This is a genomic window from Yinghuangia soli (assembly GCF_021502675.1).
GTDB classification, from domain to species: Bacteria; Actinomycetota; Actinomycetes; order Streptomycetales; family Streptomycetaceae; genus Yinghuangia; species Yinghuangia soli.
In genome coordinates, this window is record NZ_JAKFHA010000011.1 from 1 (window position 1) to 114,922 (window position 114,922).

The 114,922-nt window shown below is 72.3% G+C and carries 96 protein-coding genes, 1 pseudogene and 1 riboswitch (1 of these 98 cut by a window edge); of the genes and pseudogenes, 53 read left to right on the forward strand and 44 right to left on the reverse strand.

The window, feature by feature from the left end:
• Positions 1-137 precede the first annotated feature (137 nt).
• The 13 genes from LZ495_RS19425 to LZ495_RS19485 all read left to right on the forward strand — a co-directional run bounded on the left by LZ495_RS19425 (position 138) and on the right by LZ495_RS19485 (position 12,040).
• Entirely contained in the window at positions 138-1,733 is a 1,596-nt protein-coding gene (locus tag LZ495_RS19425) for a phage major capsid protein (protein WP_235053647.1), read from the forward strand.
• Positions 1,734-1,775: 42 nt separating this feature from the next.
• Positions 1,776-2,084 carry a hypothetical protein gene (locus LZ495_RS19430; RefSeq protein ID WP_235053649.1) on the forward strand — a complete coding sequence of 103 codons (309 nt, stop codon included), beginning with the start codon at positions 1,776-1,778 and terminating at the stop codon, positions 2,082-2,084.
• Positions 2,081-2,452, forward strand: a complete 372-nt coding sequence (locus LZ495_RS19435; RefSeq protein ID WP_235053651.1) for a hypothetical protein — start codon at positions 2,081-2,083, stop codon at positions 2,450-2,452. The genes LZ495_RS19430 and LZ495_RS19435 overlap by 4 nt, the downstream gene beginning before the upstream one ends.
• Positions 2,452-2,916: a hypothetical protein gene (locus LZ495_RS19440; protein ID WP_235053652.1), complete on the forward strand. Its 465-nt coding sequence runs from the start codon at positions 2,452-2,454 to the stop codon at positions 2,914-2,916. The genes LZ495_RS19435 and LZ495_RS19440 overlap by 1 nt, the downstream gene beginning before the upstream one ends.
• Positions 2,917-2,919: 3 nt before the next feature.
• Positions 2,920-3,342: a hypothetical protein gene (locus LZ495_RS19445; protein WP_235053653.1), complete on the forward strand. Its 423-nt coding sequence runs from the start codon at positions 2,920-2,922 to the stop codon at positions 3,340-3,342.
• A gap of 2 nt (positions 3,343-3,344) precedes the next feature.
• Complete coding sequence (locus LZ495_RS19450) at positions 3,345-3,677, forward strand: hypothetical protein (protein ID WP_235053654.1); 333 nt, start codon at positions 3,345-3,347, stop codon at positions 3,675-3,677.
• A 174-nt stretch (positions 3,678-3,851) separates the two neighbouring features.
• Positions 3,852-5,552: a hypothetical protein gene (locus LZ495_RS19455; protein ID WP_235053655.1), complete on the forward strand. Its 1,701-nt coding sequence runs from the start codon at positions 3,852-3,854 to the stop codon at positions 5,550-5,552.
• Positions 5,552-7,051: a hypothetical protein gene (locus LZ495_RS19460; protein WP_235053656.1), complete on the forward strand. Its 1,500-nt coding sequence runs from the start codon at positions 5,552-5,554 to the stop codon at positions 7,049-7,051. Before LZ495_RS19455 ends, LZ495_RS19460 begins: the two co-directional genes overlap by 1 nt.
• A complete protein-coding gene (locus LZ495_RS19465; protein ID WP_235053657.1) occupies positions 7,048-8,166 on the forward strand; it encodes a DUF5047 domain-containing protein in 1,119 nt (372 codons plus the stop codon). The genes LZ495_RS19460 and LZ495_RS19465 overlap by 4 nt, the downstream gene beginning before the upstream one ends.
• On the forward strand, positions 8,167-8,406 hold the full coding sequence (locus tag LZ495_RS19470) for a hypothetical protein (RefSeq protein WP_235053659.1): 240 nt from the start codon (positions 8,167-8,169) through the stop codon (positions 8,404-8,406).
• An 82-nt stretch (positions 8,407-8,488) separates the two neighbouring features.
• Complete coding sequence (locus LZ495_RS19475; RefSeq protein ID WP_235053660.1) at positions 8,489-9,073, forward strand: hypothetical protein; 585 nt, start codon at positions 8,489-8,491, stop codon at positions 9,071-9,073.
• A gap of 270 nt (positions 9,074-9,343) precedes the next feature.
• The gene (locus LZ495_RS19480) at positions 9,344-10,891 is read left to right on the forward strand and encodes a diguanylate cyclase domain-containing protein (RefSeq protein WP_235053661.1); all 1,548 of its coding nucleotides are present in this window, start codon (positions 9,344-9,346) and stop codon (positions 10,889-10,891) included.
• 195 nt (positions 10,892-11,086) lie between these two features.
• A complete protein-coding gene (locus LZ495_RS19485; protein ID WP_235053662.1) occupies positions 11,087-12,040 on the forward strand; it encodes a CBM35 domain-containing protein in 954 nt (317 codons plus the stop codon).
• Between the two features lie 45 nt (positions 12,041-12,085).
• On the opposite strand, the gene LZ495_RS19490 is transcribed toward LZ495_RS19485, so the two are convergent.
• From LZ495_RS19490 to LZ495_RS19505, 4 genes are all read right to left on the reverse strand, one after another.
• Positions 12,086-12,892 (reverse strand): SAM hydrolase/SAM-dependent halogenase family protein, encoded by an 807-nt coding sequence (locus LZ495_RS19490; protein WP_235053663.1) that lies wholly within the window; start codon positions 12,890-12,892, stop codon positions 12,086-12,088.
• A gap of 69 nt (positions 12,893-12,961) precedes the next feature.
• Positions 12,962-15,709: a protein kinase domain-containing protein gene (locus tag LZ495_RS19495; protein WP_235053664.1), complete on the reverse strand. Its 2,748-nt coding sequence runs from the start codon at positions 15,707-15,709 to the stop codon at positions 12,962-12,964.
• A gap of 200 nt (positions 15,710-15,909) precedes the next feature.
• On the reverse strand, positions 15,910-18,315 hold the full coding sequence (locus LZ495_RS19500; RefSeq protein WP_235053668.1) for a glycoside hydrolase family 65 protein: 2,406 nt from the start codon (positions 18,313-18,315) through the stop codon (positions 15,910-15,912).
• Positions 18,312-19,094 (reverse strand): HAD family hydrolase, encoded by a 783-nt coding sequence (locus LZ495_RS19505; protein ID WP_235053669.1) that lies wholly within the window; start codon positions 19,092-19,094, stop codon positions 18,312-18,314. Before LZ495_RS19505 ends, LZ495_RS19500 begins: the two co-directional genes overlap by 4 nt.
• A 111-nt stretch (positions 19,095-19,205) precedes the next feature.
• Between LZ495_RS19505 and LZ495_RS19510 the strand changes: the two genes are divergently transcribed.
• Both LZ495_RS19510 and LZ495_RS19515 read left to right on the forward strand, forming a co-directional pair.
• On the forward strand, positions 19,206-19,412 hold the full coding sequence (locus LZ495_RS19510; protein ID WP_235053670.1) for a hypothetical protein: 207 nt from the start codon (positions 19,206-19,208) through the stop codon (positions 19,410-19,412).
• A complete protein-coding gene (locus tag LZ495_RS19515) occupies positions 19,409-19,714 on the forward strand; it encodes a putative type II toxin-antitoxin system PemK/MazF family toxin (RefSeq protein WP_235053671.1) in 306 nt (101 codons plus the stop codon). Before LZ495_RS19510 ends, LZ495_RS19515 begins: the two co-directional genes overlap by 4 nt.
• A gap of 119 nt (positions 19,715-19,833) precedes the next feature.
• Here the strand turns inward: LZ495_RS19515 and LZ495_RS19520 are convergent, their stop codons facing one another.
• The 5 genes and pseudogenes from LZ495_RS19520 to LZ495_RS19540 all read right to left on the reverse strand — a co-directional run bounded on the left by LZ495_RS19520 (position 19,834) and on the right by LZ495_RS19540 (position 25,057).
• Positions 19,834-20,691 carry a class II fructose-bisphosphate aldolase gene (locus LZ495_RS19520; RefSeq protein ID WP_235053672.1) on the reverse strand — a complete coding sequence of 286 codons (858 nt, stop codon included), beginning with the start codon at positions 20,689-20,691 and terminating at the stop codon, positions 19,834-19,836.
• Between the two features lie 175 nt (positions 20,692-20,866).
• Positions 20,867-21,781, reverse strand: a pseudogene (locus LZ495_RS19525) (1-phosphofructokinase family hexose kinase); the annotation flags it as partial.
• A 66-nt stretch (positions 21,782-21,847) separates the two neighbouring features.
• Complete coding sequence (gene nagA, locus LZ495_RS19530; protein WP_235053674.1) at positions 21,848-23,122, reverse strand: N-acetylglucosamine-6-phosphate deacetylase; 1,275 nt, start codon at positions 23,120-23,122, stop codon at positions 21,848-21,850.
• Positions 23,119-24,015 carry an ROK family protein gene (locus LZ495_RS19535; protein WP_235053912.1) on the reverse strand — a complete coding sequence of 299 codons (897 nt, stop codon included), beginning with the start codon at positions 24,013-24,015 and terminating at the stop codon, positions 23,119-23,121. Before LZ495_RS19535 ends, nagA begins: the two co-directional genes overlap by 4 nt.
• 109 nt (positions 24,016-24,124) lie before the next feature.
• Positions 24,125-25,057: an SIS domain-containing protein gene (locus LZ495_RS19540; protein WP_235053676.1), complete on the reverse strand. Its 933-nt coding sequence runs from the start codon at positions 25,055-25,057 to the stop codon at positions 24,125-24,127.
• Between the two features lie 226 nt (positions 25,058-25,283).
• Between LZ495_RS19540 and LZ495_RS19545 the strand changes: the two genes are divergently transcribed.
• The 4 genes from LZ495_RS19545 to LZ495_RS19560 all read left to right on the forward strand — a co-directional run bounded on the left by LZ495_RS19545 (position 25,284) and on the right by LZ495_RS19560 (position 29,336).
• Positions 25,284-26,069 (forward strand): DeoR/GlpR family DNA-binding transcription regulator, encoded by a 786-nt coding sequence (locus LZ495_RS19545; protein ID WP_235053678.1) that lies wholly within the window; start codon positions 25,284-25,286, stop codon positions 26,067-26,069.
• A 245-nt stretch (positions 26,070-26,314) separates the two neighbouring features.
• Entirely contained in the window at positions 26,315-27,580 is a 1,266-nt protein-coding gene (locus tag LZ495_RS19550) for an extracellular solute-binding protein (RefSeq protein ID WP_235053680.1), read from the forward strand.
• Positions 27,581-27,637: 57 nt separating this feature from the next.
• Positions 27,638-28,522, forward strand: a complete 885-nt coding sequence (locus LZ495_RS19555; RefSeq protein WP_235053682.1) for a carbohydrate ABC transporter permease — start codon at positions 27,638-27,640, stop codon at positions 28,520-28,522.
• A 1-nt stretch (position 28,523) separates the two neighbouring features.
• A complete protein-coding gene (locus LZ495_RS19560; RefSeq protein WP_235053683.1) occupies positions 28,524-29,336 on the forward strand; it encodes a carbohydrate ABC transporter permease in 813 nt (270 codons plus the stop codon).
• Positions 29,337-29,448: 112 nt separating this feature from the next.
• Here LZ495_RS19560 and LZ495_RS19565 read toward each other — a convergent pair whose 3' ends face one another.
• A complete protein-coding gene (locus LZ495_RS19565) occupies positions 29,449-29,790 on the reverse strand; it encodes a cupin domain-containing protein (protein ID WP_235053685.1) in 342 nt (113 codons plus the stop codon).
• 205 nt (positions 29,791-29,995) lie between these two features.
• On the opposite strand from LZ495_RS19565, the gene LZ495_RS19570 reads away from it, so the two are divergent.
• From LZ495_RS19570 to otsB, 3 genes are all read left to right on the forward strand, one after another.
• Entirely contained in the window at positions 29,996-30,427 is a 432-nt protein-coding gene (locus LZ495_RS19570; RefSeq protein ID WP_235053687.1) for a DUF3263 domain-containing protein, read from the forward strand.
• 73 nt (positions 30,428-30,500) lie between these two features.
• Positions 30,501-31,169, forward strand: coding sequence for a LytR C-terminal domain-containing protein (locus LZ495_RS19575; RefSeq protein WP_235053688.1), 669 nt, complete (start codon positions 30,501-30,503; stop codon positions 31,167-31,169).
• Positions 31,170-31,537: 368 nt separating this feature from the next.
• Positions 31,538-32,371 (forward strand): trehalose-phosphatase, encoded by an 834-nt coding sequence (gene otsB, locus LZ495_RS19580; RefSeq protein WP_235053691.1) that lies wholly within the window; start codon positions 31,538-31,540, stop codon positions 32,369-32,371.
• Positions 32,372-32,420: 49 nt separating this feature from the next.
• Here the strand turns inward: otsB and LZ495_RS19585 are convergent, their stop codons facing one another.
• Together LZ495_RS19585 and LZ495_RS19590 are read right to left on the reverse strand one after the other, a co-directional pair.
• Entirely contained in the window at positions 32,421-33,866 is a 1,446-nt protein-coding gene (locus LZ495_RS19585; protein ID WP_235053692.1) for an alpha,alpha-trehalose-phosphate synthase (UDP-forming), read from the reverse strand.
• Positions 33,867-33,960: 94 nt separating this feature from the next.
• Positions 33,961-34,950, reverse strand: coding sequence for a glucosyl-3-phosphoglycerate synthase (locus LZ495_RS19590; RefSeq protein WP_235053694.1), 990 nt, complete (start codon positions 34,948-34,950; stop codon positions 33,961-33,963).
• Between the two features lie 190 nt (positions 34,951-35,140).
• A riboswitch (SAM riboswitch) is annotated at positions 35,141-35,284 on the forward strand.
• 13 nt (positions 35,285-35,297) lie between these two features.
• Here LZ495_RS19590 and thrC point away from each other — a divergent pair.
• The 6 genes from thrC (at position 35,298) to LZ495_RS19620 (ending at position 42,914) form a co-directional block, all read left to right on the forward strand.
• Complete coding sequence (gene thrC, locus LZ495_RS19595) at positions 35,298-36,566, forward strand: threonine synthase (protein ID WP_235053696.1); 1,269 nt, start codon at positions 35,298-35,300, stop codon at positions 36,564-36,566.
• Positions 36,563-36,841: a MoaD/ThiS family protein gene (locus tag LZ495_RS19600; protein ID WP_235053697.1), complete on the forward strand. Its 279-nt coding sequence runs from the start codon at positions 36,563-36,565 to the stop codon at positions 36,839-36,841. The genes thrC and LZ495_RS19600 overlap by 4 nt, the downstream gene beginning before the upstream one ends.
• A 543-nt stretch (positions 36,842-37,384) precedes the next feature.
• Positions 37,385-37,588: a cold-shock protein gene (locus LZ495_RS19605; RefSeq protein ID WP_018386095.1), complete on the forward strand. Its 204-nt coding sequence runs from the start codon at positions 37,385-37,387 to the stop codon at positions 37,586-37,588.
• 482 nt (positions 37,589-38,070) lie between these two features.
• Positions 38,071-39,696 carry a chaperonin GroEL gene (gene groL / locus LZ495_RS19610; protein WP_235053699.1) on the forward strand — a complete coding sequence of 542 codons (1,626 nt, stop codon included), beginning with the start codon at positions 38,071-38,073 and terminating at the stop codon, positions 39,694-39,696.
• A 525-nt stretch (positions 39,697-40,221) separates the two neighbouring features.
• On the forward strand, positions 40,222-41,892 hold the full coding sequence (locus LZ495_RS19615; RefSeq protein WP_235053702.1) for a vWA domain-containing protein: 1,671 nt from the start codon (positions 40,222-40,224) through the stop codon (positions 41,890-41,892).
• The gene (locus LZ495_RS19620; protein WP_235053704.1) at positions 41,889-42,914 is read left to right on the forward strand and encodes an ARPP-1 family domain-containing protein; all 1,026 of its coding nucleotides are present in this window, start codon (positions 41,889-41,891) and stop codon (positions 42,912-42,914) included. The genes LZ495_RS19615 and LZ495_RS19620 overlap by 4 nt, the downstream gene beginning before the upstream one ends.
• A 68-nt stretch (positions 42,915-42,982) precedes the next feature.
• On the opposite strand, the gene LZ495_RS19625 is transcribed toward LZ495_RS19620, so the two are convergent.
• Both LZ495_RS19625 and LZ495_RS19630 read right to left on the reverse strand, forming a co-directional pair.
• The gene (locus LZ495_RS19625) at positions 42,983-43,720 is read right to left on the reverse strand and encodes a DUF4232 domain-containing protein (protein WP_235053706.1); all 738 of its coding nucleotides are present in this window, start codon (positions 43,718-43,720) and stop codon (positions 42,983-42,985) included.
• A gap of 184 nt (positions 43,721-43,904) precedes the next feature.
• A complete protein-coding gene (locus LZ495_RS19630; protein WP_235053708.1) occupies positions 43,905-44,270 on the reverse strand; it encodes a DUF8819 family protein in 366 nt (121 codons plus the stop codon).
• A gap of 86 nt (positions 44,271-44,356) precedes the next feature.
• On the opposite strand from LZ495_RS19630, the gene LZ495_RS19635 reads away from it, so the two are divergent.
• The gene (locus LZ495_RS19635) at positions 44,357-44,623 is read left to right on the forward strand and encodes a DUF4031 domain-containing protein (protein ID WP_235053710.1); all 267 of its coding nucleotides are present in this window, start codon (positions 44,357-44,359) and stop codon (positions 44,621-44,623) included.
• A gap of 73 nt (positions 44,624-44,696) precedes the next feature.
• Here the strand turns inward: LZ495_RS19635 and LZ495_RS19640 are convergent, their stop codons facing one another.
• Together LZ495_RS19640 and LZ495_RS19645 are read right to left on the reverse strand one after the other, a co-directional pair.
• Positions 44,697-45,890, reverse strand: coding sequence for a serine hydrolase domain-containing protein (locus LZ495_RS19640; RefSeq protein ID WP_235053711.1), 1,194 nt, complete (start codon positions 45,888-45,890; stop codon positions 44,697-44,699).
• A gap of 297 nt (positions 45,891-46,187) precedes the next feature.
• Positions 46,188-47,429 carry a helix-turn-helix domain-containing protein gene (locus LZ495_RS19645; RefSeq protein WP_235053713.1) on the reverse strand — a complete coding sequence of 414 codons (1,242 nt, stop codon included), beginning with the start codon at positions 47,427-47,429 and terminating at the stop codon, positions 46,188-46,190.
• Positions 47,430-47,647: 218 nt separating this feature from the next.
• Between LZ495_RS19645 and LZ495_RS19650 the strand changes: the two genes are divergently transcribed.
• The gene (locus tag LZ495_RS19650; protein ID WP_235053715.1) at positions 47,648-48,358 is read left to right on the forward strand and encodes a DUF4232 domain-containing protein; all 711 of its coding nucleotides are present in this window, start codon (positions 47,648-47,650) and stop codon (positions 48,356-48,358) included.
• 173 nt (positions 48,359-48,531) lie between these two features.
• Here the strand turns inward: LZ495_RS19650 and LZ495_RS19655 are convergent, their stop codons facing one another.
• Together LZ495_RS19655 and LZ495_RS19660 are read right to left on the reverse strand one after the other, a co-directional pair.
• Positions 48,532-49,662, reverse strand: a complete 1,131-nt coding sequence (locus tag LZ495_RS19655) for an agmatine deiminase family protein (protein ID WP_235053717.1) — start codon at positions 49,660-49,662, stop codon at positions 48,532-48,534.
• 153 nt (positions 49,663-49,815) lie between these two features.
• On the reverse strand, positions 49,816-50,454 hold the full coding sequence (locus LZ495_RS19660; RefSeq protein WP_235053913.1) for an HD domain-containing protein: 639 nt from the start codon (positions 50,452-50,454) through the stop codon (positions 49,816-49,818).
• A 246-nt stretch (positions 50,455-50,700) separates the two neighbouring features.
• Between LZ495_RS19660 and LZ495_RS19665 the strand changes: the two genes are divergently transcribed.
• A complete protein-coding gene (locus LZ495_RS19665) occupies positions 50,701-51,429 on the forward strand; it encodes a hypothetical protein (RefSeq protein WP_235053719.1) in 729 nt (242 codons plus the stop codon).
• Positions 51,430-51,483: 54 nt separating this feature from the next.
• Here LZ495_RS19665 and LZ495_RS19670 read toward each other — a convergent pair whose 3' ends face one another.
• Entirely contained in the window at positions 51,484-53,679 is a 2,196-nt protein-coding gene (locus LZ495_RS19670; protein ID WP_235053720.1) for a HelD family protein, read from the reverse strand.
• A 244-nt stretch (positions 53,680-53,923) separates the two neighbouring features.
• On the opposite strand from LZ495_RS19670, the gene LZ495_RS19675 reads away from it, so the two are divergent.
• Positions 53,924-54,157: a hypothetical protein gene (locus LZ495_RS19675; protein ID WP_235053722.1), complete on the forward strand. Its 234-nt coding sequence runs from the start codon at positions 53,924-53,926 to the stop codon at positions 54,155-54,157.
• 309 nt (positions 54,158-54,466) lie between these two features.
• Here LZ495_RS19675 and LZ495_RS19680 read toward each other — a convergent pair whose 3' ends face one another.
• Positions 54,467-56,119 (reverse strand): DNA repair helicase XPB, encoded by a 1,653-nt coding sequence (locus LZ495_RS19680; RefSeq protein WP_235053724.1) that lies wholly within the window; start codon positions 56,117-56,119, stop codon positions 54,467-54,469.
• Between the two features lie 232 nt (positions 56,120-56,351).
• On the opposite strand from LZ495_RS19680, the gene LZ495_RS19685 reads away from it, so the two are divergent.
• Positions 56,352-57,302: an ABC transporter ATP-binding protein gene (locus LZ495_RS19685; RefSeq protein ID WP_235053725.1), complete on the forward strand. Its 951-nt coding sequence runs from the start codon at positions 56,352-56,354 to the stop codon at positions 57,300-57,302.
• Positions 57,299-58,186 (forward strand): hypothetical protein, encoded by an 888-nt coding sequence (locus LZ495_RS19690; protein ID WP_235053726.1) that lies wholly within the window; start codon positions 57,299-57,301, stop codon positions 58,184-58,186. Before LZ495_RS19685 ends, LZ495_RS19690 begins: the two co-directional genes overlap by 4 nt.
• A 40-nt stretch (positions 58,187-58,226) precedes the next feature.
• Here the strand turns inward: LZ495_RS19690 and LZ495_RS19695 are convergent, their stop codons facing one another.
• Positions 58,227-60,665 carry a helicase C-terminal domain-containing protein gene (locus LZ495_RS19695; RefSeq protein WP_235053727.1) on the reverse strand — a complete coding sequence of 813 codons (2,439 nt, stop codon included), beginning with the start codon at positions 60,663-60,665 and terminating at the stop codon, positions 58,227-58,229.
• A gap of 174 nt (positions 60,666-60,839) precedes the next feature.
• Between LZ495_RS19695 and LZ495_RS19700 the strand changes: the two genes are divergently transcribed.
• Positions 60,840-61,724 carry a hypothetical protein gene (locus tag LZ495_RS19700; protein ID WP_235053728.1) on the forward strand — a complete coding sequence of 295 codons (885 nt, stop codon included), beginning with the start codon at positions 60,840-60,842 and terminating at the stop codon, positions 61,722-61,724.
• Positions 61,725-61,788: 64 nt separating this feature from the next.
• On the opposite strand, the gene LZ495_RS19705 is transcribed toward LZ495_RS19700, so the two are convergent.
• On the reverse strand, positions 61,789-62,751 hold the full coding sequence (locus LZ495_RS19705; protein ID WP_235053729.1) for a ferredoxin family protein: 963 nt from the start codon (positions 62,749-62,751) through the stop codon (positions 61,789-61,791).
• 308 nt (positions 62,752-63,059) lie between these two features.
• The gene (locus tag LZ495_RS19710) at positions 63,060-63,338 is read right to left on the reverse strand and encodes a hypothetical protein (protein ID WP_235053730.1); all 279 of its coding nucleotides are present in this window, start codon (positions 63,336-63,338) and stop codon (positions 63,060-63,062) included.
• Positions 63,339-63,512: 174 nt separating this feature from the next.
• On the opposite strand from LZ495_RS19710, the gene LZ495_RS44565 reads away from it, so the two are divergent.
• Positions 63,513-63,896, forward strand: coding sequence for a cold-shock protein (locus LZ495_RS44565; protein WP_235053731.1), 384 nt, complete (start codon positions 63,513-63,515; stop codon positions 63,894-63,896).
• A gap of 128 nt (positions 63,897-64,024) precedes the next feature.
• Here LZ495_RS44565 and LZ495_RS19720 read toward each other — a convergent pair whose 3' ends face one another.
• From LZ495_RS19720 to LZ495_RS19735, 4 genes are read right to left on the reverse strand one after another with little or no spacing between them, the layout of a single operon-like run.
• Positions 64,025-64,855: a 1,4-dihydroxy-6-naphtoate synthase gene (locus LZ495_RS19720; RefSeq protein ID WP_235053914.1), complete on the reverse strand. Its 831-nt coding sequence runs from the start codon at positions 64,853-64,855 to the stop codon at positions 64,025-64,027.
• 14 nt (positions 64,856-64,869) lie between these two features.
• Positions 64,870-65,583: a futalosine hydrolase gene (locus LZ495_RS19725; RefSeq protein WP_235053732.1), complete on the reverse strand. Its 714-nt coding sequence runs from the start codon at positions 65,581-65,583 to the stop codon at positions 64,870-64,872.
• 10 nt (positions 65,584-65,593) lie between these two features.
• A complete protein-coding gene (locus tag LZ495_RS19730) occupies positions 65,594-66,031 on the reverse strand; it encodes a hypothetical protein (RefSeq protein ID WP_235053734.1) in 438 nt (145 codons plus the stop codon).
• Between the two features lie 10 nt (positions 66,032-66,041).
• Positions 66,042-67,481, reverse strand: a complete 1,440-nt coding sequence (locus LZ495_RS19735; protein WP_268823087.1) for an MFS transporter — start codon at positions 67,479-67,481, stop codon at positions 66,042-66,044.
• A gap of 251 nt (positions 67,482-67,732) precedes the next feature.
• Between LZ495_RS19735 and LZ495_RS19740 the strand changes: the two genes are divergently transcribed.
• Entirely contained in the window at positions 67,733-68,548 is an 816-nt protein-coding gene (locus LZ495_RS19740; protein ID WP_235053915.1) for a DUF3027 domain-containing protein, read from the forward strand.
• Between the two features lie 81 nt (positions 68,549-68,629).
• Here the strand turns inward: LZ495_RS19740 and LZ495_RS19745 are convergent, their stop codons facing one another.
• On the reverse strand, positions 68,630-69,526 hold the full coding sequence (locus LZ495_RS19745) for a hypothetical protein (RefSeq protein ID WP_235053737.1): 897 nt from the start codon (positions 69,524-69,526) through the stop codon (positions 68,630-68,632).
• 170 nt (positions 69,527-69,696) lie between these two features.
• Here LZ495_RS19745 and LZ495_RS19750 point away from each other — a divergent pair, with 170 nt between their 5' ends.
• Positions 69,697-72,855, forward strand: coding sequence for a sacsin N-terminal ATP-binding-like domain-containing protein (locus LZ495_RS19750; protein ID WP_235053916.1), 3,159 nt, complete (start codon positions 69,697-69,699; stop codon positions 72,853-72,855).
• A 7-nt stretch (positions 72,856-72,862) separates the two neighbouring features.
• On the opposite strand, the gene LZ495_RS19755 is transcribed toward LZ495_RS19750, so the two are convergent.
• Positions 72,863-75,250, reverse strand: coding sequence for a cation-translocating P-type ATPase (locus LZ495_RS19755; RefSeq protein ID WP_235053739.1), 2,388 nt, complete (start codon positions 75,248-75,250; stop codon positions 72,863-72,865).
• Positions 75,251-75,311: 61 nt separating this feature from the next.
• Positions 75,312-76,274, reverse strand: a complete 963-nt coding sequence (locus LZ495_RS45315) for a DUF2530 domain-containing protein (protein WP_372498604.1) — start codon at positions 76,272-76,274, stop codon at positions 75,312-75,314.
• 238 nt (positions 76,275-76,512) lie between these two features.
• Here LZ495_RS45315 and LZ495_RS19765 point away from each other — a divergent pair, with 238 nt between their 5' ends.
• The 9 genes from LZ495_RS19765 to LZ495_RS19805 all read left to right on the forward strand — a co-directional run bounded on the left by LZ495_RS19765 (position 76,513) and on the right by LZ495_RS19805 (position 84,825).
• Positions 76,513-77,991 carry an NCS2 family permease gene (locus LZ495_RS19765; protein ID WP_372498605.1) on the forward strand — a complete coding sequence of 493 codons (1,479 nt, stop codon included), beginning with the start codon at positions 76,513-76,515 and terminating at the stop codon, positions 77,989-77,991.
• A gap of 74 nt (positions 77,992-78,065) precedes the next feature.
• A complete protein-coding gene (locus LZ495_RS19770; RefSeq protein ID WP_235053741.1) occupies positions 78,066-78,620 on the forward strand; it encodes a hypothetical protein in 555 nt (184 codons plus the stop codon).
• 130 nt (positions 78,621-78,750) lie between these two features.
• On the forward strand, positions 78,751-79,182 hold the full coding sequence (locus tag LZ495_RS19775) for a MarR family transcriptional regulator (RefSeq protein WP_235053742.1): 432 nt from the start codon (positions 78,751-78,753) through the stop codon (positions 79,180-79,182).
• 102 nt (positions 79,183-79,284) lie between these two features.
• Positions 79,285-80,598, forward strand: coding sequence for an MFS transporter (locus LZ495_RS19780; RefSeq protein ID WP_372498606.1), 1,314 nt, complete (start codon positions 79,285-79,287; stop codon positions 80,596-80,598).
• Between the two features lie 135 nt (positions 80,599-80,733).
• Positions 80,734-81,459, forward strand: a complete 726-nt coding sequence (locus LZ495_RS19785) for a maleylpyruvate isomerase family mycothiol-dependent enzyme (RefSeq protein WP_235053744.1) — start codon at positions 80,734-80,736, stop codon at positions 81,457-81,459.
• Positions 81,460-81,549: 90 nt separating this feature from the next.
• Positions 81,550-81,738 (forward strand): hypothetical protein, encoded by a 189-nt coding sequence (locus tag LZ495_RS19790; RefSeq protein WP_235053746.1) that lies wholly within the window; start codon positions 81,550-81,552, stop codon positions 81,736-81,738.
• Between the two features lie 355 nt (positions 81,739-82,093).
• Positions 82,094-82,600, forward strand: a complete 507-nt coding sequence (locus LZ495_RS19795; RefSeq protein ID WP_235053921.1) for a SigE family RNA polymerase sigma factor — start codon at positions 82,094-82,096, stop codon at positions 82,598-82,600.
• Positions 82,587-83,636, forward strand: coding sequence for a hypothetical protein (locus LZ495_RS19800; protein WP_235053747.1), 1,050 nt, complete (start codon positions 82,587-82,589; stop codon positions 83,634-83,636). Before LZ495_RS19795 ends, LZ495_RS19800 begins: the two co-directional genes overlap by 14 nt.
• Before the next feature lie 124 nt (positions 83,637-83,760).
• Positions 83,761-84,825, forward strand: a complete 1,065-nt coding sequence (locus LZ495_RS19805; RefSeq protein WP_235053749.1) for a hypothetical protein — start codon at positions 83,761-83,763, stop codon at positions 84,823-84,825.
• Here the strand turns inward: LZ495_RS19805 and LZ495_RS19810 are convergent.
• Positions 84,782-86,185 carry an MFS transporter gene (locus LZ495_RS19810; RefSeq protein WP_235053750.1) on the reverse strand — a complete coding sequence of 468 codons (1,404 nt, stop codon included), beginning with the start codon at positions 86,183-86,185 and terminating at the stop codon, positions 84,782-84,784. The genes LZ495_RS19805 and LZ495_RS19810 overlap by 44 nt on opposite strands.
• Before the next feature lie 103 nt (positions 86,186-86,288).
• Complete coding sequence (gene serC / locus LZ495_RS19815; RefSeq protein ID WP_235053752.1) at positions 86,289-87,410, reverse strand: phosphoserine transaminase; 1,122 nt, start codon at positions 87,408-87,410, stop codon at positions 86,289-86,291.
• Positions 87,411-87,747: 337 nt separating this feature from the next.
• Here serC and LZ495_RS19820 point away from each other — a divergent pair, with 337 nt between their 5' ends.
• The gene (locus LZ495_RS19820; RefSeq protein ID WP_372498610.1) at positions 87,748-90,792 is read left to right on the forward strand and encodes an FAD-binding and (Fe-S)-binding domain-containing protein; all 3,045 of its coding nucleotides are present in this window, start codon (positions 87,748-87,750) and stop codon (positions 90,790-90,792) included.
• Positions 90,793-91,082: 290 nt separating this feature from the next.
• On the opposite strand, the gene LZ495_RS19825 is transcribed toward LZ495_RS19820, so the two are convergent.
• The 5 genes from LZ495_RS19825 to LZ495_RS19845 all read right to left on the reverse strand — a co-directional run bounded on the left by LZ495_RS19825 (position 91,083) and on the right by LZ495_RS19845 (position 97,661).
• Positions 91,083-92,084 (reverse strand): hypothetical protein, encoded by a 1,002-nt coding sequence (locus LZ495_RS19825; protein ID WP_235053754.1) that lies wholly within the window; start codon positions 92,082-92,084, stop codon positions 91,083-91,085.
• Positions 92,085-92,322: 238 nt separating this feature from the next.
• Complete coding sequence (locus LZ495_RS19830) at positions 92,323-93,540, reverse strand: LPXTG cell wall anchor domain-containing protein (protein WP_235053755.1); 1,218 nt, start codon at positions 93,538-93,540, stop codon at positions 92,323-92,325.
• A gap of 583 nt (positions 93,541-94,123) precedes the next feature.
• A complete protein-coding gene (locus tag LZ495_RS19835) occupies positions 94,124-94,933 on the reverse strand; it encodes a putative protein N(5)-glutamine methyltransferase (protein ID WP_235053756.1) in 810 nt (269 codons plus the stop codon).
• Between the two features lie 169 nt (positions 94,934-95,102).
• Positions 95,103-95,759 (reverse strand): HAD family hydrolase, encoded by a 657-nt coding sequence (locus tag LZ495_RS19840; RefSeq protein WP_235053757.1) that lies wholly within the window; start codon positions 95,757-95,759, stop codon positions 95,103-95,105.
• 60 nt (positions 95,760-95,819) lie between these two features.
• Positions 95,820-97,661 carry a PucR family transcriptional regulator gene (locus LZ495_RS19845; protein ID WP_235053758.1) on the reverse strand — a complete coding sequence of 614 codons (1,842 nt, stop codon included), beginning with the start codon at positions 97,659-97,661 and terminating at the stop codon, positions 95,820-95,822.
• Positions 97,662-97,995: 334 nt separating this feature from the next.
• On the opposite strand from LZ495_RS19845, the gene LZ495_RS19850 reads away from it, so the two are divergent.
• Together LZ495_RS19850 and LZ495_RS19855 are read left to right on the forward strand one after the other, a co-directional pair.
• On the forward strand, positions 97,996-99,555 hold the full coding sequence (locus LZ495_RS19850) for an APC family permease (RefSeq protein WP_235053759.1): 1,560 nt from the start codon (positions 97,996-97,998) through the stop codon (positions 99,553-99,555).
• Between the two features lie 263 nt (positions 99,556-99,818).
• Entirely contained in the window at positions 99,819-101,480 is a 1,662-nt protein-coding gene (locus LZ495_RS19855; protein ID WP_284701860.1) for a flavin monoamine oxidase family protein, read from the forward strand.
• Positions 101,481-102,135: 655 nt separating this feature from the next.
• Here LZ495_RS19855 and LZ495_RS19860 read toward each other — a convergent pair.
• Positions 102,136-103,245, reverse strand: coding sequence for a citrate synthase 2 (locus LZ495_RS19860; protein WP_235053760.1), 1,110 nt, complete (start codon positions 103,243-103,245; stop codon positions 102,136-102,138).
• Between the two features lie 452 nt (positions 103,246-103,697).
• Between LZ495_RS19860 and pdxH the strand changes: the two genes are divergently transcribed.
• Positions 103,698-104,327, forward strand: a complete 630-nt coding sequence (gene pdxH / locus LZ495_RS19865; protein ID WP_235053924.1) for a pyridoxamine 5'-phosphate oxidase — start codon at positions 103,698-103,700, stop codon at positions 104,325-104,327.
• 33 nt (positions 104,328-104,360) lie between these two features.
• On the opposite strand, the gene LZ495_RS19870 is transcribed toward pdxH, so the two are convergent.
• Positions 104,361-105,125, reverse strand: a complete 765-nt coding sequence (locus LZ495_RS19870) for an SDR family NAD(P)-dependent oxidoreductase (RefSeq protein ID WP_235053761.1) — start codon at positions 105,123-105,125, stop codon at positions 104,361-104,363.
• Positions 105,126-105,890: 765 nt separating this feature from the next.
• On the opposite strand from LZ495_RS19870, the gene LZ495_RS19875 reads away from it, so the two are divergent.
• Positions 105,891-107,012, forward strand: coding sequence for an amidohydrolase (locus tag LZ495_RS19875; RefSeq protein ID WP_235053762.1), 1,122 nt, complete (start codon positions 105,891-105,893; stop codon positions 107,010-107,012).
• 417 nt (positions 107,013-107,429) lie between these two features.
• Here LZ495_RS19875 and LZ495_RS19880 read toward each other — a convergent pair whose 3' ends face one another.
• Positions 107,430-109,823, reverse strand: a complete 2,394-nt coding sequence (locus tag LZ495_RS19880; protein WP_235053763.1) for a prealbumin-like fold domain-containing protein — start codon at positions 109,821-109,823, stop codon at positions 107,430-107,432.
• Between the two features lie 392 nt (positions 109,824-110,215).
• Between LZ495_RS19880 and LZ495_RS19885 the strand changes: the two genes are divergently transcribed.
• On the forward strand, positions 110,216-111,511 hold the full coding sequence (locus LZ495_RS19885; RefSeq protein WP_235053765.1) for an MFS transporter: 1,296 nt from the start codon (positions 110,216-110,218) through the stop codon (positions 111,509-111,511).
• A gap of 142 nt (positions 111,512-111,653) precedes the next feature.
• On the opposite strand, the gene LZ495_RS19890 is transcribed toward LZ495_RS19885, so the two are convergent.
• From LZ495_RS19890 to LZ495_RS19905, 4 genes are all read right to left on the reverse strand, one after another.
• Complete coding sequence (locus LZ495_RS19890; RefSeq protein WP_235053766.1) at positions 111,654-112,733, reverse strand: lytic polysaccharide monooxygenase auxiliary activity family 9 protein; 1,080 nt, start codon at positions 112,731-112,733, stop codon at positions 111,654-111,656.
• A gap of 139 nt (positions 112,734-112,872) precedes the next feature.
• On the reverse strand, positions 112,873-113,643 hold the full coding sequence (locus LZ495_RS19895) for a hypothetical protein (protein WP_235053767.1): 771 nt from the start codon (positions 113,641-113,643) through the stop codon (positions 112,873-112,875).
• Between the two features lie 75 nt (positions 113,644-113,718).
• On the reverse strand, positions 113,719-114,678 hold the full coding sequence (locus LZ495_RS19900; protein ID WP_235053769.1) for a hypothetical protein: 960 nt from the start codon (positions 114,676-114,678) through the stop codon (positions 113,719-113,721).
• A gap of 32 nt (positions 114,679-114,710) precedes the next feature.
• On the reverse strand, positions 114,711-114,922 hold the 3' end of the coding sequence (locus tag LZ495_RS19905) for a DUF4328 domain-containing protein (protein ID WP_235053770.1). 955 nt of this gene lie beyond the right edge of the window; the window shows 212 of its 1,167 coding nt (coding positions 956-1,167); its start codon lies beyond the right edge, outside the window — the gene reads right to left on this strand; its stop codon occupies positions 114,711-114,713.

A 114,922-nucleotide genomic window follows, 5' to 3' on the forward strand; every position in this document is an offset into this window, starting at 1 on the left:
GGGGGGCGGGGGGGGGGGGGGGGGGGGGGGGGGGGGGGGGCGGGGGGGGGGGGGGCCCCGCGCCCCCCCCCCGCGCCATCGGGGGAACCATCGTCGAGTACGGCGTCCTCGCTCACCCGCAAGGGCCCTTCGAGGGCGTGCGGTTCGCGCCCGGGTCCCTGGACGTCCCGGCCGCCGAGCAGCTCGGCCGGGTCAAGATGCTGCGCGACCACGACCGCCTTAGCCCGATCGGTGTACTGGCCTCGTACGAGGACGGGCCGGAACGGGCCACGGCGACCTTCCGGTTCGGCCGGTCGGCCGCCGCCGCCGAGGCGGCGGACCTCGCCGAGGACGGCGTACTCGACGGTCTCTCCGTCGGCGTCGATCCGATCGAGTGGACCGAGCACGACGACGGGTCGATCACCGTCACCCGGGCCCGGCTGTTCGAAGTGTCCCTGGTCGCCATGCCCGCGCTCGACAACGCGCGCGCGACCGCCATCACGGCCGCCGGGACGGCCGACTCCCCAGACAGGAACCGCACCATGCCCCAGCAGGACACCCCGGCCGTCCCGGGCCAGCTCGACATCGAGGCGGCCGTCCGGCGCGCTCTGGCCGAGCAGCAGGCCGCGCCCGAGCCGACTCCCCAGGCCGCCCCGTCCGAGGCCGCTCCGCTGCCGCCTGGGCCCTCGGACGGGGCCACCATCACCGCCAGCTCGACCGCGCCGCGCGCGCTCGGCCTGTCGGCCGCACCGCGCCCGGAGCAGTACGCGGGCATGCGGGGCCGGAACGGCGAGTGGATCACCGCCGGAGACTACGTCGTTGCCCTCGCGGCCGGTCTGCGAGAAGGCGACTGGGCGAAGTTCAGCGCGATCAAGGCCGCCGTGGTCGACCAGCTCTCTTCGGACACGCCGGGCCTGCTTCCCCAGCAGATCGTCGGGGACATGCTCGGCCGCGCGTCCGGCCGTCGGCCGGTCTTCGACTCGTTCAGCGCACGGGCCATGCCGATGATCGGCGAGAAGTTCTCTCGACCGAAGATCAGCCAGCACGTCAAGGTGGACGAGCAGGCCACCCAGAAGACCGAAGTGGCCAGCCAGAAGTACAAGGTGGTCCTTGAGGACGTCGCCAAGAAGACCCTTGGCGGCGTGCTGGACATCGCCCAGCAGGCGATCGACTGGACCAGCCCCGCGCTCCTGAACGAGCTGATGGCCGACTTCACCCGCATCTACATCTCCCGTACGGAGACGCTGGCTTGTACGTCCCTGGTCGCCGGAGCGACCGGTACGGCAGTCACGTGGGACGGCAAGGCGGCGACCCTGAACGCGGCCCTCGCCAAGGCGGCCGGGTCGGTCTACGGCGCCCTCGGAGACGATGTCGACGCGTTCCCGAACACGGTCTGGATGTCCGTGGACATGTGGATCACGCTCGGCGGTCTGTCCGATGAGACCGGCCGCCCGCTGCTCCCGTTCATCGGCGCGCAGAACGCAACCGGCATGATCGACCTGTCCGACCCGAGCAACGGCCCGACGAACTCCCCGTTCCGGTGGGTGGTCGGCAAGCAGCTCCCGGCCGGAACGATGATCGTCGGGGACCGCGCGTACACCGAGTCCTACGAGAACGGCCGCCGGTTCCTTCAGGTGGTCCGGCCCGACGTCCTGGGCCTGGACCTGGCGTACATGGGCTACGTCGCCTGCTACTTCCCGTACCCGAAGACCGGCGTCCCGATCAAGGTCACGCCGCCGTCCGAGGGCAAGTGACCCATGCCGCGAGAGATCACGGCGGCCGAGGTCGGGCAGATCATGGGTCTTGACCCCCTGCCCGACCCCGGTACGACCGATCGCTACTGGCTGGATCGGGCGGTCGAGGCGGTCAACGTCTCCGGCCCCGGAACCACGCCGCGCGTACGCGAGTTGGCGCCGGAAGCGGACTGGCCGGCCGATGTGCGGACGGCGTTCATGATGCAGGCCCAAAGGCTGTTCGCGCGCCGCTCCTCGCCGACCGGCGTCACCGGCTACACGGACGCCGGGCCGTCGTACGTGGCCCGTTGGGACCCGGACGTGGAACGCCTGCTTCAGATCGGCTCGTGGGCCCCGGGGAGGATCGGATGAGCCGGACCATGGTGCAGATCATGACGGACATGCGGGAGTTCCTGGCCCCGGCCACGGACCGCCCCGTCGTGGTCGATCCGCGCAACCTCGTTCCGCCGTGCGTCCTGGTGCCCCCGCCGAACATGCAGCCATCCGGGGGAACGATGTGCGCGCCGCGCACTGCCGTTCACCGGCTGCTCGTGCTCGGCCTGCCGGGGGCCTGGGCCGAGTTCGGGCCGCTGTCCGAACTCCTCGACGACATCCTGGGCCGCCTCGAAGACGGCCCCGGGTGGGTGTCGGCCGACCTGATCGCCTACGAACCGTTCGTGGACCCTGCTTCGGGCGAACCGAGCATGGCCTACGAGATCCGCGTAGAGGAGTACGCCTGATGACCGTCACCGAATCCAAGCTCAAGGAAGGCGCGTTGGTCTTCGGGCCCGCTGACACGCCGCTCCTGACCGTCTCGTGTCAGGCCACCGAAGTGTCCCTGGAACCCTCGTTCTCCGACGCCGGAGAGGCTGTCGAGGTGTTGTGCGGGGATGACCTCGCGCCCAGCTCGAAGACGTCCTGGGTCCTGAAGTTCACCGGCATCCAAGACTGGGAGAACAAAGAGGGGTTCATCAACTTCGCCTTCGACCACGACGGCGAGGTGGTGCCCTTCAAGTTCACGCCCAAGAAGGGCGGCGTGGCCTTCACGCAGGACGTGACCGTCAAGGCCCTGACGATCGGCGGTGCGGTGAACACCCGCCTCACGTCGTCCGCCGAGTGGCCGTGCGCGGGCAAGCCGCAGCGTGTCGAGCCGCCGCCGACCGGCAGCGCCCCGGCGCCGAGCAGCGGCCCCGCGAAGGGCTGAGCCGTGGCCGGGACGACGCTCTACACCGTCGACGGCATGCGCGAGGTACGCCGCGCGCTACGCCGCGCGGGCGGCCGTGAGCTGCTGTCCGAGCTGCGCGACGAACACAAGTGGCTCGCCGAGTTCGTCAAGAACAACGCGGCCCATCTGGTACCGCGCCGCACCGGACGCCTTGCGGCGACCATGCGCGCGTCCGGCACCAACACCATGGCCACGGTGCGCGCGGGCGGTGCCCGCGCGCGCTACGCCGGGCCGGTGCACTGGGGTTGGCCCGGCCGACCGAACCGCGCCAAGGGCTGGCGCGGCGGCCCGATCCGGGCCAATCCCTGGATCGCCCTTGCGGCCCAGCGCACCGAACCCGAGTGGGCCGAGCACTACAACCAGGCGCTTACGCGCCTGATGGAACGCATCTCGAACGGAGACTGAAGGTGGCAGCGAAGACGGCGAAGAAGCGCACGACGGCGCCCCGGCCGGCAAAAGTCCAGACCCGGGAAAAGCCGGTGTACGTGGCGGACTTCGGGGACCTCACCGGCCCGGAGACGGACCGGGTGTTCGCCCTGGTCGGCATCAAGGCCGACCAGATGGGCGAGAACTTCATGTCCGTGATGGCGGCCACGGCCGTCGTGATCGAGCAGCGCAAGCGCCCGGCGCTGCCTGACTCGACGTGGAAGACCCTCAAGATGCGGGACATCGAAGTGCGCGACGTGCCGGACCTCGACAACGACGCGGACCCTACGTCCGAGCCGTCCGAGAGCGGGTGATCCTCGCGCGGGCCTGGGGCTGCACTCCGGCCGAGGTCCGCCACTGCACGAACAGCGAAGTCGCCCACATGTGGCGGCTGCTCGAAGAACTCCGCGACCGGGACGCGGGCCCTTAGGGGTTGACGTACGCGGGTCTCCTGTACGTCTCCCGGATCACGTACAGGAGGTCCCGTCATGGGACGGCCCGCAACGCTGGCGATCCGCGTCACCGCCGACGCTCGCCAGGCTGAGCAGGAAGCACAGCGCGCCCAGGGCGTGTTCGGGCGCCTCTCGGACTCGCTGAAGGGGACCGGGGGCGCGCTGCTCGCCGGGGCCGGTCTTGCCTCGTTCACGGGCTTTCTCGGCAGCGCGGTCAGCAAGGCGGACCAGCTCAACCAGGCCATGGGCGGCATTGATGCCGTCTTCAAGGAGTCCGCCGGGACGGTCAAGCAGTGGGGCCGCGACGCGGCCCAGTCCGTCGGCCTGAGCGCGACCGCGTACGACCAGACCGCCGCCAAGCTCGGCGCGTCGCTGAAGAACCAGGGTGTCGCACAGCAGGAGTTGGCCGGGACCACCGACGGCCTGATCAAGCGCGCGGCCGACCTTGCGTCGGTCTTCGGGGGCACCACGCAAGAGGCCGTAGAGGCCCTAGGAGCCGCGTTCAGGGGTGAGGCCGACCCGGCGGAGCGGTACGGCCTGAACCTGTCTCAGACGGCCGTCAACGCGTACAAGAGCGCCAACGCACAGCGGAACCTGACCGACGTCCAAGCGCGGATGGAACTGCTGTTCAAGCAGTCCGCCGACTCGGCCGGGAACTTCGCCAAGGAGTCGAGCACCCTCGAAGGGCAACAGCAACGGCTGAACGCCCAGTGGGAGAACATGCAAGCTGCCCTTGGGCAGAAGCTGTTGCCCGTGGTGATCGCGGTCGCCACGTGGTTCAACTCCACGCTTCTGCCGGGGCTCAAGGACACGGCCCAGTGGCTACAGGCCAACGTGGTGCCCGCGTTCGTGCTGCTCGGCGGCATCCTGACCGGGACCATCATCCCGGCCATCATCAGCACCGCCCAGTGGTTCCGCTCGAACCTGGACATCATCGTCCCGGTGTCGGTCGCCATCGGCGTGATGGCGCTCGCGCTCGGCGGCCCGTACCTCGCGGCCGTCATCGCGGCCAACGTCCAAGGGCTCATCTGGGTGGCCCGGTTGGGCGCCCAGGCCGCCGCGCAAGGCGTGGTCACGCTCGCCACGGGCGCGTGGACGGCGGCCCAATGGCTCCTGAACGTCGCGCTCAACGCGAACCCCATCGGGCTGGTCATCGCGGCCATTGCCGCGCTCGCGGCCGGGATCTACATCGCGTACCAGAGGAGCGAGACGTTCCGGGCCATCTGCGACAAGGTCTGGTCGGTCATGAAGGCGTGGGGCTCGTTCGTCGGGTCGGTCTTCATCGGCTACTTCAACCTGTGGAAGGACGCCATCGGCTTCGTGGTCGACAACCTGGGCAAGGTCGTTGACTGGCTCGGCCGGATCAACGTCCCGAACCCCCTGGGCCTGATCCGCGACGCGTTCGACGCGATCAAGAACAGCATCGGTTGGGCGACGGACAAGGCGAACGACTTCCTCAAGGTGCTGGGCAAGATCCCGGGCGTGAAGGCCGTGGGCAACTTCATCGGCTCGCTCGTGGGCCGGAGTTCGGCGTCCGCCACCCTGTCCGCGGAAAAGGCCGGCACAAGGGCCGGAGTCTACGAACAGCCCTTCGCCACAAGGGATCTGTCCCTCATTCAGCCCATGACGCTGTTCGTCAACATCGACGGCGCCCAGCTTCAGGGGCGCATCTCCCGCACCGTCCGGGGCGCCATGCTCGCCGACGGCGCCCGCTACGCCGCGAGGGGTTGGGCCTGATGGCACTGTCCGCTGAACTGACGTCCGGCGCCTACGCACCCGTTCGGGTGAGCGTCGAAGGAATCGACGCGGCCGACGGGCCGGTCAAGCTGTTCCTGTGGCGGTCGAGCGAGGTCGACGCCCTGATTGAGCCGCGCGCCGGGTGGCGCGTGGTGTCCGTGCTGGACCTCGACCAGGGCACCACGACGGCCGAACTCGTCGACGACGGCCGGAACGTCACGCCGGGTATGTACCTGGCCCCGCCCATCGGCGTGCCCCTGACCTATCAGGCCCAGGTCCAGAAGGACGGGGCGCCGGTCGCCACGGCCGACGTGGTCGGTACGCCCGTCGTGCTCCGGGTGTGGCCCGACCCGCGTCTGTCGCTCACCGCCGAGCAGAACGCGGCCGACCGCTCGAAGTTCACGTTCACGATCAAGGGCGGCAAGACCGACTCGGCCACCCTCGACCCGGGCGACGGCGGGAACCTGATCACCGTCCCCCTGACCGGCGGAGAGGGCCGCGCAACCTACGGGTACACCGACCCCGGGCACCACACCTACCGGGCGTGCGTCACCGTCCCCGCGCCGGTCCGCTGGACCACCTGGGAGCGCCTGGGCGCCGACATCCCGAACTGGGCCGTCGTGCCCGACTCGTTCGGCCGGTGGGACGTCGCCACCCTTGACGCCGAGACGGCATGCACCGAGGTCAGCCCCGACGTGGGCAAGGCGACCATCTGGGCCGAGCCCCACCTGAACCCGTGGCCGTACGCACAGATCACGGCGTGGATCGGCGACCCCGACGACGTGCAGCGATGGACGATCGAGCGGATCGTCCCGGACTCGCCCCCGGACCTGAACACGGTCATCTTCGTCACGGAATCCAATCCGGCCGGCCTGTCGCTCGAAGACAACGAAATCCCTTTGGGAGTACCGGTCGTCTACCGGCTGCACGTGCTCTACAAGAACGGGACGACGTACGAGATTGATGCCCAGGTCGTCACCCTCGACGGCACGCGCGGATGCTTCCTGACGTCGACAGGCACTGGCCAGACGATGCCGGTTCAGGTCCAGTCATGGAGTGAGCGAGCCCGCGCCGCGCGGCAAGCCCTGCTTGAGATCCAAGCGCGGGAAGACCCGGTGGTCCTGTCCGACGTCCACACCACACCCTCATCAACGCTCGTGTTCCTGACCAGGACACGCGGCGAACTGGTGAACCTCCGGGCCGTGTTGACCGAGACACGGCTGTGCGTCCTTCGCACGCAGCCGAGTTCGTCCCTGGAAACGGTGTACTTCGCCGTCGGCAACATCACCGAAGGTCGGCTGTACCCCGGCCGGGGCGACCGGTGGGAACGGCTCGTGCAGGTTGAGGCCCAGGAGGTCGCGCCCGTCCCGGCCACGGCCCGGCTCTTGCATGTGTCCTGGGAAGACGTCGGGGCGCGGTGGGCGACGTGGGCCGACGTCGGGGCCGCCGTCCCGACGTGGCAGGACCTCGCGGGCTGGAACCCGGAGCGTGCGGCGTGAGGGCCCGTAGCCCGGCCTGGGACTACGTCATCCCGTCGTGCCACGGCATCGCGGCTGAGGTCACGTCGTGGCGCTCCGGCGTGCAGCTCGGCGCGGTGCCGCTGCTCGGCGGAGAGATCACCTACGACGACACGGCCCTACTCCGCCGCCGCCTGACCCTGTCTGTCCCGAACCGGATGCCGGACGGCCGCAGCTTCGACCCGGGAGACGACGCGGCGGCCCCTCTCGCCGTCTACGGCTCCCGTCTGCGGGTCATGGCCGGGATCGTCCATCCCAACGGCTCTACGGAGCTTCTACGGCATGGCTGGTATCTGGTCACTGAGTGGGAGCGCGACGAAGCGGCGCGCACGGTCGAGGTAACCGCCGTGGACCTCGCCCAGCTCCTGGACGACGCGCGCCACCTGGGCACCGAATCGCCCCCGGCCGGGAGCACCTACGCGGCCGAGTTCACGCGCCTTGTGGACGGGCTGTTGCCGGTCCGGATCGCGCCCGGACTTCCCGACCGGCGCATTCCGCCGGGCACCGTATGGGACCGGGAAAGGCCCAAGAACCTGACGGAACTGTGCCGAGCCTGGGGAGCGCGCTGGTTTATCGACGACGACGGATACGCCACGGCCGCCCCGGCGTATTCCGACGTCACCCCGGCCACGCCGACGGACGTCCGGTTCGTTTCCGGCCGCCGGGGGACCGTGGTCAACCGGCGCCGGGCCGCATCCCGGGATCGGCTCTATAACGCGGTGGTCGCCACGGGAAAGGCGCCCCCGGAATCGAGCAGCTACGCCCCGTCGGCGGTCGCCACGATCGATTCCGGCCCGATTGCTTGGGACGGCCCGTACGGCCGCAAACCGCGCTTCTACCAATCCGACCTACTGGTGACCAATGACCAGTGCCAGGAGGCGGCCCGGAACATCCTCGCGCGGTCGAGCTCGGTATCCCGTTCCGAGCCGATCACGGCCGTTCCCGATCCGGCTCTGGAATTGGGCGACGTCGCCCAGGTGCTCACCGGCGGCCAGTCCTTCACCGGCCGCGTTTCCTCGATCAAGCTCCCGTTGATCGCGGATGGCCCGATGGAAGTCACCGTGACCAATCAGCCCGCCCAGGAAGAGGAGTCCTGAATGCCGACCGTGGGTCAGCTCCTATCGCTCGAACCCGTCCAAGGCACCGCCGTCCGCATCTTCCTAGGTGACGCCAAGAACCCGGCCGCGACCGCCACGGACGTATTCGTCCGGGGGCCGTCCGGCGGGACCACAATCCGCGCCCTGGTGCCGGACGGAATGACCCTCGCCGACGGGGACCGCGTGCTTCTCCTGGTCGCCGAGGAAGTCAATGCCGTGATCGCTCGCCTTCAAAACTGACCGCCCGGCCGGCCGACGTAATCGCCCGATTACGCGAGCTGTGCCGGCCTCCGTCTCCGACGGAATACCTCGAGGATTTTCCATGACGAAGTACACGCCCAACTTTCGCCTTCCATATCCCGAGCCGGGCGACCAGCCGCGCGGCGACACGCAGATTCAGGCGCTCGCCACAGCGGCAGAAAAGGCGCTCGGGTCGGCGTACCTCTCGGCGTCGTTCAGCGGGTCTTTCCAGCTCCTTACGGACGCCTGGGGACTGCTCCCGCTGAACATCGTCCTCACGAATCTGCCGGACGGCTCGTACTTCACGTACGACGAAGCGGCCAGAAAGTGGACGGTCAAGAAGAACGGCTATTACCGCATCGATGCGCGACTGGCCCTGAACGGCAATCAGACCGACCTGACTTTCGGCATCGCCACGAATGCCGAGGGATCGCCGGACGGGAAGTTCTCGGCGTACTCCACTCTGTGGACCCGCGACGCTTCCACGACCGAGTACGCGTGGCTGAAAGCAGGGGACACCCTGTCCTTCTGGGCCAAGTCCAGCCCGGCCGCCGTGGCGACCTTCGCACGCCTCGCGGTCGACTACTGCTCACCGCCGGTCGGGGGCGCCCCGACGCACTACTACACCGGCACGGACTACCCCCAGGAGCCGACGAACGCGGCTTGAATGTAGCCAAGTTGGGGCTTGCTGGTTGACCTCAACAGCGGTAACCGAGAGTATCCCACCCGGTCACTCGTACGAACCAAAAGCCAGTGTCCTAGACTGATCGCGCTTTCCCCGCTACAGCCCAAGCAGGACAACGCCGATAACACGGACAGTCCTGCCACATCGGACGATATCTGTTCAGAAGACGCTCGCCTGTGAGAACAGCGCGCGCGAGCAACCGACGAACGCGAACCACCCCAGAAGCACTGTCGCCGACGCTCGGGGAGACCGATGACCGCCGAGACGGAAACCCACGTCCGGTTGGCGACCCTGCGCCTCCTCTACCGGGTCGTCGCGGACCTCAACGCCACCCGCGATCTGCGCGACACGCTGCAGGCCGTCGCGGACGGCGTCGTCTCCGGGCTCGGGTTCGGTGCCGCGGCGGTCAACCTGGTGCGCGACGACGGCGACCTGGAGGTGGCCGCGGTCGCGGGCAGCGAGGAGCTGGCTGCCGCGATGGCCGGCCAGATCGGCCCCCGTCCCGACTGGGAGCGCCTCTTGGCGGTCGCCGAGCAGTGGGGCCCGCTGCGCTTTCTGAGCCACCGTCAGGGCTGCGCGCTGCACGGCCGGGTGCCCACCTGGGTGCCCGACATCCCGGTCAGCGACCACCCGGATGCCTGGCATCCGTACGACGCCCTGCTCGCCCCGCTCACCACGCCCGAAGGCGAACTGGTCGGCATCCTCTCCGTCGACCTCCCGGTCGACGGCCGCAGACCCGGGCCGTGGCGCTGTGAAGTGCTCGGCATGTTCGCGGCCCAGGCCGCCATCGCCGTCGACAACGCCCGGCTGCGCAGCGAGATGGTCCGCGCGGTGGCGCGCCTGGAGGACGAGCAGCACGCCCTGCGGGCCAGCGAGGAGAGTTTCCGGCACGCCTTCGAGTACGCCCCCAGCGGCATGGTGATGACCGGCGTGCGCGGCCACGACCGCGGCCGCCTGCTGCGCGCCAACGACGCGCTGTGCCGCATGCTCGGCTACCCCGGCCAGGTGCTGCGCCGCCTCGGCCTGGCCGCGGTGGTGCACCCGGACGACCGCGACCTGCTGGCCGGGCACCTGGGCGGCAGCACGCCCGTCGAGGGCTGCACCGAACTGCGGCTGGCACGCAGCGACGGCACCTACCGCTGGGTCTCGCTGCGCACTTCACACGTGGGGGACGGGGACGGCAACCCCCGGTTTCTGCTCACCCACATCGAGGACGTCGAGGACCGCAGGCTGCGCGAGCAGGCGCTCGTGCACCAGGCCAGCCACGACCCGCTGACCGGCCTGCCCAACGGCCGCGAGCTGCGCGCCCGGCTGGATGCGACGTTCACCCGGAGCCCGCGCCTGGCCGAATTCCCGCCCGGCGTCCCGCACGTCGGCACCGGCCTCATCACGGGCGACGGCAAGGGCCTTGCGCTGCTCTTCTGCGACCTGGACGGCTTCAAGCGCATCAACGACGACTACGGCCACCACATCGGCGACGTGGTGCTGGTCGAGGTGGCCCGCCGGCTCACCGCCGCGGTCCGCGAAGGCGACACCGTCGCGCGCCTGGGCGGCGACGAATTCGTCGTCCTCGCGGACGGCATCGGACGTGACGAAGCCCACGATCTCGCGGTGCGGCTGCGCCGCGCGCTGTCCGTGCCGATCCGCGCCGAGGGTGAAACCGTGCCGCTGGACGGCGCCAGCTTCGGCATCGCCTGGGCCGATTCCGCGGAAAAGCCCGAAGACCTGCTGCGCATCGCCGACGAGCGCATGTACCGGCAGAAGCGCGGGCGCGAGCGCGCGCAGCGCCGGGCCGGCTGAAAGCCGCGAACACCTGCTTGGTTGCACCCGTTCGGCGGATCCGCCCGGCCCCGGTTTGTGGTCCAGGCGATGGACTGTGGCCATCCCGCGGCCCGTCGCCCGTTAGTGTGATGCACCAGCCTGTCGACTCGAATCGTTGATTCTGCCGGTCGACGGCCCCGGCCGACGCACTGACTCACAGGAAGGGCGGACCCGATGACGGTGGGTACCGAGGGAGAGCCGGACGACCCGTTCGGCTACCTGTACCGCCCCGGCCCGGGTGATGCGCAAGGGGGCGGCACCGCCGCACCCGCAGGGTTCGGCTCGTCACCTGTCCAGGTCGGCCAGACGCGGTACGGCCAGCCCCCGCCGTACACCCAGCAGCACCCGCAGCCCCCGCACGCGCAGCCCTACGCTGCCCCGTCCGACGACCAGGCCACCCAGGCCATACCGGGAGCGATCCCGGCCGCTGCCCCTGCGGGCCAGGTCCCGACGCCGCGCCGCGAAGGCGGCGGGCACGGCGGCCACGGCGGTTCCCGGGGCTCCTCGCGCGGCTCGCGCGGTCCGCTGATCGGCGCGGTCGTCGCGATCGTCGTGGTGATCGCGATCATCGGTGCGGTCCTCGCGATGGACAAGGACGACGAGCCCGCCGCCAAGGGCGGCTCCGGCACCACGCCGCCGGTCAGCACCACCGGGCAGTCCTCGGCGCCGGCCACCTCCGGGGCGCCGAGCACGCCCTCGAACGGCCGGATCGGCGAGACCGAGGCCGAGAACGCGGCCCTCATCGGCGCCACCGTCGGCACCGACGGCAAGGGCTTCACCGGCACCGGCTTCGTGACCAATCTCGGTCCGAACGCGTCGATCAGCTGGAACGTCGAGGTCCCGGACGGCGGGCAGTATCACCTGCGGGTGATGTACGCCAACGGCGAGGCGAAGGGCGAGGGCCAGCAGCGGGCCTTCAAGCCGCTCACGGTCGGCGTCAACGGCAAGGCGTCGTCGTCCCCGCTCCGGCTGTACGGGCTCGGGAACCCCGACACGTTCGGTTTCACGTGGGGCATAGTGACGCTGAAGCAGGGCGCCAACTCGCTGTCGCTGACCTGCACCGAAGCGGCCGGCTGCCCGGTCAAGGTGGACAGCGTCTCGGTGATGAAGGAAAAGCCGACGTCCTGATCCCCGTGCCTTGATCCGGTTTTGCGATCGCGGTGTCCCCGAGCCTCACCGGCCGGGGGACACCGCGATCGGCGTTCCGGGGCCGACGCCCAAGACCTCCGCGGCATTTCCGCCGTTGACGGCGACGGCCAGCAGGTCGGCCGAGTCGACCAGCACGACCGGTTGCCCGGCGTCCGCATCCGCGAACGTGCGGCCGAAAATCCCGGTGCAGCGCCGGTCGTCGACCGCGATCTCCAGCAAGTCGCCCGGCCGGAAGCCCAGTTCCTCGACGTGCCCGGGGCCGAGCGAGGTCTGCACGTTGCCGAAGCGGTCCACGGTGAGCACTTCGCCGTACCCGGTGCCCTCGCTGACGTACGCGACGGGGTCGGGCAGGCGCACCAGCCCGGCGAGCGGGAGCGGGTCGCCGGTCTGCTCGGGCGGCGTCCCGGCGGCCAGATGCGCCGCCACCGGGGCGAAGATGTCGCGCCCGTGGAACGTCGCCGACACCCGGTCGGCCATCAGCCGCGCCTCGGTGAGCCGGTAGGCGGCCGTCGCGCCGCCGAGGGCGTCCGCGGCCCACATCAGCAGGCCGTTGTCCGGCCCGACCAGCATGTGCCCGCCCGCGCACACCAGGACCGGCAGCCGCGCGGTGCCCACCCCCGGGTCCACGACCGCGACGTGCACGCCGGGCGGCAGGTACGGCAGGGTCTGGGCGAGCAGCGCCGCACCGCGCCGCACGTCGCCCGGCGGGACTTCGTGCGTGATGTCGAGGACCCGCGCAGCAGGCGCGATGCGGGCGATGGCGCCGTGGCAGGCGGCCACGAAGCCGTCCGCGGTGCCGTAGTCGGTCAGGAACGAGATGCGCGGGTCCATGGCGGCAACGCTACGTGCGCCGCGGCCCGTTCCCGCGCATTCCGGCCCGCGGTCGGGGCTGCACCCGGGCTACGGCCGCAGTTGGTACACCGTGGCGCCGCCGCCCACCGCAGTGGTCGACGGTCCCGTGGTGCTCGGTGTCGGCGCGGAATCGGGCGATGCCGTCGCGGACGAGGAGTCCGCGGTCGCCGCGACGAGGTGGAAGCGGTCGTCCGAGGCCAGCTGGCCGGACAGGTCGACGCCGCTGAACTGGTCGTACTTCCAGCGCATCCGGCCGTCCTTGGCGCCGATTCCGAACGCTGCGGCCGGGTGGCCGCCGTCCGCGCTCATCCCGACGCACACGACTCCGCCGGCCACCTGGGGAGCGGTCAGAGCGCCCGCGGCCGGCGAGTTCCACTCCCACACGAACCGGCCCGTGGCGATGTCGACCGCGTAGACCTTGCCGCCGGTCTGCGGCGGCGGTGCGGTCGCGGTCGGCGTCGGGGAGGGTGTCGCGGTCTCCGTGACGCGCCCGGCCTGCCGGTCGGAAGGCCACGCCGAGACGTACATGGTCGGCCCGTCCACGATCGCCGACGAGATCATCAGGCCGGGCGGCTTGAACTGCCAGCGCACGCCGCCGGTGGACGCATCGACGGCTTGGATCCAGGCGTCGACTTTGTCGCGGTCCGCCTGGTCGCTGCCATTGGTGAGGACGAAGACGCTGCTCGTGGCCGCGTCGGCCTTGAGCCGTGGCCCGCTCCCGGCAGGGAGGTTGTCGCGGCGCCACAGCGGCTTGCCGTCCGCCAGGGACAGCGCGGTGACGACCCGGTATTCGGCGTACGACGTCGAGGCGGAATCGGTGACGCTGCGCACATACGCGCGGTCCGCGGAGGCAGTCGCGGCGGTCATCCACTGGCCTTTGGGCACTGGCCACGTCCACAGGCGGGAGCCGTCCGCCAGCCGGAGCCCGTAGACGGCCCCGCTCTCGCTGGAGCTGTCCGGGCTGCACGCCACCACCACGGTGCCGCCTTCGATCCAGGGCGCCTTCGCGTCCGGGGCGTTCTGCGGCAGCGGGAACGTCCAGGCCTGCTCCCCGGAAACAGCCTGGTACGCCACGACTTTGCCCTTGGCGATGTCGCTCGACGAGTCGGTGGGCGGCGCGACGGTGACCACCAGCAGGTCGTCCGCGGTCTGCGCCAGCTGCACATCGAGGGAGTCGAACTGCGCCTCCCACAGCGGTGTGCCGTCATCGAGCCGGAAGGCATAGACAGTGCTGTGGTACTTGCTCGGCGCGGAGCTCTCGGTCGGGGCCCAGGAGTGCGCGAACACTACGCCGTGCTTCTCGCTGACGACCGGACGGCCTACATACGGGCCTGCGGTGTTGCGCTGCCAGGCGCGTTCGCCGGAGCCGGTGTGCACGGCGGTGACCTTTGCGGCGACCCGCGCATCCTTGGTCGCGCCGCCCTGGCCGGCGAGCACCAGGTATTTGCCGGCCGCGGCGGCGTAGACGCCGGTCACCGAACCGATGGGCAGCTCCCAGGCTTTGCGCCCGCCGGGCTCGGAACTACGGGTCAGCGCCCAGCCGGTGACCGCGCCGACCGCGCTCACGCCGGCCACCGCGCCGCCGATGAGGACCGTGCGGCGGGACGGGCCGCGGCGGGCGGCCGGGAGCGGAGCGGGCCCGAAAGGTGCACCCGAAGTGGCGCCGGACGGCGGCCCGATCTGCGTCAGGCCCACGGTGGGCGGCGCCGCGGGCGGGGCCGGGACGGTCAGCGGCCCGGGAGCGGACCCCGGAAGGTGAGCGGTCAGAGGCGCGGTGCCGGGCATCGTCGGGGCCGCGCCGGGGAGGACGTCGGTGACTCCGTCCGCGCCGTTGTGCGGCCGCGTGGCGGGCGGCGTGCCGCCCGCGCCGGGTATGCGCAGGCCGCCGGACGAGTCGGCCGGGTCGGCGTTCTGGCGTTGGATCAGCTCGGCCAGCAGCGGCGCGGGCAGCCAGGCGCCGCCCGCGGCCGCCTCCGCGACATCCGCGTCGCCGACCGTGCGCTGCAGGATCGCGTCCAGCGTCGGCCGGTCGTCCGGGTTCTTGGCGAGGCAGTCCGCGATCAGCCCGCGCAGCCCGTCCGGGACGTTCTCCAGATTGGGCTCGCCGTGGATGATCTGGAAGAGCATCTGCATGGCGTTCTGCGGTGCGGCACCGAACGGCGAGCCCCCGCTCGCCGCGTACACCAGGACGCCGCCGAGCGCGAAGATGTCGCTGCGCTGGTCGAGTTGCCCGCCCGCGGCCTGCTCGGGGGACATGTACCCGGGCGAACCGACCGCGCCGCCGGGCGTGGTGAGGGTGTGGGTGGCGAAGTCGAGGGCGCGCGAGATGCCGAAGTCGATCACCCGGGGCCGGTCGCGGCCCAGGATCACGTTGGACGGCTTGAGGTCGCGGTGCACCAGGCCCGCGCGGTGGATCGCCATGAGCGCCTCGACCAGCTGCGCGGCCAGCACCCGCACCGCGCGCTCGGGCAGCGGCCCGTGCCCGGCGACCGCCTCGGACAGCGGTATGCCGCTCAGGTATTCGGTGGCGAGCCAGGGCGGGTCGGAGTCCGGGTCGGCCTCGGCGATCGGTGCGGTCCAGGCGCTGTCCACCCGCCGCGCGGCGGCCACTTCGCGGCGGAACCGGTCGCGGAAGCCCGGGTCGTGCGCGTACTCGGGGCGCACGGTCTTGACCGCGGCGCGCAGGCCGGCCGGCGAGACGCCGAGGAAGACCTCGCCCATGCCGCCTTCGCCGAGGCGTCCGCGCAGCCGGTACGGCCCGAGCTGGGTCGGATCTCCGGGACGAAGCGCCTCCATGACCACCATTCCCCGTGTCTCCCGCGTGGCAGGCAGTCTCCGCCGAGACGCGGGCGGCGGCGGAGAACGACCGCCAGACTAGTCGCCGCCCGCCGCGAAGGGGGCGGACCGGTGCCGGGCGCCGGGACTTGCGGGGCTTCCCTCGCAGGTCGAGGCGGTCGGCGAGGGGCCGGGAGGCCGTTGTCGCCGACCGCCGCGGGTCATTCGCCTTCGTGCATTCCGGTGGGGTCCACCGAGGCGACGGTGGGCCCGGACTGCGCATGCCGGCGGGCCGGTTCGCGGCCTGGCGGCTGGTGCAGGCGCTCCAGCGGGACCGGCCGCGGAATGGGCCGGCTGACCGGCTTGTCCGCGGTGACGACCAGTTCTTCTTCGTCGTGCACGAGTTTGATCGCTTCGCCCTCGCGCAGCGTGTACGTCGCCTCGGCGCGGGTGATCGCGACATGCAGCACCAGGTTGCCGCGCAGCCGCATCGCGAAGGCCACCCGGGACAGGCCGGACGGCAGGCGCGGCCGGAAGACCAAGTGCTCGTCGTGGTCCCGCAGCCCGCCGAAACCCGCGACCAGGGAGATGCAGGCGCCCGCGAGCGAGGCCATGTGCAGGCCGTCGCGGGTGTTGCCGCCCAGGTCGTGCAGGTCCATCAGGGCGGCTTCGGCGAGGTAGTCGTACGCCAGGTCCAGATGCCCCACCTCGGCCGCGATGACCGCCTGCGTGCACGCGGACAGCGACGAGTCGCGGACCGTGAGCCGCTCGTAGTAGGCGAAGTTGCGCGACTTCTGCTCGGCGGTGAAGGCGTCCCCGCGGACCTGCATGGCCAGCACCAGGTCGGCCTGCTTGACCACTTGCTTGCGGTACAGGTCGTAGTAGGGGAAGTGCAGCAGCAGCGGGTACTTCTCCGCCGGGGTGTTCTCGAAGTCCCACATCTCGTGGTTGGTGAAGCCGTCGGCCTGCGGGTGCACGCCCAGCTTCTCGTCGTACGGGATGTACATGGCCGCGGCGGCGTCGCGCCACTGCGCCATCTCCTCGGTGTTCACGCCCAGCGCCGCCGCCTCGTGCAGGTGCCGGGTGGCGGCGTCGGCGGCCGCGCGCAGGTTCGCCTGGGCCATGAGGTTGGTGTAGACGTTGTTGTCCGCGATCGAGCTGTACTCGTCGGGGCCGGTGACCCCGTCGATGCGGAACCTGCCTTCGGCGTCGTGGTGGCCGAGCGAGCGCCACATGCGCGCGGTCTCGACCAGGATCTCCATGCCGAAGTCGCGTTCGAAGCCCGCATCGCCGGTGGCCCGCACATAGCGCTCGACGGCCCGGGCGATGTCCGCGCCGATGTGGAACGCGGCGGTGCCGGCCGGCCAGTAGCCCGAGCATTCCTCGCCGCGGATGGTCCGCCACGGGAACACCGCCCCGGCCAGACCGAGTTGCGCGGCGCGCTCGCGGGCCATCGGCAGCGTGGTGTAGCGCCAGCGCAGGGCCTGGGCGACCGCGTCCGGCAGGCAGTACGTCAGCACGGGCAGCACGAACGTCTCGGTGTCCCAGAAGCAGTGCCCGTCGTACCCGGGGCCGGTCAGGCCCTTGGCGGGAATGGCCCGCTCCTCGGTCCGCGCGCCGGCCTGGAGCACGTGGAACAGCGCGAAGCGGACCGCCTGCTGCAGCTCGACGTCGCCGTCCACCTCGATGTCGGAGCGCGCCCAGAACTCCTGGAGGTACTGGCGCTGCTCCTCCACCAGCCCGTCCCAGCCGGTGAACCGGGCGGCGGTCAGCGCGGCGGCGACCTGGTCGCGCACCGCGGGCAGCGAGCGGGCCGCGGACCAGCCGTACGCGATGAACTTGACCAGCCGCAGCTTCTGGCCCTTCTTCAGGACCGTGGTGACGCTGTAGCGGGCGTGGTCGGGCTCGGTCTCGGTCTCGCCCTGGAACGGGCTGTCGCACTCGACGATGTGGTCCATGGTCGCGGCCACCCGCAGGTTGCTGAACCGCGTCTGGTGCACGAGCACGGCCTTGGCGCCGTTGTGCGCGTGGTGCTCGGCGACCAGCGGGGCCTCCAGCACCGCCGAGGCGCGCGGGTCGCCGTTCGCGGACGGCAGCTGCTCGTTGGCCACCAGCTCGGACTGCAGGACGATACGGGCCGGGCCGTCCACCGGCTCGACCTCGTACGAGACCGCCGCGACCGCGCGCTGGGTCAGCGAGACCAGCCGCGTGGACGTCACGCGCACGGTGCGGCCGGCCGGCGAGGTCCACAGCGCGCTGCGCTTGAGCAGGCCGTCGCGGAAGTCGAGGCGGCGCTGGTGCTCGTGCAGGTCGCCGTAGCGCAGGTCGAACGGCTCGTCGTCGACAAGCAGCCGGATGATCTTGCCGTTGGTCACGTTGATGACGCTCTGCCCGGACTCCGGCTGGCCGTACGCGGCCTCCGCGTAGGGCAGCGGGCGCAGCTCGAACACGCCGTTGAGGTACGTGCCGGGCAGGCCGTGCGGCTCGCCCTCGTCGAGGTTGGCCCGCATGCCCACATGCCCGTTGGACAGCGCGAAGACCGACTCGGCGCGGGCCAGCACGTCCAGGTCGAGGGACTGCTCGCACAGGCCCCAGGGCTCGATGGTGAAGGCGTCGTGCGCGGTCACGCGGTACCTCCTTCCGTGCGCTCGCCGTCCGCGGCGTGCGTTCCGTTCATGAGGTCGGCGAGGTCGGTGACCACGAGGTCGGCGCCGTGCTCGCGCAGCGCGTCCGCTTGGCCCACCCGGTCGACGCCGATGACGGTGCCGAAGCCGCCCGCGTGCCCGGAGGCGACCCCGGCCAGGGCGTCCTCGAAGACCGCGGCGTGCTCCGGCGGGAAGCCGAGCTTGCGGGCAGCGGCCAGGAAGGTGTCCGGGGCGGGCTTGCCAGGCAGGTGCTCCTCGGCGGCCACCAGGCCGTCCACGATGACCTCGAAGAGGCCGTCGTACCCGGCCGCGTGCAGCACGTCGCGGCAGTTGGCGCTGGACGAGACCACCGCGCGCGGCACGCCCCGGGCGCTCAGCTCGCGGACGTACGCCAGCGATCCCGGGTAGGCCTCGACGCCCTGCTCGCGGATCATCCGCAGCACGGTGTCGTTCTTGAGATTGCTGAGGCCCTGCACGGTCCGGGTGCCCGGCGGGTCGTCCGGCTCGCCCTCGGGCAGCGTGATGCCGCGCGAGGCGAGGAACCCGCGGGTGCCGTCCAGGCGGGGTCTGCCGTCCACGTAGCGGTCGTAGTCCGGGCCGGCGTCGAACGGCACGAACGGCGTACCGCCGCGCTCCGCCTCGGCGCGCAGGAAGCCGTCGAACATCGCCTTCCAGGCCGCCGCGTGGACCTTGGCGGTCTGGGTCAGCACGCCGTCGAGGTCGAACAGGAAGGCGCGGATCGCATCCGGGAGTCCCAACATGGCCGCACTGATACCCGGGCTGCGGGGGATCATCCGCATTCGCGATCATCTCGGCGCCTGCCGGATACCCGCTACGTTGGACCCCTGCCTCGGGGAAGGGGATGGTCGGCAATGGCGGACGTGGAGGTCACGCTGTCGCTTCCGGGCGAACTCGTGGCCGCGGTCGGCGAGGCGGCGGGCGGTGATCTGAGTGCGTATGTGGTCAAGGCCCTGCGCTCGGCGCTGCTCATGGACGCCATGCGGGAAGTGGCCGACGCCGGCCATCCGCCGCCCCCGCCGGACGACGTGCTGCATGCGGCCGAGACGGACCTGCGATGAGGCGCGGACAGGTGTGGCGCATCCCGACCGTGGGCCGCGAGCGGACCGTGCTCGTGGTCGGCGCGGACGAGGTGACCGCGCTGTACGGGCAGGCGCTGTGCGTGGTGGTGCACGAACCGGGCGCGTTCCCGGAGTCGCTGGTGACGGTGCCGCTGACGGAGCCTGTGCAGGGCGTCGTCGGCGTACCGGACGTGGCGGGCTTCCGGCAGGCGAGGTTCGACCACGGCAAGCTGCTGGGGCGCGTGGACACGGACACGATGGAGCGGGTGGAGATCGCCCTGCGGGCCATCTTGGAGCTGTGACCGCCGCCCTGGCGATGTGATTGTCGGACCGGATGTCAGGTCCCCCTGTACAGGGATCATGACGTCGGTGCGTGCGGTGCTGCCGGGCGTTGTCCACAGGCTGTGCGTCCCGGTGCCGCTCAGTGCTTCCCCGCCACCACCGTCAGCAGGTGCCGGACCGTCTCGCTCATCGCGTCGCGGGCTTTCACGAGTCCCGGGCGCGGGTCGACCTGGCCGGGGTGCGCCGCGTAGTGCTCGCGCAGGGCGCCGCTGAAGGCGATGTTGAGCGCGGTCCCGATGTTGATCTTCGTCATGCCGTGCCCGGTCGCGGCCCGCAGTTCCTCGTCCGGCACCCCCGACGAGCCGTGCAGCACGAGCGGCACCGGCACGGCGTCCCGCAACTGCGCGATCAGCTCGTGGTCGAGGGCGGCCGTCCGTGTCGTCATCGCGTGGCTGCTGCCCACCGCGACCGCGAGCGCGTCCACGCCGGTCGCTGCCGCGTAGACCGCAGCCTCGTCCGGACGGGTGCGCGCGCCGGGCGCATGCGCGTCGAGCGCCGGTTCGCCTGCCTTCCCGCCGACCTGGCCGAGCTCCGCCTCCAGCCACAGCCCGCGGGCGTGCGCCCATTCGGCCGCTGCCCGGGTGGCCGCGATGTTCTCGGCGTACGGCAGCCTCGACGCGTCGAACATCACCGAACTCACCGCGGTCCCCTCGACCGCACGCAGCAGTTCCGTCGAGACCACGTGGTCCAGATGCAGCCCCACGGGCACCGCCGCGGCCTCGGCCACCGCCGCGCACGCCGCGGCGAGCGGCCCCAGGCGGCCGCCGTGGAACCGCACCGCGTTCTCGCTCACCGCCAGGATCACCGGCAGCCCCGCGGCCTCCGCACCGGCGGCTATCGCCTCGGCGTGCTCCAGAGTGATGACGTTGAAGGCGCCCGCGCCGCGGGACGCGTCCCGGGCCGACGCGACGATGTCACCCGTGCCGATGAGGGGCATGGCGGTCCTTTGCGGTCGACGGGGTCGGCGGGGTCGGTGCGATGGGCGAGGCAGGTACGGGCGCAGCGTCCGGCGTCCCCGAGCCCTTGCGGGCGTCGGCCGCGAGGGCCGGCAGCGGCACGCTCCGCGCCGGAGCCCCTTCGCCGCCCGCGGCGCAAGGCGGTTCGACGCCGCCCACGATGACGTGGGCGCGGGCCGTCACATAGGTGGTGCGGTCGACACTGCCCGCCTCCGGGGCGGCCACCGCGGACGCCGACCACGCGACCGCCTCGGCCAGCCGGTCCGGCCAGGCCCGGCCGGAATCCGGCCCGGCGAGCAGCGCCGCGACGCCCGCATCGCCCGCACCGGTCGGGTTCCCGCGGATCGCGTACGGCAGCCGGGCCCGCCACCAGCCGGCCCGGGTCGCGGCCAGCAGCCCCTGCGCCCCCAGCGAGGCGACCACCGCGTCGCCGCCCGCGGCCTGCAGCCGGGCCGCGAGCGCGGCCACGGCCTGCGCGGGGTCGGCTTCGCCGGTGGCCTCGCGCAGTTCGTCGGCGTTCGGCTTGACCAGGTCGGGACCCGCCGCGAGACCTTCGCGGAACGCTGCCCCCGACGCGTCCAGCAGCACCGGCCGGCCCGCCTCGCGCGCCCGCCGGACCAACTCGGCGTACGCGGTGACCGGAAAACCCGGCGGCAGGCTGCCGCACAGCGCGACCGCGCGGGCCCCGGGCAGCAGCGCGTCGTACGCGTCGAGCAGGTGCGCCCAGTCGGCGCCGGTCAGTTCGGGCCCCGCCTCGTTGAAGACCGTGGTCTCGCCGGATGCCTTGTCCACGACGGTGACCGTGCGCCGCGTCTCGCCGCACACCGCGAACGTCGCGTCCCGCAGCCCGGCGGCGGCCAGGTCCTCGCGGACCGTGTCGCCGGTACGGCCGCCCAGCGGGCCGAGGACCGCGGCGGGCTGCCCCAGCGCGGCGAGCACGCGGGCGACGTTCACGCCCTTGCCGCCCGCCCGCGCCGCCACCCGGCCGACCCGGTTGCTGCCGTCCCAGACGACTTCGGCCAGGTGGTAGGTGACGTCGAGGGCGGGGTTGGGAGTGACCGCGAGGATCATGGCGACGCCAGGGGCGAACCGGGGACGGCCCCGGATATGCCGGTCGCAGCGCTGCCGTTCACCGGATCACCGCGTCCCCGGTGCCGTGCCGGACGCCGTGCCCGGCGCCGCGCCCGGTGTCGTTCGTGGCGCGGAGCCCACCCACTGCCCGCGCCACAGCACGTGCGCGACCCGCAGATCGGCGTCCAGCACCACCAGGTCGGCCTGCTTGCCCGGTTCGATCGAGCCGACCCGGTCCGCGACGCCGAGCGCCCGCGCCGGGGTCGAGGTCAGCGCCCGTACCGCGTCGGTGACCGGCAGGTGGTTCTCGCGCACCGCGGTGCGCAGCGCCCGGTCCAGGGTCAGCGTGCTGCCCGCGATCGAATCGCCGTCGACCAACCGGGCGATGCCGCCCTCCACGCGCGCGGTCATCGGGCCGAGCGGATAGGTGCCGTCCGGCATCCCGGCTGCGCTCATCGCATCCGTGATGAACGCGACGCGCGCCGAACCGGCTGCCTGGAAGGCCAGGTTCACGATGCCGGGGTGCAGGTGCACGCCGTCGTTGATGAGCTCCACCACGACGTCGCTGTCCTGCAGGAGCGCGGTCACCGGGCCGGGTTCGCGGTGGTGCACGCTGCGCATCGCGTTGAACAGGTGGGTGGCCACGCTCGCGCCCGCGGCCAGCGCCGCCTGCGTCTCGCGGTGCGTGCCGTCGGTGTGGCCGACCGCGGCGAGCACGCCCGCATCGACCAGCTGCCGCACCATCTCGACGCCGCCCGGGAGTTCGGGCGCCAGCGTGAGCATCCGCACGGTCCCGCGCCCGGCCTTGAGGAGCGCGGCCAGCTCGTCGCGGTCCGGGTCGCGCAGCATGTCGGGGTCGTGTGCGCCGCACCGGGCACGGCTCAGGTACGGGCCTTCCAGGTGCAGTCCGGCCAACTCGCCGTCCTGCACCAGCCCGGACAGCGCCGAGACGGCGCGCAGCAGTTCATCGTGCGGCGCGGTGACCAGCGAGGCCATCGTGGTGGTGGTGCCGTGCGTGCGGTGGAACGCCGCGGCGCGCAGCGCCTGCTCCGGGTCCCCGGACATGTACGAGGCGCCGCCGCCGCCGTGCACGTGCATGTCGACGAACCCGGGCACCAGCCACTGCCCGCCCAGGTCCAGCACGGTCTCCCCGGCCGCCGCATCCGCGGAGCCTGCCGATCCCGCCGAGCCTGCTGATCCTGCCGAGCCCGTCGCGGTCCCGGCCACGCCGACGGACGTGATGAGGCCGTCCGCGAAGGCGACTTCGCCGTCCCCGAGCACCGCGTGCGGCAGTACCACGCGGGCACCGGTGAGCCGGGTACGCCGGCCCGGGCCGGTCACCGGGCGGCTTCCAGCGCATCCCAGGCCAGCAGCGCGGCACCGTGGCAGCCCGCGTCGTCGCCGAGCGCGGCGGACTCGATGCGGGGCACGAACTGCACCGTGGCGCGCTCCGCGAGCTGCTCGCGCAGCGGGCCGATCAGCGTCTCGCCGGCCCGCGACAGGCCGCCGCCGATGACGATCAGCTGGGTGTCGAACAACGCGAGGGCGATGAGCAGGCCGTCGGCGAGCACCTCGATCGCGTCGTGCCACACGGCCGCGGCGACCGGATCGCCGGCTCCGACCCGGGCCACGACCTCGGCGGCCGTGGCGTGCGCACCCGGCACCGCCTCGGCGTACCGGCGGGCCACCGCGGGCCCGGACATCTCGGCCTCCAGGCAGCCGCGCGCCCCGCAGCCGCAAGGTGCGCCGCCGGGGCGGACCACGATGTGCCCGATCTCGCCGGCCCGGCCCTGCGCCCCGGCGTACGGCTTGCCGTCCATCACAAACGCGCCCGCGACACCGGTGCCCAGCGGCAGGAAAAGGAAGTTCGCACAGTCCTTGGCCGCGCCCATGCGGCCCTCGGCCAGGCCTCCGGCGCGCACGTCGTGGTCGAACGCGACGGGCAGCCCGATGCGTTCCGACACCAGGCGGCGCAGCGGCAGGTCGCGCCAGCGCAGGTTGGCCGACCACACCGCGACTCCGCCCTCGGCGTCCACGATGCCCGGCACCACGACCCCGGCCGCGCGCGGCGTGAGGCCCAGCTCGACGGCGGTGCGCCGCAGGTCGTCGGCGAAACCGACGATGCGCTCGGTGACCGCTTCCGGGCCGCCTTCGCGGCCGGTGGCCCGGCGCTCGGTGTGCAGGAACGTCCCGCCCGGGGCGACCAGTCCGCCCTTGATGATGGTGCCGCCCACGTCGAGCGCGATGACGCAGCCGCCCGCGCTGTCGTCCGCGCCGCCGGGCCCGGGCCGCGGTGCCGCCGCGCCGCCGCCGTCGTGGTGCTCGCCTTGCCGGTTCACGTTGTCACTCCTGGGTCAGGACGACCGAGCGCGTCAGATGGCGCGGCTGGTCGGGGTCGAGGCCTCGGGCGTACGCGAGCGCCGCGGCGAGCCGCTGCGCGCGGACGAGTTCCGCCATCGGGTCGGCGGGGCTCGCCACCAGGAGGCCGCCGGTCCGGGCCAGGTCGCCGGCGAGGCCTTCGGGGACGGCGCCGAAGACCCAGGTGACCCGGCCGGGGGCGGCGATGCTGATGGGCCCGTGCCGATACTCCATCGCCGGGTAGCTCTCCGTCCACGCGTTCGCGGCCTCGCGCATCTTGAGCGCGGCCTCGGCCGCCAGGCCGACCGTCCATCCGGTGCCGAGGAAGGTGAACTGCTCGGCGGCGAGCAGGGCTTCGGGCAGCGGTGCGGCGACCGCGGCGGCGGCGTCGCGGATCGCGCCGGTCAGGTCCTCGCCCAGATGCGCGCGCAGCAGCGCGAGCGCGGTGGTCGCGAAGCGGGTCTGCACGACGGAGACCTCGTCGGCGTGGTCGAGCATCACCGCGGTGTCCGCGGCATCGACGACCGGAGTGCCGGGGGAACCGGTCAGCACCGTGGTCGGGACGCTGCCGCGCAGCCGGGCGAGCAGGTCGATGACCTCGGTGGTGGTGCCGGAGCGGGTGAGGGCGACCACGCGGTCGTACGCGCGCGCGGACGGGAACTCGGAGGCCGCGAAGGCGTCGGTCCAGCCCTGGCCGGCCTGCTCGCGCAGCACGGCGTAGGCCTGCGCGACGAACCACGACGTGCCGCAGCCGACCACCGCGACGCGTTCGCCCGGTGCCGGCAGCCCGGCCACCGGGCGGTCCTTGTCGCCCGCGTCGGCGGCGGCACGGGCCCACAGCTCCGGCTGGGAGGCGATCTCGGCGAGCGTGTGCCCCGCGCCCACCGGGGGGCGGTCCGGGCCGTGCATCGGCGTCATGGCGGTGCCTTCCATAGCGGCCGGATGGGGCTGACTTGCTCGAATGTGCTCATTGAATAGCAGTTGAAAGCATAAAATTGCAAGAACGCCATACAGTGGTCTGCACGCAGCGTGCCGGACCGCGGGCCCGCTGTGAAGATCCGACCGGCGGCCCGGCAGGATGAGGGCCCGACGACTGGGAGGTCCACGTGGGCGAGTGCGGTGCCGAGCGGAGCGAGGGACCCGCATGAGCAGGTATGAGCGCTGGGGTGCGCTCCTGGAGCTGCTCGCCCGGGAGGGCCGCCTGGAGGTCGAGGAGGCCGCCGAGGCGCTCGACGTGTCGGCCGCCACGATCCGGCGCGACCTGGACCAGCTCGCGCAGCAGCAGATGCTGACCCGCACGCGCGGCGGCGCAGTGGCCCACTCGGTGTCGTACGACCTGCCGCTGCGCTACAAGACCGCGCGCCGGGCCTCCGAGAAGCAGCGCATCGCGGTGGCCGCGGCCGCGCTCGTGCAGCCCGGCCAGACCGTGGGCCTCAACGGCGGCACCACCATGACCGAGGTGGCCCGTGCGCTGGTGACGCGCGCGGATCTGCACGCCGACGGCGACGCCACCTCGCTGACCGTGGTCACCAATGCGCTCAACATCGCGGGCGAGTTGGCGGTGCGCCGGCACGTCAAGATCGTGGTGACCGGCGGTGTGGCCCGCCCGCAGTCGTACGAGCTGATCGGCCCGCTGGCCACCGGCATCCTGCGCGAAGTGGCCCTGGACGTGGCGATGCTGGGCGTGGACGCGGTCGATGTCGAGCACGGCGCCAGCGCGCATCACGAGGGCGAGGCCAGCATCAACCAGCTGATGGCCGCCGGTGCCGACCGGGTCATCGTGGCCGCCGACTCGTCCAAGCTGGGCCGCCGCGCGTTCGCCCGCATCTGCCCGGTGGACGCGATCGACACCCTCGTCACCGACGCCGCCGCGCCCGATGCGGTGGTCGCCCGTTTCACCGAGGCAGGCGTGCGGGTCGTCCGCGTCTGACACGTGCCACCGGGCACCCCTCCGGGCGGTTTGCCGACCCCCGTGCCACCCCATGTGCCAATTGGTGTAGACCTTTTGGGCGCTGGGGTGTTGACTGCTTCCCTGGAGCGGCCCCAAGATGCTCGTCACTGCTTGAAAGTTTGCACAGCTCGCGTTTTGCGCGCAGAAATGCGCATGGCACAGCACGAGGCTCCGCATGGGCCGGAGTCGGAAGCGAACACCTCGGGCGAAAAGGTGGTTTCGGCGTGAAACGGCACCTGACGGCAGCAGTGGCGATCGGCCTCGCGACAGCGATGACCCTGACCGCGTGCGGCGGCGACGACGACAGCGGCGGGGACAACAAGTCCATCAAGCTCGTCGTCGCGGACTACGGCAGCGGCGACGGCAGCACCAAGAAGTACTGGGACGGCGTGATCGCGAACTTCAACGCCGTCAATCCCGGCATCAAGGTCGACCTCCAGGTCATCAACTGGGACGACATCGACTCCCAGGTCGCGACCATGGTCCAGAACGACCAGCTCCCGGACATCCTGCAGACCGGCGGCTATGCCGACAAGGTCGCCGACGACCTGCTCTACCCGGTCGAGGAGGTCATGTCGGACGCCACGCGCGCCGACTTCATCGAGTCGTTCCTGCCCGCCGCGACCGTCAAGGGCAAGCAGTACGGCATCCCGTTCACCTCCAGCACCCGCCAACTCATCTACAACAAGGACCTGTTCGCCAAGGCCGGACTGACCGCGCCGCCCAAGACCTGGGACGAGCTCAAGTCGCACGCCGAGAAGCTCAAGGCGGCCGGCGTCGCGACCCCCTTCGGCCTGCCGCTCGGCAAGGAGGAGGCGCAGGGCGAGTTCATGAACTGGATGCTCGGCAACGGCGGCGGCTACAAGACCGGTGACAAGTACACGGTCAACAGCGCGGCCAACATCGAGGCGCTCACCTGGGTGAACGACAACCTGGTCAAGACCAACCTGACCGAGCCGAACCCGGGCACCAAGAACCGCAAGGACGTCTACACCGAGTTCTACGGCGGCAGCGTCGGCATGGTGAACAGCAACCCGACGATGCTCACCCAGATCAAGGCGAAGTACCCGAACCTCAACTTCGGGACCGCCCCGATCCCCGGCAAGACCGGGCCGCTGGCCGAGACCCTCGGCGTCTGCGACTGGATGATGGCGTTCAAGAAGAACGGCAACAAGGACGCCATCAAGGCGTTCCTGGACGTCGCCTTCAACACCGAGAACTCCCTGAAGTTCCAGCAGGAGAACTCGTTCGCGCCGGTCACCAAGTCGGTCATGGCCAAGATGGTCGCCGACCCGGCGAACGCCCAGCTCAAGCCGTACATCGACCTGCTCCCCAAGGCGAAGTTCTACCCGCTGAACGACACCGCGTGGGACGTGCTCTCGCCCAAGATCAAGGAGCAGCTGGGCCTGGCGGTCTCCGGCAAGACGCCCAAGGAAGTCCTCGACCAGCTCCAGAAGGAAGCCGAGACGGCGGTCCAGCAGCAGAAGTGACGCGGTGGGCGGGACGGCCGGACGCCGTCCCGCCCGGCTTCCCGGGAGGACCCGAACGTGCGCAAAACCTCCGGCCGGCGCCGCTCGCTCGGACCGCTGCCGTGGATAGGCCCCGCCGTCCTGCTGATCGCACTCATCGTGCTGTGGCCGGTCGTCGAGATGGTGCGCAGTTCGTTCCTGCGCATTCGGCGCAGCGGCGTGGTCCGCGGCTACAACGGCACCGACAACTACGAACGGCTCTTCGACGAACCCGATTTCGGCCAAGTCCTGTGGAACACCGCGGTGTGGGTGGTCAGCGTCGTCGGCATCACCATCGTGCTGTCGCTGGCCCTCGCCCAGCTGTTCAACCAGCACTTCCCCGGCCGCCGGGTGACCCGCTGGGCGCTCATCATCCCGTGGGCCGCCTCGGTCTTCATGACCGCGATCGTCTTCCGCTGGATGCTGCACCACGGCTACGGCGCCATCAACACCCTGCTCGTCGACCTGCACATCCTCGACGAGGGCAGGGACTGGCTCGGCGAGCCGTCCACCGCGTTCCCCTGGATGATCGCGGTCGGCGTCTTCGTATCGCTCCCGTTCACCACCTACACGCTGCTCGCCGGGCTGCAGACCATCCCGGGCGAGGTGTACGAGGCGGCCCGCATGGACGGCGCCTCCCCGTGGCGCACCTACCTGAGCATCACGCTGCCGCTGCTGCGCCCCGCGGTCCTGGTCGCGGTGGTCATCAACCTCATCAACGTCTTCAACTCGTTCCCGATCATCTGGGCCATGACCGGCGGCGGGCCGGGCTACGAGACCGACACCACCACGACCTACATGTACAAGCTCAAGGTCGCCGACATCGGCGAGAGCGCCGCACTGTCCGTGGTGAATTTCGGCCTGGTCATCGTGCTGGTCGTCGTCTACCTCCGGGTGAGCCGCTGGAACAGGGAGGCGGACTGACATGACGCTCAAGAAGGTGCTGATCACCTGCACCGCATGGCTGGTCGCCCTGATCTTCGTGCTGCCGTACGCGCAGATGTTCCTCGGCGCGCTGCGGCCCAGCGACGAACTCACCGACGCCGGCTACCTGCCGTCCCGCTTCGAGTGGTCCAACTTCATCAACGTGTGGAAGGACTCCGCGCTCGGCGACAACCTCCAGGTCTCGCTGATGGTCGCCGGACTGTCCACGCTCCTGGTCGTGGTGGTCGCGCTGCCCGCTGCGTACTACACCGCCCGGCGCCGCTACCGCGGCCGCGGCGCGTTCCTGCTGCTGGTGCTGGCCACCCAGATGTTCCAGCCCACCGCGCTCCTGGTCGGCCTGTACCGGGAGTTCCACACCTTCGGCATGCTCAACGAGATCTGGGCGCTGGTCCTGGTCAACGCGGCGTTCAACCTGGCGTTCGCGGTGTGGATCCTGACCGCCTACTTCAGCTCGATCCCGGTCGAGCTGGAGGAGGCCGCGATGATCGACGGGGCGTCGCGGCTCGGCGCCCTGCGCCGCGTGACACTGCCCCTCGCGATGCCCGGCATCGTGACCGCGGTGATCTTCGCGTTCATCACCGCCTGGAACGAGTTCGTGGTCGCGCTCGCCCTCATCACCACCCCCGAGAAGCAGCCGCTGACGGTCGGCATCGACAGCTTCCTCGGCGAGTACGAAGTGCAGTGGCAGTACCTGTTCGCCGGCTCGCTGGTGGCCATCGTGCCGGTGGTGATCCTGTTCGCCTTCATCGAGAAGCACGTGGTGTCCGGCCTCACCGCCGGCTCGGTGAAGTAGCCCGCGCCCCGGCCGCCCCGGGGCCCGCAGACGAGGAAGGCCGGCCCGGGTGCCCCCGCACCCGGCCCGGCCTTCCTTGCGTTCTCGTTGCGTTCTCGCTCGGCCCGGCTGCTCAGAGCTGGATGACGTACGCCTTGCGCAGCGTCTCGTGCACGGTCCAGACGGTCTTCGCGCCCTCTTCGAGCACGCACGCGTCGCCCGGGCCGACCTCGATGGTCGCGCCGCCCTCGATCTCGATCGTCGCGCGGCCGCTGACCACCACGAACATCTCGTTCGCCTCGGTGTCGGTCACCACGCCCGGGGTGATCTGCCACAGCCCGCGGAGGATCTTGCCGTCCTCGGACTCCCACAGCAGCTTGCCGGTGACCTCGGGCGAACCGGAGACGATCTGGGACGGGTCGAGCGGGTCCGCTTCGAGCTCGGCGTCGGGAATGTGCACGGCGAAAGACGACATGGCCGGGAGCATAGTGCCCCGTTTGCTCCCGACCTGCGCCCGGGGCGGGGCACCCTACCCCGCCGGTCGGGGCAGCCGGGTGAATCGCACGGATTTCCGGCCGGACGGGCAGTGGCGGTGCAGGGTGGCGTCGGTGCGGGCGGGCAGAATGACGGCACGGGCCGGGTGGTCCGGGCACGGCGCAAGGCGACGGAGGGGCGGGACGATGAGGGACCGGGACACGCACAGGTACGGGGCGGCGGCACGCATACCCGGCCTCGACCCGATCGCGGTCGTCCCTTCGCCGGGCGCCGAACCGGCGCCGGGCGGGACCCCCGAGGCACTGTTCCCCGGCTTCGGACCCGACGATTCCGTGACCGCCCCGGACGCCCCCGACGAGGGGACCGGCTCCGGGCTGACCGAGCGCGATCTGGACATCCTGGACTTCGAGCGCCAGTGGTGGAAGCACGCGGGCGCCAAGGAGCGCGCGGTGCGCGACCGCTTCGGGTGCTCGCCGACCCGCTACTACCAGGCGCTCAACGCGCTGCTCGACCGTCCCGAAGCCCTCGAGCACGACCCGATGCTGGTGCAGCGCCTGCGCCGTCTGCGCGCCGCCCGGCAGCAGGCCCGCTCGGCGGTCCGCCGCCCGGGAGCCTGACGCCCTCCGGGCCGGAGGGGCCGCCCCGGGGCCGCGTCCCCGCCCCTTCCGCACCCCGCCGGAGAGTACGCCGATGCCGCTCCACCGCCGCCCGCGCCGGCCGGCCGATCTGACCGACACCGCCGACACCTTCCCCGGCTTCGGCCGGGACGGGGGCGTGTGGCTGCGGCCCGACCACGTGGCCGAGCCCGACGCCGAACCGCCGCTGGGTCCGCTCGAACGCCTCGGCCCGGGAGGCTCCTCCGCGGTCGCCGTACTCGCGGTCGCCGCCCTGGTCGGCGGCCTGCTGGCCGGCTTCGGCCACCCCGCGGGGCGGGCCGAGGCCCGCGACGAGCCGGTCCCCGGCGTCGCGCAGGCCGCCGCGGCCGCCCCCGCCCCGGTGCCCGCCGACGCCGCTGCCCCGGCGCCGGTCGCCCAACCGGCCGCGGGCGACGTCGTCGTCCTGGACCAGGGCCGCACCCCGGCCGCCGCGAAGGCCCTCGCGGGCCGGCTGCAGTCCGGCGGCTGGCGCGTCACCGGCACCGGCGCCTTCCACGGCCGCGTCCCCGCGACCACCGTGTACCACCCCAAGGGTCAAGAGGCCGCCGCCAAGAAGCTCGCCGCGGCCTTCCCCGAAGTCCGGCGCGTACGCCCCACCTTCCCGGGCATCTCGCAGTCCCGCCTGGTGGTCATCGTCGTCGACGACCCCGCCAAGCCGCCTTTGGTCAGCAAGGTCCTGGGCACCGACCCGCCGAAGCGCTGACGAACCGACCCGCTCACCCGCGCCCTCGCACCCGGCCCCGGCCCACCGCCTTCCCGATCTGTTCACCGCGTTGGCCCCGGCCCACGGCCCCGCGTTGGCCCCGGCCCACGGCCCCCGCCCGCCCCCGCCTTCCCCCCCCGCCCGCCCGCCCGCCGCCCACGTCTCGGCCCGGCCCTCGGCTTCGGCGTCCGTCACGGCCCCGCTCCTGGCCGCTCGGTCGCGGTTCCGCCGCTGTCCTGGCGGATGCGGGTGTGCGGTCGGGGTGCGCCCGGCCGTGTCCGGACTCGTCGGACCTGCTGTCAGTGCGCGGAGCGCGTTGCGGTGTGGGGAGGTGCCTTCGGCTGCGTCCGGGTGCTTAGGTGGAGCGCATGGACCTGCCGCAGCCGACCACGCCCGCCGGGAAAGCCGGACTCGCCGCACTGCTGGACCACCCGGAACACGCGGTGGTCGCGCTCGACTTCGACGGGACGCTCGCGCCGATCGTGGCCGACCCCACCGAGGCGAGAGCCGACCCCGGCGCGGTCGCGGCGCTGGCCCGGCTGGCGCCGCGGGTCGACGCCGTGGTGATCGTGACCGGCCGCCCGGCCGCCGCGGCGGTGGAGTACGGCGGGTTCGCCGGGGTGCCCGGCCTGGGGCACCTGGTCGTCCTCGGCCACTACGGCCTGGAGCGCTGGGATGCCGCGACCGGCAAGATCCACGCGCCCGACGTGCCGCCCGGCGTCGCGGCGGTACGCGCCGAACTGCCCGGCACCCTCGCCGCACTCGGCCTCACGGAGACCGCCTGGATCGAGGACAAGGGCAGCGCGGTCGCGGTGCACACGCGCCGCGCCCCCGACCCGCAGGCCGCGTTCGAGGCCCTGCGCACGCCGCTCGCCGACCTGGCCGCCGCACACCACCTGGCGTACGAACCGGGCCGCTACGTCATCGAGTTGCGCCCGCCCGGCATGGACAAGGGCCAAGCGCTGCGCGGCTTCGTGGCGGAGCGCGGGGCCGGAGCCGTCCTGTTCGGCGGCGACGACCTCGGCGACCTGGCCGCATTCGACGCCGTGGAACACCTCCGGGGCGAAGGCGTGGCCGGCGTGACGCTGTGCAGCGCGTCCGCCGAGGTCCGCGAACTCGCCGAGCGCGCCGACGTGGTCGTCCCGGGCCCGCCCGGCGTCGCACAATTCCTGACCGCGCTCGCGGACGCCCTGGACCGCTGACGCACCGGACCGGCGCCGGTCCGGATCCGCTTCCGCGTCGGCGTCGGATTCAGAGTGCGTCGAGCTGGTCCAGGAACCACTGCTGCGGGCTCAGCGCGGTCGCCGCCGCGGCCAGCCGCTTGGTGCGCTCCAGGCGTTCGCCCTCGTCCATGGACAGCGCCTCGTGCAGCGCCTCGGTGGTCGCGGTGACGTCGAACGGGTTGACCACGATCGCGTCCGGTCCCAACTCCTCGTACGCGCCCGCCTCACGCGACAGCACCAGCGCGCAGCCGCGTTCGGAGACCACCGGGATCTCCTTCGCGACGAGGTTCATGCCGTCCCGGATCGGGTTCACCAGCGCCACGTCCGCCAGCCGGTAGGCCGCCAGCGACCGCGGGAAGTCGTCGTTGACGTGCAGGATCAGCGGCTGCCAGGTGCCGTCCCCGAACTCGTCGTCGATCTCCTTGGCGATGCGCTGCACCGCGGCGGTGTACTCGCGGTATTCGGGCAGGTCGTGCCGCGAGGGGTAGGCGAACGCGATGTGCACGACGTTGCCGTGCCATTCCGGTCGGCCGCGCAGCAGATCGCGGTATGCGAGCAGCCCGCGCACGATGTTCTTGGACAGTTCGGTGCGGTCCACGCGCACGATCACCTTGCGGTCCCCGACCGCTTCGCGCAGCGCCGCGAGCCGGGCCTCGACGTCCGGGCGGGACGCACGCTCGCGCAGGAAGTCGGCGTCCGCGCCCAGACCGTGCACGCCGATCTCGGTGGTGCGGCCGCCGTGCCGCACGGTCATCGCGGTCCGGTCGACCTCGGCGCCGAGCACCTGCTCGCAGCAGTCCAGGAACGCGGCCGCCCAGCGCCGGGTCAGGAACCCGGCGTGGTCCGCGCCGAGGATGCCCTCCAGCACCATGCGCGCGATGTCGTCGGGCAGCAGCCGGAAGTACTCGGCGGGCGCCCACGGGGTGTGCGAGAAGTGGCCGATCCGCAGGTCGGGGCGCAGCCGGCGGAGCATGAGCGGGGTGAGCGTGAGGTGGTAGTCCTGCACCACGACCTGGGCGCCCGGCGCGGCCTCGTCGGCGAGCGCGGCCGCGAAGGCCGCGTCGTACGCCTCGTAGGACGCCCATTCCTTGCGGAACCGGCCGTCGAAGACCGGCTTGGTCGCGGTGTCGTAGAGCATGTGGTGGACGAACCACAGCGTGGAGTTCGCTATGGCGTTGTACGCCCGGGCGAACGTGCCGGGGTCGATGTCGAGCATGCGCACCGCGAGGTCGCCGGTGTCGTGCCCGGCCAGGTCGATGCGGCCGGAGGGCGCTTCGCGGGCGGCGGTGCGGTCGGCCTCGGACAGCGCGGCGCAGACCCAGACCGCGCCGGTGCCCTGGCCTGCCGCGGAGAGTCCGGAGACGAGTCCGCCGCCGCCGCGGTGGACCGAGAGCGAGCCGTCGTCCTCGGTCCGGAAGGACACCGGACCCCGGTTGGACGCGACGAGGACGCTGGCCGGCACGTGGGACGTCATGGTTCCAACCGTAGCCATCCGGCCGGTATGACAAACCCCGGCGCGGTGGGCGGACCGGCCGGGGGACGGGTGCGCGGCGGGCGCGCGGAGCGGCTCAGCCGGCCAGGGCCGTGCGCTGCCGGTACTCCGGGATGGTGATCATCGGCGGGCGCTCGTGCGCCGCGACGTCGTGGCTGCGCACCTGGAAGCCGTCCTCGCCGCGCTCGAACTGCGCGAAGACGGTGTTGAGGGTGCCGGTGCCCTTGCGCACCCGGCCGTCGCGGTGCAGGCGCTCCAGGACGGCCTGCCAGATCTCGCCGGCCATCCGGCCCAGCCGGGCCTCGTCCTGGTGGCTGTGCCGGCGTACCCCGACGTCCACCTGGGCCATCGCGTCCAGGCCGACCAGCTGCAGTGCGTCGACCAGCATCGCGGTCTCGATGCCGTAGCCGCACGGGAAGGGCAGCCGCTCCAGCAGGTGCCGGCGGACCGCGTACTCGCCGCCGAGCGGCTGCACGAAACCGGCGAGTTCCGGCCAGTACATATTGAGCAGCGGCCGGGCCACCAGCTCGGTCACGCGCCCGCCGCCGGCCGGCACGACGATGTCGCCGATCTCCAGCGGCCGGTCGTACATCGCCTTGACCAGCTGCACGGACGGGTCGGTGAGCAGCGGGCCGACGGTGCCCGAGACGAAGTCGGCGGAGAAGTCGCGCAGGTCCGCGTCGATGAAGCAGACGATGTCGCCGGAGGTGGCCAGAAGCGACCGCCACAGCACCTCGCCCTTGCCGGGCAGGGCGGGCAGCCGGGGCAGGATGTCGTCCCGGTGCACGACCCGGGCGCCCGCCTCGGCGGCCACTTCGGCGGTGCGGTCGGCGGACCCGGAGTCGATCACCACGAGCTCGTCGACCAGCGGATACCGCTCCATGAGCTCGGTCCGCACGGTCCGCACGATGGCCCCGACGGTGGCCTCCTCGTCGAGCGCGGGCAGGACCACGCTGACCCGGCCGGCGCGCCCGAGGCGCCGCTTGGCCTCCACGAGCCGCGGCACCGGCCAGTCGGCGGCGGTCGAAGACCGGCGGTCCAGCCAGTGGCTCACTTCGGGCAGCACTGTCGCGTTCCCCTGTCGTTGCTAGTCGTGTGCCCATCGTCTCGCGTGTCGGACGCGGATGATCGACCGGCTACCCGTTCGGTTACAGTCTTGGTCACGAGATACGACGATCGCACGTCGGCTCGGACAAATGCGGAGCGGCCGCAGGGAATCCCCCAGGGGTGACCATCGGCACATCGCACCGCCATAGAGCTCATCCAGAGGGGCAGAGGGAACGGCCCGTTGAAGCCCCGGCAACCATCCGATCGGTACACCCATGTGCGTCGCACGCGGGGCCGCCGCCGGACTGGTGCCAAATCCGGCCTGCGGGGACCTCCCGCGGGGAAGATGAGGAGAGAGGCCTCGCCATGGCTACACCCACGATTTCCCAGACTCTGGTCCCCGGTGCCTTCGGCCCCGCCGTCGCGCTTTCCTGTCGCGAGTGCGGAGAGCGGTACGAGCTCGGCCCCAAGTTCGCCTGCGAATTCTGCTTCGGCCCCCTCGAGGTGGCGTACGAGTTCGGCACGGTGACCCGCGAGCAGATCGCGGCCGGCCCCAACAACATCTGGCGTTACGCGCCGCTCCTGCCGGTCCCCGCGGACGTGGCGAGCAAGCCCAACCTCAACCCCGGCTTCACCAAGCTGGTCGAGACCCGCAACCTGGGCCGCGAGCTGGGCATCAAGAACCTCTACGTCAAGGACGACTCGGGCAACCCGACGCACTCCTTCAAGGACCGCGTGGTGGCCATCGCGGTCGAGGCGGCCCGGAACTTCGGCTTCACCACGCTGTCCTGCTCCTCGACCGGCAACCTGGCCGGCGCGGTGGGTGCCGCGGCGGCCCGCGCGGGCCTGCGCTCGTGCGTGTTCATCCCCTCCGACCTGGAGGCCGGCAAGGTCGTCACGGCGGCGGCGTACGGCGGCGAGCTCGTTGCCATCGAGGGCAACTACGACGAGGTCAACCGCTTCTGCTCGGAGCTCATCGGGGACCCGGCGGGCGAGGGCTGGGGCTTCGTCAACGTCAACCTGCGGCCGTACTACGGCGAGGGCTCCAAGACGCTGGCGTACGAGATCGCCGAGCAGCTCGGCTGGCGGCTGCCCGAGCAGATCGTGATCCCGATCGCGTCCGGCTCGCAGCTCACCAAGATCGACAAGGGCTTCCGCGAGCTGATCAAGCTGGGCCTGGTCGAGGACACCCCGTACCGGGTGTTCGGTGCGCAGGCCGAGGGCTGCTCGCCGGTCTCGGCGGCCTGGAAGGCCGGCCACGACGTGATCCGCCCGGTCAAGCCGGACACCATCGCCAAGTCGCTCGCCATCGGCAACCCGGCCGACGGCCCGTACGTGCTGGACGTGTGCAAGCGCACCGGCGGCGCGGTCGAGGACGTCGACGACGTGCGCGTGGTCGAGGCCATCAAGCTGCTCGCCCGCACCGAGGGCATCTTCGGGGAGACCGCGGGCGGGGTGACGGTCGGCTGCCTGAAGAAGCTGGTGGAGACCGGGCAGCTCGACCCGGCGGCGAGCACCGTCGTCCTCAACACCGGGGACGGCCTGAAGACCCTGGACGCGATCGAGGCCACCACGGGCGCGACCGCGACCATCCGTCCCTCCCTTGAGTCCTTCCGAGAGGCTGGCCTGGCATGACCGTTTCCGTCCGAATCCCGACGATCCTGCGCACCTACACCGGCGGGGCGGCCGAGGTGTCGGCCGACGGCGCCACGCTGGCCGAGGTGATCGAGTCGCTGGAGAAGTCCTACCCGGGAATCGCCGCCCGCGTGCTGGACGACACCGGCAAGCTGCGCCGATTCGTGAACGTCTATGTGAACGACGACGACGTGCGTTTCGCGGAGGGCCTTGCGACGGCCACTCCGGACGGCGGCAACGTCTCGGTCATCCCGGCGGTCGCGGGCGGCTGCTGAGGTATTGAGCGACAAGTCCGCCGCATGGTCAAGACCATGCGGCGGACTTTTTTCATGATCCATTCTGTGGCGTACGGGGACCCTGTGGATTCGGAAGCGCGTGTTCCGCTGCGGGTAACGGCGGTCTATGCGGCGGCCTATGCGGCACGCTGCCGGCCTTTCCCTGGAAGCATGGTCGCTACAACAGCATTTTCCGGAGATTTCGCGGCAACCGCCCGACAATCCCGTGGCCGGGATCACATCCGCTTTGTCCGACTTGCCGGATTTAGCATAGAGTGAAATACGGCTTTTCCTGGTGTTCGCCGGAAAGAAGAGCTTTGTTCCCGCCGGATTTCTCGTCCGTTTGACCTGTTGCGTCGGGCATGCATCCGGATACATTCAGCCGCGGTCGGACGGTTCCACGTACTGGATCTGGTGCGCGGCAACAACTCGCGAACCTGCTTGCCCTGTGCTGACTTCACTCAGTCGGTCAAGAAGTAGCGATACGACCCGGAGCTGCGGCGCGCAGTTTCCGTGAAAGGGCCAGTAACAGGGGAGTTAGGAATGGCTCAGGGCACCGTCAAGTGGTTCAACGCGGAGAAGGGGTACGGCTTCATCGCGGTCGACGGTGGTGCGGACGTCTTCGTCCACTACAGCGCGATCCAGATGGACGGGTACCGGACGCTTGAGGAAGGACAGCGGGTCGAGTTCGAGATCTCGCAGGGGCAGAAGGGCCCGCAGGCGGACATGGTCCGAGTGACCGGCTGAGCCTGTTCACGCTCTTCCAGTACTGGCTCTTCCAGTACTGCTCTTCTTCAGACGTACGCCGAGGCCCGGCCTTCCCCCGCAAGGGGAGGCCGGGCCTCGGTGTGTCCGGGGGTCGGGCCTCGGTGCCCCGGCGTACGGTCGCGGTGATTCCGCGGGGCCGTCTCCCTGGTACCGCGCGACGCGCGCGCGTGTGTGCGGGCGCGTACCGCGGGTCGCGCGTGCGTGTGTCCGCGCGCCCGCGCATGTGCCCGCGCCGGCGGTCCGCGAGCGTTTCCGGGGGGCGGGAACCGGGGGTCCGCTTGCACTCGACCTACCCGAGTGCTAATCATTGGCGTTAGCACTCTGGATGTGAGAGTGACAAAAGGACCGGGCAGACGAGGTCCGGAGGCCGTGGGGGAAGGATCCCCGCGGAGCCGGGTCGTCCGTCGCGGGCGTCGGCGCCGGTCCTCAGCATCCACCCCGTTCTGGGAGGACCTCACCACATGGCCAAGATCATCGCGTTCGACGAGGAAGCGCGTCGCGGCCTCGAGCGCGGGATGAACCAGCTCGCCGACGCCGTCAAGGTCACGCTCGGCCCCAAGGGCCGCAACGTCGTGCTCGAGAAGAAGTGGGGCGCCCCCACCATCACCAACGATGGTGTGAGCATCGCCAAGGAGATCGAGCTCGAGGACCCGTACGAGAAGATCGGCGCCGAGCTGGTCAAGGAGGTCGCGAAGAAGACGGACGACGTCGCCGGTGACGGCACGACGACCGCGACCGTCCTCGCGCAGGCGCTCGTACGTGAGGGTCTTCGGAACGTCGCCGCCGGCGCCAACCCGATGGCCCTCAAGCGCGGCATCGAGAAGGCCGTCGAGGCCGTCTCCGAGCAGCTGCTGAACCTGGCGAAGGATGTCGAGACCAAGGAGCAGATCGCTTCGACGGCCTCCATCTCCGCCGCCGACCCGCAGATCGGCGAGATGATCGCCGAGGCGATGGACAAGGTCGGCAAGGAAGGCGTCATCACCGTCGAGGAGAGCAACACCTTCGGCCTCGAGCTCGAGCTCACCGAGGGCATGCGCTTCGACAAGGGCTACATCTCGCCCTACTTCTCCACCGACCCGGAGCGTATGGAGGCCGTCCTCGACGACCCGTACATCCTGATCGTCAACAGCAAGATCGCCTCGGTGAAGGACCTCCTCCCGCTGCTGGAGAAGGTCATGCAGGGCGGCAAGCCGCTCGCGATCATCGCCGAGGACGTCGAGGGCGAGGCCCTGGCCACGCTCGTCGTCAACAAGATCCGCGGCACCTTCAAGTCGGTCGCCGTCAAGGCCCCCGGCTTCGGCGACCGCCGCAAGGCCATGCTGGGCGACATCGCCATCCTCACCGGTGGCCAGGTCATCAGCGAGGAGGTCGGCCTCAAGCTGGACTCCGCCGGTCTCGAGCTGCTCGGCCGCGCCCGCAAGGTCGTCGTCACCAAGGACGAGACGACCATCGTCGACGGTGCCGGCGACTCGGACCAGGTCCAGGGCCGCGTGAACCAGATCCGCGCCGAGATCGAGAACAGCGACTCGGACTACGACCGCGAGAAGCTGCAGGAGCGCCTGGCCAAGCTGGCCGGCGGTGTTGCGGTCATCAAGGCCGGCGCGGCGACCGAGGTCGAGCTCAAGGAGCGCAAGCACCGCATCGAGGACGCGGTGCGCAACGCGAAGGCCGCCGTGGAAGAGGGCATCGTCGCCGGTGGCGGCGTGGCCCTGCTCCAGGCCTCGCAGGCCGCGTTCGAGAAGTTCGAGCTCGAGGGCGACGAGGCCACCGGTGCCGCGATCGTCAAGCTCGCCGTCGAGGCCCCGCTCAAGCAGATCGCGGTCAACGCCGGTCTCGAGGGTGGCGTCGTCGTGGAGAAGGTGCGCAACCTGACCCCGGGTCACGGCCTCAACGCCGCGACCGGCGAGTACGTCGACCTGGTCGCCGAGGGCATCATCGACCCGGCCAAGGTGACGCGCTCCGCGCTGCAGAACGCGGCCTCCATCGCCGCGCTCTTCCTCACCACCGAGGCCGTCATCGCCGACAAGCCCGAGAAGGGCGGCGCGCCGGCCGGCGGCGCCCCCGACATGGGCGGCATGGACTTCTGATCCGGACTCCCTCCGGATCGGCGTCCCGGCGCTGACACCAGCAGTACGGCTGAACCGCAGGGCGGCACCCTCCGCAAGGGGGGTGCCGCCCTGCGGCGTTTCCTCCAGAACGGGGAGAGGGTCGGCGACACCCACTCCTCGACAGAACGGAACCGGAGGGGAGGCCGCGGGCGGTCGGCTGCGGTGGGGATCGGGAGCGTACCTTGGCGTTTTCCCCTCGTCAGGTGCGGGCGGAAAACGGGTGGCCCGGGTCTCGGGGGCGCTCCTACTGTTGGGGACGTGCCTGCGGGAACTACGAGTTCCTTCAGTGTCTTGGTAGGCAATCGCTCTTCAAAAGCGGCTCTTGGGTTCGAATCCCGCATCGGGACCCGTGACTTGCCCGCAGGCACCCACAAACTGCGCCCGGGGAACTGTGCGTCCGTTCAGCAGCATGTCGGCCCTCAGGGCAGGCGCGCACCTCACTTCGGATGAGGCAACACCTACGGACCCGCGACCTTCCCCGGGCGCTCCTTTCGGGAGCCCTCCATGACCATCGACGCCGCCACGGGCACGCTCACGCGCGCCGCGGACCTGACCGCGGCCGCCACCGTCGCCCGCTTCCTCGACACCGCCGCCGCGGCCACCGGCCGCGCCACCTTCTACAACTCCGCCGACGAGCAGCGCACCGCCGAACTGGCCGCGCACGCCGGGCTGGCCGCCCTCGACCGGGCCCTCTACACCGGTCTCGTCGGCTCGCCCTACATGCTCGACCGCGCCCGGCAGACCGGTGCCCTGCACCTGCTGTCCACGCCGGGCGGCGCACCGGGCGAGGGGGAGGCGATCCGGCGCATCGTCGGGCAGTTGAGCGTGCCGCGCATGCTCAACCTGTACGGAATGCTCGCCGAGCAGCGGGTCAACAACGCGCGGGCGCGCAAGCTCGTGCTGCGCACGCTCCTGGGTGCCCCCGCGTTCGGCAAGTGGGCGGTGCGCTACCGGCGCAAGCTCGCGGCCGCACTCCGGCACGCATGGGGCGCGCGGACCGCGGGCATCGTACGCGCCGTACTGGTACGCGAGTTGGCGGGCGAGGAGCTGGACGCGAAGGAACTCCGCATCCTGGCCTCCGAGATCGACCGGCACGCGCCGGGCCGCGACCGCGCGGTGCTGCACGAGAGCGTGGCGTTCGTGCTCGGCGCCGCAGGACCGTTCCGGCAGCCGCTGCTGCGTGCGTACGCCGAGGCCCGGACCGACTTGGACGCGGGCCGGACGCTGCCGTACGAGACCCTCGAAGGCCTGCGCGGCCGCTTCCACTCGGCCGAACCGCACGCCCGCGTCCTGGAACTGACGAAGAGTCGGCTCACCGCGGGGCAGCGGCTCGGCATGCAGGCGCAGGCCGAGAAGGCCGGCGTCGAGGTCGAGGTCGACTTCGCGCGGTACGACGCGGTCCGGCTGTACGTGTACGCGTACGAGCGGGGGATGAGCGACGACGTCGCCCAGGCCCTCGCCGCGCGGGCCCGCACGGCTGCCGCTGCGCTCGACCTTGCCGATCGGCGTATCGCGCTGGTGCTCGACGGCTCGGCCTCGATGGCGGGCGCCCGCGAGCAGGCGCTGCGGCCGGTCGCGGCGACGCTCGCGCTGCGCGACGTGCTGCGGGAGGCCGCCGCCGAGACCGCCGAAGTGTGGTTCGGGGCACGGCCCGACGCGGACGGCCTGGTGCGTCCGGCCGGGGCGAGCGGTCCGGCCGAAGCGCTGATCGAGGCGCTGTCCGGGCTGCCGGACCTGGTCGTCGTGGTCTCGGACGGCTACGAGAACGCACCGGCCGGGCGCTTCGCCGAAGTGCTGGCCGCGGCACGTGACCTGGGCATCACTACTCCGGTCGTCCAGTTCAATCCGGTCGCGGCCGCCGAGGCGAGCGGCGTCCGGGCGCTGTCGCCGGACGTCCCGGTGGCCGGTGTGCAGCGGGTGGCAGGGCTGGAGTTCGCGTTCTGCCGCATGCTGCTGGACGCCGATCCGGCCGCGGCGCTGCGCGGGCTGGCGCGCCTGGCCGGGCTGCCGGCCGGGTCGGTACGGAACCTGCTGGGGCCGGACCGCGAGGACGTCGCGGCCGCCGAGAACGCCGAGAACGCTGAGAACCGCAAGTCCTGCGAGAACGCCGAGAACGCCGAGAACGCCGAGAACTCCAAGAACACCGCGAGCGCCGAGAAGGAGGTGGCGACATGAGGAACCCGCTGCGGAAGCTGAAGCGCAGTGCGGCCGAGCAGGCCACGGTCGGCGAGCTGCTGTCCGGCACGACCACCGGCCGCGTGCAGAGCGCCGGCCGGATGCAGGTCCTGCCGCTGCTTGCCGGCGACGCGCCGACCACCAACCTCGGCGACCCGGCCGCGCTCGGGATCTCCACCGGCGACTACGGGACCCTGAAGTTCCGCAACGACGGTCCCGACCACGTCCTGGTGCCGAGCCACCTCGCTGTCATGGTGTCGCAGAAGGCGCAGGACCACGCGATGCCGCGCGCCACGTTGGTGGGCCCCGGCGCCGACCTGCCGTACAACGCCGCGATGTGCATCCAGCAGTCGCAAGGCGGGCTCATCTCGGATGGGCGGCACCGCCTCGCGGTGCTGCCGCCGTCGGTCCGCGAGGCCGCGTCCGCGATGCCCGCGAAGCCGGGGTACGACCGGCTGTGGCCGGCCGTCGCGCGGTTCAAGTCCTCGGCCGGCCTTCCCGGGTCCGCGGACCTGGTCCGGTTCATGAAGCACTTCGCCGACGAACTCGACCAGTTCGTGGCCGAGTTCGAGAACGTCGAGGACCAGATCGGGGCCGTCGTGCTGATGGATGGGGAGGTCCTCGGTGTCGAGCGCGCTCCTTCGCACGCGTACTGGAACACGATGTGGGAGCCGCTGATCCGGTTCTGCTACGGCGCGGAAGCGGTACGCCGCGAAGCGGCGGGAGTCCCGGCAAGCCCGGTCACCCGGGCACCGCTCGCGACTCCCGCGGCGGGCGGAGACGGGGCCGACCCGTTCTCGGCCCTTGCGGCCGCGCTGCGCGCGGCGGACACGGCGGAGCAGGGCCTGGTCGAGACCGCCACGTCCGAAGCCGCCGCCCAGTCCGTGGTCGTCGGCGTCGACGAGTCGGCCGCCGACCTCGCGGTCGGCACCGTCATCGGGGAACGCCTGGTCGGGGCGTACGCCCTCGCCGGGGGCACCCCGGTGTACGCGTCGCTCACGGCGCGCAACACCTTGGGCTGACCGCCGCACGTGCCGGCGGGCGCCGGCAGGCGCGGTCGGGTCGGCCGCGCCTGCCGGGCGTGTGCCGGTCAGCCGCCCTGGCCGGCGCTGCCCAGCGGGCCGACCTTCACCGGGGAGCCCGGGCCTTCCGTGACGGGCAGGGCGGCGACGCCCGGCCAGCCGAGGGTGACGGACTTCGTCTCGTCGGGCGGCGTCACCAGCAGGCCGGTGATGCTGACCCCGGAGCCGCCCGAGTCGTTGCGGGGGTAGTCGATGCCGAAGGACACCGACTCGCCGTTCTTGAGGACGATCGCCACGGTTTCCTGGCCGGTGCGCTGCGCGGACAGCGAGCCCGCGGAGGTTTTCAGGTCGACGCCCGCGTAACCGGACATCGTGCAGTCGCGGCCGCTGCTGTTCTTGAGCATCACGGCGACGGTGCCGTTCGGGTCGCCGGAGATGGTGCTGTCCATCGCGGTGATCTTCAGGTCGTCGGTACGGCACTTCGCGGCCTTGCCGGTGCCGCCGCCGGATCCGGAGCTGCCGCTTGCGGATCCGGCTGTGCTTTGTCCTGCGCTGCCCTGGCCGCCGGTGCTCTTGCCGGTGGGGGCAGTGCCGCCGCCCGACGAAGCCCCCGTGCTGCCAACCGTGTTCGAGGCGGCCGCCGGCGGCGCGCCGGTTCCCGCGGCAGGCGCGGACGAAGAGCCCTGCGCAGCTCCCGACTTCGTCGCTTCCGCATCCTTGTCCGCGTCCTGGCAGGCGGTCGTCAGCATGGCGGCGCCGACGAAGACGGCGGAGACGAGAAAGGCGCGGCGACGGTTGGCCGACATGAACTACCCCTTGCTGCCTGGTCATTCACGGTGGAGTGTGGTGCTGTTCCCCGTGCTTGCGTGATCACTATGGCCAGGCCGGGCAGCCGGAAGATACGGGCGTCGTCGTTCCACGACGGCCTTGTCGTCGTTTGGTGACATGGTCACGGAACTGCGGTTCTGCCTGGGACAGACCCCCGGCAGGTCAAGCGTCAGCGGTGAGTTCGCCCAAGGGGGCCACCTCTACCGCGTCCTTCTCGCAGACCCACGTCGGGTCCGCGCCCAGCTCCGGTTCGATGTAGAGCTGGTGCGCGTCCTCGGTGCCGTCGTGGTGCGGGCACCACGGCCACCGCACGCCGGCCTCTTCCAATGCTTCCTGTACGTCCTGGGCGACGAGGCCAGGGGCGTACGACGCGCCGTCCGGCCACTGAGCGACCCACCAGCGGCGCTCGGAGACCGCGTCCTCGACCATCGACACCACAGTGGCATCGGCGGCCCCGCATACGGTCAGGTCGTGCAGCACCCGGGCGCGGGCTTCGTGCAGGGCGTTCTCGGTGGCGTCGTCTCCCATCCCTCCATTGTCAGGGGTGACACGCGGACCGCCGCGCAGCCGGGACCGGACAGGCCCGGCCCCACTGGATCGGGCAAGATCGGAGGGTGACAGTTCTCATCGACCCGCCGATCTGGCCCGGCCACGGCCGGATGTGGTCCCACCTGGTCAGCGATGTGTCGTACGAGGAACTCCACACGTTCGCCGAGGCCCTGGGGATCCCGCCCCGGGCCTTCGACCGCGACCACTACGACGTCCCCTCCGAGGTCTACGACCGCGCTGTCGCCCTCGGCGCCGAGCCCGTCAGCGGCAAGGAACTCGTGACCCGCCTGATCGCCGCCGGCCTCCGCCGCCGCAAGCCCCCGAGGACCTGACGCCGCGCGCGGACGCCCCCCGTCGGCCGGCCGGGGGGGGGCGGCCGCAGCGGGGGGGGCGGGGGGGGGGGGGTTACGGCTTGAGCAGCTCGCACATGGCGTTCTTGCCGCCGGCGAGCAGGCGCTTCTTGCCGTCGCTTTCCTCCAGTGGCTTGCCGTGGTGCTCGTTGCCGAGGTAGATCACCTGCTTGGTGCCGTCGTCGCTGATGAACCAGCGGCTGTGGTAGCCGATGACGTCGCCGCCGTTGGACCAGATCCAGGTGCTGGGGCTGCCGGTGCAGTCGAGCTTCAGGCGGGTGATGCCGAGGCCGACCGTGTTCTCGGTGGGGTTCGTCTCGCCGGGCCTGGCGATCGGGACGGTGGTCTTGAACTTGTCCATCTGCGCGGGCGGCAGGAGTTGGCCCTGGATGAGTGCGCGCTCAAAGGTGGCCTGGTCCTGCAGGGTGGAGATCATCGCCCCCGCCGGGCCGAAGATCTGGGTGTTGGAGCGGGTCGCTTCCAGGATCGGGAGCTGCCACCAGAAGATCGTCGGCTGCCACTTCCAGCCCTGGACGAAGTTGCCGTAGATGTCCGGCGAAGTCTCCGGGTAGCTGGTGTTGGTCAGATTCAGCGGGGTGATCAGTCGGTTGGTGATTTCCACCGACGGAGAGTTGCCCGTGACCGCCTTGATGATCATCCCGGCGAGTATGTAGTTCGTGTTGGCGTAGTCGTAGTACCTGTTGGGGTTCGTTGACGTCCTGGCCAAGGCCCGGTTCACGAGCTCCTGCGGTGTGTACTGCGTGCCGACGTTCTGCATCGTGTAGTACAAGGTGTTGAGCTCGCCCGGCATGTAGTCCGGCAACCCCGAGGTGTGGTTGAGCAGTTGCCGGATGGTGATGTTGGCGCCGCTGTAGCCGTTCGCGTTCACCGCATTCGGCAGCCACTTGGCGACCGTGTCGTCGATCGACAATTTGCCTTCGGCCTCCAACTGGAGGACGGCGACCGAGGTGAACGTCTTGGTGTTGCTGGCGATCCGGTATTTCGCAGTGGGGTCTATCGGAGTCGAGGAGCCGTAGACGCTTGACCCGGCGGTGACATAGGTCTTGGTGTCGCCGTCGACGATCAGACCCATGACGCCCGGATAGCCGTTCACCTGCACGCCGCCGGTGGCGGCCTCCTGGAACTTCTGGGCGGCGGTGGTCGAGGACGCATTCGACACATGTGCGGTGCCGGCCAGGACGGCCAAGCCGACCGCGGCGCCGATGACGGACGTTCGGAGTTTGCGCATTCGGGCTGCTCCCTGAGTGCGGCCCGGACCGGGGACGCGGTCCGAGCACGAGTGCGGACGGTGCACGAGCGGGTGGCGCGACGGGAGTGCCCGCGCCGCATGGGTCGTGTCGGGTCCGACCGAAGGGCGGCTCGGCGCGGGCACTCCGGACGCGTGACGGTACGCACCGCGAGGCCGTCCCGGCTTGGAACAAAGTGACCTCGGCGCCGTGGACCGGGGCTGCGGGTGGTGATCGGTGTATGCCTTCCGACCTGGTGCAACCCGTGGTAACACCTATCGATTGCGCAGCCGCCCGGCTCAGCCCTCGTCCGCGAGCGGTTTGTCCCATGCATGTGCACCGGGCGGATATGTGTACGCCGGCCGCTCCTTGTTGCCGCTCGTGCGGAACGGCTGCCCGTTGTCGCTGATCCGCACCGTCCCGCGCCGGTCCCCGCTCGACCAGTCCAACTCCAGGTACCAGCGCACGTCATAGGCCTGCGTACGCGCACTCACGTAGAAGACCTCGGGATCGGATTCGCTGACCTTGTACGGGAAATTCCGCTGCCCGGCTTTCGGCACGGTCGTGGGACGCCCGGCGTCCAGGTTCACCTCGAACGACTTCGTGGCCACCTCGCCGCCGCAGCCCACTCCCATCGTGTAGTCGTTCCACGCCAGCGGCGGCCCCTGCGCGACGATGCGCACGTGCAGCGCTTCGAGGACGACGGTCTCCGGTCCGGTGCCCTGCACGGTCAGCGCCAGCAACTGGTCCCCGGCCGAGACCGCGCCCTGGGCGGTGATCCAGCCGCGGGCGTCGCGCTCGGTCGGAGGCGGGGACACTTGGGTGGGCTTGCGGTCCACCAAGTAGTGCTGGCTGCAGGGGGTTTCCCATTTGTACGGGTTGGTGGACACGGTCGGCTGCAGGCCGTCCACAGGTGATTCGGCCGCCTCCGGCTGCGGGGACGCGTCCGGAGCAGGCGTAACTGCGGGGCTGCCGCTCGCGGTGGCCGGTGCGGCGGACGTGGTGGTTGCCGCTGCGGGATGCGACCGGTCGGGCTTGCCGCCGTCGCCCGGCAAGAGGTTGGCGACGAGCACCGCGGCGATAGTCGCTGCCGCAGCTGCCCCGAGTCCCAAGAGCGTTCCGGGACGCCGAAGAAGGCGGCGTCCGGCAGCAGCCTCCGCTGCAGTCGATGTGGCTGTCGCCACCATCACGGGTTCCGGTTCGGCAGCCACGTCGGACTCCGGGTCTGCGGTCGGTTCCCCCGTGGACCCCGCGACCCTGGCGGCCTCCTGAGCGCTTGCGGCCCCCGCGGCCCCCTTGCGCGGCCGCAGCGCATCCGCGCGCACCCACCGCCGGTGGAGTTCGACCAGTTCCTCCGAAGTGGCGCCGCACAGCCGCGCGAAGCGCTCGACCGGGGCGTAGTCCGTCGGGACGGCGTCGCCGTTGACGTACCGGTGCAGGGTGGATCCGCTCAGATGCAGGCGCTTCCCCAGCACCCCGTAGCTGAGCCCCGACCGCTCCTTGAGTTCCCGCAGCAGTGCCGCGAACTCCTCGCCCGCCACTGTTCCTCCCTCTCCCGCGTCCCCGACAGCATTCCAGGGCAAGGGCGTTCCCGCAGGTCAGGGTGCCGGGGACGTTCCAGCGTCCCGAGTTGCCCGGCGGCCATGGCGGACGGGACGGAGCCTCGGCCAAGCTCAGGGCATCCCGCCACGCCGCGTCGACCCGGTCCGACGGCGTCCGCGGAAGCATCCGCCAACTGCCATCCCCAGGGGGACCTGCCATGCCTGCACGCACCACACGAATCCGCCTCCTGGCCGCGGCAAGCGCCGCGGCCGCCGCCCTCGTCCTCACGGCGTGCGGCAGCGGTGCCGACGACGGCGCCGGCCGCGCCGGCAACTCCCCGGCGCCCGGCGCCACTGCGGCCCCTTCGGCTGGGACCACCTCACAGCCCGCGTCGACCGGGGCACCGGTGTCTCCGGCCACCGGAACTCCCTCCGGCGCGAGGCCGTCCACCGGCAAGGCGGCGACCCCGGGCGGGGCCGGCGGCAAGTCCACCGCCGCGCCCGCCCCGGACTCGGGTGCCGCCCCGATGTGCGACGGAACCAACGCCAAGGTGACCGCCACTGTGGTCGCCCGCCCGCTCAACCACATGCTGCTCACCATCACCAACACCGGTTCCAAGAGCTGCGACCTGACCGACGGCTACCCCGCCGCCCGCTTCGGCGAGGCGCAGGCCGTGCCGCCGGTCGACCGGAACTCCAAGCCCCAGGCGGTGCTGCGGCTGGCTCCCGGCGAGTCGGGCTACTCCGGCGTACGGCTGTCCTCGACCGAGGCGGGCGGCGGCGAGCACGGCTACAGGGCGACGACCCTGACCGTCCCGTTCACGAACGACACGGTCGCCAAGGTGGCCCTCCCCGCCGGGGGCGTGTACGTCGACACGGCCCTGCAGGTCACGTACTGGCAGAGCACCCTCGACGACGCCCTCAACTGAGCCGCTGACGCGAGGCCTTCGGACACGCTGAGGAAGCAGGCGTGCCCGAAGGCCTCGCGGGCAATCCGGCCGAACCGCAGCTCAGTCGCCCCAGGCGAAGGCGACGCACGACTTGCGCTCGGCGGCTGTCAGCAGCGCGATGGGTGCCAGTGCGGGCGATGCGCGGCAGGGTGTCAGACCGCGGGTTGCTGCATCGTCGAGCAGTGGATCCCTCCGCCGCCGCCCATCAGCCGGTCGACGTCCAGCTGGACCACGTGACGCCCGGGGAAGGCCGCCACGAGTGCGAACTTGGCGGCGGCGTCCTTGGCCGGGTCGCCGAACTGCGCTGTGATGACACCGCCGTTGACGACGTGGAAGTTCAGGTAGGAGTCGACCAGGTCGCGGTTGCGCGACCGGGTGTCGTCCGGCCCCTCCACCGTGATGACCTGCAGGCGCCGGCCCTTGGCGTCGGTCGCCGCGGACAGGATGGCGTGCTGCTCCCGGGCGTCGCGCGCCCATGCGTCGTTCCGGCCGGGCGGCGGCAGTTGCACCATGACGACGCCGGGCCGGATGAAGCGCGAGGTGACGTCGATGTGGTCGTCGGTGATGTCGCGCCCCTTGATGCCGGGCATCCAGATCATCTTGTCCGCGCCGTAGGCGTCGAGGACGGCCCGTTCGATTTCGCTCTTGGACATGCCGCGGTTGCGGTTCTTGTTGACCAGGCTGCTCTCGGTGGCCATCACGGTGCCGTCGCCGTCGGTCTCGACGGCGCCGCCCTCGCCGACGAATTCGGTCCAGCCGAAGCGCAGGCCGGTGAACTCGGCGACGTACTGGGCCACATAGGCGTCGTCGTGGTGCTTCTGCTTGTTGCCCCACCCGTTGAAGTTCAGCCCGATGGCGTCGAGCCGCCCGGCGCCGTCGGTGCGGAACACCGCACACGTGTCGCGCATCCACAGGTCGTCGGTGGGGATGTCGGTGCGGACCAGGATGCCGGGGCCGCACTGCGCGCGGGCGTCGTACGCGGCTTCCTCGTCGGCCGCGCACATCACCACGGGTTCGAACCGCGCGACGGTGCGGGCGATCAGGGCGATGTCCTGCTGGACGCCGCGCAGCTGCCGGCCCCAGATGGACCGGCTGGCCGGCCACGACATCCACGTCTGCGTGTGCGGGACGTCGTCGGCGGGAACCCGCATACGGCCGGTGCGGGACGCGCTGCCCAGTGCGGCGGCTGCGGCCGTAGCGGCGCCCGAGGCGGTGGTGGTCCCCGATGTTCCGAATCCCAGCGTGGCCAGGAGGCCGCGGCGAGCGGGAGGTGTGTCCGGCATGGCTTGCTCCAAGCGGTCGGCCCCGAGCTTCGACTGTCACACATACTGAAAATTCAGTCAACTTATGACAGTCCGTGGAGCTTCCGATACCGAGTGGACATGCCGCGGCCGCCGTACGCAGGGCGCACGGCGGCCGGAAGGGGAGCGACGGGGTCAGCTCTGCTGGCGCGGGATCCCGCCCTCGAGGCGTTCGAGCTCGGTGCGGAGGTTGTGGCGGGCCGCTTCCTCGTACCGCGCGTAGCCGAGCGGGGTGTGGAAGAGGCGCGGCAGTGCGAGGAGGTCGCGCAGCACCGCGGCGCGCGCACCGCGGAAGGCCTCCTCGGGCACGAACGAGTACTCCTCGCGGACCGCGGCGGCGTACGCGTCGTAGCGGTCCCGCTCGGTGGCCAGGATCGCGAGGTCGGCGTCGCACAGCACCGCGGCGTTGCGGTCGCCGTCGGACGGGGCGTGCTCGGCGGTCACCCGGACCAGGCGGGCGGTCTCGGCGACGAGTGCGGGTTCGACCCCGGCCTCGGCGAGGGCGCGTTCGGCCAGCCGGGCGCTGCGCTCTTCGTTGTCGGCGCGGGCCGGGTCGTACACCGCGTCGTGGAACCACGCGGCGAGGCGTACGGCATCGGGGTCGTCGGCGTCGTCCGCGAGTTCGTCGACGAGTTCGAGGACGGCGAGCAGATGCCCGGTGGCGTGGTAGCGCCGGTGCGGCTGCGCGTACCGGCCGATCAGATCCTCGCCCACGGCGGCGGCCGTCGCGTCGGAGTCACCGACGAGCCGGGCCCAGCGATCCTGCAACGTCATGGTGGCGGTCTCCTGGATGCGTTCCACGCCCTCAGCATGCCAGCCGCCCTGCCAAAAGCCCGGACGACGTGCCGTCCAGGGGCGCTGCGCGTCACCCGGCTGCCGGGCGGGGAGAAACTGCCTGGCTGCCGTCGGGCCGGTCCACTACGCTGCGCGGGCTGCGGCGCCGGGCCGGGGCGGGGGCATGGGGAGTGGATTGTGGGCATACGTTCGCCGCGGGCGCGCTTCGGAGCCAGAGCAGGAGCCGTGGTCGCGGCCCTGGCGATCGCGCTGGGCGTGGCCGGATGCGGTACGCAGGCCACGGGCGGTGGCTCCGGCGACTTCGCGGCCGCGGCGTTGAGTCAGGCCAAGCAGCAGGTGATGGACGCCAGTACGGTGCGCGTGGTTATGCGCATCTCCGACGGCACCGGTATGGGCGTGCCTGGTGAGGTGACCGGCGAGGGCGTCTTGGACATGGTGCAGCTGAGCGGGCGGCTGACGTATCACTACGCGTTCAACGGCACTTCCGTGGAGGCGCTGATCCGTCCGGAGGCCGTCTACTATCGCCTGCCCCAGCCGCAGGACGGCAAGACGTGGGTGACCGTCGAGGGGATCACCGGCGACGCGCTCTTCCAGGGAATGGACCGGGAGGCCTTGAGCGCGTCGTTGTCGGGTTTCTCGACCATGAGCGAGGACAAGAGCGCGGCAGGCGGCAACGGTGAGCGGCGGCTCGTGCAGACGATCACGCTCGACGAACTGCGGGACAGCACCGGAGTGGCGCAGGAGGGCACGCTGGCGGACAAGCTGCTGGGCGCGATGGACGTCACGTCCATGACGGCCGAGCTCTGGGTGACGACCGACCGCAAGATCTCCCGGATGTCCATCAAGTACGGCGACAAGATGACCATCGAGATGTCCGACTTCGGCGTCGCGCTCGGCGATGTGACGCCGCCGCCTGCCGACCAGGTGCTGGTGAAGCAGGCGCCGAAGGCCTGACGCGGTGACCGTGTGCCGGGCGGCCTGTTCGGCTGCCCGGCACACACATTCGTTTCAGGCCTCTGGTGCGGCCAGTTCGTCCGGCAGCGGCCAGCTGTGGACGACCAGCAGCCCGGAGACCGCACGGGTCAGCACCACGTACAGGCGCCGCAGCCCCTGGGGTTCGGCCTCGACGATCTCGGCCGGTTCGGCGACCGCGATGTGGTCGAACTCCAGGCCCTTCGCCAGCGTCGCCGGGACCAGGTTGAGCCGGACCTCCTCCGGGACGTCGCTCTCGGTGCCCAGTTGCCGGTACGCGAGACCCGCGGCGCCGAGTGCCGCGGCCAGGGCCGGGATCCGGGCGTCCGCGGCGATGAGGCCGATCGAGCCTTCCTCGGCGAGCAGCCCGCGGACGCCGTCCGCAAGGGCGTCGTCCACAGCCTGTGGACCGACCTCGCGCAGCACCAGCGATCCCGGGGCCTCGCGTACCGAGCTCGCCGGGGCCAGCCCCGGAGCGATGAACGGCAGCAGGCGGCTGGCGAAGTCGAGGATCTCGCGCGGCACCCGGAAGCCTTGGGTGAGCTCCTCGAAGCGGGCGTCGGCGCGCCCGAGATGCCGCAGCGTCGCGGCCCAGTCCTCCGCGGCCCACGGCGTGGTGCCCTGGGCGATGTCGCCGAGGACCGTCGCCGAACCGGTCGTACAGCGGCGGCCGACCGCGCGGCACTGCATCGCGGACAGGTCCTGCGCCTCGTCGACCACTACGTGGCCGAGGCTGCCGGTACGCGCGACCAGGTCGGCGGCTTCGTCCACAAGCACCGCGTCGGCCGCCGACCACTTGGCAGAGCCGACGCCGCGGGCCGGCTTCACCCAGCGGATCACGGCCTGCTCCTCTTCGCTGAGCACGCCGTCCGCGCAGGCCGCCAGGAACTCCGCGTCGGACAGCAGCCGCAGGACCAGCTTCGCGGGGTCGACGGCCGGCCAGACGCTATTGACCAGGTCGCGCACCGGGCGGGACCGGGCCACCGCGTCCTGCACGCGGTCGTCGGGGGACTCGCCCGCGCGCTCCATCTGCACGAGCACCGCGTGCGCGAGGCGCTGGTGGAGCATGTCGCGGGCGGCGCCGTAACGCACGTCGCGCCCGCGCAGCCCGGCGACGACCTCCTCGACCTCGTACGCCGGGACCCGCCAGCGCCGCGAGCCGCGCACCACGAGCAGCGACTCCTCGGGGGTGCGGACGCCGGACCACACCGCGCGGCGCAGCACCTCGGCCATCCGCGCATCGCCCTTGAGCCGGCCCGCCTCGGGGGTGTCGACGGCCTTCACCGGCACGTGCGCGACGAGGTCCTCGACGGTGGTCTGCCCGACCTCGACCTCGCCGAGCGCGGGCAGCACCTGCTGGATGTAGTCGAGGAACGAGCGGTTCGGGCCGACCACCAGGGTGCCGCTGCGCTGCAGCCGCTCGCGGTGCGCGTACAGCAGCCATGCGACGCGGTGCAGGCCCACGGCGGTCTTCCCGGTGCCGGGGGCACCTTGCACGCACACCGTCTGGCCGAGGTCGGCGCGCACGATCTCGTCCTGCTCGGGCTGGATGGTGGCCACGATGTCGCGCATCGGGCCGACGCGGGGCCGCTCGATCTCGGCGGCCAGGATCGCGCTCTTGCCCTCTTCCTCGCCCTGGTCGAGCAGGTGCTCGTCCTCGAACGCGGTGAGGCTGCCGCCGGTCCAGCCGAACCGCCGGCGCAGTTCGACGCCGAGCGGCTCCTTGCGGGTGGCCCGGTAGAACGACCGGGCCACAGGCGCGCGCCAGTCGACGACCATGGGGTCACCCGCGTGGTCGTGCACGTGGCGGCGGCCGATCCAGAAGCGCTCCAGCGGCCGGGACGGGTCCGCGGCGACTTCGAGCGGGGCGGTCCCGGTGGACACCTCCGGGGCGTCCGCGAACCGGCCGTCGATGCGGCCGAAGAAGAGCGGGGCATCTGCCAGGTCGGCGAGCGACGCGATACGGCCCTCGATGAGGTGCCGGACCTGCTTGTTGGAGACCTCGTTGCCGCCGACATCGGTGAGGTCGAGCGCCTGGGTCTCCTCGCGCATGCGGCGCAGGCAGGCGCGGGACGCGGCGAGATGGTCGCGCTCGGCGGCGAGGGCGGCCCCGGGGTCGGCGGCCGGGTCGACGGCGGGACCGGTACGGGCATCCGGGCGCGAGTCGGCCCGCGTATCGCGGGAGGGTTCGGGAGCGGGCTCGGTGGACGGGTCTGCGGTGTACGCGGACAAGATCGGCTCCGAATGCGGTGACGGCATCGTGGACGCCGTCCGGCGCGGCCGGACGGCGTGGCCGGCGCCCAACCCCGGGTCACGGGGCAGTGCGGTGTCGCGGCAGCGGAATGGGCCAGCATAAACCGGGGCCAAGGTCCGGACGAACCCTGATATCCGGGCCGCGCGGTCATACCCGCGGGGTAGGCACGGACGCGACCAGGCGCCGACGCGCACCTTATGTCCGATTTCTTACCGTGGAGACATGACCACCGCACTCCACACCCCGACCCGGCAGGCCCCGAGCCGCCACGCCGACCACGGCGTGCGGACGGAGACCCGCATCACCATCGAGCCCCGCCCCGAATCCCGACCCGCCCCGGCCCCGAGCACCTTGTCCCGCATCGGCCGCGCCGCCGCGACGACCGTCCGCGGCATCGGCATATTCGGCAGCACCGCCGCCAAGGTCGTCATCCTCGGCAAGCACGGCATCGACTGACCGCAGGCACCGGCGCGACGGCCGTGACCGGAAGACCGCGAACGACGGACCCGCGAACCCACCGATACAAGGACCCATGGCGAACCAGCGTGACGACGCAAGCCGAAAGGGCCGGCCCCGGAAACCGGGACCGGCCCTTTCGCATGGGGTACGTCGGGCTCCGCGACCCGGGGCCGGGAAGCCGGTGCCGATCGGAGTCCGCACAAGCACCCGCGGAGCGGTGTACGGAGGAGCGGTGTCCGGAGCCCTGGGCGGGCAGCCCCCGAGCGCCGGTCCGACCTCCGGGTCAGCGCCCCGCGCGGCGGTGCGTCAGGCCTTGCCGAGGTCGTCCGCGTCGACGATGCGGTACGCGTAGCCCTGTTCGGCCAGGAAGCGCTGCCGGTGGGCAGCGAATTCCTGGTCGATCGTGTCGCGGGCGACGACCGAGTAGAACCGGGCGGCCCGGCCGTCGGCCTTCGGGCGCAGCACGCGGCCGAGGCGCTGGGCCTCCTCCTGGCGCGACCCGAACGAACCGGACACCTGGATGGCCACCGCGGCCTCGGGCAGGTCGATCGAGAAGTTCGCGACCTTGCTGACCACCAGGACCGAGATCTCGCCCTGCCGGAACGCCTCGAAGAGCCGCTCCCGCTCGGTGTTGCGGGTCTCGCCCTTGATGACCGGGGCGTCCAACGTCTCGCCCAGCTCGTCGAGCTGGTCGATGTACTGGCCGATCACCAGGGTCTGCTCGCCCGCGTGCATCTCGACCAGTTCGCGCGTCACGCGCGTCTTGGTCGCGGTGGTCGCGCAGAACCGGTAGCGCTCCTCCGGCTCGGCGGTCGCATACGCCAGCCGCTCCGCGTCGGTCAGCGTGACGCGGACCTCGACGCAGTCGGCCGGGGCGATGTAGCCCTGGTTCTCGATCTCCTTCCACGGCGCGTCGTACCGCTTGGGGCCGATGAGCGAGAAGACGTCGCCCTCGCGGCCGTCCTCGCGCACCAGCGTCGCGGTCAGGCCGAGGCGGCGGCGGGCCTGCAGGTCGGCGGTGAAGCGGAAGATCGGCGCGGGCAGCAGGTGCACCTCGTCGTACACGATCAGGCCCCAGTCCCGGGAGTCGAACAGCTCCAGGTGCGGGTAGACGCCCTTCCGCCGGGTCGTGACGACCTGGTAGGTGGCGATGGTGACCGGGCGGATCTCCTTGCGGGTGCCGCTGTACTCGCCGATCTCGTCCTCGGTCAGCGAGGTGCGCTTGATCAGCTCGGCCTTCCACTGCCGGGCCGAGACCGTGTTGGTGACCAGGATCAGCGTGGTGGCCTTCGCGGTCGCCATCGCGGCCGCGCCGACCAGCGTCTTGCCGGCGCCGCAGGGCAGCACGACGACGCCGGAGCCGCCGTGCCAGAAGCCCTCGACGGCCTCCTTCTGGTACGGCCGCAGCGTCCAGCCCTGCTCGGCCAGGTCGATCGGGTGCGCCTCGCCGTCCACGTACCCGGCCAGGTCCTCGGCGGGCCAGCCCAGCTTGAGCAGCACCTGCTTGATCTGGCCGCGCTCCGACGGGTGCACCGCGACCGAGTCGGCGTCCACCCGGGCGCCGACCAGCGGGGCCATCTTCTTGCTGCGCAGGACCTCTTCGAGCACCGCGCGGTCGGTGGTGGTGAGCACCAGGCCGTGCACAGGGTGCTTGGCGAGCGTGAGCCGGCCGTACCGGCCCATGGTCTCCGCGACGTCGACCAGCAGCGCATGCGGCACCGGGTAGCGCGAGTAGCGCAGCAGGACGTCGACGACCTGCTCGGCGTCGTGCCCGGCGGCGCGCGCGTTCCACAGGCCCAGCGGGGTGAGGCGGTACGTGTGGACGTGCTCCGGGGCGCGCTCCAGTTCGGCGAACGGCGCGATGGCCCGGCGGCAGTCCGCCGCGGCCTCGTGGTCGATCTCCAGGAGCAGGGTCTTGTCGGACTGCACGATCAGGGGGCCGGAGGTCGGCTCTGCCACGCGGGGCCTCTCTTACAGCGAATGGGGGACTCCCAGTGTGAACCACCCCGGACGGAGGAGTGTTCCACTCGCCCGGACCGGAAGGGTGCCAACCGCCCGAAATCCGTACCGGAGCGGCGATATTCCCCTGGGGAAGCAGCCCTACGGAACCGTACTGCGCAGGGATGAGCGCAAGAGCCCTCCTTGAGGAGGAACCACGGTTCGGTCCGGCGCTCCTACTCTGGATATTCAAATGGCGCAATTTCCGCCGCTGCCGGGTGCACCCGGCGCTCCTGCGGCCCCCGAGACCGGTCCGGCGTTGCACACGCACGGGCTGACCCGCGACTACGGTCGCGGCACCGGCGTGTTCGACGTCGCCCTCGCCGTGCCCAGGGGCAGTGTCTACGGCCTCGTCGGGCCGAACGGCGCGGGCAAGACCACGCTGCTGTCGCTGATCAGCGGCATGCGGCGGGCGGACCGCGGCGAGGTGGAGTTCGGGGTGCCGCGCGACCGGGTCGCGGTGTGCACCGACGTGCCGGAGTTCGAGCCGTGGCTGAGCGCCGCCGAGGTGGTCGAGCTGGCCGGCCGGCTGGTGCACGCGGACCTGCGTCCGGAGAACGTCAAGACCGCGCTGCACCGGGCCGGGCTCTCGGAGGCCGCGGACCGCAAGGCCGGGTCCTTCTCGCGCGGCATGACGCAGCGCCTGGGGCTGGCCGCGGCGCTGGTCGCCGAGCCCGCACTGATGATCCTCGACGAGCCGACCTCGGCCCTGGACCCGCGCGGCCGCGCCGAGGTCCTGGACTTGGTGGCCGGCATGCGCGGCCGGACCACCGTGATCTTCTCCAGCCACATCCTGGCCGACGTGCAGCGCGTATGCGACCAGGTCGGCGTGCTGCGCGCCGGGCGCATGCTCTACCAGGGGCCGGTGGCCGAGCTCGTCGCCGAGCACATGCGGCCCACCTGGCTGATCCGGGTCCGGGACGACGGCGGCGCGCTGCTGCGCACGTTCGCCGCCGAGGACTGGGTGGCGCGCGTCTCGTCGATCCGCCCCGGCCTGGTGCGCGTGCAGGCGCGCACGGTCGAGGAGGGCGAGCGCAACATCCTGGGCGTCCTGGACCGCAGCGGCGCACGCGTCATCTCGGTCGGGCCGGAGGAGTCGGACCTGGAGAGCGCGTTCCTGTCGATCACCGGCGCGGCCCGATGACCGGGTTCGACACCACCGCGAAGAGCGCGGAGACGGCGAAGGGCGCGGCCGCGCGGCCCGAGCCGGGCATCATGCCGGGCCGGGAGCGGAGGGCCGCCCGGACCGCGGCCGCGCCGGCCGTCCGCGGCCGCCGCCCGCTGGGCCTGTGGCGGCTCGAAGTGCTGCGCGTCACCCGGACGCGGCGCTGGCTGCTGCTGCTCCTGGCGTTCCCGCTGCTCGGCATTCTCGGCCCGATCGTGGTCCGGCACCTGCACCGCATCCTGGACGTGCTCGGCGCGGACGGCGGCGCGCTGCCCGAGACCGTCGAGGCGCAGGACGCGATGATCGCGTACACCGGGGTGGGCGGGCAGATCGGTCTGCTCGTGGCGCTCGGCGTGATGGCCGCCGCGCTGGCGCTGGACCACCGGCCCGGGCTCGCCGCGTTCTACCGCACCCGCACCTGCCGGCCCCGGGACCTGGTGATCCCGCGCTGGACCGTGTGCGCGGCCGCGGTGTGCCTGGCCAATCTGCTGGCCACCGGGATCGTCTGGGCGGAGATCCGCTGGCTGTTCGGGCCGGTGCCGGCCGACCGCATGATCTACGGCATGCTCTTCGAGACCGTCTACCTGCTGATGGCGCTGTCGCTGGTCGCGGGCGCGGCGGCGTTCCTGCGGCGGCCGGTCGCGCTCTTCGGGGCCGCGCTCATCGCGATGGTGCTCTCGCCGCTGCCGCGGCTGTGGAAGCCGCTGCGCGCGTGGGAGCCGTCCGAGCTCGGCGGCGCGGGCATCCAGCTGCTGGGCGAATCGACGCCGGGCGACTTCGTGCGCCCCGCGATCGTCGCGCTGCTGCTGACCGCGGTCATGCTGAGCCTCGCGGTGTGGCGGATCGGCCGCCGGGAGATGTGAACCCCCGGCCGCCGTCGGACCGGCAGGCGGTCAGGTCAGGTCAGGACGGCGCGGGGTCGGCGACGTCGACGGGGGCCACGCCGGTGATCCGGTGCAGCGGGTACGTGTGCAGCTCGCCCGCGGTGTGCTCCTGGGCGGTGACATACCCGCCCTCCAGCCCCAGCGGCACGATGATGCGCTGCGTGGCCCGGCCTTCGCGCGTGACGTAGCCGATCCACACCGGGCGGCGCTCCGCGAAGGCGGCCTGCAGCGCGAGCAGCGTCTCGGCCGCGGAGGTGCGCGGAAGTTCGGCCGGGGCCTCGCCGTCCTCGGCGCCGCGCGGGCGGCTGACCGCGGCGCGGTCCCCGGCCCGGATCGCGGTGACCGCGGCGTCGATCAGGCTCGTGCTCGGCGCGGGCGGCTCGCCGGTCACCCGCGGCGGCAGCGACCTGGGCGGGGTGCGCAGCGCGTCCGGGCGCGTGATCACCACGTCGCCGGTGGCCGACTCGGCCATCGGCGCGTACCCGAGCGAGCGCAGCGCGGACAGCACCTGGTCGGGGGCGCCGTCGGCGGCCAGCACGGTCGGGGCCAGGCGGCGCAGCCGCAGCCCGTGCGCGCGGCGGTCGGCGAGCAGTTCACCGAGCACCGCCTCGTCGTCGCAGCGCAGGTACGCGGACGCCGCGCCCACGCGCAGCCGCCCGTGCCGCCGCGCGACGTCGTCCACGAGGTAGGTCAGCGGCTGCGGCACCGGAGTGCGCGAGTGGGTGGCGAAGAGCCGGTGCAGGTCCGCCGCGGTGCGCCCGGAGTCGAGTGCGCGCCGGATGGACGCCTCGCCGAACCGGTACACGGTCGCGCCGCCGGTCGACTCGATGTCGGCCGCCAGGTGCAGTTCCTGGGCGAGCGCGACGACCAGCGGGCCGGGGGCGACCGCGGTCAGGTCGGCCTGCAGGAGCACATGGTCGAGCGGGGTCGGCAGCAGCGGTTCGAGCAGGTCGGCGGCCGCGTTCAGCTCGCCGGTCAGCAGCGCGCGGCCGGCCTTGGCGAGCGCTCCGCGCCCGGTCACGCCGAGCAGTTCGGCCTCGACCAGGGTGCGGTCCACCAACTCGGAGCGCAGCCGCGCGGTGCGTACCGGGCGGTGCCAGGCCAGGTCGGCGAGCAGGTCGGCGGCCGGGGCCGCGGAGCCTTCGGCGAGTTCGCCGAGGCGCCCGAGCAGCGCGTGCCGCACCTCGGGGGCCGCGGTGCGGTCCACGCCGGGGCCGAGTGCGTTGACCGGCTTGTCCTTGTCGTCGCGGGTGCCGACCAGGCCGGGCACCCGGGTGGTCTCCAGCCACACGCCGGCCAGCGTGGCCCAGCGCTCGGCGACCGGGCGGGCCCGCCACACGTCGTACGCGGGGGTCGGCAGCCACCGCTCGTCGGCCTCGCCGTCGCCCGCGACCAGGCCCGCGGCGTAGCAGAGTTCGAGCCACAGCGCGGCTTCGGCCTCGGTGACGTCCAGGGCCGCGGCGGCGCGCTTGAGGTCGCGTACGCCCAGGCCGCCGGCGCGCAGCACGGCCGGGCCGCCGGTGCTCCACAGCTCCAGCAGCTCCTCGACCCGGCGTACCGCGGTGAACGCGGCACCTGCCGCGGCGGCGTCCACCGCCTGCGGGTCGCGCGGCGTCGCGGTGATCTCGGGAGGCGTGGGGGCGAGGTCGCGGTGCACCCGGCCGCCGCGCAGCGTCAGCGCGAGCTCGCGCGGCAGGACGACTGCCTGCGGCCCGGCGGGCACCAGCAGCGCCCGGGCCAGGAGCCATTCGACGGGGGAGTTCGCGTCCGCGGCCCGCACCGGGCGGTCCGCGCCGCGCACGCTGCCGGTCGGCGGCCCCCACACCAGTTTGTCGAGCACCTCGGCGGCGGCCGGCGGCGCCTCGCCGAGCAGCGCCGCGACGGCCTTGCGGTCCGCGAACAGCGCGCCGATCGCGCCGATCGCGCTCACCGCGTCGGGGGTGGGCGGCAGGCCGAGGTCGGCAAGCAGCTCCTGGAGGCGGGCCGGGCCGGTGGCCCCGAGCGCGGCGGGCAGCGCGGGGCCCAGGCCCGCGGGTGAGGCGCCGGCCAGGTCGCGCACGGTCCGCACCACGCGCAGCGATTCGAGCGGGCCCCACAGGAGCGCCCGGGTGCGGAGCACCTCGACCGCGCCGGGCAGCTGCGGGACGTCGCCGACCAGGTCGCGCAGCGCCGGGTAGCCGAAGCCGTCCGGCAGCACGACCGCGGCGTCCACGACCTGCAGCGTGAAGTGGTCCAGGCGCTCCAGCACGCGGGCCACCGAGGCCCGCGTGGTGGCCCGGGTGGCCAGTTGCGTCAGGTCGACCGGGACGGGGGTGGTGAGGTCGGGGCGGGCCCGCAGCAGCTGTGCCAGCTCGTCGTCGCCGCGGCCCCGCAGGTCCTCGGCGAGGGTGCGCGGCACCGCGCTCCCGGCCGGCGTGCCGACGGGACCGCCCTTGGTTCTCCGGGTCGACGTGGTCATCCGGACAACGGTAGCCGCTCGGCCCTGCGCGGTTCGCGGCGAGCAGGGGTTCCTGGCGCGGCCGGGTTCGCCTGATCGGACGAACCCATCGTCTCCGGGCCCCTTCGCGTCCTAAGCTGGACAACTGGTCCGACAGGGTGAACCGGGGTACGTCGTAAGGTCGAAAGGCCGGGCATGGATTTCGAGTGCGACCGTCTGGTCCTGCAGTACCTCGGCGAGGTCGGCGACGCCGCGCAGCGCAAGCTGCGGCCCGCCGATCGGGCGCGCCTGGTCGAGCGGCTGCGGGCCCAGATCACCAGTGAGCGCGAGCGCTCCAACGCGAACACCCCGGCGGCGGTGAAGGCCATCCTCACCCGCCTCGGTACCGCCGACGCGGTGGTCGCCAACGAGGCCTTCCGGGCGCCCGCGGACCATCAGCCGCGCAGTGCGTTGGCCGGTGCGGGGATGGACAGTTCGGGCGGGGCCGCGCTGCGCGGCTCGCGGACCGCGACCATCGCCGCGCAGATCGGCTTCCGGCCGGACGCCAGCCCGGTGCCCTCGCAGCGCGACGGGTCCGAGGAGCAGGCGCTGGACGCGCCGCCGGCGGTCCCGGTGGGGGACGGGCTCATCGGCTGGCCGGCGTACCCGATCGGGATCGCGCCGGGGTCGCCGTCGGACTGGGAGGGCCCCGACGAGATCGTCGGCCCCGAACCCGTGCGCCGCATGCCCATGCGCGCGTCGCTGCGCGAACTGATCGCCATCGCCCTGCTGGTGGTGGGCGCGATGGTCGGCTCGGCGGTCGTCGTGGTCATAGGGCTGCTGGTGGTCTTCACCTCGGCGGTGTGGGGGCAGCGCGAGAAGCACATGTCCGCCTACGTCATCCCGCTGGTGACGGTCGGGGCGTTCGTCGCCGCGATGTGGCTGCGGGCCACCGACCGGGCCGGGGTGGACCTGACCCGGTCGCAGGCGGTCGAGCGGTTCGAGGAGCTGATCCCGACCATGCCGCGCATTTTCGGTGCGGCGGCCGCGGTCTACCTGCTGTTCCGGCTGCTGCGCACCCAGGCGCCGCCGGAGGAGTGACCAGGCCGCCCCGCGGTCGCCGCGGACGGCCTCACCACAAGCCGCATCGCCGCAGGCCGCCCCGTCACAGGTCGCCGAGACCGTCGATTTCGCGCAGGTCGTCGAGGACGAACTCGTGCGGGTCGGTGACCGCACCCTGCGAGCAGGACGTCAGCCGCGGGCATCCGGTGCTCGTCGTCCGCACGGTGACCTGCAGGAGCCGGCCGCCCGCATCGAGGTCGACCACCGCGCCGCCGTCGATGCCGTCGACGTGGGAGAGGGGCCGCACCGCATCGATCGCGACGATCCCCGTGTGGCTGCGCGCGAACCACTCGGCCGCCTGGACCGCGGAGGGCACCCCCACGCGGCCGCGGTAGTGCGCGAGGTCGACCTCGCCGCGCAGGCAGGCCGCGCCGACCTCGGCGGCCACCGGCTCGGTCACCAGCCCGTGGTACGTGCCGTGCGGGAGCGCGACCAGGTTGGCCGCGTACCGGTCGCCGCCGACGTGCGTGGTCTCCCACACCGGGTCGCCGTACGCGGCGTGCAGCGCGCGCACGGTCGGCCGGCCGAACTGCGCGCAGCACGGCTCGCGCTTGCCGTGCGTGCACACCAGCAGCACCGGCTCGTGGTGCGCGGTGCCCCAGCCGGGCCGCACGCCGCGCGAGACGGCGTCCAGGTCCAGGTCGAACAGCTCGCGCAGGTCCGCGATTTCGCGCTGCTCGGCCCACGGCTCGCCGCCCCGGCTGCCGCCCGAGAACGCGACGTACACCTGGTGCGGCGGCACCGGGCGGCGGGCGCCGGGGCGGCGGATGAGCTGCGGGCGGATCCGGTACGCGGGCAGCCGGTCCAGGAAGTCCGCCACCTCGGCGGGCATTCCGGGCGGTGCGTCGTACGCCGGCCAGGGCCCGGGGTGCTCGACCAGCAGCCACGCATCGCACGTCTCCGGTGCGCTGCCGAGGACGGACTCGCCCAGGGCGCGGGCGACGACCGCGCAGCGGTCGGTGCGGCGGTCGCCGGGGGCGGCGGCGGTGTTCACCGGGGGCGTCATCACGGGTCTCCTGGGCGGCGGGCAGGCACGAGTGCGGAGAAGCGGTGGCCGGGAAACGCGGCGGAGGGCGTGAAAAGCGCCGCGACCGGGAACCCGGTGCGGCGCAGCGCTGTCCGGTCGCGGAACCATGAAGCTGCCACTAGTTGAGGTTAGGCTAGCCTAATTAACCTGGCAAAGTGATGCCCGCAAACGTGGTACTGCCAACCTCGGCCGGGGGCCGGGTTTCCGTGCGCGGCGGTCTCGGCGAGTCAGCTGTCGACCTGCTGTCGACCAGCCGGAGGACTGGGCTGCCGGGACTGCCGGAGGGACTACTCCGGGACGCTGCGGCGCTGGCTGCGCGCGGTGGCCACCAGGCCGCTCAGCGCCACCCCGAGGCCCAGCGGCATCAGCGCGCTGAGCAGGTAGACGGCCCGCGGCAGTGCGTCCGCACCGATCAGGAACGGGACCAGGGTGGCCAGTGTGGCGACCGTCCCGACCGCGAACACGATCGCGCCGATCCGGATCGCGGCATCGGCGCGGCCGGCCGTCCGGTCCGCGGCGGACGCGGCGGCGGACGACGGGGCGGGGCCGGAATCGATGGTGCTCACCACCCCACCGTACTTGGTGCGCCTGGGCGTTTCTGCCCGGGTATCCCCATGTGCGGCGTCGGTTCCGACCGTTAGCCTGGACGGGTGAACGGGGGCGTCTCGCGTGCTCGGTCACGGAATTGCACTCACCCCGACCGTCCAGATGGCGACGTCCCGACACAATCGAGGTCTCCCGTGCCTACCGGCAAGGTCAAGTGGTTCGACACCGGGAAGGGATTCGGCTTCCTCTCCCGTGACGACGGCGGCGACGTATTCGTCCACTCCTCAGTGCTGCCGGAGGGCGTCGACTCGCTCAAGCCCGGGATGCGGGTCGAGTTCGGCGTCGTCGACGGCCGCCGGGGCGAACAGGCGCTGTCCGTCCGGGTTCTGGACCCGCGCCCGTCCGTGGTCGCCGCGACCCGCAAGAAGCCCGACGAGATGACGGTGATAGTCGAGGACGTCATCAAGGTCCTCGACGAGGTCTCCAACACGCTGCGCCGCGGCCGCCACCCCGACAAGAAGCTCGCGCACAAGGTCGCCGAGCTGCTGCGTGCGGTGGCCGACCAGATAGAGAGCTGACCGCGCCGGCTGCGCGCGTGAAGCGAACCATGCGAAGGGCGGGCTCCGGGATTCCCGGGCCCGCCCGTTGCGTCGTCTGCGGGTGCGGCTCCGTGCGGCTTCGTGCGGGGAAGGCCGGGGAAGCCGGCTCAGCGCCCCGGGAAGGCCAGCAGCTCCGGCGCCACGGCCGGCACCAGGCCCTCGTCCGCGGCGCGCGTCAGCAGGCCGTGCACGGCCGCGTAGCCCGCATCGCCGAGGTCCCGGGTGAACTCGTTGACGTACAGGCCGATATGCCGCTCCTGCACGGACGGGCTCATCTCCTGCGCGTGCTGCTGCACGTAGGCGCGCGAGGCGGCCGGGTCGGCCCAGGCGTACTCCACCGAGGCCCGCGCCGCGGCGGCCAGCGCGGGCAGGTCCAGCGAACGCCGCGCCACGATCGCGCCCAGCGGGATCGGCAGCCCGGTCTCGGACTCCCACGCCTCGCCCATGTCGGCCAGGCAGTCCAGGCCGTACTGCTGGTACGTGAAGCGCGCCTCGTGGATCACCAGCCCGGCGTCCACCTTGCCGTCGCGCACCGCGGGCATGATCTCGTGGAACGGCATGACCCGGATCTCGCCGACGCCGCCCGGGATCGCGCGCGCCGCCCACAGCCGGAACAGCAGGTAGGCGGTGGACCGTTCGCTCGGCACCGCGACCACGCGGCCGGCCAGGTCGGCGGGGGCCTGCGCCTCGCGGGCCAGCACGAGCGGCCCGCAGCCCCGGCCGAGCGCGCCGCCGCAGGGCAGCAGCGCGTACTCGTCGAGCACCCACGGCAGCGCGGCGTAGGAGATCTTGAGGATGTCCAGCCCGCCGCGCTCGGCGACGCCGTTGGTGATGTCGATGTCGGCGTACGTCACGGCCACTTCGGGCGCGTCCGGCAGCAGGCCGTGGGCCCACGCGTGGAACGTGAACGTGTCGTTGGGGCACGGCGAATAGGCCATGGAGAGCGGGACCGTCACGACTGCTCCTTCCGGACGGGCGACACGGGCGGGACGGGTGCGGCGGGCAGGACGGGCAGTGCCGCCAGGACGGGCAGGACGGCGGCCGCGGCGGCGCCGAGCGCCGCCAAGGCCTCGCCGATCCGCCACGCGGCACGGTCGCGCGGCCCCACCGGGTTCGAGACCGAGCGCAGTTCGAGGAACGGCACGCCGGCCCCGGCCGCGGCAGTGGCCACCCCGAAACCCTCCATCGCCTCGGCGGCAGCGCCCGGGTGACGCCGCATCAGCTCGGCCGCCCGGGCCGCGCTGCCGGTCACCGTGGACACCGTCAGGATTGGTCCGACGGAGACCGCGCCCAGCTTCTCGCGCACCGCCTGCGCGGCCGGTGCGACCAACTCGGGGGCGAGGTCGTACACCCCGGTCCCGAAGCCCAGGTCGTCGATCGGCACGAAGCCGTCGTCGGACTCGGCGCCCAGATCGGCGGCGACCACGCGGTCCGCGACCACCACCGAGCCCACCGGGGCCACCGGGGCGAAGCCGCCCGCGATGCCGGCGCTGACCACCAGGTCGTACGGACTGCGCGCAAGCGCGACCGCGGTCCCCGCGGCAGCGGCGGCCGGGCCCACGCCGGCCGCGAGCACGTCGACCTCGGTGTTCCCGGGAAACGCGGCGTCCCCGCGGAGCAGCGCATCGCGCTCGGCGGGGACGGCGGTGACGATCAGGATGCGCACAGCTGCGGGCTCACGCCTTGACGAGGTTGACCGTCCACAGGCCCTTGATGTCGCCGTCGCCGCCGAGCTTGATGACGCGGACCTGGAGTTCCTTCTCGGACTCGAACGCGTCGAGGGGGACGGGCAGGCCGTTGAAGAATGTCCGGTCCTCGATCACCGAGGTCTCACGCGAGCCCACGAGGACCTGCCACTTGTCGGCCACGTCGCCCTCGACCCCGATACCGAACGTGCTGCCGGGCTTGACGGCGAACGTCTTGGGCTTCTCCGGCGTGCACTTCGTGGAGTTCTCGGAGGTGATCGTCTTGTTGTAGCACTTGGCCTCGACCGTGATGGAATCGCTGCCGCTGACCACGGTCACGAGCGGCGTCGGCTTCTCGCAGCCGGTCAGGGCGAGGGCCCCCAGGACAACGGCGGTGCCCGCGAAGGCGGCACGGCGGCGGTTCGTCATGATCGGAAGGTTACCGCCCGGCGCGCAGCCGGAAGCCGGGGGACCGGGTCGGGCGGGTTCGGCGCGTCGTCAGGCGGCGTCCGGCCAGCAGCAGGGTCAGGAGCAGGACCGCGGCGGCCAGGCCCATGCCGAGCGTGCCGTTCAGCGGCAGCACGATGCCGACGCCGCCGCCCACCACCCACGCCATCTGCAGCGCGGTCTCGGTACGCGCGAACGCCGACGTGCGGACTTCCTCGGGGATGTCGCGCTGGATCATCGCGTCCAGCGACAGCTTGCCGAGTGCTTGGGACAGGCCCGCCACGCCGGCCACCGCGATCACGGTGGTCAGGCCGTAGAACAGCGCCGCGGCCAGTGCCGAGGCGCCCGCGAGCGTCAGCACGCCGACGATGATCGCCTCGGGGGCCTTCGACTTGAACCACGCGCCGAGCCCGGTGCCGACCGCGTTGCCGATCGCCGCGGCCACCACGACCGCACCCAGCAGTGCCTTGCCGTCCATGTCGCCGACCGGCTTCTCGCGCACCAGGAAGCCGAGGAACATCACCAGGAAGCCGGAGAAGAACCGCAGCGCGGCGTTGGACCACAGGGCCAGCACGACGGACGGGCCGACGCTGCGCAGCCGCCGGGCGGTCTTGGGTCTCTTGCCGCTCTTCCCGTTCTTCGCGCTGCCGTTCGCACTGCCGCCGTCCGGGCCGTCCGGGACCGTCGCGGCCTTCTGCTTGGCCCCGAGCCGCGGGTGCGGGAAGTGGCTCTGGTGGTCGTCGCCCGCGGCCTCGCCGGTGAACGTGGCCTTGTCCTCGCCCTCCGGCGAGTCGACCTTGGCGGGCAGCGCGAAGGACAGGACCGCGCCGAACGCGAACACCGCGGTCGCCGCGTACAGGATCCACGGGGTGCCGGCCGTCACCTTGAGGACGCCGGCCAGCGGCGCCGCGAGCATGGTGCCGATCAGGCCGAACAGCGTGATCCGCGAGTTCACCTTCACCAGCGACATCGACCGCGGCTGCAGCCGGGGCACCACCGCGCTGCGCGAGACGCCGTACGCCTTGGACGTCATCAGGACGACCAGCGCCTCGGGATACAGCTCCAGCCCGGCGTCCTCGATCGAGGCCGCCATCATGAACGCCAGCCCCGCGCGGACCAGCATGGTCGCCGCGATCGCCACCCGGCGGCCGCGCCGCAGCCGGTCCAGGAGCGGCCCGATGACCGGGGCCATCAGCGCGAACGGCGCCATGGTGATGAGCAGGTACAGCGCCACCCGGTCGCGCGCCTGGTCGGTGGGCACCGAGAAGAACACCGTGGTGGCCAGCGAGATGGTGACCAGCGCGTCGCCCGCGTTGTTGAGCGCGTGCAGCTCGATCAGCTTGCCGAGCCCGCTTTCCTTGGCGCCCTTCGAATGCGCCGCGCGGCGGAAGCGTCCGGCGACGGATTTCGGCAGTCCGCCGAACCAGCCCATCGCACGCCGGAACCGGCCGGTGCCGGCGGCACTGCTGCCGCGCACCCGCGCTGTCCCGGTCCGGGATTCACTTCGCGTCCGCAAGGTTCCCACCCCTTGAATGCTGCCCTCGATAGCGCGCGATACGTCGGTGGTGACACGCCGAAAGGGCGCGCCGGTTGCGCGCCGGTTCCAGGTTTCTGTGCTTCTTGAGGGTAGCCCTCGCCATCGCGCCCGGAGGTTGAGAGAGAATCACTCTCGTGAGTGCCCCGATCCGTAGTCGAATCCCCGACCGCCTGTGCGCGGAGGCCGTCGACCTTGCCCTTGCCGCAGCAGAGGATGTCGCAGGCCCGGGACGGGTCGGCGAGCACCTTGGTGTGGAGGTAGACGGCGACCGCGTCGTCACCCATCACTTCGCCTGCCGAGAGGAGGCATACCAGGGCTGGCGTTGGGCGGTGACCGTGGCGCGCGCACCGCGCGCCAAATTGGTGACGGTCGACGAGACCGTCCTGGTACCCGGCCCGGACGCGCTGCTGGCCCCCGAATGGGTGCCGTGGAGCGAGCGCCTGCGCCCCGGCGACCTCGGCGTCGGCGACCTCCTGCCGACCAAGGAGGACGACGAGCGCCTGGAGCCCGGGTACGCCGACATCACCCCGGACGCCGCCGCCGAACCGCTCGGCTTCGGCCCCGCCGCGGTGGCCGACGAGCTGGGCCTGGGCCGCGCCCGCGTCCTGTCCCCGCTCGGCATGGACCTGGCCGCGGACCGCTGGGAAGAGCACTTCGGCGTCCGCACCCCGATGGCCCAGGCCGCCCCGGCGCACTGCGCCAGCTGCGGCTTCCTGGTCCGCATCGGCGGCCCGCTCGGCCAGGCCTTCGGCGTCTGCGCCAACGAGTACGCGCCGGCCGACGGCCACATGGTCTCGCTCGGCTTCGGCTGCGGCGGCCACTCGGAAGCCGCGGTCATGCCTGCGATGCCCCAGGCCGCCGACCCCCGCGTCGACGACTACGACGTCGAGCAGGTCCGCGTCCACCACGAGGCCGGCTCCGTCGACGACGCCGAGCCCGGCGAGGACCTCGGCCACTCCTGACCCACCGCTGCGCGTGGCCCGCGGGAACCCCGCAGACCACGCGCAGCAGCGCGGGACGACCCGGGAGCGTCCGGGCTCCGGTCAGCCTGCCTCGTGCAGCCTGCGCAGGATGTCCATCAGCTCCGCAGGGGGCTGGACGGAGAACTCGCGGGAGTCGTGGTCGATGACCGTCAGCGAGGTGAGGGCCCCGGCGCGCCACCAGTAGAGGCGCGGCGAGAGCTGGCCCGGGCCGTCGCCGTAGGCGCCCAGGCCGAACGAAGACAGGTCGTTGATCGCGTCGACCGCCAGGCGGTCGGTGATCGGGTGGTACGCGATCACGTGGCGGCCCGGCACGGTGAGCAGCGCCCCCTCGGGCGGCAGCGGGCGGCCGGTCGCCTCGCGGGCGAGGTCGTCCAGGACCAGGGCCTTGCTGGCCACGAACATCGAGCTGCCGTCCGCGGTGTGGATGCGCAGGCCGCCGGGGCGGTCGACGACATGGTGGTCGACGGGCTCGGCGATGAGGTTCGCGCGGCCCGCTTCGCGCAGGCGCTCCAGGCCGACGGGGGCGATGTCGGCGTCGCTCAGGGTGCGCACGGTGTCGGGGGCGTCGAGCTGGAGGGCCTCCTGCAGGCCCTCCGCGACGGGGCGGATGTACGTGAACTGGTGGACCGCCTCGGCCGGCAGGAAGTCGTCCGGCAGCAGGCGCAGCCGTGCGCCGCGCAGGAGTTCGTCGTCGCCTCCGGCGTCCGGGGCGACCGCCAGGAGTGCGGAGAAATGCCCTTCGATCAGGTCGGGCCACTGGCCGGGAGCGGTCGAGCGGCAGAAGTGCGAGAGGTTCGTGAGCGGCAGGCCGCGCTGCTGGCCGGGGATCGACACCGCGTCGCCGCCGACGGACGCGGCGACGCCCTGGGCCGCGAAGTAGGCGCGGCACAACTCCCGCAGCCGGTCGGCCTGGTCGCTGGTGAGCCGGGGCAGGTGCGGGTCCATGGTCTGTTCCATGACGGGCCATTCAAGCCGACTGCGGAGTTTCCCGCAGAGGCGGCCGGCCGGTCGCGAAGAGTCGCACCGGGGTACGGCAACGGGGATGTTTGTCGGATCCAGGAGGATTCCTCCGGGGATCCGGGCGCCGGATTTGCCAATCGGGGTGTCCTTGCGTGAAGAGTGATCCCATGGGCACCGAGGACACTTTTGCGACGGCCGGACTGCGCCGGGCCGTGCTGGACGCGTGGGCCGCACAGCCCGCCCGGTTCCGGGAGGACGCCAATGCCGAGGAGGAGCTCGCACTCGGCGGATACCGGGACCGGCTCGTGGTCGAGCTGGCGCAGAACGCCGCGGACGCGGCGGCGCGCACGGGCGTGCCGGGGCGGCTGCGGCTGACGCTGCGTGACGGCGTGCTCGCGGCGGCCAACACCGGTGACCCGCTGCACGCGGACGGCGTGCTCGCGCTGTCCACCCTGCGCGCGTCCGCGAAGCGCGACGAAGGGCCCGGCACGGTCGGCCGGTTCGGCGTCGGCTTCGCCGCCGTGCTGGCGGTGTCCGACGAGCCCGCGGTGCTCTCGCGTACCGGCGGCGTGCGCTGGTCGCTGCGCGAGGCGCAGGAACTTGCCGAGGCGGTCGTCGAGATCGCCGACGAGGTGGTCCGGCGCGACGGTGCCGTCCCGGTGCTGCGGCTGCCGCTGCCCGCCGAGGGCACGCCGCCCGAGGGCTACGACACGGTCGTGGTCCTGCCGCTCCGCGACGGCCCCGCGGCCGACCTGGCCGCCCGGCTGCTCGCCGAGATCGACGACGCGCTGCTGCTGACGCTGTCCGGGCTCGGCGAGATCGTGGTCGAGACGGACGACGAGATCCGCACGCTGACCCGCCGCGACGAGGACGGCGTGGTCGTGGTGGCGGACCGCGGCCGCGAGACCCGCTGGCGGGTGGCCGCGGACGGCGGTCCGCTGGATGCCGCACTGCTGGCCGACCGGCCCACCGAGGAGCGCCTGCGCGGCACTTGGTCGGTGCTGTGGGCGGTCCCGGTGGACGCCGCGGGCGCGCCGCTGCCGTTGAACGGTTCGGGCACCGAATGGCGGGCCGGCGGCCCGCCGATGGACCTCGGCGGCGGGGACGAGGGCCGCAGACCGGTCTCGGTGCGCCCGGTCGTGCATGCGCCGACCGCTTCCGACGAGCCGCTCGGGCTGCCCGCGCTGCTCGTCGCGTCGTTCCCGCTGGACAGCACGCGGCGGCACGTCGCGCCCGGCCGGCTGCGGGACTTCGTCGTGGCGCGCGCCGCCGAGGGGTACGCCGCGCTGCTGCGCGACTGGCCGACGCCGTTCACGCGCGCCCTCCTCGGCCTGGTGCCGGGCACCGCGCCGGAAGGCGAACTGGACGCGCTGCTGCGCCGCGCGGTCCTGTCCCGGCTCGCCGAGACGCCGTTCCTGCCCCTGGTGCACGGCGCTGCCGAGGCCTTGCCCGAGCCCGACGCCGACCCGGTGACGGCCGCGGACCCGCTCGCCGACGGCGCGCTCACGCACCTGCGCCCGCGCGACGCCGTGGTCGTGGACGGTGCCTCGCCGGGCCTGGTGGCCGCGCTCGCGCCCGTCCTGCCCGGCCTGCTGCCCGCCGGCCTGGACAAGTCCCCGGCGCTGCGTGCGCTCGGTGTGCGCCGCCTGCCGCTCGCCGAGGTGGTCGACCAGCTCGCCGCGCTGGAACGCGAACCGCAGTGGTGGCACGGCCTGTACGGGGCGCTCGACCCCGCGGACCGCGATGCGCTCGGCGCACTGCCCGTGCCGCTGGCGGACGGCCGCCTGGTGCGCGGCCCGCGGCACCTGCTGCTGCCCGGCGCCGAGACCCCCAAGCCCGCCGTGCTGGCCCCGCTGGACCTGCGCATCGTGCACCCGGACGCCGTGCACCCGCTGCTGGAGCGGCTCGGTGCGCTGCCGGCCGCGCCGCGCACGGTGCTGGCCGATCCGGCGGTCCGCGCCGGGGTCGCGGCCGCCGACGAGCACGACGACCCGGACGCCTTCACCGACGCGGTGCTCGAACTGGTCCGGGCCGCGCACCTGGCGCCCGGCGACGAGCCGTGGCTGGCCGAGCTGCCGCTCCCGGACGACCAGGGCGACCTGCTGCCCGCGGGCGAACTCATGCTGCCGGGCGGCCCGTTGCGCAATCTCGTGGAGCCCGGCACGCTCGGCGTCGCGGACGCCGAGCTGGTGGAGCGCTGGGGCGAGGACGTGCTGCGCGCGGTCGGCGTGCTGGACACCTTTGGCCTGATCACCGAGGAGGACGTGGTCCTCGACCACGACGCCTGCGACCACGACCTGGACCTCGAAGAGGACTGGCTCGACGATGTCCTCGACCACCTGCCGGATCCCGAAGTCCCGCCGGTGCTGGCCTCGTTCACCGCGGTGCGCGACCTGGACCTGGTGGCCGACGACGCCTGGGAGGACGCCCTCGACCTGCTGGCCGCACCGCCGCTGCGCGCCGCGGTGGTCGAGGCGGCCCGGGTGCTGCTGCCGGACGGCGGCCGCACCGAGATCCCGTCGTACACCGCATGGTGGCTGCGCGGCCACCCGGTCCTCGACGGCCGCCCGCCTGCCGGGCTGCTGGCCGCGGGCGCCGATCCGGCGCTGCACGGCCTGTACGACGAGGTCGACTCGCACCTGGACGACGTCTTCCTGCGCGCGCTCGGCGTCCGCACCACGTTGGCCGCGCTGCTCGCCGAACCGGGCGGCCCGGACGAGCTGCTGGACCGCCTCGCGAAGCGCTCCAACGAGGTGGACCGCGACCAACTCCGGGTGCTGTACAGCGCCTTGGCCGAGGTCGACATGGACCGGGTGGACGCCCCGCACGAGGTGCGCGCGGTCGTCGCGGGCCGCCTCACGGTCGCCGACGCCAGCTCGGCGGCCGTCGCGGACGCCCCCGACCTGGCCGCGCTGCTCGCCGAGTCGCCGGTGTGGGCGCTGCTGCCGGTCCGCCCGGACCGCGCCACCGCGCTTGCCGAGCTGCTGCAACTCCCGCTGGTCTCCGAGATCGTGCCGGGCACCGTGCAGTCCGAGGGCGTGCGGCACCCCGTCCCGGACGCGGTCCTCGCCGCGCTCGCCGGGGCGCCCGCGGAGTACATCGAGCACAGCGAGCTGCTGGTCGCCGGCCCGGACGGCAGCGAGCTGGAGGCGGACTGGCGCTACGTCGACGGCGAGGTGCACGCCACCACGTTCGAAGGCCTGGCGCGCGGCCTGGCCTGGGCAGCGGGGGAGTGGCACCGGCGCTTCGAGGTTGCGCAGTTGCTCGCCGACCCGTCGCTCGCGCCGCTGCTGGACGCCGAGCGGGACTTCGACAACCCGGCCTGACGCGGACTCAGGCGCCCGCGGCGGCTCCGGCCGCCGCGGGCTGCCGGCGCTGCAGCCAGCCCGAGACGTGCCAGCCCAGTTCGAGGATGAACATGCCGGCCACCCCGGTGCCCACCGCGATGCCCCAGTTGGGCAGGTTGTCCGGGTAGAGCGCGAAGAAGTCGGAGAGGAACGGCACCCACAGCGCCAGCAGGTAGCCGCAGCCCATCGCGGCGATCAGCGCGATCTTCCACCACGTGTACGGCCGCGCCACGATTGCCAGGATCCACATCGCCACCATGAACAGCGTGATGGTCGCCGCGGTGCGGTCCTGGTCCAGGTTCGAGCTGTGGTTGAGCCGGGCCAGCCAGTAGGTGAGGAAGGTGCACCCGGCCGCGATGATCCCGGCCGGGATGGCGAAGCGCAGCACGCGCGGCACGAATCCGGGCCGGGCGCGCTCGGTGTTCGGGCCGAGCGCGAGGAAGAACGCCGGGGTGCCGATGGTGAGCGTGCCGATCAGCGTCAGGTGCCGGGGCAGGAACGGGAACGGCAGGCTGGCCACCCCGATGAGGAGCGAGAGCAGCAGCGAGTAGACGGTCTTCGACAGGAACAGGTTGGCGACCCGCTCGATGTTGCCGATGACCCGGCGGCCTTCCCCGACCACCGAGGGCAGCGTGGCGAACTTGTTGTCCAGCAGCACGATTTGCGCGACCGCGCGGCTGGCCGCACTGCCCGAACCCATCGCGACGCCGATGTCGGAGTCCTTGAGCGCGAGGACGTCGTTGACGCCGTCGCCGGTCATCGCCACGGTGTGGCCCTTGGACTGCAGCGCGGCGACCATGGCCCGCTTCTGCTGCGGGGTGACCCGGCCGAAGACCGTGTTGTCCTCCAGGACCCGGGCGAGTTCGCCGCGGTCCTCGGGGAGCGTGCGGGCGTCCACCGGGTGGTCGGCGCCGGCCAGGCCGAGCTTGCCGGCCACCGCGCCGACGGACAGCGCGTTGTCGCCGGAGATGACCTTGGTGGCGACCTGCTGCCCGGCGAAGTACTTCAGGGTGTTGCCCGCGTCGGGGCGCAGCCGCTGTTCGAGGACGACCAGCGCGGCCGGGGCGGCGCCTTCCCCGGCCTGGTCGGTGAGCGGCCCGGAGGCCTTGGCGAGGAGGAGGACGCGCAGGCCCTGGGCGCCGAGTTCGTCCACTTCGGCGAGCACCGGGTCGCCCTGCGGCAGCAGGACGTCGGGGGCGCCGAGCAGCCAGGAGCCCTCGTCCGCGAAGGTCGCGCCGCTCCACTTGCGGGCCGAGGAGAACGGCTCGACGCCGGTCACCCGCCAGCCGCTGCCGTCGGGGGCCGGGCAGGCGTCGATGATGGCCTGCAGGCTGGCGTTCGGCCGCGGGTCGGAGGTGCCGAGCGCGCCGAGGGCCTCCTTGACCGGGAGGTCCGGGGCGAGCGTGCGGATCTCGCCGACGTCCATGCCGCCCTCGGTGAGGGTGCCGGTCTTGTCCAGGCAGACGACGTCGACGCGGGCCAGGCCCTCGATGGCCGGGAGTTCCTGGACCAGGCACTGCTTGCGGCCGAGCCGCACCACGCCGACCGCGAAGGCCACCGAGGTGAGCAGCATGAGGCCTTCGGGGACCATCGTGACGACGCCCGCGACCATGCCGGTGACCGCGCCGGGGAAGCCGTCGTCGCTGGTGCGCAGCTGGCTGATCAGCAGCAGGATGCCGACCGGGACCATCAGCCAGGTGACGTACTTGAGGATCACGTCCAGGCCGGTCTTCAGTTCGGAGCGGGTGAGGGTGAAGCGGCTGGCCTCTTCGGCGAGCTTGGCGGCGTAGGCGTCGGCGCCGACTTTGGTGGCCCGGAAGGCGCCGTTGCCGGCCGCCACGAAGCTGCCGGACATCACGGGGTCGCCGGGGTGCTTGTGGACCGGGTCGGACTCGCCGGTGAGCAGCGACTCGTCCAGTTCCAGGCCGTCCGCCTCGACCACCACGCCGTCGACGACGACCTGCTCGCCGGAGCCGATGTCGCACACGTCGTCCAGTACGAGGTCGCGCGGCGAGACCTCGGCGATCCGCCCGTCGCGGCGCACCCGGGGCTTGGCCTCGCCGACCACGGCCAGGGCGTCCAGGGTCTTCTTGGCGCGCAGCTCCTGGATGATGCCGATCGCCGTGTTGGCGACGATGACCAGGCCGAACAGGCCGTCCTGCGGGGCGCCGAAGACCATGATGAGCACGAAGAGCGTGCCGATGATCGCGTTGAAGCGGGTGAAGACGTTGCCCCGGATGATGTCCCGGGTGCTGCGGCTGGACCGCGCCGGGACGTCGTTGACGTCGCCGCGGGCGACGCGTTCGGCGACCTGGGCCGCGGTGAGGCCCGAAGCGGACGTCTCGGCGGGGGGCGGGACCGCGGCGTCGATCATGAATTGACGTTACGTCACGGTATGTCGGATTTCGCGGCTATTCGGCCGTCCGGGCGGGCGGTCAGTCTTCGTCGCGGCGGCGCAGCGCGTCCCGGCGGCGGCGCACGTACCAGAGGCCGAGCAGGCCGAGGCCGGCGCCGGCCAGCGCGCACCACGGCCACCACTCGCGGCCGTCGCGCTCCAGGCTGTCCCGGAACGGCAGCATGGCCAGGAACAGCACGAACCAGACGACCGTGCCGGTCGCCACGATCTTGACGTCGTCGGCTTCCAGCGGCTCGGGGTCCGGGCGGCGGACCCGGCCGCCGGCGGGCGCGGCCGCTTCGGCGTCGTCGTGGGACTCGTCCGGGGACTCGTGCGCGGACTCGCCGTCCGACTCGGCTGCGGGCCGGTCGGCGTACGCGCCGCGGTCCGCGGCGGCCGCGGGGCGGTAGAGCGAGTCGGGGTCGTGGCCGGGATCATGCGCGGCGGGGTAGCCGCCGGAGGAGTCGGACGTGCCGGACCCGTCGGACTCGTGGGACCCGTCGGACGTGTTCGCGTCCGGGTAGGCCTGGGCCTGCGCGGCGTAGCCGTCCTGGGGTCCGCCGTGCGCTGCGTAGTCCTGCGCCGGGTAGTCCTGTGACGGGTAATCCTGCGCCGGGTAATCCTGCGGGCTGTACGCCTGGTCGCCGTAGGACTGCTGCCCCGAGTAGTCCTGGCCGGCGAAGGTCTGCTCCGCGTAGTCCGGGGCCGCGTACCCCTGGTCTGCGTAGCCCGGGTCCCCGTAGGTGTGGTCGCCGTAGGCCGAGCCGCCGTAGGCCGGGTCCGAGGTGCTCGCGTACGAGGTCTCCGCGTACGAGGTGTCCGGGTAGGACTGGTCCGCGTATCCCTGGTCGCCGTAGCCCTGCCCGGGGTAGCCCTGCGCCGCGTACTCCTGCGCCTGCGCCTGCGGGTCGTAGGGCGCGGCGTCGTACGCGCCGGACTCGTACGACCCGTCGCCGTAGGAGTCGTCGGGCGACGCCTGCTGCCCATTCCCGTGCCTGCTCACAAGGGGCAAGGCTACTTCCCCGCGGAGTCCGGCCATGGCAGCCCCCGTTTCGTTTGTGCCGGGAGTGCGTGGCACCCTGTGTGCTCTCGACCGGTTTTGGGAGTATTCGCCAAAAGAAGACCGGGGCGGCACGCCCGGGTCTTGGGTGATCGTCCAAAGCCCTCGATGCCCCGCGGTGTCGCTCCCCGACCCGCGGACTCTGCCCCGCGCACCCCGCACGATCGCCCCGAGGACCACCATGACCGCCGATGCCCGCGCATCCGCCGGCCGTAACGCCACGCCCCCGCCCCCGCCGCGCAAGGCCGGTGCGGGCGGCGCCCTGGACCGCTTCTTCAAGATGTCCGAGCGGGGGTCCTCGCCGCTCCAGGAGGTGCGCGGCGGCGTCGCGACCTTCTTCACGATGGCCTACATCGTGGTCCTCAACCCGATCATCCTGAGCGGCGCGACGGACAAGTTCGGCAACCACCTCTCGCAGGGCCAGCTGGTCACCGCGACCTGCCTGGTCGCCGGAGTCATGACGATCATCATGGGCGTGGTCGGCAACATCCCGCTGGCCATCGCGGCCGGCCTCGGCCTCAACGGCGTGGTGGCGTTCCAGATCGCCCCGCAGATGTCCTGGCCGGACGCGATGGGCCTGGTGGTGCTGTCCGGCATCGCGATCGTGGTGCTGGTGGTCACCGGCCTGCGCGAGCTGATCATGGACGCCATCCCGCTCGCCCTGAAGCAGGCGATCGGCGTCGGCATCGGCCTGTTCATCGCGTTCCTCGGCCTGGTCGACGCGGGCTTCATCACCCGCACCCCGGACGCGTCCGGCTCCGCGGTGCCGGTCACGCTCGGCCCGGACGGGCAGCTGCAGGGCTGGCCCACGCTGGTCTTCTGCCTCGGCGTGCTGCTGACCTTCATCCTGCTGATCCGCAAGGTCAAGGGCGCGATCCTGATCGGCATCGCGGGCATGACGGTGCTGTCCATGGTGCTGAACGCGGTGGCCGACGTCCCGGACGGCCAGTGGGGCCTGATCCAGCCGGACATGCCGGACGCGGTCGTCGGCACCCCGGACTTCGGCCTGATCGGCGACGTGAGCCTGTTCGGCGCGTTCGCCGAGGTCGGCGTGCTCACCGCGGTGGTCTTCGTCTTCACCCTGATGCTGTCCGACTTCTTCGACGCGATGGGCACCATCATCGGCGTCAGCAACGAGGCGCAGCTGCTCGACGAGAACGGCAAGCTGCCCGGCATCGGCAGGGTGCTGCTGGTCGACGGCGTCGCGGCGGTGGCCGGCGGTGCGGCGTCCTGCTCGTCCAACACCTGCTTCGTGGAGTCGACCGCGGGCGTCGGCGAGGGCGCCCGCACCGGGTTCGCGAACGTGGTCACCGGCGGCATCTTCCTGGGCGCGCTGTTCCTGACCCCGCTGGCCACCGTGGTGCCCTACCAGGCCGCCACCCCCGCCCTGGTCGTCGTCGGATTCCTGCTGATGACGCAGGTCAAGAGCATCGACTGGGACGACTGGGCGATCGCCGTGCCGGCCTTCCTCACCATCGTGCTGATGCCGTTCACGTACTCGATCACCAACGGTATCGGCGCCGGGTTCCTGGCGTACGTGGCCATCAAGGCGGCCACCGGCAAGGCCCGCGAGGTGCCGTGGCTGCTGTGGATCGTGGCCGCGTTCTTCCTCGTGTACTTCGGCATGGACCCGGTGGAGCAGATCCTCGGCATCAAGTAGGGCACCCGGTTCTCGACCGGTTCGGTACCGCGCGGGTCTTGTGTCCGTGCGGTGCCGTCGTCAGGATCGGCCGCATGGGGGCTGAGTCGGGCATAGAGCGTGGGACGATCGACGACGTCCCGCTGGCCATGCTGTTTCCGGGTGCCGCGGCGCACGAGCTGGAGCACGTCCGGCGCGTGGCCGCGGCGGTGGACGCCCTGCGGCCGGACGCCGACCCGCCCGAATGGGAGTGGTTCCGCAAGCACGCGGTGTGCCCCGAGCCGATGCCGGACGGCATCACGCCGCTCATCCTGACCACCGTGGTCGCGGTGGTGCACGAGGAGACCGGCGTCGACTGGCTCGAACTGGAACTGGACGTGGCCTGGCTGCGACCCGGCGTGCCGGGTGCGCTCGCCGCGGTGAGCGTGGCGTGCTGGTGCGACATCGACCACAACACGCACTACCCGGCCGAGGCGGTCTGGGAGGTGGGCACCGGGCTGCGCCTGGGCGATGCGTTCGAGCGTGCGGCGAGCCGGCTGCCGGGGTGGCTGGCCTGCCCGGCCGACCCGGAGTACTGGCGGGCCCAGGCGGTGCTGCCGGCCCGGCCGAAGCCGCGGCGTCCGGCGGTGTCGGGCCCGGTTCCCGAGTAGCGCCGCGGTCCGGGGCCGCGGCGGGCGCGCCGGACCGAGCACCGGACCGAGAACCGGAACGAGTACCGGAATAAGAAAGGGCCGTAAACCGGTTACCCGTTAGCGAAAGTAATGATCTAAGCTAACGAAGGTGTCCTTGTCCGATGCCGACCGTGCCACGGTCGCCGTGCTCCGTGCGTCCGTGCTCAAGCTCGCCCGCCGCCTGCGCAATCAGCGTGCCGACGAGACCCTGAGCCCCACGCAGCTCTCGGTGCTGACCATCCTGGTCGTCCGAGGGGCCATGACGCCGGGCGAACTCGCCCGGCACGAGAAGGTGCAGCCGCCGTCGATGACCCGCGTCATCGCCGGCCTCGAGGAACGCGGGCTGGTCCGCCGCGACCCGCACCCCGAGGACCGGCGGCAGATCACCGTGACCGCGACCGAGCCGGCCGCCCAGGTGGTCGCCGAAAGCCGGCGGCTCGGCAACGCGTGGCTGGCCGCGCACCTCGAGGCCCTGACCGACGAGGAGCTGGCCGCACTGCGCGCCGCGGTGCCGGTTCTCGAACGGCTCGCCCAGCTCTGACGCCGGGCGCCGCCCGGCAGCAGGCCCCTGCATCGGCAGGTCGGACAAGACGGACCGCCCGCGGTCCCGCACACCCGACCGACGCTCGATGGAAGGGGAGTCTTGACGGCCACCGCGTACCCGGCCACTGACCGAACCTCGATGTTCTCCTCGCTGCACAACCGCAACTACCGCCTGTTCGCCGCGGGGCAGGTGGTCTCCAATACCGGCACGTGGATGCAGCGCCTCGCGCAGGACTGGCTGGTCCTCAAGCTGACCGGCAGCGCGATGGCCCTCGGCATCACCACGGGCCTGCAGTTCCTGCCGATGCTGCTCTTCGGCCTGTGGGGCGGCGCGGTCGCGGACCGCTGCCGCAAGCGGCGCCTGCTGATCGCCACCCAGGCCGCCATGGGGCTGCTGGCCGCCGTGCTCGCGGTCCTCGACCTGGCCGGCGTCGTGGACGTCTGGCACGTGTGGCTGCTCGCCCTCGGCCTCGGCTTCGCCACCGCGATCGACAACCCGGCCCGGCAGACGTTCGTGGTCGAGATGGTCGGCCGCCGCGACCTGCCCAACGCCATCAGCCTCAACTCCGCCAACTTCCAGCTCGCCCGGATCACCGGGCCCGCGGCGGCCGGCCTGCTGATCGCCGCGATCGGCACCGGCTGGGTGTTCGCCCTCAACGCGCTGTCGTACGTCGCGGTGATCCTCGGCCTGCTCGCCATGCGCGAGCGCGAACTGGCGCCCGCCGAACCGGTCAAGCGCGAACCCGGCCAGCTGCGCGAGGCGTTGCGGTACGTCCGGGCCCGCCCGGACCTCCTCGCGGTCTTCGCGCTGGTCGGATTCGTGGGCACCTTCGGCTTCAACTTCGCGGTCACCCTGGGCGGTTTCGCGAACCAGGTCTTCCACGCCGGCCCCGGCGCCTTCGGCCTGCTCAACACCGTCTTCGCGCTCGGCTCGCTGGCCGGCGCGCTGCTCGCCGCCCGGCGCGGCCGGTCGCGCATGCGCATGCTGGTCGGCGCCGCCTTCGGCTTCGGCATGCTGAGCGTGGCGGCCGCCCTGATGCCCGGCTACTGGAGCTTCGCGCTCGCGCTGGTGCCGATCGGCATCGCCGGCATCACGTTCAACACCGCCGCGAACGCCACGGTGCAGCTCGGCGTCGATGCGGCGCTGCGCGGCCGGGTGATGGGCCTGTACATGCTCGTGTTCATGGGCGGCACGCCGCTCGGCGGCCCGCTGATCGGCTGGATCGCGGAGGCGTACGGTCCGCGTGCGGCACTGCTGTTCGGCGGCGGCGTCTCGGCGGCCGCCGCGGTCGCGGTGGCGCTGATCCTGGCCAGGCACTCCGGTGTGAAGGTCCGGGTGCGCGTTCGGCCGCATCCCGCGCTGCAGGTCGTGGACCGGACGCCTGTCCAGCCCCGCGATCCGGTTGCGGCGTGAACCGGAAACCGACCGATCAATATCTAACACATCGTCAATATCCTTGCCGGACAAGGCAAATCTTTGTGTGCTAAGGGCCCGTACGGGTGACGGAAGTCATCGACACCGGTCGTTCGCGGCTGGAACGATTGATTCATGGACTATGTGCGATTCCAGCACCTCTTCCACAAGGAAGGCGTGCGACTGGCGGAATCCGCGGCAACGGGCCTGGACACCCCGGTCCCGTCCTGCCCCGGATGGACGGTCGCCGATCTGGTGGGTCACACCGGATCGGTCTACCTGACGGCTGCCGAGTGGCTGAAAGCCGGCCACCGGCCGGAACCGAACCAGGGGGCCCCGGCCCCGAAGAACGACGTCCTCGCCTGGTACGGCGAGGCACTCACCGCATTGCGCGCCGAACTCGCCCGGCGCGATCCGCTGACCCCCGGGTTCGAGGACGACGGGGACGGCGCGGTGGGCTTCTGGTACCGCAGGCTCGCGCACGAGGCGGCCATGCACCGCACCGATGTCGAGATGGCGCTCGGCACGCCGGGCCCGATCGACCTCGACCTGGCGGTGGACGGCATCGACGAGGCGCTTCGCGTCCTGCTCCCGCTCCGCTACGACGCCGCGGGCCCGGACGCCGCGGTGGGCCGGACGGTCGGGGTGCACTGCCATCAGCACGACTGGCGGCTCACGCTGCACCGGGACGCGGTCGAGGTCTCGCGGTCGCCGGGCTTCACCGACGCGTCGGTGCGCGGCGAACCGGGCGACCTGCTGCTGTATCTGTGGGGCCGGCGGCCCGGCACCGTCGTCTCGCGCACCGGGGACACGACCGTCCTCGCGGCGTTCCGGCGGCGGCTCGCCCTGTCGATGGTCTGACCCGAGGAAAAGCACCACACGGCACGAACAGGCCCACACAGCACGAAAAAAAAGCACGGAACGGCACGGAACAGTGAAGTACGGCATGGCATGGCACGGGACAGGGACTCCGCGAAGACCGCGGCACTGCGGTCTCAGGGCTCGCGGAGCCTCCGCGTCCGGCCGGCCGCGCCGGGGGGTTACTTTGGAGCGGTGAATCCGCGTACCCGCACCCGCATCGTCTCGGCCACGCTCGTCATCCTGCTGCTCGCGGTGGCGATCGGCGCGGCGCTCAGCTGACCTGGGCACTCTCTGCCCGCCTCGCACCCGTCTTCGTATTCGTCCCCGCATGCGCCTTGGCGTGCGTCATCGCATCCGTCATCCGTTCGTGATGCAACCGCCCGGCCCGCCTCGTCGGTAATCCGAGTGGGTGGACGGACGTCGGCCCGGGGCGGCCGCCCCGGCCGCGGCACGGGGAGGTGGACGGATGGCAGCGGCCACGGCTGCAGCAGGCTCGGCGGGAACCGGCGAGGCTATGGGATCATCGGATCTTTGGCCGACCCCCCGGCCGTCCCGCGAGGCCGCCCTGCCCTCGGATTCCGATCTCGAGGCGGTGCTGGACCCGGGCCGCTCGGGCGACCCCGAGGGACAGCAGATGACCGAGGAGGAGTTCGACGCGTTCTACCATGCGTCGTTCTCCCGCCTGGTCCACCAGCTCTACGCGCTGACCGGCGACTTCTCCGAGGCCCAGGACGTCGTCCAGGAGGCCTTCGTACGCGCCTGGGACCGGCGCGCCCAGTTCTTCGCCGCGGACGCCCCCGAGGCCTGGATCCGCACCGTGGCCTGGCGGCTCGCGGTCAGCCGCTGGCGGCGCGCCCGCCGCGGCTGGGACCTGATGCGCCGCAACCACGTCGAGCAGCCGGTGGCCGGCCCGGACCCGAACCACGCCACGCTGGTCGCCGCCCTCCGGCAGCTGCCCGAGGCGCAGCGCCAGGCGATCGTGCTGCACCACCTGTGCGACATGACGGTCGATCAGATCGCCGCCGAGGCCAACGTGCCCAGCGGTACCGTCAAAGCCCGGCTGGCCCGCGGAAGGGCCGCACTGGCCAAGATCATCGGGGACCGGGAAGGAGAGGGGGAGCAACATCGTGCCCACTCCTGACGACCATCTGCAGGATCCCGCGCTGGCCCGCGCACTGCGCGACCTGGACCTGCCGGGGCCGCCGGTGCCGCGCTGGTCGGCCGAGCAGGTGCGCCGCCGCGGTGTGTCCCGGCGGCGGCGCCGGCACGCGCTGTGGGCCGGTTCGGGAGTCGTCGCCGCGGTGCTGGCCGGTGCGCTGGTGATGGGTCCGCTGACCCCGGGGCGCGGCCCGGGCCCTACGGGCGGGGCCGCGCAGGGAAGTTCCACCGCCGCCCCAGGCCCGACCCAGCAAAGCCTGAGTACGCCTGAGGCCACCGGACCGGAGGACTCCCCGAGCCCGAGCGCGGCTCCGAGCGAGACCTCCGCGGACGGGTATCCGAACGTCTCTGCGGACCTGAGCCTCGAGACGATGGAGCTGGAGACCTACAAGGACCAAGGTGCTCTGCAGACCGTGAAGATGCGCTTCACGGTCAACGCGGGGGCGAGGGCCGCGCTCATCGGCCAGACCCACGGCACCGTCGACATGATCGAACCGTCGTCGCGCTTCGCGGCGGAACTCGTGGGCTTCGGCACGGACACCTACGACTACACGTTGCGGTCCGTCATCACCTTGACGCTGAAGAACGGCGCGCAAGTCAAGATCACCGCTCCGGTGTTCTGCGCGAACAAGTGCGGTGACGACACGCTGCCGGGCTATTCGATGATCATGCTCGAGAGCGAGGCCGACGCGTTGCGGCTGGTCAATGCGTTGGAGGTCGGTCTGTACGTGGGGATCACCCCGGCCGGCAGCCAGACCAGTGACCCGGTCCAGGACGCGACGCTGAAGAACACGCCCACGGGGAAGCGGGCGCCCGGCAAGAACGCCCCGCTGACGCCGAGTCAGACGGGTCGTACGCCGTCCGCCACCGCCCAGCCGACCGGGGCCGTCGAGCCGCGGGCCGGAAGCACCGCGATGCTCGCGCGCCCGGTCGGCCAGGCCACCGCCCCGCCGACCGCTCCCGAGTCGCCGCTGCCGCCCGTGCCGGGATCGTCCGCGCCGCCCGCGGGCGGCTTCTGACCTGCCGCGGGCACGTCGCGCGATTGCGCCGGGTGGGTCCCGAACCGGTCGCAAGACGCCTGAATGCCCCCGGAAGCCCTCCGAAATCCCCCGTTCCGGCCGACCTCCTGGCACTGTGTCCCGTATGAGATTCCACGTTCCTCCGCTGCTCGCCGCCGTCGCGGCGGCGCTCGTGCTGGGGTGCGCCGCGGCGGTCCCGGCCGCGGCCGCGGGCGAGGAATCCGAGCTGCTGGTGATGCGCGACGAGCGCATCACCGAGTCCAGCGGCCTGGTCGCCAGCGTGCAGCACCCCGGCGTCTACTGGACCCACAACGACAGCGGCGACGAACCGCGGGTCTTCGCGGTCGGCGCGGACGGCAAGACCAAGGCCGTGGTCACGCTGCAGGGTGTCAGCCCGCGCGACTGGGAGGCCGTCTCGCTCGGCAAGGACGAGGCGGGCAAGCCCGCGCTGTTCGTCGCCGACGTCGGCGACAACTTCAAGGGCAAGTGGCCCGAAGTGTGGATCTACCGGTTCGCGGAGCCCGCCGAGCTCAAGGACGCCACGGTCAAGCCGGTCAAGTACCGCGTGACGTACGACGACGGCCCGCGCGATGCGGAGGCCATGCTCGTCGACCCGCGTACCAACAAGATCTACCTGGCCAGCAAGGAGAACGACGCGGGGCTGTACGAGCAGCCCGCCGCGCTGTCGCCGACCGGCCTCAACGTCTTCCGGCGGATCGCCAAGGCCCCCGGCACGGTGACCGACGGGGCGTTCTCGCCGGACGGCACGCGGTTCGTGCTGCGCGGCTACTTCACCGCGCGGATGTTCTCCGCGCCCGGTGTCGAGGTCGGCGACGTCCCGGTGCCGATCCAGCGGCAGGGCGAATCGGTCGCGTTCTCGACCGACGGCCGTGCGCTGCTGTTCGGCAGCGAGGGGCCGGACAGCCCGGTCCGCCGCGTGGTCCTCGACGGTGCGAACCGGCCGGACAGCGTGGCGGCCGCGGACAACCAGCAGGCGGGCGGCCCGCAGGCCGCGCAGCCGGGTGCGGCGCCTGCCGACGGCGGCGGCGACCCGGACGGCCTGGCCGGGCAGGACGACAGCAACGAGGCCTACGGTCCGGGCTTCCTGGCGGTGCTCGGGCTGGTCGTGCTGGTGTACGTGGTGCTCAAGTTCCGCGGGCGGGGCTCGGGTTCGTCCGCGGGGTCGTGACGGCGGTCCGGGGGCGGCCGCTCAGCAGCAGTGCCGGGACGGCGAGCAGCAGGAACACCGGGATCATCGCGAACGCCGTCCAGGTGTCGGACGCGTCGGCGAGCAGCCCGAGCAGGAACGGCGCGCTGCCCGCGGCGAGTGCGGTGCCCAGTGCGGTGCGCGAGGTGGCCAGGTCGCTGCGCCCGTCCGCGGCCTCGATCGTCCGGACCACGGCCAGCGGGAACTGCACCGACATGCCGAGGCCGGCGACGAACAGGCCGAGGAACGACAGCCATGCGGTGGTGCTGAGCCACACCGCGGCGAACCCGGCGAGGTTCACCGCCAGGGCCACGCTGTAGAGCGCGGCGAGCCGGAAGCGCAGCGCGAGGCGCCCGCCCGCGAGGCGGCCGGCGCACAGGCCGGCGACCACCGCGGTCATCGCGGTCGCCGCCGCGCCTTCGGACAGCCCGGCGCGGTCCTCCAGCAGGTCGGCGGACCAGAGGGAGAGGGAGAACTCCACCGCGACAAGGCTGACGATCAGCAGCCAGGCCCACCAATAGCGGGCCGGGAGGCGGTCGGAGGAGCGGGCAGCCGCGGTGACCGAGGCGGACGCTGCCGACCCGGTGTCCCCGGTGCGGCGTCCGGCGGCCTCGGCGCGTTCCGCGGCGGCGGCTTCGAGGGCGGCGATGTCGTCGCGGTGGTGGCCGGGTATTCGGGTGCTGCGGAAGACGAGATAGACGAGCGCGATCAGGACGGGCGCGGCCAGCATGCCGTACCGCCAGCCGAGTCCGGATGCCTGCGCGCCGCCGATCGCGAGCGGCGCGGCCATGCCGACCGCCGCGCCGATCCCGTGCGCCTCGCTGAGTGCGCCGGGGCCGACGACCGGGCCGTGGTGGTCGACGACGGCGGCCGCGACGATGTTGACCACCGCGAACCCGCCGACGCCGCACAGCACCGAGCCGGTCAGGGTGAGCGCGAGCCACGGGGTGGCCGCGTACAGCACGATGCCCGCGGCCAGGATCGCGAAGCTGCCCCACAGCGCGGGGCCGCGGCCGAACCGGCGTACCGGCCGGCTGCCCAGCAGGCCGACGACCAGGCCGCCGACCGCATACCCGGTGCTGTGCAGGCCGGCCACCGCGCGGCTGACCCCGAGGTCGTCGCCGAGCAGCGCGGCGGACGGCCCGAAGGCGTAGAGGAAGTACGCGAAGACGGCGCTCTGCAGGTAGAGCAGCCAGGTCGCCCGGTCCCGCACCAGCCGCGGCGCCCCGGGCCGGACCTGGCCGGCCGCCGGTGCGGCAGCGGCTGCGGGGGTGGCGCCGAGGCCCGGGTCGGCCGGATTCGCCGGGGACGCGGCCTGCGCGGTGGTGTCGGGCGGATTCACCCGAAGAGGTTACTCGGCCCGAACGCGGAAACCCTCCCCGGCCGCGGGGCCGGGGAGGGTTTCGGAAGTGCCGTGCAGGCGGTGCGCGTCCGGTGTCCCGGGGTCAGCCGAGCTGCTCGACGACGTAGTCGATGCACGCGGTCAGCGCCTCGACGTCCGCCGGGTCGACCGCCGGGAACATCGCGATGCGCAGCTGGTTGCGGCCCAGCTTGCGGTACGGCTCGGTGTCCACGATGCCGTTGGCGCGCAGCACCTTGGCGATCGCGGCGGCGTCGATGCTGTCGGCGAAGTCGATCGTGCCGATCACCTGCGACCGCTGCGCCGGGTCGGCGACGAACGGCGACGTGTAGGCGGTCTTCTCGGCCCAGTTGTACAGCCGCGCGGACGAGTCGGCGGTGCGTGCGACGGCCCAGTCCAGGCCGCCCTGGCCGTTGATCCACTCCAGCTGGTCGGCGAGCAGGAAGAGCGTCGCGAGTGCCGGGGTGTTGTACGTCTGGTCCTTCGACGAGTTGTCGATGGCCGTCGGCAGGTCGAAGAACGGCGGGATGTAGCGGTCCGACGCGGCGATGCTCGCGGCGCGGTCCAGCGCGGCGGGCGAGAACGCGGCCAGCCACAGGCCGCCGTCCGCGGCGAAGCACTTCTGCGGGGCGAAGTAGTAGACGTCGGACTCGGTGATGTCCACCGGCAGGCCGCCGGCCCCGGAGGTGGCGTCGACCAGCACCAGGGAGTTCTCGTCGGCACCGGCCACGCGCTTGATCGGCATCGCGACGCCGGTCGAGGTCTCGTTGTGGGTGAGTGCGTACACGTCCACGCCGGCCTCGGCGACCGGCAGCGGGTGGGTGCCCGGCTCGGACTTCACGATGCTCGGCTCGTCCAGCCAGGGGGCGGCCTTCACGGACGAGGCGAACTTCGAGGAGAACTCGCCGAAGGAGAGGTGCTGCGACTTGTGCGCGACCAGGCCGAAGGCGGCGATGTCCCAGAACGCGGTCGAGCCGCCGTTGCCGAGCACCACTTCGTAGCCTTCGGGGAGGCTGAACAGGTCGCGGACACCTTCGCGGACGCGGCGCACCACGTTCTTTACCGGCGCCTGCCGGTGCGAGGTGCCGAGCAGCGAAGTACCGGTCGCCGCGAGCGCGCTGAGCGCCTCGGGACGCACCTTGGACGGGCCCGCGCCGAACCGGCCGTCGACGGGCTTCAGGTCACTGGGAATCTGGATCTCGGCCACCCGGCGAGCGTAGCCGGGGGCAGGTCATGGGAACGTCAAAATCCACCAAGTGAGACGATCCGGACCACTATGTGGTCAGATCCGCGACAGTGGGTGAGACGCGCGGCGGCCCGGCCGTGGCGGCGGCGTTCGGGACGAGGTCCGCGGACCGGGTGGGCGAGCAGGGGCCGACAGCGGGCCGGACTGTTGGGACACTGGGCCCGTGGCCGATTTCGAGTCTGCGGGGGAGCGGGGCAGGTCCGCGGGCGAGCGCGGCGGGTCCGCGCTTGCCGCGGCGCTGCGGCGGGCGGTCCGGGGCGAGGTCCGCTTCGACCCGCAGAGCCGTGCGCTGCACTCGATGGACGCCTCCAACTACCGGCACGTCCCGCCCGGGGTGGTGGCGCCGCGGGACGTCGACGACGTGGTGGCGGCCGTCCGGGTGCTGTACGAGCACCGCGCGCCGATCACCGTGCGCGGCGCGGGCACCAGCATCGCCGGGCAGGCGACCGGCAACGGCGTCGTGCTCGACCTGTCCCGGCATCTGACGCGCATCCACGGCATCGATCCGGAGTCGCGCATCGCGGTGGTCGAACCCGGCGTGGTGCTCGACGACCTGCGGCGCGCGGCGGCGGCGCACGGCCTGACGTTCGGCCCGGATCCGTCCACGCACAGCCGCTGCACGCTCGGCGGCATGATCGGCAACGACGCGTGCGGGTCGCACTCGGTGGCCTGGGGGCGCACGTCGGCGAACGTGGTGTGGCTGGACGTCCTGACCGCGGACGGGATCCGCATGACGGTCGGCGAGGGCGGGCCGCCGGACGGGGGACCCGAGGCGGCTCGGGCGGGCGGGGCGGGGAGCGGGGCATTCGCCCGGACTTCCGCCGAGCCCACCGCGGGGTCCTCGATCGGGAGGTCCGGCGGATCCGCCGCCAGGCCCTCTGCCGGTCCGTCAGCCGGTCCGTCTGTCGAGTCCTCTGCCGGGTCCTCCGCCGGGGACTTCAGCGGCTTTGGGAACAGGCCTTCCCCGGAACCGCGTTCGGCCGACCGTATCCGGGCCGAGCTGCGCGGCCTCGCCGATGCCAACCTCGCCGTGCTGCGCCGCGGATTCCCGCAACTGCCGCGCCGGGTCTCCGGATACGCACTCGACCGCCTGCTGCCCGAGCACGGCCGGAACCTCGCGCAAGCCCTCGTCGGCAGTGAGGGGACGTGCGCGATCGTGCTGCGCGCGGGCGTACGCCTGGTCCCCGCGCCGCGGGCGCGGGCGCTCGCCGTGCTCGGCTTCGCCGACGACATCGCGGCCGCCGAAGCCGCCCCCGACGTCCTGCGCCACCGGCCGCTCACCGTGGAGAGCCTGAGCGCCGAACTCGCCGCGCTGGCCGTCCATGCGACCGCCGCCGCGCAGGTGCCGTTGCCGGAGCGCGGCGCCTGGCTGTTCGTCGAGACCGGCGGCGACACCGCGGAGCAGGCCGCCGCGCGGGCGCACGCCGTCGCGCGCGGGCTGCGGCTCGCGCCCGGCGCGTATCTGGTCGTCGCGGACCCGGCGGAGCAGCGTGCGCTGTGGCGGATCCGCGAGGAGGCGGCCGGCACGGCGACCCGGCTGGCCGACGGCTCCGAGGCCTGGCCGGGGTGGGAGGACACCGCCGTACCGCCCGAGAACCTCGGTGCCTACCTGCGCGATCTGCATGCGCTCATGCGCCGGTTCGGCCTGCGCGGCCTTCCGTACGGGCACTTCGGCGAGGGCTGCGTGCACATCCGCTTCGACTTCGACCTGCTCGGCCGGGACGGCATCGCGGCGTTCCGGGAGTTCTCCGCGGACCTTGCCGATCTCGTCGCCGGGTACGGGGGTTCGCTGTCCGGCGAGCATGGCGACGGGCAGGCTCGCGCGGAGTTCCTGCCGCGTATGTACGGCACCGAGATCATGGACCTGTTCGGCCGGTTCAAGGCGGTGTGGGATCCGGCCGGGCTGCTCAACCCGGGCGTGCTGGTGCACCCGCACGATGCGGACGCCGACCTGCGTTTTGCGGGCATGCCGTCCGAGCCCGTGCCGGTCGCCTTCGGCTACCCGCACGACCACGGGGACTTCGGAGCGGCCGTCCGCCGGTGCGTGGGAGTCGGCAAGTGCATTGAGACCACGGAGAATTCGTCGGGCGGCGTGATGTGCCCGTCCTTCCGGGCGACCGGCGAGGAGAAGGACTCCACGCGGGGCCGCGCCCGGCTGCTGCACGAGATGCTGATCGGCGACGTCGTCCGCGACGGGTGGCGCTCGGAGGAGGTCCGGGACGCGCTCGACCTGTGCCTGTCCTGCAAGGGCTGCCGCAGCGACTGCCCGGTCGGCGTCGACATGGCCACGTACAAGGCGGAGTTCCTGCACCGGCACTATGCGGGACGCCTGCGCCCGCGCGCGCATTACACGCTGGGCGCACTGCCCTGGTGGGCGCGCGCCGTCGCCGCCGTTCCCGGACTGGCCGCCCTGACGGGTGCGGTAGCCGAACACCCGATGCTGACTCGAACTGCCCTTCGTGCCGCGGGACTCGACCCGGCCCGCGACCTTCCGGCCTTCGCCGCGGAACCCTTCACGCGCGCCTGGCGGCGCATCCGTCCCGCGGCCGCCCGGCGTGCGGAGCTCTCTTCCGCACGCCCCCGCGTCGTGCTGTGGCCGGACACTTTCACGAACCACTTCGCGCCGCAGGTGGCCTGGGCCGCGGTCGAGGTCCTGGAGGACGCCGGGCTCACGGTGGTCCTCCCGCCCGAGCCGGTGTGCTGCGGCCTGACCTGGGTGTCCACCGGGCGTCTGGACACCGCGCGCCGGGTGATGCGCCGTACGCTCGCCACCTTGCGCCCGGCGCTCGCGGCCGGGCTCCCGGTCGTCGGCCTGGAGCCGTCGTGCACGGCGGCGCTGCGTACCGACGTCCCCGAACTCCTCGGCCGCGAGGCGCAGCAACTCCCCGGCGCGGTCATGACGTTCGCCGAGGCGCTGGAGCGGCTGGCCCCGGACTGGTCGCCGCCGCGGCTGGATCGCCCGGTCGCCGGCCAACTGCACTGCCACCAGCACGCCGTCCTGGGAGACGCCGCCGACCGCAGGCTCCGCGCCCGGGCCGGCCTCACCGGCACGCTCGCGGGCGGGTGCTGCGGCCTGGCCGGCAACTTCGGTTACGAGCCCGGCCACCACGAGATCTCGGCGCGCATCGCCGCCGAGCGCCTGCTGCCGGCCCTCGAAGCCGCTCCCGAGGATGCGGCCACGTTGGCCGACGGCTTCAGCTGTCGCACCCAGATCACGCACCTGACCACCCGCGAGCCCCGCCACCTGGCCGAACTCCTCGCCGAGGGCTGCGCGGAGCGGCGCGGAGAGGCCGCAACCGCGGTGTCCGCCGACTCTGCCGACTCCGCCGACTCCGCCGGCTGACCGAGGCAGCACGTCCGGTCCTGTCCGGGCTCCGATCCCGCATTCCCTCCGACCCTCCCTCCCTCGGCGCGCCCCCGCCCTCCCATACGCATTCGAATGTCTCGAAAGATTGACGATGGCAAATCATTCGCCATACCCTCCGTGCGGGTGGGGACCTCGGCACTCTCCGGAGCCGTCCCCGCGCCGGTCCGCGGACCGTTGTCGGGTTTGGGACACCACCCCCGAGATCGCCACCAACCCCCTGGCCCCCTCCCGGGAAATCTGGCGAACTCACAGGAACGCTTGAGTGCCTAATGCAGGGTGTCGAGTTCGCCAGTGGTACGAGGTCCCTTGCCCAGGGCGCTGAGGCGGACGTAGCGCTGGCCTTGCGTCCATGCGGTCGTCCGGCCTGAGGCGTCGAGCTTGGTGTTGGTCACGAGGTGCGGGAGGAGGACGGTGCGGTCGTCCTTCGCCGTGCTGAGGAGCAGGACTTTGTACTCTGCGCCTTCGGCACGCGCATCCTCGGCGAGGAGGTGCTCGATCAGCTCGCCGATGCGGATCACCTCCGGTTTGGGGTCGGCCTTGCGCCGCGTGGCTTCTTCCAAGGTGAAGTGAACGGCCTCCTCGGAGTACAGGATGGCCGCGATCTCCTGGCGTATGGCCTTGTCGGTGTAGAAGCCGAAGTGTGTGATACCGGATCGGAACGAGCGGTTCGGTTGGCAGACGTAGGCTCCATGTCGGAGGTACTCGGGGTACGCCTCACGAGCCGCGACGATCGCGACGTCCTCGTGTTCGAGAAGGTCGTCCAACCGGAAGAGCGCCTGCAGCTCGCGAAGTAGGAAGACGCCTTGCTCGCCGACCAGTTCATCGGGGTCGGCGAGCAAGGCGTCGATCGATTGGGAGAGTGCGGCGAAGTTGAACCACACGACTCTCGGATCGGCGAGTTCGGTGACGCCTTTGGGTTGTTCGGGATCCGGGGTGAGGACGAAGAGCCGTTCGTCCGCGTGGGTCCCGGTGAGGAGCGACAGGTGATTGCCGAGCTGCCCGGGCTTGGTCAGTGCGCTCTTGGTCGTCTTGACCTCGAACAGCCACCGAAAGCTCGCACTGATGCTCGCGTCCGGGACGCTGGGAGCGTCCTTCCCCTGGGTCGGCTGATTGGTGTAGGTCAGCAGGGACAGCGTCGTCTCGCCGATCGCGCCGCCCAGTATCCGCTCCACGATGTGCGACTCCAGCCGCTGCAGCACCGCCAGCAGCGACGAGGTCACGCGGTTCTCGCTGGTCCGGTACGTCGAGAAGAGCGGATTGCGGGTCATTGGCCCCCCAGAGCGCCGGTGTTTGCCGAGGAGCCTAGGGCGAGTCCGAGGACCGCGAACGCGTTTCCGGGCAAGGGAACGGCCCCGGTCCACCGCGGAGTTGTGGGCCGGGGCCGTGTGCTGCGGGCCGGTGGGGCCGGGGCGTCCCTTCCCCGGCTGCCGGTGGCCGCAGCGAGAGGCGGGGGCCTGTGGTCTGCCCGCTCGTCAGGCCCCCGTCTCCCTGTCTTGTTTCCCAGGCTCAGGCGCGGCGACGACGCATTGCGTAGGCCGTACCTCCGCCGGCTGCCGCGAGGAGTGCGGCGCCGATGCCCATCAGGGTGGTGGTGTTGCTGTCGCCGCCGGTGTCGGCGAGGGTCGGGCCGTCGGGGGCCGGGGTGCCGGGGGTGCCCGGGGTCGGGGCCCCGGTGGGCGCGGGCTCCGCGGTGACGATCTTGAACAGGCCGCGCTCGCCGCAGAATTCCGCGATCGGGGCGGGCTCGCCCTCGTCGCCTTCCATGACGTCGACGGCCAGGTAGGTCACGCCGTCCCCGGGCTTGGCGTCGTCGGTGAAGGACATGCGCAGGAGCTGGTCGACCGAGCTGCGCGGCTGGATGGCGTACGGGTCCGGCAGCGGGTTGATCATCTCGCCGGGGACGTCCATCGCCGGGACCGGCTTCCAGTCCTTGCCGTCCTTGGACGCTTCGAGCTTGAGGAGTTTGCTGTCGTTGCCGGTGGTCTTCAGGTCGAAGGCCAGCATCGCGGACAGCGACGGGTACGCCGAGTCGGTCGGGTTGTCGATCCTGAGCTTGTACTGCTTGGCGGGCCCGCCCGGGACGTGGGTGGCCGGGTAGTCGACCAGTGCGACGGTCGGGGCGCCGAGCTTCACGGTGTCGGTGTCGGCGGCCTTCGGCGGGTCCTGCGTGGCGGACTTGAGGTCCGCCTCCGGGGCGTTGCGCAGCGACGTGGCCAGCTTGATGTGGCCGTACGGGTTCGCCGGGTCCGGCGGCTTGGGGGCCGACGGGTCGTGCGCGTTGAACGTGGCGAGCTCGTCGTCCGGCCCGGCGGGTGCCTTCGGGGCGACGCGGACGCGCATCTGCACGACCGTCTCGCCGGCGAAATCGCGGGCGGGCAGGCTGCCCGACACCTTGTCCTTGCCGGTGTCCTTCAGTGTGACGGGATGCCACTTCCCGTTGCCGTCCTGCCATTCGAGGTCGATGGTCGCGTCCTGTAGGCCGCCCAGTGCCGGGTTCAGGTCGGCGCCGGACAGTTCGAAGCCGAGGACGTCCTGCTCGTTGCCGTTCGAGACCTTGACGCTGAACGGCGTCGGCGAGCCCGCGATGCCGAGCACGCCGGGGGCGGTGGTCTGCACGGCGGCAGAGCCTTCGGCGTACGCGGTGCCCGGTGCGGCGAGCACGGCGAGTGCGGGGGCGGTGGCGAGTAGGGAAGCCGTCGCGGTGACGGCCAGGGATCTGCGCAAGGTGTTCTCCAGCGGTGGTTCAGGAAGGCAAGTGGCGTGCTCTTCCACGGGGTTCCGTACGGATGCGGGCGTGCCGGAGGGAGAGCCGGCACGCCGCTGCGTACCGAATGCGGGAACGCCGGAGCGCCCGCCTCACGTGTACGCGTTCGCCAGGCGGAAGTTGCGCCCGGGCACGGTGGAACACCCGTGGAGAAAACGGGGAATGGCCGCGTCAGCGGCTGGGGACGAAGCCCGGGGCCGTCCACGGCCCCGGGCATGATCGTCGGTGATGCCGACCGGCGTACCGGCGGGCGGGTCAGCCGCCGGGATCCGTCCGTCCGAGGGCAGTTGCGGCCCGTCCCGGCGGTGCGGTGCACGCGTCCGGGCAGGCAAGGCCGTGCGACTCGTACGGGTCGCCGAAGCGGCGGTCGTGCGCACCGGCCTGTTCAGGCCGTGCGGCATCGACAGCCTGCGGGCAGGCGCCCGCGGCTGGAAAGTCCAACATGGTTCCCCCCAATGTGAACGCTGCGATGCTACCCCGACAAGTCGCCGAGCGTTGAAGAGCAGGCGAACTCGTCCTGGCGGCAGGCCAATTTGCCGTTGCCTAGGCCGGCATCGTGCCCACGACGACGGTGGCGTACAGCTCCGCGCAGACGGCGATTTCCACGCACAGCCCGCTGCGTCCGAACGCCTCCGCGGTGCCGGGTGCCTGATGCTCGCTCGTCTCCACGAGCAGCCGCCCGCCGGGCGCCAGCCACGCGGGGGCCTGTTCGGCGACGCGGCGGTGGATGGCCAGACCGTCGCGGCCGCCGTCGAGCGCCACCAGCGGTTCGTGGTCGCGGGCTTCGCTGGGGAGCAGCCCGATCTCTTCGGTCGGGACGTACGGCGCATTCGCGACCAGCACGTCGACGCGTCCCAGGAGATGCCGGGGCAACGCCGCGTAGAGATCGCCCCTGTGCACGGTGCCGCCCACCGGCGCGAGGTTGCCCGCGGCGCACCGGACCGCGTCCGGGTCGATGTCCGCCGCGTGCAGTTCGACATCGCTCAGCATCGAACCGAGCACCGCACCGACAGCGCCCGAGCCGCAGCACAGGTCGACCACCACGGTCGGTCCCGGCGCGGCGGACCCGTGCACGAGGGCGACGGCCTCGTGGACCAGGAACTCCGTACGCCGACGCGGCACGAACACCCCGGGCGCGACCGCCAACCGCAGGCCGCAGAACTCGGCCCAGCCCAGGACGTGTTCGAGCGGCAGTCCGGAGCACCGGCGTTCGACCATCCCGACGAGCGAGAGGCTGTCGGGTGCGGCGGCGAGCAGCAGCGCCGCCTCGTCTTCGGCGAAAACACAGCCGGCGGTACGCAGAGCCGAGACGACCTCGGCGAAGACATCATCGGAAACGATCGGGAGTGACATGTGAGGACCTTTCGGAGTGCCGAAGGGTGCCCTCACGGTCGCTCGCGCGTCAGCTCGCGGCGGCCGTACGGCCGGTGGAAGAGAGCACCCAGCCTGCTGCAGCGGTAATGGGTCTCACCTCCCTGGTCCATGGCGCCCGGCGCGCGGACCGCACACGGACGCGGCAACACTACCCCGAATCCCTTGGGTCCCCGTGCGCCCCCCGAGATCTTCCGCCGCCCTGCAACGCGCTCCGCAGATCAGCCGGCACCCGGTAGAGCAGCCCGCTCATGCCCAACGCCGCCGCGGCAGCCACGTTCTCGGGGAGGTCGTCGACGAACAGGCAGTGCCGAGGGTCCACGCCCGCGAGGTCCGCGGCGATCTCGTAGATGCGGCGGTCCGGCTTCGCGATGCCGAGGCGGGCGCTGCTCACAACGTGGTGCGCGAGGGTGTCCAGGCCGAGGGACAAGAGGTCGGCTTCGAGTTCCAGGCTCGCGTTGCTCACCAGGACGAGCGGGACGCGGTTGCGGACGGTGCGCAGGAGGCCCACCACTTCCGGGTCGGCCTTGAACGGCGCCCGGGCGAAGGCTTCGGTCAGCGTGCGCGCGGTGTTCTCCGGGATGTCCTGCGCGATGAGCGCGGCGAGGATGCGGTCGAGCCACCCTTGGCGGTCCATCGCTCCCAGCATCACCGGTGTCATCAGCTCGGGGAGGAACGCCGCGCGGGTCGTGGTGCCGGGTGCGATGCCGGCGTCGCGTTCGACGGCCTTGAGCGGCGCGGGGTCGTAGAAGCGGATGACGTTGTCGAAGTCGCAGAGCACGGCTCCGTAAGGGAGTTCGGTCGTCATCGCTCCATGGTGCGGGACGGGGACGACCCACTGAAGCCGAAGTACCTCGGCCGCGGGCTGCTACTCGTGGACGTGCCGGCGGGCCTGGAGGGCCAGGCGTAGGCCGAGCACGGTTTCCGGGTCGTCGAGGTCGGTGCCCAGGAGTTGGGCGATGCGGGCCAGGCGGTCGTACAGGGTCTGGCGGTTCAGGTGCAGGTCGCGGGCCGTCTCGGCCTTGCGGCCGGCGTGGGTCAGGTACGCCTGGAGGGTGGGCAGCAGCGGCTGGCGCGCGGTGCGGTCGTGTTCCAGGAGGGGGCCGACCGCGCGGCGGACGAAGGCTGCGAGGTCGGCGTGCTCGCGCATGCGCCACAGGAGCAGTTCGATGTCGAGCCGGCGCGCGTCGTACCAGGGGAGTTCGGAGAGTCCGCGGGCCGCGGCCGCGGCCTCGGCGGCGTGCCGGAGGCCCGCTCCGGCGGCACCCCAGGGGCCTGCTGCACCGACGACGACGACGGGCGGCTGCGGTCCCGGGGCGAGGCCGGCGCGGGTCAGGCCGGCGCGGAGGGCGGCGGCGACCCGGTCGGCCACTGCCACGCGTTCGCCCGCGGCCCGCAGGCCGAGCAGCAGCGCGAGGCGGCCTTCGACGGGGCGTACGCCGAGCAGCACCGGCAGCCCGAGCGCCGAGAGTTCCTCTTGTACGGCGCGGGCGATCGGGGCCCAGTCCGTGGCGCCGACGCCGGAGCCGACCCCGTCGCCGGGGGTGTCGGAGGCGAGCCGGACCACGACCGGCAGCAGGGGGCCGTTCTCGTGGACGAAGCCGAGGACGCGGGCCTGCCGGGCGGCGTCCTCTTCGGCGACGCGCCCCTCGGCGAGGTCGCTGAGGAAGTCGCCGCGCCCGCGGGCCGCGAGCTCTTCCTCGTGCCGGGCCTGGCGCAGCGCCACGGCCAGCAACCCGGCTGCGTGATCGACCACGATGCGCCCGAGCGGAAGCATGGGCCCGTGCACGGGCAGGACGACCAGACGGCCGCGGATCGGCTGCAGTGTGCCGCCGCCCGTGGTCGGGCCGCCGGCCGGGACGTCGACCACCAGCGCGGTGCCCGGCACCAGGGCGGTGGGAGGCCGGTCGTACGCGCCTGCCGTCGCCGCGGGGTGCCGCCCGCCGCGCAGGCCGGCCCAGGCGTCCAAGGGGTCGGCGTCGCCGTCCGGGGCGGTGCCGGGCGGGGCTGCGGTGTAGAGCAGCCGGCCGTCGGCGTCTTCCAGATAGACCGGATTGCCCACGTGCTCGGCCAGCAGTTCCAGGACCTCGGGGACGCCCCCGCCGCTGAGCAGGATCTCGGTGCAGCGGCGGTGGACCTCCTCGCCCTGCCGGAGCAGGGCGTAGTGGCCGTTGACGATCTCGGTGTGGATCGCCTCGGTCACGGCGACAAAAGGGACTTCACGGTGCAATTGGATCAACGGGAGGTTGCGCAGACGGGCCGCCTCGACCATCGCGGCCGGCAGCACGTCGAAGCGCTGCCCGAGTTCCACGACCAGCGCGGCGATGCCCCGGTCGGCGAGCTGCGCGACGAACCGCCGGTGGTCGGCCGGCCGCGGGCCGATGCCGAGCCCGGTGGTCAGCAGCAGCTCCTCGCCGCGCAGCAGCGAAGCGATGTTGGGCACCTCGCCGGTGTGCACCCAGCGGATCGGCCGGTCCAGGCCGTCCGGGCCGGCCACCACTTCGGGGAGGCCGCGGCGCAGCGGGGGCAGTTCCAGGGCCTGGCGCACGGTGATCCCGGCCAGCGGGGCGGTGTCCCCGGTCCGGGAGTCGCCGCTGCGGGGCTCTCCGCTCCGCGCGCCACCCGCCCGGGAGGGCGATGTGTCGCGGGCGGCCGTACGCGCCTTGAGCGTCGTCGGCGGGACTGCGGCGAGCCTCCCGGGTATGTCCATTTGCGGCACGCTACCGGCCGGTCGCCCGCATGTGGATCACATCCAGGTTTCGAACCGTGCACATCGTCCGGCTGCCCCGACACTACGTCGCCTTCCGAAGCGGAACGCCTGACCCCATGTCGGTTGTCGCGGGACCCGTTCCGCATCGAAGCTGACGGCCCGTCGGAATCAGCGGCGGTTCCGGCGCGCCCCAGAGGCGGGCCGGCGCTGCGGGCTGCATCGGCAGGTGCGCAGAAGACACACGCGATACCTGTCGAACGATCAAACGTAATGCGCGTGTGATCGGGTTCCGCTAAATACAGATCTTCTTTTTCGACATCCTGAAGGAGGTGGCATGACCACGGTCTCCACTGATGCTCCGTCGGCGGACAGCCCCGGCGAGGTCAACAGACTGAAGGCGAACTCGGTCGGCCTCGTCGGCGTCGTCTTCATGGCGGTCGCCACGGCTGCACCCATCACCGCGATGACGGGCAACCTGCCGGTGATCGCGGGCAGCGGGGGCAACGGCCTCGGCGCCCCGGCCGCGTACATCATCGCGACGCTGGTCCTGACCATCTTCTCGGTCGGCTACGTCACGATGGCGAAGCACATCACCGCCGCCGGCGCGTTCTACGGCTTCATCTCGCACGGCCTCGGCCGCGTGATGGGCATGGCGTCCGGCCTGCTCGCGGTGATGGCGTACATCGTGTTCGAAGCCTCGATCCTCGGCTTCTTCGCGTTCAACATGAACGCGCTGGTCGACTCCCAGATGGGCGTCGACATCCACTGGGGCGTCTGGGCCTTCATCGGCATCGCCATCATCGGCGGCCTGGGCTACTTCGACATCCACCTGACCGCCAAGGTCCTCGGCATCGCCCTGGTGCTGGAGATCGCGGTGCTCGGAGCGGTGTCCCTCGCGGTGCTGTTCACCGGCGGCGGCCCGGACGGCTTCATGCCGGGCGACACCATCAACCCGCTCAAGGGCATCGAAGGCGCGGACGGCAGCATCGGCGCCGCGGCCGGCTTCGGTCTGTTCTTCTGCTTCTGGTCGTGGGTCGGCTTCGAGTCCACCGCGATGTACGGCGAGGAGTCCAAGGACCCCAAGCGCGTCGTGCCGCGCGCGACGCTGATCTCGGTCATCGGCGTCGGCCTGTTCTACGTGTTCGTCTCCTGGATGATGGTCTCGGCCGAGGGCCGCGGCGTCGTCGAGGACAGCAGCGGGCTGTTCTTCAACCCGCTCGGCGAGCACTTCGGCAGCTGGGCCGTGGACGTCTTCCAGTGGCTCATCGTCACCGGTTCGTTCGCCTGTGCGATGGCGTTCCACCAGTGTGCGTCGCGCTACCTGTACGCGATCGGCCGCGAGGGCTTCATCAACAAGAACCTCGGCCGCACGCACCCGAAGCACGGCTCCCCGCACATCGCGTCGATCGTGCAGACCTGCCTGACCATCGCGATCGTCAGCGGCTTCCTGCTCGCCGACCAGCACCCGGTCACGCACATGTACGGCCTGCTGGCGCTGCTCGGCACCATGGCGATCCTGATCGTCCAGACGCTCTGCTCGTTCGCCACCGTCGGCTACTTCCACGTGCAGGGCAAGCACCCGGAGACCAAGCACCCGGTCAAGACGCTGATCGCCCCGATCGTCTCGGGCATTGCCATGATCGGCGTGGTCTTCCTGCTCATCAGCAACCTGGAGGACGCGGCCGGCGCCGCCTCCACCAGCCTGCTGTTCGACCTCATCCCGTGGATCGTCGCGCTGCTCTTCGTGGCGGGCATCGCCCTCGCCCTCTACATGAAGAACGCCAAGCCCGAGTCCTACGAGCGCATGGGCCGCATCATCCTCGAGGACGCCGGGGAGCGCGACGGCTCCGCCGGCACCATCCCCGCGCAGGGCGGCCAGCCGGTCAAGTCCTGAACGCCCACGGCCTGAGCAGCCCCTGACAGGACGTCAGGCCGGTACGACAAACGCGGCCCCCGGGCCGTACGCATCCCTGCCGCACCATTCCGGGCAGGACCACATCGCGTACGTCCCGGGGGCTTTGCTTTGCCGGAAAGCACCCGAATCATCGCTTTTGTCGCGCAGTATGCGCCCCCCCGCATGGCCGCCGCCCCGCCCCGCGCGACACCCGCACCGCGCCCCGCACGACACCCCTGAGAACCGCCGCGAAAGGACCTCCCATGGCCCGTACGAACCCCATGCACCAACTGCGCCGGATGTTCGCCGACCACGCCGCGGCCGACCGACTCCGCATGCCGGTCGCCGAGTTCCGCGGCATGCGCGACGAGGCGGCCGCCGACCCGGCGGGCCCGAGCCGCCGCGCGCTGATCAAGCGCGGCACCGCCCTGGGCATCGGACTCGGCGTCGGCGCCGCGGCGATGAGCCGCCCGGCCTTCGCCGCGGTGGAGAGCAAGCCGATCGTCACCAACAAGCGCATCGCGATCATCGGCGGCGGCATCTCCGGCCTGACCGCCGCGCTCACGCTGGCCGACAGGGGCGTCAAGGCCACCGTGTACGAGGCGAATCCGACGCGCGTGGGCGGCCGCATGTGGACCCAGCGCACGTACTGGGGCGGCGGCCAGACCTCGGAGATCGGCGGCGAGCTGATCGACACCGGGCACAAGAAGATGCTCGAACTGTGCCGCCGTTTCGGGTTGTCCACGGTGGACTTCGCCGCCTCCGGCCCGGCCGGCGCGACCGAGACCCTGTGGTTCGGCGGCGGCTACTACGACCGTGCGCAGGCCGACGAGGACTTCAAGGCCATGTACCAGGCGGTCCGCCGCGACTACTCCGAGGCGGGCACGCCCACCTGGAACAGCGCCACGCCGACCGGCATCGCCATGTCGAACATGAACCTGTACGACTGGATCGAGTCCCGCACGCCGGGCGGACACGCGTCCCGGCTGGGCAAGTTCCTCGACTGCGCGTACAACGTCGAGTACGGCGCCGACACCGTGAACCAGGCCGCGTACGCGGCGGTCTGCATGCTCGGCTGGCAGTCGAACCCGGGGCACTTCAACATCTGGGGCGGTTCGAACGAGCGCTACCACGTGGTCGGCGGCAACGACCAGGTCACGTCGGCGGTTGCGGCGGCCCTGCCGTCGGGTTCGATCCAGATGGGCTACAAACTGGTCGCGATCCGGGCAAACTCCGACGGAACCCAGACGCTGACCTTCGACAACGGCGGAACGACCAAGACGGTCACGGCCGATCACACGATCCTGACCGTGCCGCTGCCGATCCTGCAGGGCCTCGACCTGAGCCGGGCGAACTTCGACCCGCTGATGACGAACCTGCTGCGCGACGCCCGCATGGGCTACGTCACCAAGCTCAACATGAAGTTCACCTCCCGCCCGTGGCGCGGCACCGGCCCGTGGCCCGGCGTCGCCGCCGGCGACTGCTTCACCGAGCAGCCGTTCCAGCAGACCTGGGACACCACCAAGGCGCAGGCCGGGACCGGCGGTGTGCTCATCCAGTACGGCGGCGGCAGCCTGGCCTACGGCCTCAACCCCGCAGGCCCGTTCAACACCGACAGCGACCCCGCGGTGCGCGCGATCGCGCAGAACTACCTGGGCCAGATCGACACCGTCTTCCCCGGCACCCGGGCGGCGTGGACCGGCAAGGCGCAGCTCTCCGCCTGGCACAAGAACCCGTACTCGCTGGGGGCTTACTCGTACTGGCCGGTGTCCTACCTGCACCGCTACGCGGGCTACGAGGGTACCCGCCAGGGCAACGTGCACATCGGCGGCGAGCACACCTCGTACGACTTCCAGGGCTTCATGAACGGCGGTGCGGTGGAAGGCGAACGCGCCGCGAACGAGGTGATCGCGGACCTGCGCTGACCCCCGCGCCGGCACCTGCGCTGACACCTGCGCAGGCACCTGTCCCGATGCTTGCGCCGACAATCTGATTTGCGTCCGGGGCACGTGTCCCGAGTCACCCCGTTTCGGCCCCGACTGCGCGGTTTGCAGTCGGGGCCGTTGGGCATTCTTGGCCGGGTACGGCGATCCGGTGAACCGAACTTGACTGATAGATAAGGATCTGTCAGTAATAGTGCCAGATGTCCGATATTTGAACGGGTAGTTAGCGGGTGAGCCTGGGTCTGTCAAGGCCCAACCAAGCGTCATTGTCGGTCAGTTCAGTGTCGAACTCGCCGATGAAACCGGGGTTATCCGGTCATCCCATGACAGATGAGTATTCTTCGGTCTGGATCTGGACCGGCCCGACGCCACCGAACCGCGAGCCACGCGGGCGGAAGTGCAGGCCGGTCAGGCGCAACAAAGAGCAGTCTGATGAAACGTCAGGCGGCTCATAGCTCAACCGGTCGTGGCCTGCCGCACTGACCAGCACCCGCCCTCCCACCTGCCAGGGGAGGGCGGTCGGCTTTTCCGGACCGGAGAGAGCCGCCGAGGAACCGCGACGGCCCGCCTCCCTTGTGGGGAAGCGGGCCGTCCGATGCGCTTGTACGGGTCGAGAGCCGTACGAACTGCCAGGGTGCTACTTGATGTTGGCCACCGTGTCGTCGTAGCCCGGCACCTCGGTGATCGGGCGGGTGCCCGGGCCGATGTAGCGAGCCGACGGGCGCACGAGGCGCGAGGTGCGCTTGTGCTCCAGGATGTGCGCGCTCCACCCGGCGGTGCGGGCGCAGGTGAACATCGAGGTGAACATGTTGGCCGGCACCTCCGCGAAGTCCAGCATCACGGCGGCCCAGAACTCCACGTTGGTGGCCAGCACGCGGTCGGGGCGGCGGGCGTGCAGCTCCTCCAGTGCGGCCTTCTCCAGCGCCGCGGCCACCTCGTAGCGGGGCGCGCCCAGCTCCTTGGCGGTACGGCGCAGCACGCGCGCCCGCGGGTCCTCGGCGCGGTAGACGCGGTGGCCGAAGCCCATCAGGCGCTCGCCGCGGTCGAGGACGCCCTTGACGTACGCGGTGGCGTCGCCGGTGCGCTCGATCTCCTCGATCATGTGCAGCACACGCGACGGCGCACCGCCGTGCAGCGGGCCGGACATCGCGCCGACCGCGCCGGACAGGCACGCCGCGACGTCGGCGCCGGTGCCGGCGATGACGCGGGCGGTGAACGTCGAGGCGTTCATGCCGTGCTCGGCGGCCGAGGTCCAGTACGCGTCGACGGCCTTGACGTGCTTCGGGTCCGGCTCGCCGCGCCAGCGGATCATGAACCGCTCGACGATCGTGTCGGCCTTGTCGACCTCACGCTGCGGGACCATGGGCTTGTCCAGGCCGCGCGCCGACTGGGCGACGTAGGACAGCGCCATGACCGCGGCACGGGCCAGGTCGTCGCGCGCCTGCGCGTCGTCGATGTCGTGCAGCGGCTTGAGACCCCACACCGGGGCGAGCATGGCCAGCGCGCTCTGCACGTCCACGCGGATGTCGCCGGAATGGATGGGGATCGGGAAGGACTCCGCGGGCGGGAGGCCCGGGTTGAAGGCGCCGTCGACCAGCAGTCCCCAGACGTTGCCGAAGGAGACGCGCCCGACGAGGTCCTCGATGTCCACGCCGCGGTAGCGGAGCGCGCCGCCTTCCTTGTCGGGTTCGGCGATCTCCGTCTCGAACGCTATGACTCCTTCGAGTCCGGGTACGAAGTCGGACATCAGGCGGCTCCTCAGGCGATCTCGACTGACTTGTGGTGACTTGTGGCCGGGTCCTTCATACCCCGCGTCACCACAAGCTGTCTTCCCCTGGAGACACCCGGAAACCCGGCGCAAGATCGTTACTGCGCGCGGCTGCGGGCGCCCTCCGGAGGCGGCGTATCGGTGGTCGGGCGAAGTTCCGGAGTTGTGGCTTCGCCTATGAAGTTGTGGGCGACGGTTGTCGACAGGCCACAATATCTCTCGACGTCGAGATGTCCTAGGCAAGGCGCACTGGGACCACGTGAACTCCGGCACACCCGACCAGGTGAGGCAGTCGATTCGTACGCCTGCACATCACCCGTTCGGGCTCGTCCGGTCCGAGGCCCGGGTCACCCGTTCGGGCTCGTCCGGCGCCGGTTTCGGCCCGGCGCGTCCCGAGGTGCTACTAAGGGACCGTGGAGCTACACGACCTCATGGCCATGCGCCGCCAGTACCGCAACGAGGGCATCGACGAAACCGCCCTCCCGCCCGCCCCCCTGCCGCTGTTCCGCCGCTGGCTCGCCGAGGTCGTCGCCGCCGACCTGCCCGAGCCCAACGCCATGGTGGTCTCCAGCGCCGCCCCGGACGGGCAGCCCAGCAGCCGCACCGTGCTGCTCAAGGAGTACGGCGAGGACGGCTTCGTCTTCTACACCAATTACGAGTCCCGCAAGGGCCGCGAGCTGACCGCCAATCCCGCGGTCGCCCTGCTCTTCCCGTGGCACGCGCTCGACCGGCAGGTCATCGTGTGCGGCACCGCGGAGCGGGTGCCCGCGGCCCGGACCGAGGCGTACTTCCGGTCCCGGCCGTACGGCTCGCGCATCGGGGCCTGGGCCAGCGAGCAGTCGAGCGTCATCGCCTCGCGCGAGGACCTGGAGAAGAGGTACGCCGAACTGGAGGCGCGGCACCCGGAGGGCACCGAGGTCCCGGTGCCGCCGTTCTGGGGCGGCTTCGCGGTCGTGCCGGACACCGTGGAGTTCTGGCAGGGCCGCGAGAACCGGCTGCACGACCGGCTGCGCTACCGCCGCGAGGGCGGGCTGTGGGCGGTGGAGCGGCTCAGCCCCTGACCGGGCCGGCCGCGCCACGCGCGCACGTCCGGGTCAGAGCTCGCGGTGCACCTTGTGCTGGGCGGCCTGGGCGAGCGGCCGCAGGACCATCAGGTCGACGTTGACGTGCGCGGGCCGGGTGACTGCCCAGACCACCGCGTCGGCGACGTCCTCGGCGGTCAGCGGCTCGGCGACGCCCGCGTAGACCGAGGCGGCCTTGCCCTCGTCGCCGCGCATCCGGTTGACCGTGAACTCGTCGGTCTTGACCATGCCCGGGGCCATCTCGATGATCCGCACCGGGCGGCCGTTGAGTTCGAGGCGCAGTGTCGCGGCGATCGCGTGCGTGCCGTGCTTGGCCGCGACGTACCCGCCGCCGCCCTCGTACGCCTGGTGGCCCGCGGTCGACGACATCACCACCACGGTGCCCGCCCCGGACGCCACCAGCGCGGGCAGCAGCGCCTGCGTGGTGTGCAGCGTGCCGAGCACGTTGACCTGGTACATCGCCAACCAGTCGGCCGGGTCGCCGGTCTCCACCGGGTCGGCGCCGAAGGCCGCGCCGGCGTTCGCGACGAGCACGTCGCAGCGCGGCAGCGACGCCGCGAACGCGTTGACCGCGGCCCGGTCGGTGACGTCCAGCGGGTAGGCCGCGGCGGAATGCCCGGCGTCCGCCAGCTCCTGGGCGATCGCCTCGATGCGGTCCGCCCGGCGGGCGGTCAGGACGACCGAGTACCCGGCCTCGGCCAGGCCGCGCGCGCTGGCCGCGCCGATGCCGCTGCTCGCGCCCGTGACGACGGCGACGCGCTGATCCTTGACGTTCATGCGCGGGAGGCTAACAGGAGGAATCCCCCGGGCAGCTGGGCATGCGGACGGCATCGAGGCGCGGAGGCCAAGCGGAGGAAAGTGCCGGGCCGCGGACCGCCGGGGCACTCTTCGGGGACGGCTCGGGCGGTTCGTGGACGGTTCGGGGAGTTGGGAGGCAGGGGTCTCCGGTCCCGCCCGGGACCAATTCGGGAGCCGCCACGGGAATGCGCTGCCTGGGATGCGTTATACGACCTGGGGTTCGGTCGCTCGCGGCGATGTCCGCCGATTCCGCGTGCGCTGAATTCCCGGCCGGACCGTTTGTCCTCGGCGACTCGGGTGCGCGCTGCCTTCGTGATCATTTCGGTGGCGTGCGGACCTCGGACGCAAAACGACGACCGGGGACAGGCGGCGGGATGGGCATTCGCAGGCTTCGGGTGGCGCCGCCCGGCCCTCCCCGGTCGCGGATCGGCACCGCAACAGCCCTGTGCAGCCAGGGGTTTTGCGGTGCGCGGGCAGCAGCCGCGGGCGTTCGGCGCCGGCGGTGCGGGTTTATCCGGGCGCCGTGCCTGCGGATTTCCGTCAGATATTGCCGAACGCCGTGGGTAATTGCGGCTTCTTTTTCGGCGGGTCCGCGTGCTGCCCTATCCTGCTGCCATGACTCGCCCCACCCGAAATGCGGACGCCCGGATCGTGCCGCAGCGTTCCGCCGACGATCTTTCACGGCGATCACAATCGGAACTTCTGGCGCTGGCCGATCGATTCGCTGCGGAAATCGAACCGGAAATGATCGAGTTCCGCAGGGATCTGCACCGCCACCCGGAGCTGGCGTTCCAGGAATTCCGCACGACCGGACGGGTCGCGGACCGCCTTGCCGCGGCCGGCCTCGCGCCGCGCGCGCTCGGGCACACCGGCCTCGTCTGCGACATCCCCGGCGACGCCGAAGGCGCGACCGCGCTTCGCGCCGACCTCGACGGGCTGCCGGTGCACGACGAGAAGGACGTCCCGTACCGCTCCACGTTCCCCGGCATCAGCCATGCCTGCGGGCACGACGTCCATGTCGCGGGCGTCCTCGGGGCCGGGGTGGTCCTCGCCCGGATCGCCGCCGAACGCGGCCTGCCCCGCCCGGTCCGGCTCCTCTTCCAGCCCGCCGAGGAAGCCATCGCGGGCGCCCGGATGATGATCGACGCCGGCGTCCTCGCACCCGTGCGCCGGGTCCTGGGGGTGCACTGCGACCCGAAGATCCAGGTCGGCCGGATCGGCCTGCGCACCGGCCCGCTGACGTCCGCCTGCGACCTGGTGAAGATCACCGTGACCGGCCCCGGCGGGCACACGTCGCGCCCGCACGAGAGCGTCGACATCCTGTCCGCCCTGGCCGCCATCGCGACCGCGGTGCCGAGCGTCGTGGCCCGCACAGTCGATCCGCGGGTCGGGCTGTCCATCGTGTGGGGCCGCATCGAGGCCGGGAGTTCGTTCAACACCATCGCCTCGCACGGGGCCGTGGAGGGCACGTTCCGCTGCACCGACGAAGCCTCGTGGATGCGGTTGCCGGGACTGGTGCACGCGGCCATCGAGGACCTGTCGTCGGCGTACGGGGTCGACACCGAAGTCGCCTACACCCGGGGCGTGCCGCCGGTGGTGAACGAGGCCGCCAGCATCGACCTGCTGCGCCGCGCGGCGGAGCACGGGCTGGGTGCGGAGGCCGTGGTCGGCACCGAACAGAGCCTGGGCGGCGAGGATTTCGCGTGGTTCCTGCGCGAGGTGCCCGGCGCGATGGCGCGCCTGGGCGTGGGGCGCCCCGGGCGTACCGGCGAATTCGACCTGCACCAGGGCCACTTCGACGTGGACGAGCAGGCGGTCCCGGCGGCGGTGAGGGTGCTGGCCGGCGCGGCGCTGCTGGACGTCTGACCCGCCCGGCCGCGGAAAAGCAGCGACCCGCAGGCCTTCCCTCACTGGGGAGGGGGCCGAGGGGACGTCCTCGGCAGCCTGCGGGTCGGGTGTCTGCCTGGTTTTCGCCGACCGCCTGACACCTTCCGCAACGGTGCACTCGTTGCGGGTCAGACTTCGGTCGGGAGACCGGAGTGGCGGCTAGCGGGCAGCCACCTCACGCGTCCGATTGCTACACATAAGATCGAACCACCTCCTTTCCCGTGTACCGCAGAAGTTAGATCCACATCGGCGGCACCGCAACGGATTAAACGGGTGGGGGATGTCACCCCTCGGACGGGAATAAGCCGGACGCTTTAGCGGTCGTTCCCACGGGGCGCGCTGCCGGTGAACAGCGTTGGCAGGCGTGTGAGTTGCGCTCGGCTGCGGGCATCGGGGTCAGGCGCGGGGCCGGCGGACCAGGAGCAGGGTCCCGGTGCCCAGGGCGAGGAACACCAAGGACAGCAGGACCAGGACGTGCACTCCGTCGGCGCCGGTGTGCGCGGTGGTGGCATGTGCCGAGCGGTCCGGCGGTGCGGGGTGCGCGGGCACGGCGTGGCTCCCGCCGGGCGCGGGAGCCGGCGGCGGCGTGCCGGGCGGCGGCTCGCCGGGCGGGGCCGTGGGCGGGGGAGTCTCCCCGCCGTCCGGGGGCGTGCGCTTCAGGACGTTGTCGATGGCGATGCGCACGTTCTGGCCCGGCCGCACGGTGAAACTCTCGCCGAGGCGGTACGGACTCCCCGGGTCGGCCGGGCCGGTGGTGAGCGTTGCGGAGGTGGCGACGTCCACGCCCGCGGCCGCGCCGGAGGCCGTTTCGGCGATGGTGCAAGTGATCGGGTCCGGGAGGATGTACTGCCCGGTGGTCGCGGAGGTGTCGCCGACCGGGACGGTGAGGCGTCCGCTCTGCCCGGTGGCGCAGGTGGCTTCCAACTGGGCCGCCGCGGGGCGCAGGCCCGTGTCGCCGCTGGTCGTCTTGACCACTTCGAGCGTGGCGGACGGCTGGTAGGTGTTGGTGAAGCGGCAGGTCGGGCGCGGCTGGGCGGCGGTGAGGCGGATCTGCACGGTGGCCGCGGCGGCGTCCAGCGGGGACGTCTCCGCACCGCCGCAGTCGACCGAGGTGACCTTCCAGTAGCCCGCGTCGGAGGTGGGCGGCAGGAACTCCTGGATGGTGTAGCGGACTTCGTCGCCCACCACGAGCTTGTCGGCAAGCGGGCCGGGAGTACCGTCCGGGCGCACGGCGTCGGCCGGGGTGCCTTCGGCGGTGGTCGATGCCGAGCCGTGGTAGGTGCTGTCGTCCGGTCCGGCCTTGCGCACGCGGCTGTGCGGCGTGACGGCGTAGCCGAAGGTGCCGGTGCCGCCCTGGCTGACCTTCTCGACGTAGATCGCGCCGCCCGGCGTGAAGGTGTTGGTGAGCAGGCACTTCACCGGTCCGGCGGCGGCCACGTCGTAGGCCGCGGACCACGTGGTGGCGGTCTCGGTGATCGGCACGTCCGTGCCGTTGCAGTTCGCCCCGGTGAGCTGCCAGGTGCCGGTGCCGTCGGGCGCCGGTTTGACCTCGGTGGCGGTGTAGGTCCCGGGCGTGATCCCGGCGGGCGCCTGGGCCACGGTGATGGGGACGCCGTCCCGGACGGTGGTCACCGGGGTGGTATTCGTCGGCGGGACGCCCGGCGGGGTGCCGAGCGAGATGGCGAACGTTCCGGTGCCGCCGATGGTCTCCTTCTCCAGCAGGGCTGTTCCGCTGGTCCGCCGGTTGGTGTACGTGCAGGTGACGTTGTCCCCTGCGGCGAGCACGACCGAGGCCTTGCCGGTGGAATCGACGGAGACGGCGCTGGTGCCGGCGCCGCCGTTCGCGTTCACGATCGTGCAGGCGGGGGTCGTCGGCGGCAGCCACCCGCTGCCCGGCGTGACGATCTCCTGGAACTGCCAGGGGGCGTCGCCCGGACGCGTCTCGCCGCGTACGAAGGTCATCGAACTGCTCTTGCCCGCCGAGGCGGTGAGCAGGAAGTCGTTCACGCCGTCGCCATTGGTGTCGGCGTAGGAGATGTTGCCGTCGAAGCGGAACGTGCCCTGTCCGGGGCTGTCCGGCGCGACTTCCTTGACGACGGTGATGGTCCCGGCGCTGGGCGGCGGGGTGACGGCGTAGTAGTAGCAGAACACGTGCCGGGCGTCGGCGGGGAAGCTGACGTACTCGACGTTGTCGCCGTTGATGGCGTCCTGGGCGCAGCGCAGCGCGGCGAACCCGTACTGCTCCTGCATGCCGTTGAGGGGCTGGGACGGCGTGCCGCCCTGCACGACGAGCCAGCCCGTCGCGGCCACCTTGATCTCCGCGGGGGTGAGCGGCACGGTCACCGCTCCTTCGAGCGTGCGGCCGGTCGGCATCCCCTGGGCGTCGAGTTCGGGGATGCTGCCCGCGGTGGTGGTGATGTTCTGCCGGATCACCCCGGTCGCGGTGCTCAGCTGCAGCGAGGCCGGGGTCTTGGCGGTCAGCCCGGTGCCGGTGGAGAAGGTCCAGCCGGGCAGCGGCTTGCACGGCGGCAGCGGGGTGCCGGCGGCCTCCTTCTGCGCGCTCACCGTCTCGGAGCGGTCGTAATTGGAGTCGGGGCCGAGGTCGCGCAGGGACTCCTGGAGGTTGTTGCGCGCCTTGTTGGCCATCACCTGGGAGTACTGCTCGCAGGACCGGGCCACGAACGTGACCGAGAGGGGCTCCAGGCGGGCCAGCGCCCCCGGGGCCGCGGTGGCCTTGTCCGGGGCGGACGTGCCCAGAACTCCTGCGGCCAGCCCCAGCACAGCCGCCACGACCACGAACTTCCGTGTCCACCGGACCGGCACGACCACCCCCAAGGTTGAGGGGCGTACGACGGCACCCCAAGACAATTAGGACAAATAGCAACATTAAGTGACGGCGATATCACGCTGTGTACGCCCCGCCGGGGCGGCGCCCGCGCCGCCCCGCCGGGGCGGCGCCCGCGCCGCCTGGGGCAGGCGGGAGGGGGAAGGCCCGGCGCAGGAGGGCCACCGCAGGCGGCGGCAGGCGGGGAGGGGTGCGGGGGTGAAGGCGTGGACGCGATCGACAGCGCGGCCTGGCCGGGCCGCACGGGCGGCGAGGGGTGGCCTGCCGCGGGGCCGGGTGGCGCACGTCACGTGACCCCGGTGGCCGCCCGGCAACATCTCGGGGGTTTGATCGGTCGGTGTCTTCCGTACTCGCCGACCTGACGCCGCTGCGCGGCTCGGCCCCTTACCGCCGGCTCTGGTTCGGCACGACCGTCAGCATGCTCGGGCAGCAGATGACCGCGCTGGCGGTGGCCGTCCAGGTCTACTCGATGACCGGATCGAACTTCTCGGTCGGCCTGGTCGGCCTCTTCTCGCTCGCCCCGCTGATCGCGTTCGGGCTGATCGGCGGCGCCATCGCGGACAGCATGGACCGCCGCAAGCTGGGCCTGTTCGCGTCCACCGGGCTGGCCGCGATGAGCCTGGTGCTGGCGCTGCAGGCAGTGCTCGGGCTGGACCAGGTGTGGCTGCTGTACGGCGTGGTCGCCGCGCAGTCCGCATTCTTCGCGGTCAACAGCCCGACGCGCGCGGCGATGATCCCGCGCCTGATACCGCCCGAGCAGCTCCCGGCCGCCAACGCCCTGTCGATGATGAGCATGACCCTCGGCATGACGCTCGGACCGCTGCTCGGCGGCCTGGTCATGGGCCTGTGGAATGTCGAGACCGTGTACGTGGTCGACGCACTCGCCTTCGGTGCGGCGCTGTACGCGATGTGGCGGCTGCCCGACATGCCGCCGGAGCGCGGCCCCGGCAAAGCGGGAGAGCAAGGCGAGTCGGGGGAGCAGGAGGAGCAAGAGGAGCAAGCCGAGACCGGCCCGCCCAAGCGGGCCTCGGTCGCGGACGGCCTGCGCTTCCTGCGCAGCCGCCCCAACGTCCGCATGACGTTCCTGGCCGACATCGCCGCGATGGTCTTCGGCATGCCGCGTGCGCTGTTCCCGGCGATCGCGGTCGCCTGGTACGGCGGCGGCACCAACACCGTCGGCATCCTCACCGCGGCGATCGCGGTCGGCGCCTTTGCGGGCGCGGTCTTCTCCGGCCCGCTCGGCAGCGTCCGCTACCAGGGCCGCGCGGTCATCGTCTCGATCGTGGTGTGGGGCCTGGCGATCGCCGCGTTCGGCATGAGCAACTGGCTCTGGCTGGGCGTCTTCTTCCTCGCCGTGGCCGGCGCCGCGGACACCGTCAGCGGTGTCTTCCGCAACACGATCCTGCAGGTCGCGACGCCCGACGATATGCGCGGACGGCTGTCCGGGGTCTTCATCGTGGTGGTCGCGGGCGGCCCGCGGCTGGGCGACTTCGAGTCCGGCAGCGTCGCTGCGCTCACCACCGAGCGGATCTCGGTGATCAGCGGCGGACTCGCGTGCGTCGCGGTCGTGGTCGCCCTGGCGCTCCGCTGGCCCGGGTTCTGGCGCTACGACGCGAAGAACCCGCAGCCCTGAACCGGGCGTACACAGTGGGGGGTTCTGCGTACGCCCGGTGCCATGGACGCCGTACCGGGCCCGGCCCCCCGTGGGCCCGCGTCCCGGGCGGGCCGGGCCGGACCCGGTACGGCGATTACGCCCGCGTCGCCGGCGCGTGGTGTCAGCGCGCCGCGCGGCGCCGGGCGTAGATCAGCGAGCCCGCCCCGAGGGTGAGCACCCCGGCCGCGGTCCCGGCCAGCAGCCCCACCGAAGTCGACGGCTCGGCGCCGGTCTGGGCCAGTTCGTCCGCGGCGTTCGCCACCGGGGCGGTGCCGTCGGCACCGCCGGTGCCGGCGGCCGCCGCCGAGGGCGTGCCTGTAGCCGAGCCCGTGGTGGAACCGACGGTGCCGGCCGGCTTCGCCGCGCCGCCCGGCGTCGGGGTGCCGTGGCCGCTGTGGTCGGCGGCGCCGCTCGAACCGCCGGTGCCGCTCGTGCCGCCCGGCTTGGACCCGGCGCTGCCCGTCGTCCCGGTGCCGCCCGAAGTCCCGGTGCCGGTACCGCCGCTGCCGCCCGGCTTGCCCGGTGCGGGCACCTGCGGGGCGGGCTTGCCGCTGCCGTCGAAGGCGACGTCCGAGCACGAGTAGAACGCCTCGGGGCTGTCCGACCGCTGCCAGACGACGTACACCAGGTGGCGTCCCGACTTCTTCGGCAGTTGCCCCTTCATCACGTACGCCCCGGCTTCCATGCCCGGGTCGGTCGCGGTCAGGAACGGCTTGTCCTCCAGGTCGGACCACTTGAGCGGCTTCGTGACGTCGAAGCCGTCCTTGGTGATGTAGTACTCGAACGTGCCCTTGTGCGGCGCGGTGCCCTTGTAGAGGAACGTGAAAGCGCCGCCGGACGGGAGGTTCGTGGTCGGCCAGTCGGTACGCGGCAGGTCGAGGCCGGCGTACTGCGGGTTGCCCGCACTGCACAGCTTGCCGTCCGGGATCAGCTGCCGGTGCTTGCCGGCCGCGGCGGCGATGTTCACCGCGTTCGGGTCGTAGAACGGCGCGGGGTTGTTGCCCACCGCGGCCTTGGCGGCCTTGCACGCGGGCAGCGAGAAGTTCTCCGGGTTCTCGCCGCCCTGCGTCGAGCACAACTGGATACGGCTCGGCGGGTTCTGCGACGTGCCATGCGCGTGCGCGGTGCCGGCCCCCAGCGCGCCGAGCGCGAGCGGGACCGCGGTGATCGTGGCGACGGCGGCGGTACGGCGGATCTTCATCAGGCGGCACATCCTCGGCTGTCCGAAAACCTTGCGTCGACGGGCGACGCTAGTCCGGTCCGGCCCAGGAAAATCCCTGATCAGAAGCTATCCGCGGATCCTTATGGGGCTCTTAGGGAACCCATCGGCAGCGGTTAAGTCAGGCGCTCTCGCGCGGTGCGATCCACAGCGCCTCGGCATGCGCGGCCACTCGGCCGTCGCCGTCGTACAGCGTCGTCGAGGTGCGCACCTTGCGCCCGACCCGGGCCAGCAGCCGGCCCATCACCACGCACCGGTCGCCCAGATACGGCAGCGCGTCGACCCGCGCCGCGAAGCGGCCCAGCAGCAGCACCGGGAGGTCCGCGCCCAGCGCCGTCCAGGCCCCCGGGCAGTCCAGCGCCGCCCACACGAACTCCGGCCGCACCCGGGCCCCGTCGGGACCGGTCAGCGACGCGTCGGGCACCCACGCGCACGCCGTCGTCCCGGGCCGCTGCGGCAGCAGCCCGGGGAACAGCCGCAGGCCGTCCCCCTCGGCCCGCTCGGTGCCGCACACGAAGCAGGTGGGGTACGGGTGCTGCGCGCGTCCGCCGAAGAACGCCGCACTCGACTCCTGGGCCAGCTCGAAGGAGACCGGATCGATCGGCTCGAACAGCTCCGGCCCGTTCGGCACCTCGTACGGCAGCTCCGCACCGGCCTCCGCGACCAGCAACTCGCCGTCGTAGAGCCCGACCCCGCCGCCCGGCTCCGCGGCCACCTTCAACGCCCGGTCCAGCGGCGGCGGTTGCCGCAGCGTCACGGTCGCCACCCCTTCGGGCGCCCGGGCCGCGAGCAGCCCCGCGACATATCCGCCGTTGCCCGACCCCGGCGGACCGTTGAAACGCGCGGCCACGGTGAGGACGTCGGGGCTGGTCAGGCTGTCAGGCTCGGGCATGCCCAACACCGTACCCAGCGGATCCCCCTGCGACGCGGACCGCCGCCCGCGCCGGGCCGGATCCCCCGATGCGCACTAATCGCGGCGGAAGGCGTCCGCGTAGTAGCCGCTGTCCGAGGAGATCCGGAACAGCCGGTCGGCGGTCCGGGACTCGTCGGCGTGGATGGACTCCGAGTACGTGTAGCCGGGGAAATCCATGACCACATCGCGGCCGTCCTCGGACAGCCGCCAGGTACCGGTCTCGACGGCCGCGGGGTCCCGCTGGTCCAGGGTGCCGGACCGGCGGACGGCCCCGTCGGGGGACAGCACGATGGTCTCGCCGCCGTGCCGCCACGTGCCGGGGATCTCCTCGGCGGACAGGAGGTAGCGGGGCGGCGCCCACAGGGGTGCTGCCTCCATGGAGAACAAGACCATCGTGACCGAGGCGGCGACAATGCCCACCGGAATGGCCACGACGGACAGGACCAGACCGCCGAGCAGGCAGCCCGTCGACGGCTGGAACGGCTTCCAGTCGGACGCCGCGCGCACGGGGGCCTTCGCGCGGGCGCGCTGCGTGCGGGTGGCCGCCACGATGATCCGCAGCATGGCGGCCGCTGCGGCGGCGGAGAGCAGATGGAAGACGATGTCGGTCGCGTACGTGGCCAGCGTGCTCCCCGCGCGGTCCTGGTCCGCGGCGCGGATCACGCGGTAGTCGACGCAGAACGCCACGAACGCGGCCGCCGCGAGCACGCACCAGACCGCGAACACCCGCCCGGTCGCGATCCGCATCCGCTCGGGGCCGTACGTCGCTGCGTTCCCCCGTACTACGAACAGCCAGAACAGGGACAGCAGTCCGGCGGGTGCGAGCATCAGCAACCACAGTTCGCCCCGTTCGGCGGGCTTGCCGCCGAGTGCCATGCCGAGCACCGCCCACAGGTCGACCAGCACGAAGCCGGCCAGCGCGCCCCCGGCGAGCATTGCGGCACCGGCCGTGATCCAGACGGGCCAACGCAGCGGGCCGGCCGCCCAGGTGTCCACGTGCTCGGGTGCGGTCACAGGTGCCGCCTTTCCGGTCGGGGTGCCCGCGGTCAGCGGGGCGGGTCGGGGTGGAGGGAGTGCTCGGTCGTGAAGATGCCGTCGGGGTGGACGTGGACCAACTTGGGCCGTTCGCGGGATCGGTCGGCCGCGAGGTCGATGGTCTCCGGCTCCGCACGGCCGCCGCCCGGGTCGAGCCGGACAGCGACGGTCCGGCCGTCGTCCGTCAGAGTCCAGGTGCCGCGTCCGGAATAGCGGCCGTCCA

Coding starts and splice junctions, on each gene's coding strand:
- LZ495_RS19545 (WP_235053678.1), top strand. CDS start 25,284: ATGAGCAGGTATGAGCGCTGGGGTGCGCTCCTGGAGCTGCTCGCCCGG.
- LZ495_RS19585 (WP_235053692.1), bottom strand. CDS start 33,866: ATGACGTCCCACGTGCCGGCCAGCGTCCTCGTCGCGTCCAACCGGGGT.
- LZ495_RS19705 (WP_235053729.1), bottom strand. CDS start 62,751: ATGACGCCCCCGGTGAACACCGCCGCCGCCCCCGGCGACCGCCGCACC.
- LZ495_RS19805 (WP_235053749.1), top strand. CDS start 83,761: ATGAGATTCCACGTTCCTCCGCTGCTCGCCGCCGTCGCGGCGGCGCTC.
- LZ495_RS19440 (WP_235053652.1), top strand. CDS start 2,452: ATGACCGTCACCGAATCCAAGCTCAAGGAAGGCGCGTTGGTCTTCGGG.
- LZ495_RS19560 (WP_235053683.1), top strand. CDS start 28,524: ATGACGCTCAAGAAGGTGCTGATCACCTGCACCGCATGGCTGGTCGCC.
- LZ495_RS19455 (WP_235053655.1), top strand. CDS start 3,852: ATGGGACGGCCCGCAACGCTGGCGATCCGCGTCACCGCCGACGCTCGC.
- LZ495_RS19860 (WP_235053760.1), bottom strand. CDS start 103,245: ATGTCCGACTTCGTACCCGGACTCGAAGGAGTCATAGCGTTCGAGACG.
- LZ495_RS19745 (WP_235053737.1), bottom strand. CDS start 69,526: ATGGAACAGACCATGGACCCGCACCTGCCCCGGCTCACCAGCGACCAG.
- LZ495_RS19685 (WP_235053725.1), top strand. CDS start 56,352: ATGGCGCAATTTCCGCCGCTGCCGGGTGCACCCGGCGCTCCTGCGGCC.
- LZ495_RS19570 (WP_235053687.1), top strand. CDS start 29,996: ATGAGGGACCGGGACACGCACAGGTACGGGGCGGCGGCACGCATACCC.
- LZ495_RS19615 (WP_235053702.1), top strand. CDS start 40,222: ATGACCATCGACGCCGCCACGGGCACGCTCACGCGCGCCGCGGACCTG.
- LZ495_RS19435 (WP_235053651.1), top strand. CDS start 2,081: ATGAGCCGGACCATGGTGCAGATCATGACGGACATGCGGGAGTTCCTG.
- LZ495_RS19790 (WP_235053746.1), top strand. CDS start 81,550: ATGGCACGGGACAGGGACTCCGCGAAGACCGCGGCACTGCGGTCTCAG.
- LZ495_RS19690 (WP_235053726.1), top strand. CDS start 57,299: ATGACCGGGTTCGACACCACCGCGAAGAGCGCGGAGACGGCGAAGGGC.
- LZ495_RS19600 (WP_235053697.1), top strand. CDS start 36,563: ATGACCGTTTCCGTCCGAATCCCGACGATCCTGCGCACCTACACCGGC.
- LZ495_RS19660 (WP_235053913.1), bottom strand. CDS start 50,454: ATGACGTTGCAGGATCGCTGGGCCCGGCTCGTCGGTGACTCCGACGCG.
- LZ495_RS19655 (WP_235053717.1), bottom strand. CDS start 49,662: ATGCCGGACACACCTCCCGCTCGCCGCGGCCTCCTGGCCACGCTGGGA.
- LZ495_RS19730 (WP_235053734.1), bottom strand. CDS start 66,031: ATGACGAACCGCCGCCGTGCCGCCTTCGCGGGCACCGCCGTTGTCCTG.
- LZ495_RS19640 (WP_235053711.1), bottom strand. CDS start 45,890: ATGCGCAAACTCCGAACGTCCGTCATCGGCGCCGCGGTCGGCTTGGCC.
- LZ495_RS19630 (WP_235053708.1), bottom strand. CDS start 44,270: ATGGGAGACGACGCCACCGAGAACGCCCTGCACGAAGCCCGCGCCCGG.
- LZ495_RS19620 (WP_235053704.1), top strand. CDS start 41,889: ATGAGGAACCCGCTGCGGAAGCTGAAGCGCAGTGCGGCCGAGCAGGCC.
- LZ495_RS19750 (WP_235053916.1), top strand. CDS start 69,697: ATGGGCACCGAGGACACTTTTGCGACGGCCGGACTGCGCCGGGCCGTG.
- LZ495_RS19850 (WP_235053759.1), top strand. CDS start 97,996: ATGACCACGGTCTCCACTGATGCTCCGTCGGCGGACAGCCCCGGCGAG.
- LZ495_RS19520 (WP_235053672.1), bottom strand. CDS start 20,691: ATGCCCCTCATCGGCACGGGTGACATCGTCGCGTCGGCCCGGGACGCG.
- LZ495_RS19820 (WP_372498610.1), top strand. CDS start 87,748: ATGGACGCCTCCAACTACCGGCACGTCCCGCCCGGGGTGGTGGCGCCG.
- LZ495_RS19785 (WP_235053744.1), top strand. CDS start 80,734: ATGGACTATGTGCGATTCCAGCACCTCTTCCACAAGGAAGGCGTGCGA.
- LZ495_RS19515 (WP_235053671.1), top strand. CDS start 19,409: ATGAGGCGCGGACAGGTGTGGCGCATCCCGACCGTGGGCCGCGAGCGG.
- LZ495_RS19795 (WP_235053921.1), top strand. CDS start 82,094: ATGACCGAGGAGGAGTTCGACGCGTTCTACCATGCGTCGTTCTCCCGC.
- LZ495_RS19870 (WP_235053761.1), bottom strand. CDS start 105,125: ATGAACGTCAAGGATCAGCGCGTCGCCGTCGTCACGGGCGCGAGCAGC.
- LZ495_RS19625 (WP_235053706.1), bottom strand. CDS start 43,720: ATGTCGGCCAACCGTCGCCGCGCCTTTCTCGTCTCCGCCGTCTTCGTC.
- LZ495_RS19755 (WP_235053739.1), bottom strand. CDS start 75,250: ATGATCGACGCCGCGGTCCCGCCCCCCGCCGAGACGTCCGCTTCGGGC.
- LZ495_RS19875 (WP_235053762.1), top strand. CDS start 105,891: ATGATCGAGTTCCGCAGGGATCTGCACCGCCACCCGGAGCTGGCGTTC.
- LZ495_RS19475 (WP_235053660.1), top strand. CDS start 8,489: ATGACGAAGTACACGCCCAACTTTCGCCTTCCATATCCCGAGCCGGGC.
- LZ495_RS19470 (WP_235053659.1), top strand. CDS start 8,167: ATGCCGACCGTGGGTCAGCTCCTATCGCTCGAACCCGTCCAAGGCACC.
- LZ495_RS19845 (WP_235053758.1), bottom strand. CDS start 97,661: ATGGACATACCCGGGAGGCTCGCCGCAGTCCCGCCGACGACGCTCAAG.
- LZ495_RS19840 (WP_235053757.1), bottom strand. CDS start 95,759: ATGACGACCGAACTCCCTTACGGAGCCGTGCTCTGCGACTTCGACAAC.
- groL (WP_235053699.1), top strand. CDS start 38,071: ATGGCCAAGATCATCGCGTTCGACGAGGAAGCGCGTCGCGGCCTCGAG.
- LZ495_RS19430 (WP_235053649.1), top strand. CDS start 1,776: ATGGGTCTTGACCCCCTGCCCGACCCCGGTACGACCGATCGCTACTGG.
- LZ495_RS19460 (WP_235053656.1), top strand. CDS start 5,552: ATGGCACTGTCCGCTGAACTGACGTCCGGCGCCTACGCACCCGTTCGG.
- LZ495_RS19765 (WP_372498605.1), top strand. CDS start 76,513: ATGACCGCCGATGCCCGCGCATCCGCCGGCCGTAACGCCACGCCCCCG.
- otsB (WP_235053691.1), top strand. CDS start 31,538: ATGGACCTGCCGCAGCCGACCACGCCCGCCGGGAAAGCCGGACTCGCC.
- LZ495_RS19510 (WP_235053670.1), top strand. CDS start 19,206: ATGGCGGACGTGGAGGTCACGCTGTCGCTTCCGGGCGAACTCGTGGCC.
- LZ495_RS19650 (WP_235053715.1), top strand. CDS start 47,648: ATGCCTGCACGCACCACACGAATCCGCCTCCTGGCCGCGGCAAGCGCC.
- LZ495_RS19480 (WP_235053661.1), top strand. CDS start 9,344: ATGACCGCCGAGACGGAAACCCACGTCCGGTTGGCGACCCTGCGCCTC.
- LZ495_RS19695 (WP_235053727.1), bottom strand. CDS start 60,665: ATGACCACGTCGACCCGGAGAACCAAGGGCGGTCCCGTCGGCACGCCG.
- LZ495_RS19825 (WP_235053754.1), bottom strand. CDS start 92,084: ATGACCCGCAATCCGCTCTTCTCGACGTACCGGACCAGCGAGAACCGC.
- LZ495_RS19700 (WP_235053728.1), top strand. CDS start 60,840: ATGGATTTCGAGTGCGACCGTCTGGTCCTGCAGTACCTCGGCGAGGTC.
- LZ495_RS19835 (WP_235053756.1), bottom strand. CDS start 94,933: ATGTCACTCCCGATCGTTTCCGATGATGTCTTCGCCGAGGTCGTCTCG.
- LZ495_RS19735 (WP_268823087.1), bottom strand. CDS start 67,481: ATGGGCTGGTTCGGCGGACTGCCGAAATCCGTCGCCGGACGCTTCCGC.
- LZ495_RS19770 (WP_235053741.1), top strand. CDS start 78,066: ATGGGGGCTGAGTCGGGCATAGAGCGTGGGACGATCGACGACGTCCCG.
- LZ495_RS19605 (WP_018386095.1), top strand. CDS start 37,385: ATGGCTCAGGGCACCGTCAAGTGGTTCAACGCGGAGAAGGGGTACGGC.
- LZ495_RS19675 (WP_235053722.1), top strand. CDS start 53,924: ATGACCACCGCACTCCACACCCCGACCCGGCAGGCCCCGAGCCGCCAC.
- LZ495_RS19890 (WP_235053766.1), bottom strand. CDS start 112,733: ATGAAGATCCGCCGTACCGCCGCCGTCGCCACGATCACCGCGGTCCCG.
- LZ495_RS19485 (WP_235053662.1), top strand. CDS start 11,087: ATGACGGTGGGTACCGAGGGAGAGCCGGACGACCCGTTCGGCTACCTG.
- LZ495_RS19495 (WP_235053664.1), bottom strand. CDS start 15,709: ATGGAGGCGCTTCGTCCCGGAGATCCGACCCAGCTCGGGCCGTACCGG.
- pdxH (WP_235053924.1), top strand. CDS start 103,698: ATGGCCATGCGCCGCCAGTACCGCAACGAGGGCATCGACGAAACCGCC.
- LZ495_RS19895 (WP_235053767.1), bottom strand. CDS start 113,643: ATGCCCGAGCCTGACAGCCTGACCAGCCCCGACGTCCTCACCGTGGCC.
- LZ495_RS19575 (WP_235053688.1), top strand. CDS start 30,501: ATGCCGCTCCACCGCCGCCCGCGCCGGCCGGCCGATCTGACCGACACC.
- LZ495_RS19505 (WP_235053669.1), bottom strand. CDS start 19,094: ATGTTGGGACTCCCGGATGCGATCCGCGCCTTCCTGTTCGACCTCGAC.
- LZ495_RS19540 (WP_235053676.1), bottom strand. CDS start 25,057: ATGACGCCGATGCACGGCCCGGACCGCCCCCCGGTGGGCGCGGGGCAC.
- LZ495_RS19720 (WP_235053914.1), bottom strand. CDS start 64,855: ATGGCCTATTCGCCGTGCCCCAACGACACGTTCACGTTCCACGCGTGG.
- LZ495_RS19855 (WP_284701860.1), top strand. CDS start 99,819: ATGGCCCGTACGAACCCCATGCACCAACTGCGCCGGATGTTCGCCGAC.
- LZ495_RS19490 (WP_235053663.1), bottom strand. CDS start 12,892: ATGGACCCGCGCATCTCGTTCCTGACCGACTACGGCACCGCGGACGGC.
- thrC (WP_235053696.1), top strand. CDS start 35,298: ATGGCTACACCCACGATTTCCCAGACTCTGGTCCCCGGTGCCTTCGGC.
- LZ495_RS19565 (WP_235053685.1), bottom strand. CDS start 29,790: ATGTCGTCTTTCGCCGTGCACATTCCCGACGCCGAGCTCGAAGCGGAC.